Origin of the sequence: Aliisedimentitalea scapharcae (assembly GCF_045277565.1) — a bacterium.
In the GTDB taxonomy this organism is placed as follows: Bacteria; Pseudomonadota; Alphaproteobacteria; order Rhodobacterales; family Rhodobacteraceae; genus Aliisedimentitalea; species Aliisedimentitalea scapharcae.
Window position 1 is genome coordinate 3,504,852 of record NZ_CP123584.1, and the last position, 115,343, is coordinate 3,620,194.

Genomic DNA, 115,343 nt, shown 5'->3' on the forward strand with positions numbered 1-115,343 from the left:
ATGCCAAAACCCCATTGGATGTCGCCTGTTGGGACATCGCGGGCAAGGCCGCTGGATTGCCCGTCTGTGACTTGTTGGGAGGGCGTGTGCCGGGGGCAGTGCCGCTAATCTCCTCGATCGGCTCTGACGATCCACAGGCGATGCGCGAAAATGTGGCCAGCCACCGTGAACTGGGGTTCCTTGGCCATTCCGTCAAGGTCGGGTCAGCCGAAGCTGAAGGTGGCCCGATGCTGGACGCCGAGCGGGTACAGGCGTGCCTGGCTGACCGTCGCCCCGGTGAGTGGTTTCTCGTTGATGCCAATGGCGGGATGAGCCCGGAACAGGCGTTGCGGTTCCTAGCATTGCTACCAAAGGGTTTGGATTTCACATTCGAGGCCCCCTGCGCCAGCTGGCGCGAAACCCTGAGTTTACGCAAACGCTGTCATGTGCCTTTGCTGCTGGATGAACTGGTGCAGTCCGACGCCGACATCGCCCAAGCAGTGGCCAGCGATGCTTGTGATGGGGTCGGGCTCAAGATCTCGAAACAGGGCGGGCTGACCCCCACCCGGCGTCAGCGTGACATGGCGCGGGCCGCTGGGTTGGTCATGTCGGTGCAGGATACCACCGGATCCGACATCGCCTTTGCCGCGGTGCTGCATATGGCGCAATCGACGCCCCGCCACGTGCTGCGCTGTGCGCTGGACACCCGGTCGATGGTTTCACTGACCACCGCTGCATTTGACGCCCCGGTCCAGGGCGGCGGTGCCCAGGCCCCCGCCATACCGGGATTGGGCGTTATGCCCGATATGTCGATCATGGGGGCCCCCATTGCAATTTACGAGGACACGCCATGAAGATCACACGCATCACCGTCTATCAGATTGAACTGCCACTCAACGAACCGTACTGGCTCTCGGGGGGACGATTGAAATTCGAACGCCTCGATAGCACATTCGTGCGCATAGATACCGACGCTGGGTTGACGGGCTGGGGCGAAGGATGCCCCTGGGGCCATACCTATCTGCCCGCCCACGGCCCCGGCATCCGCGCCGGGATCGAAACGCTCGCGCCGTTTCTGATAGGCGAAGACCCCCGCAGCCTGGACCATATCAACCGGGTGATGGACCTGCAGTTGCCCGGACATCCCTATGTGAAATCCCCGCTCGACATGGCGTGCTGGGATATTGCCGGACAGGCCGCTGGGATGCCGCTTTGGCAAATGTGGGGCGGTGCCGAGGCGGCGCAAGTGTTGGTCAACTCGTCCATTTCGACCGGCACGCCGGACGATATGCTGGCGCGGATCGAAACGGCGGCGGCAAAGGGCTATACCGTGCATTCAGCCAAGGTGGGCGGCACCGATATCGGATTGGACATAGATCGGATCGAGGCAATTTCAGGTGGGCTGCCCAAAGGGCACAAGGTGACCTTTGACGTGAACCGCGCCTGGCAACCCGGCGTGGCGGTGCAGGTGCTGAATTCGGTCAGCGCCCGTGATTGGGTGGAACAGCCCTGTGAAACACTGGACCAATGCGCGCATGTGGCAGCGCGTGTCTCCAACCCGATCATGCTGGACGAATGCATGCATACGTTCATCGATCATCTCGATGCCTGGAAACTGCGCGCCTGCGAAGGGGTCAAGGTCAAACCGAACCGTGTCGGTGGGCTGACCCGCGCCCGCCAGATCCGCGACTTTGGTGTTTCAGTCGGCTGGCAGATGCATGTCGAAGATCTGGGCGGTTCGGCATTGGCGGATACGGCAGCCATTCACCTGGCCGCATCGACACCCGACGCCAATCGGCTGGCCAGCTGGTTGTGCCATTACCACCTGTCGGTCGACCCGGTTCCCGGCCAGGGTGCGCGCAACGATCATGGCGTCGCGACCCCGCCCAGCACGCCGGGGTTGGGCGTCACCCCCGACCCCGAACTGCTGGGCCCGCCGGTAGCCACCTATGAGTGACCTGTCATTGCCCACGCAGCTGCTGCACAACCTGACCACCCTCGCCCGTCATCACGTCGGGAAGCTGGACTGGTTCGCCGATCGCATGCAGGACCTGCCCCGGATCGCTACCCAACCGCACGCCTTGCCCGTATGCCGTCTATTACCAGCGAGCGCCGGCGCAGCTTCGGACCAGACACGGGACACCGTGGCGGCGCTGATCTCCGCCGCCCCCGGGCTTTGCTGGCAACAAAGCTATAGCGAAGCAGACGGATTTTCCCGCGACTGGCTGGACAATTATGGCTGGGTCAATCTGGTTTCTCCCGAAGGGATGTTCCATTCCGACACGATCCGGGTGTCGATCGGATATTGGGGTGCGGGTCAGCATTATGATGAACATTCCCATGCACCCGAAGAATTCTATCTGATCCTTGCCGGTCGCGCCCGATTTCATTCCAAAGGCCGTGGTTCTGTGGATGCAGGTCCTGGTGACATCATTCATCACCTTCCTCACCAGAAGCACGCCATCGACATGGTGCCCGGCCCGCTGTTGGCAGCCGCCTTTTGGCGGGGCACAGACCTGTTGCGAAAATCGGATCTGGGTACTCGTTGAGACAGCCCTGCTGGCAAGGCGCATTTTTGGCTTTGCCAGCCCTTGGCCGGATTTTCCCGGACACGCCAGCAACCGCGCACATGCGGCCACTGGCCCCTAAAGATCCAGCGCCAGCTTGCGCCCGTCATGAAACGCCAGCGCGGCGTTGCGCGGCGCATGGGCGTCGCCGATCAACCGGGCCGAAATCCCTAATTCGGCCAGCGCCGGGCGCAAGTCGCAATTGGCGCGATTCACCGTCGATAGCACCAGCGAGTCCGCCGCCATATGCTCCTGCGCGCCTGTGAGCAGCGATTGCAACACTGCCCCCGCATCGCCCCATCGCATCACCACGGTTTCCGGGCGGAACACGACCCCCAGACCGGCCAGCGTCTGACGCAGCGGAAAGTCGGCAGAGGGGCGCTGTAGCTCTTTGCCCACCAAGCCGTCCGGCGTGACAATGGTGACCCGATGCCCTGCCTCGGCCAAGGCCCAGGCTGTCCCGCAGCCTTTCCAATGCCCCCCCTCGTCCAGCACGATAACACGATCTCCCAATCGGGCGGCCCGCCCCATCACATCGGCGACGGACCAGACATTGCCGTCCAACCCCGGCAGTTCCCGCAGGTGCGGCAACGCCTTTTGGAACCCCGCCTCATCCGGCAACGAACCGGTCGCCAGGACCACCTCGTCCATCTTCAGCGCCGCGATGTCGTCAGCTTCCAGATAGGTGTTGCACCGCACATCCACGCCCAGACGTGCCAATTGCCGGTCATACCACGCCAACAGGTCCAGGATCTGCGCGCGCCGCGGTTGTTCGCCGGCCAGTCGAAATTGCCCACCTATCTGTGGCCCGGCCTCGACCAGAACCACGCGATGGCCCCGTTCGGCTGCCACCCGAGCGGCCTCTAAACCCGCTGGCCCGGCCCCGACCACCAGCACGGATTTCGGGCGATCCGTTGTCGCAAACCGATCCCCGCCCCATTGATGTTCGAACCCGACAGACGGGTTGATCAGGCAGGAAATCCAATAATCCCGCCCGCGCCGCCCCCAACATTGCTGGTTGCAGGACAGACAGCCACGAATGTCATCTGCCCGCCCTTGTTCGGCCTTGGTCACCAGATGCGGATCCGCAATTTGGCCGCGCACGATTGACACCATGTCCGCCTCGCCCGCGCCTAGTACCGTATTGGCGTTTTCTGGTGTGCGAATGTGGCTTTCCGCCGTAACCAACGCGTGTTTCACGACCCTCTTCAATCGGGCGGCCAGATCCACGCCCAGCTTTTCGCCATATTGAAAGGTTGGGATAATACCATAGAAATCAAGATAGCTGCTGGACCCGACAGTGACATAATCCATCAGCTGTTCGCCGTCGTGCCATGCGACAATCTCAGCCAGATCCTCGCGCCCCAACGCGGCTTCGACGGCCGGTTCATCCGAAATTGACAGACCTATGATGAAATCCTCGCCACAGTCCGCCCGGATCCGGCGCATGATTTCCCGGCTGAACCGGGTGCGGTTTTCCAGGCTGCCGCCCCATTCGTCGGTGCGTTGGTTGGAAAACGGTGTCCAGAACTGTTCCAGCAGGCAATGATAGGCCGCCCAGACTTCGACCCCATCAAAGCCCGCCTGTTGGCAGCGCCGCGCCGCATCAACAAAGCCCTGGATGGTTTCTTCGATTTCGGCGGCATTCATTTCGTGGCTGCCGTCACTGTCGTGATAGCTTGGCCCACCAGACGGGGACCAGGCCGCGTGAAAGCTGTTGTCCTGATCACCATGGGCTCCGACGTGATAGAGCTGCTGGATCATCACCGTGCCTTCGGCCTGGCAGGCCTTGGTCAGGCGTTTGAAATGCGGAATCACTGCGTCGCTGGAATGGCGGAAATTGCCCCGGGTCAACACCGCTGCCGGATGGACAGGCATCGGTTCAACCACGATCATGGCCGCGCCCCCCATGGCCCGCTCCCGATAATAGGCCAGATGCTGATCCCCGGGCAGGCCCTTTTCGGCCATATTGGTGGTATGGGCCCCAAACACGATACGGTTGCGCAGGGTCTTGTGCCGCAGAGTAACCGGCGAAAACACATGTTTGAACTTCATCAGCCGCCTTTCAATTTTTGTGGGCAGGACCCGGTTGCCCCCCAGGTCCGTTGTCCCAGTTTACAGGTCCTTCATAGTTCTGAGCGCATCATAGATTGCGGCGTGTGTGTTTCTGGCGCTGACGGCGTCGCCGATGCGGAAGAGTTGGAATGTGGCGTTCGGGTTTGTGTTGATGGTCTGGGGCTGGCCGGTGATCAGGGCGGTGTGGTCCACTTCGCCCCGGTTTGAGGAGAGCGGCTTCAGGTCGAAGTAGAGATCGTCAAGCGGCAAGGTTCCGTAGTTGACCACCACCTGATCATAGGAGGATTGGGATGTAAAATCACTGTAATCCGTGCCGATAGTGGCGCACAGGCGATTGCCGTCGCGCATCACGTCCAACAGGCGGCGGGTGACGGTGAATGTCACGTCGCGGGCCTGCAATTCGCGCATGTAGGGCACCAGGTTCATCGCCATGATATCGGGGGCAAACACCCGATCCGGGGTCATGACTTCGACCTTCGCGCCCGCTGCAGCGGCGATTTCCGCCGCCATCAGACCGGGATGATCGCCGCTTTCGTCATAGATCAACACCTGTTGGCCCGGTTTGACATCGCCCGAGATGAGATCCCAGGCGCTGACCACCAGATCGTTTTCCTGGCCCGATTCGAACAATTCGGTATTGGGCAGACCCCCGGTGGCGATGATCACCACATCCGGGTTCAGCGCGGTGACGTCATCGGCTTCGGCCCAGGTGTTGAAACGAAAGTCCACATCCCGCGCGGCGCATTGCGCCATGCGCCAGTCGATGATGCCGATCATCTCGCGCCGGCGTGCGTGTCGCGCGGTCAGCCGCACCTGACCACCGGGATCGGGCTGGGCCTCAAACACGGTCACGGCGTGGCCGCGTTCGGCCGCCACCCGCGCCGCTTCGAGCCCGGCCGGACCGGCACCGACGATGACCACCCGCTTGGGGGTCTCGGCAGGGGCGATGTCATGGGGCATCGACAGCTCGCGCCCGGTGGCGGCATTGTGCAGGCACAGCGCTTCGCCCGCCTGATAAATCCTGTCCAGGCAATAGGTTGCGCCAACACAGGGGCGAATGTCATCCTCGCGCCCTTCGACGATCTTGCGCACGATATGTGGATCGGCCATATGCGCCCGCGTCATCCCCACCATATCCAGAAGCCCCGCCTGCACCGCATGGCGCGCCGTGGCCACATCCGGAATGCGCGACGCATGAAAGGTCGGCATGCCGGTGGCCCGTTTGACCGCGCCGGCAAAATCCAGATGCGGTGCCGATGGCATCCCCTGCACCGGGATCACATCGGTCATCGCCGGATCGGTGTGGATGCGCCCGCGGATCACATTCAGAAAATCGACCATGCCGCTGCGCGCAAGCCGCTTGGAAATCTCGATGCCTTCGACCGGCGTGATGCCCCCGGCGGCGGCCTCATCGGCCGTATAGCGCAGCCCGACGATGAAATCGTCGCCCACCCGGTCGCGAATGGCGCGCAGCACGTCCAGCGGGAATTTTAACCGGGAATCAAGAGTTTGCCCCCCGTATTCCCCATCCAGATCATTGGTCAGAGGCGACCAGAACTGGTCCAGAAGATGGCCGTAGACCTGCAATTCAACCCCATCCATGCCCCCTTCCTTCATCCGTTCGGTGGCATCGGCGAAATCGTTGATGATGCGGGCAATGTCCCAATCCTCGGCCAGCTTGGGAAACGCACGATGCGCTGGTTCGCGGTGTTTGGAGGAACTGACCGAGGGCAGCCAGTCGCCCTTGTTCCACCCCGTGCGCCGCCCCAGATGGGTCAGCTGGATCATCACCGCACAGCCATGCGTGTGGCAGGCATCGCTTAGCCGCCGGATGTGGGGCACAACCTCGTCCTTGTAGGCCAGGATGTTGTTGAACACCGGCGGGCTGTCCCGGCTCACCGCAGCCGACCCCGCCGTCATCGCCAACGCAACCCCCGCCCGCGCCCGTTCCGCGTGATAGGCAACATAGCGCTCCTTCGGCATCCCGCCCTCGGGATACGCAGGTTCATGGCTCGTCGTCATGATCCGGTTCTTCAACGTCAAATGCTTCAACTGATAAGGCTGCAACAAAGGGTCAGTCGACATGGGGGTTCTCCCGGAAGGTCCAGAAAATGGGCTACTCGACACAAGTGTCGAGAAAGGTGTGATTCTGTCAATACCAAGCATCCGGCATCGACGCTTTTTTGTCAGTGATGAAGGCCTTGAGCGCCTCGTCGGTGGCCACATCCATGGGCGGTGCCTCATAGGCTGCCAGCGTATCCTTCCATCGTTGGTTGGCACGCTGCGCCGAGTCGACACTGCCCTGTTCCTCCCAGCTTTCAAAGGGTTGATCGTCGTTCAGCCCGCTGTCCCAATAGGCCGTCTTGTAATGGCGCAGCGTGTGGTCCGTTCCGAACAGATGTTCCCCTGGGCCATTTTGGGCCAGAGCGTCGAACCCAAGCGTGTCGTCGTTCACGTCAATCCCGTTCAGATACGCGTGCATCGCCCCGCACATATCCGCATCCATCACCAGTTTTTCGTAGGACATCGACAGCAGCCCATCGAGGAACCCGGCCGAATGCAGGATGAAATTCGCGCCCCCCTGAACGGCCGACATCATCGACATCATCGACTGTTGCATTGCCTGCCCATCAGGAAGCTTGGACGTGCTGAAATTTCCGGCGCAACGCAACGGCATCTCCAACCGCCGGGCCAATTGCCCCATGACCAGCGATCCCAGCGCCGGTTCCGGTGTTCCAAAGGTGGGAGACCCGGTCCGCAACGACATGGACGACAAGAACCCGGCCAGCACCGTCGGAGCGCCAGGCCGCACCAGTTGTGCCAGCGCGCAGGAGGTCATGGATTCGGCCAGACATTGCGCGATGGATCCCGCCATGGTCAGCGGCGACACTGCCCCGCCCAGCAGAAAGGGCAGGTGAATGGATCCCTGCCCTGCTTGGGCATAGGTGCGGATCCCGGCCGTTGTGGCCCCATCCAGAACCAGCGGAGACGTGGTGTTGAAATTGCCCATGATGACGCAATGGCTGTCGACAAAATCGGATCCGAACAGGATACGGCACATTTCGATACTGTCGGCGGCCCGGTCCGGGGCAGTGATCGACCCCAGAAACGGACGGTCCGAATACCGCATATGGGCATAGACCATGTCCAGGTGGCGTTTGTTGACCGCGATGTCGGTGGGTTCGCATATCGTGCCACCCGAGTGATGCAACCATGGCGAAGATTGCGCCAGTTTGATCAGGTTTTCAAAGTCCTCGATCGTGCCATAGCGACGCCCTTTGTCCAGATCCATCACAAAGGGTGACCCATAAGACGGCGCAAAGACCATCGCGTCACCGCCAATCTCGACCGTGTTGGCCGGGTTGCGGGCGTGTTGGGTAAATCGGGCCGGGGCACTGCGGAGGATTTCGCGGATCATGCCCGGTTCGAACTTGATGTTCCAGGCGTCTTGGGACAATTGGGACACCTGCCCACCAGCCTGGCGAAACAGATCGACCGTGGTGGGATCTTCTCGGAACTCGATGCCGATTTCGGCGAGGATCCGATCGGCGGTGGTTTCGATCCTGATCAGCCCTTCTTCGTCCATCAGGTCATAGGGACGAATGCGTCGGGTGATATACGGAACGCGCAGATGCAGGTTTTGCCCGATCGTGGCCGTGCGCGCGGTCTTGGTCTTGCCTGCGTCACGACGAGAGCGACGGCCGCGTGGTGCCAGTTTGGGGTCGGAAACGGTCATGGATCTTGTCCTTGTGTAACCGATGCGGGCCCGGCCAGGGCCACCACACCGGGATCATCGTGGCGAACTTCTGTAGGTCAAAATCAGCAGATATGGTCGGTCTGGCAATCTCCTAAAAATTCACACAGACTTATTTTGGCTAAGCCAAAATATCGGAAAATATACACTCTTGATGGATCATTCGGGAATTAGTATGAATTCTTGTCATGCCAAATCGCCCTTATGATCTCCCTCCAGTCAGCGCGCTTCTCAGCTTTGAGGCGGCCGCGCGCCATGAGAGTTTCAAAACCGCTGCGCAGGAACTGAATGTGACCCCCGCCGCTGTCAGTCACCAGGTCAAGGCATTGGAAAACGATTTACGCCAGACCCTGTTTCACCGTCACCACAGGGGGGTCGAACTGACACCGACAGGGGCCTATCTGTTGGTCAGCCTGCAACGCGGGCTCGAAGGGATATCGGACGCCATTTCTCAGCTCCGGTCACAGGCGTCACGCGCGATGATTACGATCCAGGCAACAACAGCGGTCAGCGCGTTGTGGCTGACGCCCAAGCTGGCGCAGTTCTGGCGCGCGCATGGACATGTGTCAGTGGCACAGAATGTCAGCGATACAACCGGCCCGGCCCGTCACTGTGATCTGAGCATTCACTATGGTGAAATTTCGCGGGAAAGCGGCGATTGCCGCATCCTGTTCCAGGACCGGATCATGGCATTGGGCAGCCGGCAGTTTGCGCAAAAACACCCGGTCCATCACGTGTCGGATTTCGCCCGGACACCGCTGATCCATCTGGACGCCGAAGATACCGGCTGGACAGATTGGGCGACCTGGTGCGCGGCTCTGGGGTATAACGGGCCGTTGGCCAGCGGGTTCCGGGTCAACAATTATGTCATTGCATTGCAGGCCGCACAGGACGACATGGGCGCGGTTCTGGGCTGGGGGGGGCTGGTGGGGCAACTGCTGGAGACCGGGGTTCTGGTCAAGCTGACCAAAGATGAAATCGCCTCGCCGTTGGATTTCTATATCAAGGTCCACCCACAGGCATCACCACGGGCTCTGTTTCTATGCGACTGGTTGCTAAACGCCGCTCAAACAGGTGAAATCCCCGCCTTTGGTGTCCACCCGGCCCCGAAAAAAACCTCAGATTTGGGCAAATTGAAGCCGGATGACTAAAACCCACGGCTTGCCCAAAAAGCAAAACTGGTCAACAACGGACCGAATCAAGCCATTCTGCGAAGCGAGACGAAAATCATGAGGCTGGGTCATCATTCCTCGACGAACTCCCCACAATCAAAACCCCTGCGATTCGTATTTGGTCTGGTGCCGAACTATTCAGCCATGTCGCTGACACACGCGCTCGAAACCTTGCGGATTGCCAACCGGATGGCCGGATCCAAACGGTTCGACTGGGTGATTTGTGCCGAAAACGGAGAAACCGTCGAAGATTCGCTGGGCGCACGTTTTCCTGTGGACCATGGGTTTGAAGAGGCTCACCGCGATGACGTGGTGATCGTTTGTTCCGGCCAGGACGTCCAGAAACAACCATTGACGGCCGTCACCAATTGGATCCGCCGATGCGCCCGAAACGGCTGCCGGATCGGCGGCCTGTTTACCGGAGCCTATGTTTTAGCAAAATCCGGACTTTTGGATGGGCACGCCGCCACGATACATTGGGAAAACCGCCAGGCATTTCTGGAAGAATTTCCCGAAGTAAACCTCACGGAATACACATTTGTCTGCGAAGGGTCCCGCCTGTCCACAGCCGGGGGTACCGCCGCCATCGACCTGATTTTGCACATGGTGGCCGAGGCCGAGGGAGAGGCGCTGTCGAATTTGGTGGCAGATCAGCTGCATTACACCAACATTCGTGTGTTGCAGTTCTCGGCCCGCATGCAGGTCGCGGACCGCATTGGGTTCCGCCATCCAAAACTGTCGGAAATTCTGGCGCTGATGGAAACCAATCTCGAAGAACCATTGCGCCCCGGAGATCTGGCCGAAACGGTCAACATTTCGACCCGACAGCTGGAACGGCTGTTCCGTCGCTATCTGCATTCGACACCCAAGAAATATTATGTCGACATGCGGTTGCAGCGGGCCCAGAACCTGCTGCTTCAGACCAATATGTCCGTTACCAATGTCTGTGTCGCCTGCGGTTTCAACTCTACCTCGCATTTTGCGCGCCTGTTCCGCCAACGCTATGGGGTATCACCGCACCGCCTGCGCAAAGGTCAGCCATCAGGCGACGGCGCATAGCAACACCGATCACCCTGCGCTCTGCTCTGGGGCAACCGGCTGTGCCACGACAGACAAACCTGTGTTTCCAGGCCATTTGTAGATGAGCGATCCTCTTGGGGAAATACAGATTCACGTCTGGACAGACGACGCCCGAGTTTTGTATGCTCACACTTAATGGCATTTAATACAGACATAATGCCATGGTGCGGAGCACTCCCGTCTCCGGCTCAGGTCACGTTGATTGAAGGAAATCCGGACCTGAACATGCGAGGATCATCATGACCAACGCAATTGTCACGCCCCTGACCCAAGCACTGGCAGAGGGCAAACTCACCCGCGAAGAACTCAAAACATTCATGCAGCGTTCAGACGGACCGGCCATCCGTCGGCTGGCACTCTGGCTTCTGGTGCTTGCCGGTACCAGTTCGCTGGTTGCACTCAGCTGGAACAGCTGGCTGATCTGGCCCGCCATGTTTGTGCATGGGGTGGTGCTGGTACACCATTTCTCTCTGCAACATGAATGTGTGCATTATTCGGTGTTTCGCACCAGATGGTTGAACAATCTGGTCGGCAACATCTGCGGGTTCATCATCATGTTGCCCCATAAACACTTTCGGTATGAACATTGTGATCATCATACCTATACCCAAGTCGAAGGTGACGACCCCGAGCTGGTGCCCATGCCCCAGACCCTGGGGCAATATCTGTTCTACATCACCGCGATCCCCTATTGGCGCACCAAGTTCACCGAGCTGTTTCGACATGTTGCCGGTCGGCTCAGCCCCGAGGAACAGCGTTTTGTTCCCAAAGTTGAACACAACGCCATCTATCTGGAGGCCCGTTTTATGTTGGCGGCCTATGCGCTGATCGTTCTGGTGATGGCGCTCACGGGGTGGTGGGATCTTGTGTGGTTCTGGTTCATTCCCTTGATCCTGGGAGAACCGGTGATGCGGTGGGTGCGTATGACCGAACACGTAGGCCGCCCGACCGTTGCGCAAATGCATGAAAACACAAGGACAAACCTAGTGTCTCGACCCTGGCGGTTCCTGTGCTGGAACATGAATTACCATGCCGAACATCACTATGTCTCTTCCGTACCCTATCACGCGTTGCCCCAGCTTCATGAAAAGTTGAAAACCCACATCTACGTTGAAAAAGACGGGTACCTGGGGGCCCATCGTGACATCCTGCGACAACTGTTTTCCAAGCCGACAGGAGGATCAGCCAATGGCCAGTGAACCCGACTGGATAGATGTGGTTGCCGTGTCATCTCTGGAAAGAAACTGGGTCACACGCGTGGACCTCGGCCGCCGAAGGTTGGCGATCTATGACACGCCGTCGGGAATCTTTGCCTCGCTGGCGTTGTGCAATCACGGCGGTGCCGATCTGTGTGACGGATATTTCGATGGCCATGTGATCGAATGCCCGCTGCATCAGGGCGCGTTTGATGTCCGCAACGGCCAGCCGATTGCAGCACCCGCAACACGGCCAATGAAAACCTTTGAAACGCGGGTCGAAAACGGCACCGTACAAATCAGGGCCTGACTGGCGGGCTGGCGGCACCGATCGGGCCGCCAGTCTCCCAGACCATACCCCATCAGGAAAGCCCGCTCATGGCGCTGAAACCAAGCCGCGATCTGGTCACCGGGTCCATTGGCTCTCACTTTCGAACCCTCGCTGTGCCTGCCGCAATCGGGATGCTGTTCAATACCCTGTACAACATTGTCGATATCTTCTTTGCCGGACTGTTGTCGACAGACGCCCAGGCCGGGCTGGCGATCGGCTTCCTGACCTTTTATCTGGTGATGTCGGTCGGAATCGGATTGGGCGCAGCCATGGCCGCGCTGGTTGGCAATGCGTTGGGGCAAAAGGATGCCCGCGCTGCCCGCCGATTGGCTGCCCAGGGTCTCAGTTTCGGAGTGTTGTCATCCGTCCTGTTGATCCTGTTGGGGATCTGGCTGGGTCCGTTTGTGATCCGGTTCATGTCCGAATCCGGCTCCTATCAGGACGCAGGTGTCCGGTATTTTCAGGTGATGCTGTTCGCCCTGCCCGGTTTTGTCATGGCCTTTGGCATCAACGGTGTTCTTCAGGCCCAGGGGGACAACAAGTCGATGCAATGGGCAATGATGCTGGCCTTTGTGGCCAACATCGGGCTCAACCCCTTGTTGATCTATGGCGTTCCCGGCCTCTGGGACGGGATCGGATTCGACGGGTTGGCTGTGTCGACGGTACTCAGCCAGAGCGGCGTCATGATCTATCTGCTCATCCAAGCCTTGCGGTCCTCAGCCATGGAGGGGTTGCGGGCCCGCAATTTCATCCCGCGCCTGTTCAGTTTCCGTGAAATCACCACCCAATCCATCCCGACCAGCTTTGCCCTGTTGATCATGTTCCTGTCCGGAATAGTCGTTCAATTTGCGCTCAAGGGGTTTGGCGAACATGCGGTGGCAGGGTTTGGCATCGCAATCCGAATAGAACAGATCCTGTTGCTTCCCATTCTGGGGATGACCGGGGCGTTGTTACCCATTGCCTCGCAAAATTTTGGGGCTCGAGATTTCAATCGGGTCAGGGAGTCGCTTTTTCAGTGTTGGAAAATTGGCCTGATCATGTGCCTGATAGCCAGCCCCACCCTGTGGTTTGGAGGAGAATTCATCCTGGGGCTGTTTACTGATGACCCCCAAGTAATCCGCGTCGGTGTGGCCTATTTGCGGGTCGATGGCGTGATACTGCCGTTTTACATGATGCTGTTTTCAATCAATTCCTTTCTGCAAGCGCTCAAGAAACCGATCTGGAGCCTCTGGATCGGCATCTATCGACAGGGAATCGGAGTCGCATTGTTTGTCTGGATCTTTGTCGGGCTGTGGCAGTTTGATGAAACCGGCGTCTGGTATGGGGTGGCCAGCGCTGTTGTTTCGGGATGGGTGATCGCGATGATGATCACCACATCCATCGCGCGCCATCAGATCAATGGTTTGTGGAGGGTTTACCCCATCCGCGTTACACCAAGGGCAACAAAATCAACAAACTGACCGGAATCGTAAACAGCGCCAACATGGTTTGCAGCGTCACGATCGCCGCCATCATGGGAGCATCCCCCCCCAATTGGCGGGCCAACGTATAAGATCCGACACCCGTTGGAACCACGGAATAGATAATTGCGATCTGCAAAATCTGCTGAGGCAGCCCCACCATCAGCCCAATCAAAACCACTGCGATCGGGAAAACCAACATCTTGCCTGCAAAAGACACCAACAGCGGCAACGCCGCAGCCGTCATGGCGCGGATGCGCAGATTGGCCCCAACCGCCAAAAGCGTGACCGGCAGCGCCGCGGCCCCCAGTATTCCTGTCGCTTCATGCACAACAGGAAGTGGTGCCCCGTAGTGGAAATTGACCAGGATCGCCAGAATGATCGAGACGATATGCGGGTTGCGTGACAGGTCGCGCAGAATGGCCTTGGGCAGGCCGCTGCGTTTGCCGGGCTGCAACGCGATCACCATCAGGATCACCACCACCACATTGGTGACAGGGACCAGAATGGCCGTAGCGATAATTGCAATTTCAAACCCGGCCGCGCCATACAGATTGGCCGCCATCGCCAGGCCAATGAACGAATTGTGCCGGGAACACCCTTGCAGGATGGATGTGGCCTGAGCGGGCTTGTAGCCCAGCAATCTGGAAACCAGCAGCGCAAAAGCCAGCGCAGCAAAAAAACCACCCAGAATAGTTGCCGCATATGGTCCCAACGGCGTGTCGCCCAGCGACGCCACCGAGATTTTGTTGAACATCAGACAGGGCATCAGAACCCAGTAGACCAGCTTGTCGTTCAGGTTCCAGAATTCGACACTGGGGATCCCACCTTTGCGCAACGCCAACCCCAGCGCAATGATGATAAAAATCGGTAGGATGGATGTCAGAGTGGCCAGCATTTGACGTCTTCCAAAATGAGCGGCAGATGCTGCCTGTCTACGCCAATTTTCGGAGCCAGGCGAGAGACAGGGCACCCGCACCGACCAGATATCTTTTGTTTTTCAGTTCATTTGCTCACTATTTCAACACCCAAAGCGTGGACAATATACACATTCCAAAGACATGTTCAGGCTCGCTGCTCAAACCAAAAAAGGCAGCCCGCATTTGGGGCTGCCTCAAGAACGAGTCGCACGGGGCGCTCGGCGCTCACCTACGGTCTTCGGTATCGTCGATCACCGCCATCGCGTCGATCTCTACCAACAGCGACGGATCAGCCAGACCCTGGACCACCACGCCGGTTGAACAATGATGCACGCCCTCAAACCATTCGTTGATCGCCGCATAGACCGCCGGGCGATAAGAAATGTCAGTGACATAAACGGTCAGCTTGCACACATCCTGCAATCTGCCCCCAGCCTCTTCCATCCAGCGTTTGATGTTCTTGCAGGCCTGATGGGCCTGGGCGCCCGGGTCACCTTCACCAATCAGCGTGCCGTCCAGCAAAGTCCCCACTTGCCCCTGCATGAACACAAAATCCCCCCGCGCCCGGATCGCCTTGGAGTATGTGGCCTGGGCGTGATATCGGGTTTGATAGGTGTGAATATGCGTGCGGCTCATGGGAAATTCCTTTTGGTTATGCCGTTGCCCGGCTCAGGTAATCTTCTACCAGATTGGCAAAACTCTGCTCGATTGCAAATTCAAACCCGTCCTCAATCCGTCGCACCAAAGCTTTTAGATGGAAAACTTCGGTAAAGGTGACGGCGTGATCCGAAAACACGGCAGGATGCAGGTCCAGCGGGCTGGCAATCGCCATGATCTGGGCCGCATCCGGGCCTGTGACCCGGAAGAAGGTCATCGTGTCCGACACGCGCACAATGCTCAGATCAGGCGGGGCATCTTCGGGTTTCAGGGCCTCCAACAGGGCCTCTTCGTTGTCGATTTCGGCGCGCAGGATCCAATGGTCACGGCCAATATAACACAGAGCCATTCCGCCCTTGTCCGTGAACGTGTTTGGTTGCTCAGGGAAGGCGGGAAGATGGGCCCCGGCCCAATCTGCCACCCCCTCGGCTTTGCCTTTGAGATCAAACAATGCGCTGATCTTTTGGCGTTGGAATGTCACGTCATAGCCCATATCAAGACCTCAGTTTCTCGCCCGCCGGGTCATAGTGGACCGGAGCGGTGACTGTTGCGGGGATCACCCCATCTTTCAGGCGCACATGCACTGTTTCGCCGTGGCGGGCATGTCCGTTGTCCAGCAATGCCAGCCCAACCCATCGTTTATTGGCGACGCTCCAGACACAGGCGGTGGTCAGCCCTTCGGTGGCTTCCTTGCGCCCGCCCGGCGTCAAGGGTGCGCCTTCGGGAATGGCACGGTTGGGGTCGGTTGGAACCACCCCGACCAGTTCGCGCCGGGTGGCACCGACCGAGCGACGCAATTCGACCGCCCGCTTGCCCAGATAATCCGGCTTTTTCTTGGACATGACCCAACCCATTCCCAGATCATGGGCATCGACAGTTCCGTCCACTTCGTGCCCCAGGGACAGGAACCCCTTTTCCACGCGCAAAACATGGCTGGCCTCGGATCCAACCGGTTCAATGCCAAAGGGTTTTCCAACCTCCATGACCTTGTCCCACAATTCACGCATATGTCGGGTTGCGACATTGACCTCGAACGACAGCTCGCCAGTAAAGCTGACCCGCACAACGCGGGCCGGGATGCCCGCAACGGCGCCGTCACGATAGGACATGAATTTGAAGTTCTCGGGTGACAGGTCGATGTCGGTCCCCAACGCCTGCAGAACATCCCGCGCTTTGGGACCACAGATTGTGGCATTGTTCCATTGGCTGGTAACAGTGGTGATTTTCACCTCCCACTCGGGAAACTCGGTTTGCAACAGCTTTTCCATATGCTGGTTCATTGCATCCGCGTGACCGGTCGATGTGGACAGGATCCAACGGTGTTCGCTCAGCCGAAAAGTCACCCCGTCATCCAGGATCAACCCATCATCCGACAACATCAGCCCATAACGGCCGTTCCCCGGTTTCAGCGAAGACATCACATTGGTGTAGAGAAAATCCAGGAACTTGCCGACATCACGTCCTTTGAGCTCGAACGTCCCCAGGGGCGAGCCATCATAGACCCCGACCCCGTTGCGCACAGCGTCGCATTCGCGGTTCACTGTCTCCTGAAAGCTTTCGCCAGACCGCGGGAAATACCCCGGGCGCCGCCAGCGGGCACCGGCCTCGTACATGAATGCGCCGTTGTCGTGGTTCCAACTGGTCACCGGCGTGTGACGGTACGGGAACAACACCGAGTCCTCGCGGATACCCGAAATCGCGCCAAAGGACACAGGCGTATAGGGGGAACGAAAGGTCGTTGTCCCAACATCCTGTAACGGAACGCCTTTTTGCAGGGCAACCGTGCCGATGATATTGATATTCCCGGTCTTGCCCTGATCAATACCCATCCCACCCGTGGTATAGCGTTTGACATGTTCGACGTTGCTGTACCCTTCGCGCAACGCCAGATGCACATCATCCACCGAGACGTCATTCTGGATATCAAGAAACGCCTTGCCCTTGCTCGTCCCACCTTCGACTCGCCACAGCGGGTCTATCGCATAGGCAATGTCGGTACTGGGTGGAACCTCGGGTGTCGTTGATGCAAATCCACAGGCTTGGGCTGCGCTGGCACCTGCTTCCGCTCCGGTCTGCAAGGCTTGTGGCAGGGTCATCTGACCGTCTGCTGATCCCGCGCTCAACGTCGCCTGTGCCCGCTGATCCGGCACAAAACTGGCCAGCGTCTCGTCATAGCGCAATGTGCCGCGCGACTGCGAAAACAGATGTACCGCCGGGTTCCAGCCACCAGACTGCCCCAACAGATCGCATTGGATCTGACGGGTCGCACCACCAGCACGCGGCATCACGGTCACGGATCGCACCCGTTTGTGTCCTTTGACGTCGGCGACGACATGCCCCTCCAGAACCTCAACCTCCCGCACCAGGGCAAGCGCCTCGGTCGGAACAGCCGTGCGGCTGTCCACGATGGCCGCAATGTCGATCCCTGCGGCCTTCATCGTGGCGGCTGCGGCATAGGTGCTGTTGTTGTTGGTAAAGAGAACTGCGCGTTTCCCAGGTCGGACAGAATAGCGATTGACATAGGCCTGGATGGCCGACGCCATCATCACGCCAGGACGGTCATTGTTTGCAAACACCATGGCCCGTTCAATGGCCCCGGTTGCGCAGATGACCTGACCCGCCCGCACACGCCAGCTGCGTTCGATCACGCTGGTATTTTCGGGTTGGCGTTCGTTGACAATCATCAGGTTGTGTTCGCGATAGGCCCAAACCGTCGCGTTTTGCAGATGAACCACGTTCTCCATCGCGGCAAGTTCGCCAACCGCTGCCTTGACCCAATCCATGGCCGGGTGCCCGTCAATCTCCAACGTTTGGTTCAACAGACTGCCACCGGCCTCGGTGCCCTCATCGGCCAGAAAGACCCGCGCACCGCTGCGACCGGCAACCAGCGCAGCCATCAACCCGGCCGGACCGGCCCCGGCAATCAGGACATCGGCATGGGCATTGCGGCTTTCGAAATGTCCTGTGGCTGGTGGGTCAGACGGTGCCCCGGCCAATCCAGCGGCCCGTCGGATCGACGGTTCAAACAGGTGCCAATTTGGCCATTTGAACGTCTTGTAATAGAAACCAGCCGGGATGAATTTGGTCAGCAGTTGGTTCACGCCCCCAACATCAAATTGGGCAGATGGCCAACAATTTACCGATTTTGCCCCGAGCCCCTCCGTCAGCTGAACGGTCGTGATCGGGCAGTTTGCCGATGCGTCCTTGCCCTCCAGTTCCACCAGAGATGCCGGTTCTTCAACGCCCAGCCCGACGATACCGCGTGGACGGTGGTATTTGAAACTGCGCGCCGTTACCGAAACCCCATTGGCAATCAATGCCGAAGCCAGCGTATCGCCTTGGACTCCGTGATAGGGTTTACCATTGAAGGTGAACGAAATTTTTCGGTCGCGATTGATGCGGCCACCGGTCGGCAGGCGATTATTCTGAGCCATTGGGGGCCTCCACGATGTCATGTGTCCGGGTGTCGCGCCAGATGGTCAGCCATTCACCGCATCCTCGGGCGTGCCACCATCGTTCCTGAACCGGCCCCAATGGATTGGGGACAATGGTCAGATATTCAACCCACTGCGCATCCGATACGGCATTGGGGTCGGGACGGTCGGCCCCGACCGGACCGCCAAAAATAAATTCACTTTCGGTGCGTGGCCCGCAGAATGGGCAGGTGATTTTCAACATGGTCCTGTCCTCTCCTATCGGGCCGTAGTGGTGCCGGATTCCATGACGAAATCCAGGTGTTTAAAACGATCCAGCGTAAAGGAAGACATCAACGGATGTGGGCTCCCTTTGGCCACCAGATGGGCCAATGTCAGACCGCCTGCGGGAATGGCCTTGTAGCCGCCCCACCAGCCTGCGGTGATGAACAGCCCATCGACATCGGTGCGCGACATGATTGGTGACGCGTCGTGGGCGATGTCCAGGTGCCCGCCCCACTGACGCATCAGCTTTAGCTTTTTAAAGGCCGGGAACAGCGACAGCATGGCCGTGACCGTGTCCTCAAAAACATGTTGTTTGACGTCACGGCGAAAACTCTGCCCCATGTCCGGTGCGCCGCCAATAACCATTTCCCCCTTGTCCGACTGGCTGAAATAGAAACCGCTATCCGGACAATTCACGATGACATCCACCAGTGGTTTCACCGGCTCGGATACAAAAGCTGTCAGGTTCATCGTCCTGAGCGGAAGTTTCAGCCCTGCCGTTTCGGTCAACGTCGTTGTATGCCCCGAAACCGCCACAACCACCTTTTTGGCCTTGACCGTCCCCCGGTTCGTTTCGACGCCACAGATCGCACCATCCGACCCACGGATCAACGAGGTCACAGGGGTCTGCTGATGGATCTCGACCCCCAGCGCATCCGCCCCACGGGCATAGCCCCAGGCCACCGCATCGTGTCGATTGACGCCCGCGTCTGTATGCACCATGCCGCCAATCACGGGCAGACGCGCATCCGGCCCACCGCCTGTCAACGCTGGGATGCGGCGGCGCAACTCCTGGGTGTCGATCTGTTCATAGGTTGATCCATAGATGTCCATAGTCAACTGACGTCGACGCAGTTCTCGCATTTTTGGATAGGTCTGAACCACATCGACCATGGTGCGTTTGGAATGCATCATGTTGAAGTTCAGCTCTTTGGTCAGCCCCTCATACATGGCCACCGACTTGACGTAAAAGGGAATGGATTCATCGCGCATATAGTTCGACCGGATGGTGATTGTGTTGCGGGCGATGTTGCCTCCCCCCAACCATCCCCGGTCCAGAACCGCGACATCGGTGATGCCGAATTCTTTGGCCAGATAATAGGCAGTGGCCAACCCGTGGCCGCCCGCCCCGATCACAATGACTTCGTACTGGTCCTTCAGCGGCGGACTACGCCAGGCCTGCTGCCAGTTCTTGTGCCCGCTAAGTGCATTTCGGGCCAGGGAGAAGAGTGAGTATTTTTGCATGATGGTAATAATATTTATCAAAGGTTATCGTCGGTCAAGTAAATTAGTTGCACAACAGTAAAATTGGGTGTCATTCTGGATTTACCGATGCCATCTGGCGTGCCAATGACGCCCCCAAAGCCAAAAGGAGAGCAGAATGGCAGGAGATTCGGAGATTGATGCGGCAGTGGGACGGGCTTTGCATCGCCTGCGCCAGGAACGCACGATGACCGTGACCGAACTGGCGTCAAAGGCAAATGTGTCGATGGCCATGATTTCCAGAATCGAAAATGGCCATGTTTCACCATCTCTGAACACGCTTCAGTCGCTGGCGGATGCTCTGTCGGTTTCCATCATGGCGCTGTTCTCGCACAGCGAGAACACGGCAGACGTCCATCACGTCAGGGCCGGAGATGGCCTGCCTTCGCGCAGAGTCACGCCGAATCATGCACATGACTATCTGTTGCTGGGCAAACACGCCGACCCGGGAGGCAGTTTTCAATCCGCGCGCATCCGTATCCAACAAAAGGATTCAGGAACGCTGCCTTCGTATCAACACGAAGGGCATGTGTTCATTTACATGATCGAAGGTCAGGCAACCTACAGATGTGGGACCCAGATGTTTGTAATGGCCAGCGGCGACACGCTGAGCTTTGACGCCAAGCTGCCGCATGGATTTGCCGAGGTCCGGAGCCCAGCCATCGAGTTCATCACAGTGTCATCACGCCCCGCCTGATCGGGTGGGCCAAACAAAAACCCCCGGCCCTCTCGTCAGAGCACCGGGGGTTTCCTGGCTTTCAAAGGATCTTCGAAAGCCGGTTAGTGGCCCAAAAGCTGGCTCAGGAACAGCTGGGCCCGATCGCTTTGCGGATCGCCAAAGAAGGCCTCGGGGTGTGCAACTTCGATGATTTCGCCCTCGTCCATGAACACAACCCGATCGGCAACCTTGCGGGCAAACCCCATTTCATGGGTCACACAGATCATGGTCATGCCCTCTTCGGCCAATTCGATCATGACATCCAGAACACCGGCAATCATTTCCGGATCCAACGCCGATGTCGGTTCGTCAAACAACATGATCTTGGGCTTCATGCATAGCGACCGTGCAATGGCCACGCGCTGTTGCTGCCCCCCCGACAATTGGGGGGGAAATTTGTCAGCCTGTTCGGCGATGTGGACCCGCTCCAGATAGTGCATTGCCAGATCTTTGGCTTCGGCCTTGGTCGCACCCCGATTGCGGATCGGCCCCAGGGTCAGATTGTCCAGGATCGACATATGCGGGAACAGGTTGAACCCCTGGAACACCATGCCGACTTCGCGCCGGATCTGTTCGATGTTCTTCATGTCCGGCGTCACCTCGACACCGTCCACATGGATTGTTCCCTTTTGATGCGCCTCCAGCTGATTGATACAGCGGATCATCGTGGATTTTCCTGACCCTGACGGGCCACAGACAACCACCTTCTCGCCTTCGGCCACCGTCAGGTTGATGTCGAACAGCGCGCTAAAATCGCCATACCATTTGCACATGCCGCGTATTTCTACGAGCGGGTTTGCTGTTGCGTCTAGCATACAGTCTCTCCTAACGATGGGATTTGGCCGCGCGACGTTCGAGCCAGCCGAACAACACCGCAAAGCTGTAACACAGGACGAAATACATCGCGCCCACAAGGATCCAGGTCTCGAAAACCTTGGTTGTTGTCGCGGCGACTTCGGTGGCCAGGAAGGTCAGTTCCTGGATCGAAATCAGCGACACAATCGCCGAGTCCTTGATCAGGGTGATGAACTGACCGGCCAGCGGCGGCAGGATTTTACGGATCGCCTGGGGCAGGATGACATCGCGCAGGACATTAAAGGGCGACAGCCCGATGGCGCGGGACGCCTCCCATTGGCCCTTGCCAACAGATTGAATGCCTGCCCGTACGATTTCGGTGATATAGGCACCTTCGAACATGGCCAGACACAGCATCCCGGCCAGAAAGTTCGACAACAGCTTTGGGTCACCAAACATGAAATGGAACACGGCATTGTCGACCAATGCGTTGTCCGGGTTGATGCTGTCCACCCCAAGCGCCGGGAACAGCTGGCTTGAGATGAAGAAAAAGAAAATGAAGATGAAAACCAGCGGTGGCAGGTTGCGGATCAGCTCGACATAGCTGCGGCTGATGATGCGCAGCGTCAGGTTCTCGCAGGTGCGCCAATAGCCCATGACGACGCCAATGATCGTGGCAAGTATCGTGGCCCAGACCGCCAGCCGCAACGTAGTGGCCAGCCCATAGAGCAGCAGGTTGGCGACATAGCTGTCGGATTCAGCGTCATATCGGATGAGAAAATTGAAAACCCGAGACCAGTCCCAATCATACACCAGAACGTCGCTCACGCGGTATCCGGAATAGAAAACAAACCCGATGACAACGGCAAAGAGCCCGAAATCAACAGCAGTCAGTCGCTTTTTGGGCAGTGCCGGAGGGGGGGAATTTCGATCCATTGGATCCTCGTGCAGAACTTGTTGGAAGAGGCACAAAACTGTTGCGCCTCTTCTGTTGGCAGGTGATTGCTCAGGTGCTTACTTGGCAACCATGTCCTTCCAGGCGGACTGATCTTCGAACCAATAGGCGTGGGTTTCCTCGAGCCACCCGTTGGAGGTGTTCACCAGGATCCAGTTCGAGAAGAAGTTCACCGCATCCGCGTCGCCCTTGCGCAAGGCAAAAGCTTCGTCACCGCGCGACAGGTTTTTGCCGTCGTTGGCCACAAAGACCTTGTCAGGATAACCATCGGCCCAAAAGCGCGGCTTGGGTGCCGACGAAATCGTCGCATGGGCGTTGCCATTCACAACCTCCTGAAAGGCCTGCGCGTCATCATCAAACCGACGCAATGTTGCCTTGGGGAACCGCTTTTGCGCAAAATTACAGGGCGTTGCACCACGGCGGCACGAGATGGTCACGCTGGAGTCGTTATAGTCATCCATCGACGTGAAATCGCCGGCCAGTTCGATATTTGACGCCATCTGCTGCCCCGAATGGGCATAGGGTTGGGTAAAGTTGACGGTCAGATTTCGCTGTGGCGTGATCGACATACCCCCAATGATGACGTCGAATTTCTTGGCGATCAGAGCGGGAATGATACCGCTCCACGCGGTTGGGACAAATTCGACTTCGACCCCCATATCGGCGGCAACCTTTTTGGCAACATCGATTTCAAAACCGATCAGATTGCCTTCCTTGTCCCGCATGGCCCATGGAACAAAGGTTGCCATGCCAACCCGCAGAGTGCCGCGTTTCTGAATATCGGTCAGCACACCTTCGGCGGCGACCGGTGCTGAAGAGGCGGCAAAACTGGTTACGGCCAATGCGGCGGCAGCCATCAAGCCTTTGATGGGTTTCATGAATTTCATTATTTCCTCCAGTGTTGAATGTACCGGTTACCCCGGCTTTTTCTTGGGTTCGCGTGTTATGGTTTGGCTACGCTTTAGCGTTTGTTTTTATTGAGAGTTCTTTCAAACAGGCTGACGCCGAATGACATGGTGACCGTAACCGCCAGATAGATCCCGGCCACCAGGAACCAGATCTCGAATGCCATGAAGGTATCTGCAATCAGGTTCAAACCCGCAGTGGTCAGTTCAGATACCGCGATGACGCTGACAATTGCCGAATGTTTGATCAACGAAATGATCAACCCCGTGAGTGGCGGCAAAATCAGCGGCAGCGACTGCGGCACGATGATAAAGCGGTATTTGTCGGACAGGCTCAGGCCAATGGCGTCCGCGCCTTCGAACTGCCCTTTGTCGACCCCAATGATGCCGCCGCGGATGATTTCGGCGGCAAAGGATCCCTCAAAGAAGGCAAGGCACAGAACGCCCGCCCAAAACCGGTCGATCCCGAAAATTGGGGCAAGAACAAAGTAGAACAGGAACAGCTGCACCAGCAAAGGTGTATTGCGGATCGCTTCGAGATACCATTTGGCAATGATCCTGCCCGCAGTTGAATTGGACAGGCGCGCAAACGCGGTAATGAAACCGATGGCGATCGCAATAACGCCTGCAATCGAGGCCAGCTTTAGCGTTTGGATCAAACCCCAAACCAGCGGACCCCAGATCACCTCGCCATCAATGACGCGATAAAAGAACGGCTCGATCCGGTACCATTGCCAATTATACTCCATGGCAGCGGCACCGCGCCAAATCAGATATCCGATCACGGCGAACACGATGATCGCCTGGGCAATCTGCCAGAGAGTATGCGACAGCGCCCGCACGTCCAGGCCAGCCTTTTCTCGCTGGCGCAAGTTCCGTGATGTCGCTGAAAGAACGCGTTCTTGCATTTCGCCTCCGTGGTCGATGCCAAAACATGTGATGGAAGTATTGGTTTTCCGGTATAGCCCTGTCAATAAAAATTACCCCTCATCATTCAAAAATATTATGAATTGCATATCAAGTTGTGTAATCTTGGGCGGAAAGGGGATAAAGGGTGCATGAAAATAACCTTTCGCCAAGTTGACGCCTTCCGAACTGTCGTCTCGACAGGCACGGTCACCGAAGCCGCCGCAATGCTGGGAATCTCTCAGCCGGCGGTGAGTCGGCTGTTGTCTGATCTGGAAACCGAAGTCGGATTCAAACTGTTTCAGCGCACGGGACGGGTTCTGGTCCCGACCGAAGAAGCGCGGTTGCTGGTAGAGGAAGTCCGCCAGGCGGTCAGCGGCATGGAACACATCAAGGAAACCGCCGTCGCTATCCGGAATTTTGGCCATGCGCGATTGACGATGGTCACAACACCGACCTTTTCGACACTCGTCGCCCCCAGCCTGATCGGAAAGTTCGCACAGATGCGGCCCTCTGCGATGGTCAAGATGGAGATTGGCCCTGCCGACGATGCAGTGGAGTGGATGGTGTCCCAAAGCTATGATTTTGGCATCACCACCAGCGAAACCCAGAACCCGTCGTTTGACAGCCTGACCATCACCAATGATGACGTGTATTGCGTGGTCCCCGAGGGGCACCCGCTTGCTGAAAAACGTATCGTAAAGGCGCTGGACCTGGCCGACGAGAACTTTATTTCCTACATCGCCACGTCGCGTTTTCGCTTTGAAATCGACAGCTTTTTTGAATCCAAAGGCGTAAAACGGCGGCTCCAGTACGAGACCAGAACCACCGATGCGATCTGTCGTCTTGTGGCGGCGGGGCTGGGTGTGTCTGTCGTGGGCTCCAGCGAAGGTTATCTCAGATCCCTACCCGGCTGCGTCGCGTTGCCCTTTGCGGCACCGCTGAATTTTCGCGCGGTGTTGATCTGGTCGAACCGTCGCCCCCTGTCGGCGATTGCCCAGGATTTCCTGGATATCGCCAAAGCAAACGTAGATATCCATTAACCCCGGTTCAGGGCTTCGCGAAAGCTATGCCGCGCGGCTGCGCTGTGAATGTAATTGTAGTCCCGCGGGTATGGATCCCCGGGCACAATCTCCAGCACAGACATTTGTGGACCATCCGCGCCAAGCACCTCGGGCAACCCGTCCTCAAGGGCCCCGAGATCATCAAAACTGCGGGCTCCCGCATAACCTGCAGCCCTGGCCAGACCTTCGAAATCCACCCGGTCCGCCCCCGGCAAAGGATGCGCGCCATTCACTTCGTAAACGCGATTTGCCGCCAGAAAATGGTAGAGATTTTTGACACCGGCATTGGCGATCGTGACCAGTGTTCCCAGATTCATGAGCAAACTGCCATCGCCATCCAGAACAAAAACACGCCGGGTCGGATTGGCAAGCGCCAGCCCCAACCCATGCGACGACGCCTGCCCCATGGCACCCACCGCAACATAGTTCAGATCGCGCGGATTGATCGCCAACCAATCAAAACAGCTTTGATAGACAGCAACAACAATATCATCATCTTTTACGTGGGGAATCAGTGCCCTAAGGGCATCATCTCGGCGTAGGGTCATAGTGCCTCCGGGGAACGGCCAATCAGAAAGATGTGGGGGCGCGACTGTGCATAGGCCTGCGCGATCGCGTCTGGAATATGCGCCACATCGTCGGGCTCTTCGATCAGGGAATGCGACAGTTCCATTGCGTCCAGAACCGGGCGAATGATGCGCACACCATACGCGGCCGATTGATCCGGATGAACAGCCGGATCTTTGCCCTGCAGTCCCACCATCATGACAATCGGCAATTCATAATCCACACCAATGGCGCGGATCGCGTTCAGCGAATCCATCAATCCGGTTTGCTGCATCATCAGAATGGCCCGCGTTCCATTATATGACATCGCCCCGCAAATGCTGACGCCCTCGTCCTCCTTGCACACACGGGTAAGCCTAAAGTCCGGGTCCCGAGAGATCGGCCATAACAGGCCGTCGCTGGTCACAATATCCGGCACCGCCACGATTTCGCGCAGGCCAGCCTGCTTGATCAATTCTATGATTTCAGCGCCTGACGGATGCGCAACCTGCGGCGCGTCTGTATTCAAAGCGGGTGCAGCAGCCATCACAAATCCCCCTTCAGGAAATCGGAAATGCCATCCAGCGTGGCTTGCATATCTGCCCTATGTCCAATCGTGATCCGGATGTAATCTCGATAGGCTGGCGACGCAAAACGGCGAATCGCGATCCCCTTGTGTCGCAGAAACTGATCCACGGATTCCGCCGATTTCTTTGGATCCGCAAACTTGACCAAAATGAAATTCGCCTGACTGGGAATAACCTCGAGCCCCAGTTCTTCCAGCTGCTTGCTGAGCCAGCTTCGGCTCTTGAGGTTTTCATCATAGACGTATTTCAGATGCTCCGTGTCCTCCAACGCGGCCACCGCAGCCGCTGCCGACGGGGAAGCCGCCGGAAATGTCACACCAATCCGGCGCACCGAGTCCACCACATCGTCTGGCCCATAAAGCCAACCGACGCGGGCACCCGCAAGGCCAAAGATCTTTGAAAAGGTACGGCACATGACAACATTGTCGGCCTCCTCCACCAAGACATGCGCAGGTTCGTAATCCGCGGCATCCACGTATTCCTCATATGCTGCGTCAATCACCAGCAAAACATTGTCGGGAAGGGCCGCGTGCAGGCGTCGCACCTCTGCTCCGCTCAGATAGGTACCCGCCGGATTCTCTGGATTCGCAAGATAAACGATGCGGGTCTTTTCCGTCACCCCAGCGATCATCCGGTCAACCGACGGCTTGAAATTGTCATCCGCAACAGAAACCACATCCGCATCATTGGCATGGGCGTAATTGGGCACCTTAAGGTACCCATTGGCCGTGCGGACCAGCTCGGTATTTGGTCCCAGATAGGCCCGCGCCAAACGCGCCAACAGATCATCGGACCCCTGACCAATCGTGATCCGACGCGCATCCAGACCAAAGTGCGCGCCAATCGCTGGCGCAAGCAGGCGGTCAGGGTTCTCCAGATACCGCTCCAGATCGGACACCGCAGCGCAAGCGGCGGCACGTGCAAGAGGGCTGGGACCAAAGACGCTTTCGTTTGAGTTCACAAGAACCGCCGCCGGCGGAACCGCCTGATCAGCCCCGCCGATCATATGTGCCTTTATTCGTTCAATTCCTGGTTTTGCGCGCGCGACTGCCATTCTGCCCTCCTGATCTGCATTTTCAATCCATCACACAAATGCATAATTTTTGCAATTCACTTTCAAAAAAATTATGCTAGAAAGAATTGCGAACAGAAACTCGCATCTCGGTATCAGGAGCGTGAACAGGTATGAAACGCAGCAAAAGCAGACTGTCATTGACTGTCGATCTGGCTCGGGACGGACGCCAGACAGGGGATCTGATGCTGCGATGGTCGGACAACACAAACCCGCTGGGGTATCATCCGGTCCCGATCATCAGCCTGAAAAATGGCGACGGGCCAGTTGTGATGATCTTGGGTGGCACCCATGGCGACGAATTCGAAGGCCCCGCAGCGATCATGCGCGTGCTGGCGCGCCTCTCTCACACCGACCTTTCGGGGCAGATCATTCTCATTCCTGCCCTAAACGCACCGGCGTTTCAGGCCTCCTCACGGGTTTCGCCTTTGGATGGCGGCAATCTCAACCGGGCGTTCCCAGGCGATCCGGACGGCGGCCCCACACAGATGATCGCACATTTTGTCGAAACAGAGCTGATGCCGCGCTGTGATGGCGTGATCGACCTGCATTCCGGAGGCAAAGCCTCCTTCTTTCACCCCTGTGCGCTGGCCACCCGAACAGCAGATGATGACCTGTTTGACCGCAACCTTGCTCTGGCAAAAGCCTTTGGCTTGCCCCTGATCTGGCAATTGGGGGCCAACAACGACAACCGATCGGTCAACTCTGCGGCAGAACGCGCGGGCGTTCCAATGATCGCGGCCGAGCTGGGCGGTGGCGGCGGCGTGGATCCGGATATCACGTCAGACACCGAACTGGGATTGCTGCGCTGTCTGACCCATCTGGGCGTTATCAATCAAAAGTTCCCAAACCCACCAGCCGCGCGCCGGGTCGAGATCACATCGGCATCCCATTCGCTTTATGCGCCGTCAGACGGGTTGTTTGATCGCCAGATCCGCGCCGGTCAGAATGTAACTGCTGGCGCATTGGCCGGGCATTTCCACTTTCCTGGCGAACCCGACCGCGACTCTCTTGCGCTCAAGTTCCCGCACTCCGGACTGATCCTGGCACATTGCGCCCGTGGGTTGGTGCGCCGGGGCGAACTGTTGGCCCTAATCGCGACAGATGTCCCAGACGCCCCACCAACCTGATCAGCACGACAATCCCCCCATCACGACAGGGCACCCGGACGAGATGAGCCACAAAGAGGTCAAGACGATGCAAAACTATCAGCCCTATGTAGATGGGCGCACGATACCCTGGTCTGGTTCCTGGATTGACAGCGTGGATCCTGCCAATGGTCAGGTGTGGTCCCGTGTTGCCCGCTGTGGCGCGGATGAGGCAGATTTGGCGATCAGGTCTGCTGACAAAGCATTTCGCGAGGGTGCTTGGGCTGATGCAACTGCGGCTCAGCGCGCTGATATCCTGGATCGACTGGCTGATCATCTGGAAACCCATTGGCAGGTGCTGGTCGAACCTGAAGTGCGCGACAATGGCAAGCGCATCACCGAAGTGCGCGGGCAGTTTTCGGGTTTGCACAGCTGGTATCGCCACTTTGCCGCCGAGGCCCGCACGCTGACGGTTGAACCGCAGGCCAACGCCATTCCCGGTGTCACCAGCGCCGCACATCCGCAACCTTATGGAGTCGTGGTGGCGATCACGCCCTGGAATTCGCCGCTGATGATCCTGGCGTGGAAATTGGCCCCCGCTCTGGCCGCCGGTAACACTGTGGTTGTGAAACCGTCGGAAATGGCCTCGGCCTCCACCGTCGAATTTGCCCGGCTGGCGCACGAGGCCGGGCTGCCCGCCGGGGTTCTGAACGTGGTCACCGGATTGGGGCACGAAGTTGGCGAGGCCCTGGTGCGCCACCCGCTGACCCGCAAGGTGACATTCACCGGATCTGATTTTGGCGGTCGCAAAGTGGCCGAGGCCGCATCAGCCGGCGTGGTGCCCACCACGCTGGAGCTGGGTGGCAAGTCGGCGCAGGTGGTGTTTGCCGACGCTGATATCGACAATGCGATCAACGGGGTTCTGTCGGGAATTTTCCTGTCCAATGGCCAAACCTGTGTGGCCGGATCGCGGCTGTTGGTCGAAGAGACGGTCAAAGACACCTTTGTCTCCCGCATCATTGAGCGCGCCCGCGCGCTGCGGCTGGGTGACCCGATGGATCCCGACACTCAGGTTGCACCGCTGGCCAACGAACCGCATCTGCGCAAGGTCCGTTCGATGATCGTGCAGGCCAAGGATGACGGCGCCACCTGTCTGCTGGACGGATTGGAAACGGCAGCGGGGCGGGACGGATATTATGTCGGTCCAACGATCTTTGACGACGTCACCACAGATATGCAGCTATGGCGCGAAGAGGTGTTTGGCCCGGTTCTGGCCGTGACCAGCTTTTCCAGTGAGGCCGAGGCAATCGCGCTGGCCAATGACAGCGACTATGGGCTGGCTGGCGGTGTCTGGACCACGGATGCCGACAAGGGCGCCCGGGTGGCCAACGCCATCCACAGCGGCACCGTCTATATCAACCATTATCGCAGCGTTGACCCTGGCGCGCCTATCGGCGGCATCAAGCTGTCCGGTTATGGCCGCGAATTGGGGCCGGATGCGGTGAAGGACTTCTTGCAGGTGAAATCTGTCTGGACCGGCACAGCCCCGGTTCCGGACCCGTTTCCCTGACCGCCAAACACGCCCGAACACGCGCCAACACAGACACATAAAGACAAAGACGACATCGGAGGACCCCATGAACGAGATATTCAAAGCGCCCGAAGGCGATTTCCGCGGCCACGACCAGCAGGATGTCTGGTCACAGACCGCTGATCCCGAGCTGAGCGAAGTTGGCCCCGGCACCGTCTGTGGTGAATATATGCGCCGGTTCTGGATGCCGGTGGCAATGACCGATCAGATCGGCGATCTGCCCTATCGCATCCGCATCCTGGGCGAAGATCTGGTGCTGTTTCGTGAAACCGGCGAAGGTCGGCTGGGGCTGACCCACCTGCATTGCGCGCATCGCAACATGAGCCTGGAATTCGGCATCATCGAACCCGGCGGCATCCGATGTTCCTATCACGGATGGAAATACGGGCTGGACGGCACGATCAAGGAAACCCCCTGTGAACCTGTGGCCTCGCAGGTCAAGAAGAAAGCCTGTCTGGGTGCCTATCCGGTGATCGAATACAAAGGCCTGGCCTTTGCCTATATGGGGCCGCGCGATCAGCAACCGCCGTTCCCGGTGATGGATACCTTTGACGAAGACGGCGATGAAATGTTGCCGTCGCTGATCAAATCACCCTGCAACTGGCTGCAGGTGATGGAAAACGCCTGGGATCCCTTTCACGTGGTCTATCTGCACACATTGGCCGCGCGGGTGCAGTTCCATGAAAGCTTTGCCCATATGCCGATGATCGAATTCCACGAGGCCAAATTCGGGGAGTTTTATACCAATGTGCGCCGCGACGGGGATTTTGTCTGGCTGCGGATTCACGACCATATGATGCCTTCGTTCACCCAGAATGGCGCGCATTTCCCGGTGCCCGATCGTGAACGTTACTTTGGCCGCTGTGGTCTGACCCGTTGGGTGGTGCCGATTGATGACACCCACACACAGGTCGTGACCTGGCGCCATTTCCGCGACGGGGATGATCCGCGCGGTCTAACCGACAAGTCCCAAGTGGGCTTTGGCAAAACCGATTTTTACGGTCAGGACCCTGACCGCCCCTATGAAATGCGCCAGCGCGATCCCGGCGATTACGACGCCTGGGTCAGCCAGGGACCCAAAAACATCCACAGCCGCGAAAACCTGTCCTTTACCGACCGCGGCGTGGCCAAGGTCCGGCGCATGCTGCGCAACGAAATCCGGTCCGTTGCGGCGGGTAATCCGGTCAACCACCCCACTGATGACTATGATGGTGTGTTGCCAACCTATGCTGGTGATACCGTGCTGCGTATCCCCGCACAGGAAGGTCGTGATGATGGCGCGGTGCTCAAGGAAATCTCCTTTGCCGTCGCCGGTATTTTCAAAGATGGGGATGAACAGCCCATCGAGACACGCAAACAGTACATCATTGATGCGCTCAAGGCATATGAGGCGAGCTGGGCATGACACGAATTCCACACAACCCCGGTCGGGTCGATTGGTCGGGGGAAAACCCCGGCATCTATCTCAAGACTGACCCGGCAAACCCCCAATATGACACGCTGGCGCTGTTTTTTCGGGTGGTGCTGTCGCCTTATGGTCGCGGCAATGCCGCGATTGTTCTGGGCGCGCCGGATGAGGCACGCGGTTGGCCGCATGTGCCCAATCTGATCATGACCGACAACCAGCGCCTGATGCGGTGGATCGTAGATGGCTGGGTCACCAAAATGCCGACATTCATCGGCAAACCCGGGCTGGAGGCGATGACCTGGCTGGATTGCGATAGCGTCGAAAAACGTCCCGGAGATCTAAAGACCCGATATTCCGAAACCCTGCGCGGGTCGGGTGTCACGCTGGAAATGATCTGGCAGGACATGGGCCCACCGCTGCCGGTCGAAGTGACCAAGGAAAACTCGGCCACCAAAGAACACGAGATGTATTCCGTGTTTCTCGAGGCCAAGCAGGCGCAGGTCAAACTCAACGGTACCGCCCTGCCCGGTCAGGTCGCGGACCGCCAGTTCTTTGGTCGCACCATGAGCACCGCCTTTCTGGCGTTTTCCGAAACCTGGGTCACACCGCAGGAGGGTAACTGATGCCGCTGAACGAACCAATTACACCCGGCGTAGTGGACTGGACCGGTGAAAACCCCGGTATTCTGTTGAAAGATGCCGATGGCAACTTCTCGGCCATGGCATTGTTTTTCCGCGTGGCCTGGTCACCGGTGGGCCAGGGTCAGGTCCTGTTGCTGTACGGGACACCGGATGCCGTCCAAGGGTCAGACGCGGCCCCCAATGTGATCCTCAGCGACAATCCAGCGCTGACGGCGTTTCTCAAAGAGAATTTTATCAGCAAGCTGGCCGCCTTTGCCAATGCTCCTGCCTTTGACACCCTGCCAGAACTGGGTGCCCAGGTGGTGCGGACTTCGGGTGATCCGATGGGGCATCGCTATAGCGAAACGCTGGTGGCGGCGGGGCTGACGGTGGAACTGGTTTGGGAAGATCTGCAACCGCCGCGCGCCTTGGAGCTGTCCCCGCACGAGGTTGCCTCGGGCGAGCAGAACATGTTCTCGCTGCTGGTGCCCGCACATGCCGCACAGGTCATTGTCAACGGGCGGTCCCTGCCCGGGCAGCTCGGCACACGGGTGCAGGCCGGATATGAGACCACCACGGCGTTTCTCTACTTTTCCGAGACCTGGATAATCCCCCCGGAGGCATCATGACATTGCACCCAGCCGATCAACTGGCCTTTGACAGGGCCATGGTGACCCAACCTGTTTGGAACCGGTTCAACACCGCTGGTGAAGCCCTGGGGCTGGCGCAAAATGTGCTGTTGCACGCCGGCCCGGCCTTTTCCAGCCCGGACCTGATCACGGCACCGATCCTGAATTCCGCCTGCGTTGCAGCAGTGTACGAAGGTGTCGCGCGGGATTTTGATCAGGCCGAGGCGATGATCAGGGCCGGAGAGATCCTGCTGAAACCGGCGCAGGATCATGATGTGGTCACGCCGCTGGCCGCGGTTGTGTCGGCGTCCATGCCCTTGCACACGATCTATGACGCCTGGCGCGGGACGCAGCGGATATTTACGCCAATCAACGGCGGATCACGTCCGGCCATGCGGTTGGGCCTGCGATCCGAGGCGGTGCTGGAACATATTCGCTGGCTCAACACCCGGTTCCTGGACGTGTTGGAAAACGGGTTGGCCGAAGGCATGGCATTGGTGCCATTGGCCGTGGTCGGATTGGCAGGCGGTGATGATTGCCACGGACGGACCCCGGTGGCCGGTGCCGCATTGGCGGCCGAGCTGATGGATCGCACCACCGGTGGGCTGACCGACGAAGACGCGTTGCAATTCTTGCACAGCTCACCTTCGCTGTTTTTGAACCTGTGGATGGCGGCATCCAAGATCATGATGAAACTGGCCGAAGGGATTGATGGCTCCAGCTTTGTCACCGCAGCCGGTGGCAACGGGCGCGAGGTCGGCATTCAGATCTCGGGCCTGCCAGGACAGTGGTTCACCACGCCTGCTGCCGCGCCACAGGGCAAATTCGATGTAGATCTGCCCGCGGACCGGGCATTGGGTGCCATCGGCGACAGCGCCGTGGTCGAAGCCTTTGGTCTGGGGGCCATGGCGATCGAGCTGAGCCCCGAGCAGAAAAAGGGGCTGGGTGCCTATCTGCCCGACAATGCACGGGCGCGGACCTCGGGCCTGTCGGTGGGGGCACACCCCTATTTCCGCGATCTCGACATCCGGTTGGGCTCGACCGCGCGCGGCGCTGTGAAACAGGGCGCGGGCCCTGTCATCAGCCTGGGTATTCTGGATCGCCTGGGCGAGGCCGGGCGGTTGGGCGGGGGTATCTACGACATGCCCGTCACCCCCTTTTCCCAAGCACTGGAGGCGCTGTCCGCATGAGTGCATTGAACCAGCTCTCAGCGACGGACATCGGCCGCCGGATCCGGGCGGGCGACACCACCCCTTCGGCGGTGATGCAGGCACATCTGGCCCGCATTGCCGCACGGGAACCGCAGGTGGGGGCGTTCCAGACCCTCGACGCGGACCGCGCTATGGAGAGAGCCAGGGCCGCTGATGCACTCCCTGTCAATGGCACCCCCTTGGGCCCTCTCCATGGCGTACCTTTTGTGATCAAGGACATTATTGACACCGACGACATGCTGACCAGTTGGGGCAGCGAGATCTATGCCAACCGACAACCCGAACGCAACGCGGCCTGTGTTCAGACCTTTCTGGATGCGGGGGCCATTCCGATCGGCAAGACCGTCACCACCGAATTTGCCTATTTCAAACCGGGCAAAACCGCCAATCCGCACAATCTGGCGCATACACCGGGGGGATCGTCGTCGGGGTCCGCTGCTGCGGTGGCTGACTTTATGGCCCCACTGGCGTTTGGATCGCAGACCGCCGCATCGCTGATCCGCCCTGCCGCCTATTGTGGCGTGACAGCCTTCAAACCGACAACCGGCGGCTTTGACCTGACCGGTGTCATGGGGCTGTCGACCTCATTGGATACGTTGGGGGTTCTGGCCCGTTCGGTCACTGATCTGATCCTCGCCCGCGCGGTTCTGTTGGGCCAGAGCCTGCCGCCATTGGCAGATTTTGACGAAACGCTTCCCCGGATCAACCTGATGCGGGGGCCGCATTGGCAGGACGGCAGCATCGAAATGCGCGACACCTGCACCCGCGCCATGGCCGCGCTGGCCGCCACCGGAGCAGACACCGGCGAAATCGCCACGCCGCCATCCTTTGCCGATCTGACACAGGCACAGATTACAGTCATGGGTTATGAAGCTGCGCGCGCCCGGATCAGCGAATATACGGCCGGTGGCGCAACCATCAGCCCGCAATTCCGTGCCCTGATTCAGGTGGGCCAACGTGTCAGTCAACAGGCCTATGATCAGGCCTTGGCGCTCAGGAAACGCGCAAACCAAATGCTGGATGTTCTCTTCGCGGATTGCGATGTGCTGTTGGTCCCCTCTGCTCCGGGTGCCGCTCCCAAAGGGTTGCAGGCCACTGGCGATCCGCTGTTCAGCCGGATGTGGAATCTGCTGCAGCTGCCCTGTGTCGCCCTACCCTTTGGGACAGATGCAGATGGGTTGCCTTTGGGAATTCAGCTGATCGGGCGACGCGGTGATGATGCGCGCCTTCTGGATGTCGCGGCCTGGGTTCAGGACCAGTTGCACCGCGCCTGACCATTTCAAATTCAAGAAGGATCTCTCCCATGCCGACCATCACTTTTGTCGACCACAGGGGCGTGCGTCGGGACATTGAAATTGCCGAAGGGCACAGCCTGATGGAGGGCGCGCGTGACGCCGGGATCGACGCCATTGCGGCTGACTGCGGTGGGGCCTGCGCCTGTGCCACTTGTCATGTCTACATTGATGACGCCTGGCAGGCCCGGGTCAGCCCGCGCGATTCAATGGAGGAGGAAATGCTCGATTTTGCCGCCGCCCAGACCGACAGCCGCTCGCGGCTTGCCTGTCAGATCACGATCAACGCATCCCACAACGGTTTGACGGTCCACACCCCGGAGACCCAAGGCTGACCCATCGGGGGCGTACTCAGGGTGGGTCCGGTGGCTGGCGTTCAGCGCCTGCCTTTATCCAACCTGTCGTCCATGTGACCACACCCCCCGCACCACTGGTGTGCCTTGCACCCGACCAATGCGAACGACGTCACCATGCAAACCTGGCTGGAGCATACCACGATCTGCCAACCCTGCTGCCCGCGCCGGCGCGGCGGTGACGGTCGCGATGGCCCGCGGCAAGTCATCCCACAGGTCAGCCAACAAAAAGGCCGACGTCATAAGCGCGGACGGCACATAATCCGACGACAAGATGTCAAGCAAACCACGGTCGGCCAGTTCATGGGCCGCCACATTGCCCGAATGTGACCCGCCCCGGATCAAATTCGGCGCGCCCATCATGACCGCGATCCCATGTTCATGACAGGCCTGGGCCGCCTCGATCGTTGTGGGGAATTCGGCCAGGCGGATGCCGTGCTGGGCGCTTTTTGCGACATGGGTCGCGGTGGTATCATCGTGGCTGGCCAATACGGCACCGTATCGCTGCGCCGCGGCGACGGCCTGGGCTTCGTGATGATCACCGTTGGCCGCGCGCAGGGCATACAATTGGGCGACATGGGCGTCAAATTCAGGATCGCTCATGCCTTGTTTTCCCTGCACATAGGCCTTGAGCTTGCCAATATCGCGAAACTGGCGCTGACCTGGGGTGTGGTCCATCAGGCTGACGATGCCAACCCGGTCCCGAGGTCCGAATTCGTCCATTTCCTCGACCAGGGTTTCCGAACAGACCTCGGCGCGCAAATGCAGAAAGTGAGAAATGCGCAACGCTCCGGCGGCCCGCATTTCCCACAGTTCGGTTGCCAAGTTGCGGGCATATTTTGCGTATCTGGCGCGGCCTGCCGGAATCGACCCGACACGCATCGCATCAAAAACAGTGGTGATCCCGACACTGGCCAGTTCGCCGTCGTGGGCCAGGATGGCTGCGGCATGGGGCCAATCCACCTTGGGGCGCGGCTGGATGTGACGTTCCAGATTATCCGTGTGCAATTCGATCAGGCCGGGGATCAGCAGATCGCCATTCATGTCCTGAGCACCGCTGATGGCAGTGCCGCCAGTCGCGATCGTGCTGATCCGCCCTTCTTTGATTTGCAGGCTGCCCTGGATAACCTCCTCGGGCAGAACGATCTGGGCGTTTGAAAGAATAAGGTCGTGCATCGGGTGTCCCGCCTTGCAAGCCCCCCATTTGCCATAGCTGTGTCACAACTGTGTGACGTGTATGATCCGGGGCGGTTCAGTAAACTATCAGGTGAATTTCGGTTTCTCTTGTTCCAGACGCAGCGCATCAACAAAGGCCTGGGTCGCCGCCGACAAAGAGCCGGAGTTGTCGATCGTGATGACCTCCAGACCTTTGGGCAACTTCATGCAAGCGCGGTCCAGACGGCGCGCGATTTCCTCTGTGCTTTCGCGCCCACGCGCCAAAAGCCGCGCCTCCAGAACCGCCCGGCTGGCCGTGACATGCAGAACCTTCAGCTCTGGGAAAACCCGCGCGGCCTCGACCAACATGGCACGTGATCCGTTGAACAGTACACTGCGCCCCGCCGCCAGATCATCGTGTACCTGAACCGGGATGCCATAGAACAGCCCATGTGCCTGCCACGACAGGGCGAACCCGCCCGCCGCGTCGCAAAGCGCGAATTCTGCCGGGCTGACCCCGGTAAAGGCTTCACCGCCCGCCGCCGCGGGTCGGGTTATCACGCGACGCACCAGACACAGGTCAGGAACTTCTGCCAGCGCCGCCTGCATCAATGTATCCTTTCCGACGCCCGAAGGGCCGACGATGGCAAAAATCCCCCCCATCAGGCTGCTTGCTCCGGAGTAAAGGCCGACACGTCAATCTCGTGGTCTGCGACGCGGCGTCGGGCGTCACCGTCATGGAAAATCCCGATGATCGCCGCCCCACGGGCCTTGGCCTCTTCGATCAGCGACAACACCGTATCGCGGTTGGTCGCGTCCAGGCTGGCCGTTGGTTCATCCAGCAACATTGCCGGATAGGTATGTGCAAAACCCCGGGCGATGTTGACCCGCTGCTGTTCGCCACCTGAAAACGTGGTGGGCGACAGGGACCACAGCGCTTGCGGGATATTCAGCCGCATCAACAGGTCCTGCGCGCGGGCATAGGCCACCTCACGTTCGCATCCGACCGCCAATAGCGGCTCGGCAACCACATCCACTGTCGCCACCCTGGGTACCACCCGCAGGAACTGGCTGACATAACCTAATGTTTCGCGCCGCAGAGTCAGGATTTCGCGCGGCTCGGCGCGGGCAACATCCACGCCGTTGACCAGAATACGCCCCGAGGCCGAGAGGTAATTGCCATAGATCATCCGCATCAGAGTGGATTTGCCTGCGCCGGAATTGCCAATCAGGGCCACGCATTCGCCGGGAGCCACGGAAAACCCCGCCCCCTGCATGACCGAGATGACGGCACCTCCCTGATTGTGCAGGGTAAAGCTTTTGGAGACATTTTCGATTTGGATCATGGTCAGGCCTGCAATACTGAGGACACAAGAAGTTGGGTATAGGCGTGTTGGGGATCGTCCAGCACCTGGTCTGTCAGGCCGGTTTCCACCACATGGCCCGACTTCATCACCATCAGCCGGTCCGCCAGCAAACGCACAACCGCCAGATCATGGGTCACGATGATGGCCGACAGACCCATTTCGCGCACCAGACCGCGCAACAGGTCCAACAGGCGCGCCTGCACGCTGACATCCAGCCCGCCTGTGGGTTCATCCATGAACACCAACCGCGGACCAGTCACCAGGTTGCGGGCAATCTGCAACCGCTGCTGCATCCCACCCGAAAATCCTGTCGGGCGATCATCCACCCGATCTGCGTCAATTTCGACCCGTCCCAACCAATCGATGGCCTGATCGCGAATACCCCCATAGTGGCGCGCGCCCACCGCCATCAACCGTTCGCCAACATTGCCACCGGCGCTGACGTTCATCCGCAAACCATCCCGCGCGTTCTGATGCACAAAGGCCCAATCGGTGCGCCCCAGCATTCGCCGTTCAGGTTCCGACATGGTCACGGTATCGCGCGGGCCCTGATCACGGGTGTCAAACAGGACCTCGCCCCGATCCGGCACAAGATGGCCCGCCAGGCAATTCAGCAGGGTGGATTTGCCCGACCCGGATTCGCCAACGATGCCCATGACTTCGCCCGGAAAAAGGTCAAAGCCGACATCGCTACACCCGATACGATGCCCATAGGTCTTGTGAATTCCACGCACTGACAAAAGCGGGGTCATGCCGCGTCCTCCTTTGGGCTCAGTCGCCCTCGATGCCCGCTGTCGCAGCGGGTGGCACAGTAATCGGTGTCGGAGCAAACGAACATCCGGTTGCCCTGATCATCGACGATGAGTTCGTCCAGATAGCTGTGATCGGCACCACATAGATCACAGGCGTGATCCGCCTTTGTCGGCTCGAACGGGTGGTCTTCGAAATCGAGGCTCACGACCTGTGTATACGGCGGGATCGCATAGATTCTTTGTTCACGCCCCGCCCCGAACAGCTGGATCGCCGCGCTTTCTAGCTTGGGGTTGTCGAATTTCGGGATCGGTGACGGATCCATGACATAGCGCCCTTCGACCTTGACCGGATAGGCATAGGATGTGGCAATATGGCCGTGGCGCGCGATGTCTTCGTACAGTTTCACATGCATCAACCCATACTCTTCCAGGCTGTGCATCTTGCGCGTTTCGGTCTCGCGCGGTTCCAAAAAACGCAACGGCTCGGGGATCGGCACCTGATAGACAAGGATCTGGTCCTCGCTCAGCGGTTCTTCGGGAATACGGTGGCGGGTCTGGATGACACTGGCCTGGCTGGTGTGGGCGGTCACCGACACCTGGGCCGTGTTTTCAAAGAATTTGCGGATCGACACCGCGTTCGTCGTGTCATCCGCCCCCTGATCAATCACCTTCAACGTATCTTCGGGCGTCAAGCAGGCCGCCGTGACCTGAACCCCACCTGTGCCCCAGCCATAAGGCATCGGCATTTCACGGCTGGCAAAGGGCACTTGATAGCCGGGAACCGCAATGCCCTTCAAAATGGCGCGGCGGATCATCCGTTTGGTCTGTTCGTCTAGATAGGCAAAATTATAGTCGCTCATTCCGCCGCCTCCATGTGGGGTTTCGTGCCGGTATCTCCCAGCACCTCGGCGCGCAGTTTGCGGATCAGTTCCAGTTCGGACTGGAAATCAACGTAATGCGGCAGTTTGATGTGTTCGAGAAATCCGGTCGCCTGAATGTTGTCCGCGTGGCTGAGCACGAATTCCTCGTCCTGTGCCGGTGCACCCAGATTGTCTTCGCCCAGCTCCTCCCAACGCAGCGCCCGGTCTACCAGCGCCATGGAAATCGCCTTGCGTTCGGTTTGACCAAAGACCAATCCGTACCCGCGCGTGAACTGGGGCGGTTCCGATTTGGACCCCGTGAACTGGTTCACGGTTTCGCATTCCGTCACCGTGATCTCGCCGATTTCGATGGCAAAGCCCAATTCTGGAATTTCCATTTCCACAGGCACGCTTCCGATGCGCAGCTCGCCGACAAATGGGTGATTGCGGCCATATCCGCGCTGGGTTGAGTATGCCATGCCCAACAAAAACCCTTCGTCCCCTCGCGTCAGGGATTGCAGGCGCAAAGCCCGATTGGCCGGATACTCCATCGGTGCGCGCGTCATATCCGGCGGTGTGTCATCCGACCGAGGCTCGCTTTGAATCAACCCGTCGCGGTTCAGGAAATCAGTAATCCGCGGCATTTCGCCAGGCTGTGACGGGGCAGTCTGCGCTTTTGGCACCGGTCCATCGGCGGCCAATTTGAAATCCAGCAGACGGTGGGTATAGTCAAATGTCGGCCCCAACACCTGCCCCCCCGGAGCGTCCTTGAACGTGGCGCTGATCCGACGGTCACAGGCCATGGCCCCCGTCTCTACCGGGAGAGAATGCCCGATCCGGGGCAATGTTGTGCGATAGGCGCGGATCAGGAAGATCGCTTCGATCAGATCTCCGCGTGCCTGTTTGATCGCCAACGCCGCAAGGTCGGGATCATACAGAGATCCTTCGGCCATGACCCGATGCACGGCCAGCGACAATTGTTCACGGATTTGATCCAGGCCCAGCTCGGCCACGTCCGGATCGCCGCGGCGGTCCTGGGCCAGCCAGTCATGGGCATTTTCAATGGCCCGCTCGCCCCCTTTGACTGAAACATACATCAGCGTTCCTCCACTCGGGTCGATCGCGGCAACGCCGCAAGGCTGGAACCAGCGGTGAAATAGAAATCCAGCCCCAGCGGAAACAGGGTCCGATTGGCGACAAAGGCGGCAGTCTCTGGCAGCGACAGATTTGCCGCCTCCCTGATCCCCGGCCCGGTCAGACGCGCGCCTTGTTGGTTCAGGTGCTCCACTTCAACAATGACCGTGGCAGAGCGATCCGGGTATTCTGATGTGCCAATTGGCAAAAGCGGCAATGGAAGCCCCGACCAGCGACCCACTGCGAATTGAGCTGAATCCGGTTCGACAATGGGAGCGCCGATATGAAACGCCACCCAGTTGCGGATATCCGGTGTGTCGAACCCCTCCGCCAGAAACAGGCGCGTATCCTGATCGCATAATGTCAGCAGCAACGTGGCAGCCGCCCGCGACATCGGGGCCGGAGCCTGTGCCCCTTGAATGGTCTCGATGTTTCCGGGTCGTGCCATCACGGACAGCGCCGCACGAAAGGCAGTGGCGGATTGAACTGGCGGGTTGTCAAACCCTCCTTGCAAGCTCTGATCCAGCATCAGTCTTCTCCTCGTGCCATTGTAAAAAATTCAACCTTCGTGGCCGCAGCATGTGCAGCACGGTCTTGTGCACGGCTGGTGGCCTCGCTGGCCAAGGGCCCCAGAATTTGAGCTTCGATTTCGTCGGCACGTGGCGTCTGCATCAGCGCATCAACCAAAGCGGCGCGTCCGGCGTGATCACGGTCACGCCCCTGCACATAGCCATGCCCGACCTCTCCACTGTCAATTCTCAGCGCACACCGGGTCACTGTCATTTCGCCCAGGTTAAACGGCGCACCTGTGCCCCCCATTCGACCCTGCACCATGACACCGCCTGTTTCCGGCACCCTTAACCAACTGTGGTCAGGATGATCCCCAAGACCATCCAGCAGCATTTGCAGCCGTAAGGGGGGGGCTTTGGCAAGCAGGCTCATCCAGCGCTTGCGTTCCGGTTCCGTGATCGCGGGGTTGGTCATTATACACCTTGCCGATTTGTCTAGATAACTATACAACTAGACAAATCATTACGGACCCGATGTACATTCGGCAAGTCGGTTACTGTGAAATTTTGGTGACAGACATGACCCGCATTCCAGTTTGGAAAACCATCACGACCACATTGGATGATGACATCGCCAACGGTCATTATCGCACCGGGGACAAGCTGCCGACCGAAGCTGCGCTTGCAGTACGCTTTGGGGTCAACCGGCATACGGTGCGCCGTGCCCTGGCTGATATGGCAGATCGCGGGATCGTCCGGTCCCGACGCGGTGCCGGGGTCTTTGTCGAAACCCCACCCGCCGATTACCCGATCGGGAAGCGGGTTCGGTTCCACCAAAACATTCGCGCAACCGGACGGTTACCGGCCAAACAGATGCTGCGTCTGGAAACCCGCACCTGCGCGCCCAGCGAAGCCAAGGCGTTGGACCTGGCGGTGGGCGATCCGGTGTTGGTCTACGAGGGGCTTTCCCTGTCAGGTAACGCGCCGATTGCACATTTCCTAAGCATTTTCCCACAGACCCGCGTCCCAAATCTCGCAGAAACCTTTGCCACGGTCACATCGGTCACCGAAGCCCTGCGCCGCAATGGGATTGACGATTACACCCGCCGCGACACCCGGATTTCAGCAGAATTGGCCGATACGGTTCAGGCCCTGCATCTTCGGGTGCGCGAAGGTGCCCCCCTGCTCAAATCGGTTGGCATCAATGTCACCACCGACGGCCTCCCCATCGAGCTGGGAAAGACCTGGTTCGCAGCAGATCGGATCACGTTGACGATGGCGAACGACTGACGGCTTCATATTTTTCCAGAAACGCCTGGATCGGCAACGACCGGAAGTCTTCCAGACGATGGTGCAAGGTTTCGTGATCCCAATTCCACCATGCCATCGCCATCAACCGGTCTGCGATCTGCGGGGCAAAGCGCGCCCGGATAGGCTTTGCCGGGACCCCCGCAACAATCGTGTAAGGAGCGACATTCCGTGTCACCACGGCCTGTGTTGCGACAACGGCTCCGTCACCGATGGTGATATCCGGTCGGATAACAGCGCCATGTCCGATCCAAGTGTCATTCCCGATCCGCGTTCGGCGCGATTTGCGATGTGCCATGAACGTCTGATCCATGTCGGCCCCATCGAAATAATCCGATGACCGATACAGAAAATGGTGCTGGGATGCCTGCTGCATCGGGTGATCGGTCGGGCCGATCCGGGCAAAGCTCGCGATATTGCAGAACTTTCCTACACTGGCGTTGGCAATGTCTGCAAACCGATCACAATAGGAATAATCGCCGATTTCGGAGCAGCTGAGCCTGCTGCCCTGCCCGATTTCCACATAGCGGCCAAACGTCGTTTCTGTGATCTGGCAACCTGAATGGAGGACAGGGGTCTGTGCGCAAAGCCTGCTCATTATTCCCCCTTGATGAGACGACGTCTCAACCACCCGGAAAAGCTATCCATCATCATCACCATCAGAATGATGAGCACGATGTAATAGGTGACCTCCTCCCAATCCTTCTGCGTGATCATCGCCTGTGTCAGCAGCAGGCCGATGCCACCGCCGGTGATTGCACCGATGATCGTGGCTGATCTGGTATTGGACTCCAGGTAATACAGCACCTGGCTCAGCAGAACCGGCGTGACCTGGGGGATCACCCCAAACCGATAACGCTGGATCGTTTTGGCTCCGGTCGAGGCCACGCCTTCAATCTGTTTTTCATCGACATTTTCCAATGCCTCAGAGAACATTTTGCCAAAGCTACCCGTGTCGGTCAGCAGGATCGCCAGCGCACCAGTCATCGGTCCGGGACCAAAGGCCCGCGACAACACGATGGTCCAGATCAGCCCATCGACACCCCGCAGGAAATCGAACACCCTGCGAATGCCAAAACGAGCGGCCCAAAAGGGGGAGAAATTGCTGGCGGCAAGAAAACCAAGCGGCAAGGCAACAATCGCAGCACCGAATGTGCCCAGAAATGCCATCAGGATGGTTTCAAACATCGCCCAGGCCACATCTGCATGACGCCACATTTCGTTGAACCAGAAATCATTCCAGGCACCCGCAATGTTGGAGCGGGTGGGATCAATCTGTTCACTGAACAGGATCTGTAACGGGCCATGTCCGTAATAGGGGCTCTTCAGCGTAAAGAAGAACAGCTCCCAACCGGGGAAATAGTTGAACACTTCGGTCTTGTTGCGGGTCAAGGACACGCGCCCTTCGGGCGTGGTGATCGCCAGACGGGTTTTGGACAGGGAAATCCAGCCCGGAATATCACCGGTCAGATTGGTGACGACCTTGCGACCCTGTATGGCTGCTTCGATCGTGCCAAAGCCCGGAATTTCGTAGCGCAAACCATTGCCCGGCAAAAAGTACACCGCATGCCCAGAGCCCAGATCGACCTGGGTCGTGGTGCCGTCCAACGTCACCCACTCAGGTGCCGTTCCCTGCGGATACTGCCCTTTGCGTTCACCTTCGATCGCGGCGCTGATCTCGCCTGTTCGATTGTCGCGTGTGACGTGGGTCTTGTGGCTCCACGCATCACGGGTCAGCGTCTGGGCATTGTCCCAGCGGGCCCGTTCGGCAAGGCCGGGAATATCGAAGGCAAAGAAGACATAGACCAAGTAGGCCAGAATGGCTGCGGGCAGCCCCAGCGTGAACAGACGTTTACGCAGGAACAGACGATCGGCAGAGGCGTATAGATCGACGGATGCCATATCAGTGGCCTCCCTTATGTGTCAGCCCGTTGCGCACATGGCTCGATAGCTGGTCAAAGATGACGATGGTGACGAACAGCAGGATAAAGATCGCGGCGGCTTCGTCGTATTTCCCCAAACCCCAGCTCATCGCGTTCTTGAGCTCGTATCCGATGCCGCCCGCACCAACAAAGCCCAGAATGGCCGAGGCACGGATGTTGATTTCGAACCTCAGCAAGGCATAGCTGAAATAGTTGGGCGCGACCTGGGGGAGAACACCCAGAAACATCCGCTGGAACCAGCTTGCCCCGACAGACGACAGTCCTTCGACCGGCTTCAAATCGGCATTTTCATTCACTTCGGAGAACAATTTGCCCAGCGCTCCGGCGGTGTGAAACGCGATTGCGATCATCGCAGGCACCGGTCCACCACCCAGAATAAAAATCAAAACCAGCGCAATCACGATTTCAGGGATCGCCCGCATGATGTCCATCGTCCGGCGAAACAGTGAGATCAGACGGGGCCAGCGGGCCAACCCGCGCGTCGAAAGCAGCGACAGGACAATTGCGAACCCTGCCCCGATCATCGTCGAAACAGCCGCGATATTGATTGTTTCAATCAAGGCCGGGAGATAGGTCAGAAAATGCCCCGGAAGTTGATCCAGCTTGGGAAGCGTATCGGCCAGCACATCCGCCGGGAAATCCAAAATATTTGGCAGCCCGGCCCAGAACCCACCGGCATTGCGGTCATCGGCCAGCATAAAGCCGGAAATCAGCAACAGGGCAAACACCCCAAGCATCAACCCGCCATATAACCGCTTGCGCTGAATGAGAGCCAAATAATGGCTGCGGGTGGTCTCCAGTTGGTCGGCGGTATGGCTCATGGCAGGGTGTTTCCATCAAAGAAACAGCCCCACGCAAAATCGCGCGGGGCCATAAGGTTGGTATTGAATTAGTTTGATTTCAGCTTGCGTGCTTCGATGATGACTTCGTATGCGTCATGACCGATCGGCATGACGCCTTTGGCCTCACCCGACAGAACGCCATAGGCACATTCGGGGTCCATCGCAGGTAGCGACGCCATCAGCGCCGTGAATTTGACTTTCACGTCTTCTGGCAAATCCTTGCGCAGAACGATCGGGCCTTCTGGGATCGGCTTGGACTGCCAGATTTGCACCAGGTCGTTCATGTCAACCAGGCCAGCATCAACCGCACGACGCAGCGCGCCCGAATTGTAGCCGTCTTCCCATTCACCCAGACCGTCGGCCCAGGTCACGCCGCCGTCCACATCGCCTGCATTTACCGCGACGATGGTCTGTTCGTGACCGCCGGTGAATTTCACTTCACCAAAATAGTCGCCCGACGTCATGGTCGATCCGGTAGCTTCGGGAATTTCGATCGACGGGATCAGGAAGCCGCTGGTCGAGTTGGGATCGCCAAAGCCAAAGACTTTGCCTTTCATGTCGTCCAACGATGAAATGCCGCTGTCCTTGCGGGCAAAGCCAACCGAGTAATAGCCATAGCCACCATCATTGTTGACTTTGACCAGGATCGGTTCGACCGCTTCGGGGTCAGACAGATAGGTTTTGGCATAGCCCGAGGCACCCAGCCACGCCATGTCAATTGTGCCGCCCAGCAAGCCCTGGATCACGCCATTATAGTCGGCCGGCGCGAACAGTTTGGTTTCCACACCCAGCAGCTCTTCGGTTTTGGCGCGCAGGCATTCGTTGTTGTTCAGACGGTCCTGTGCGTTTTCACCGCCCAGGAGGCCGATATTAAACGATTCGATGTCGGCGGCCAGGATCGGTGTGGCCAGAGCGGTGGATGCCAATGCGGCAGCGATCAGATTTTTCATGATGTTTTCTTTCCAGGTTAAGTGAAGTCTGTTGCAGAAAGTTTGGAGTGGGGTTCGCAATGCGCGCGCCCTGCAGGGGGTGTCAGGCGAATTCAGGCAAGACGACCTTGGGCGGGACCAGTGCCGGCTCGCGAATTTCCGTAGATGTGGCCGCTTCGGAAAAGTCATCCCCTGCGCCATAGATGTCCCGGGCCACGCCGGTGGTCAGCTGTTCGGGCGTACCATCAAACACAATGCGCCCATCGCGCATTCCGATAACCCGGTCGCAATAGCGCCGTGCCGTGTCCAAGGTGTGCAGATTGGCCAGAACAGTGCGCCCGTCTTCTTCGTGAATGCGGCGCAGGGCCTCCATCACGGTTTGCGCGTTCATCGGGTCCAGCGATGCGATCGGTTCATCCGCAAGAATGATCCGGGGATCCTGCATCAACGCACGGGCGATCGCGACGCGCTGTTGCTGCCCCCCCGACAGGGCTTCGGCCCTTTTGGGAGCATGATCCGCCATGCCCAATCGGTCCAGAATATCAATGGCCTGGTGGATGTCCGATTTGGGAAACAGGTTGAACACAGTCGTCAGGGTTGATCGTTTGCCCAATGTGCCGTGCAAAACGTTTGAAACCACATCCATTCGCGGCACCAGATTGAATTGCTGAAAGATCATCGCGCAGGACGCTTGCCACGCACGTCGGTCCTTGCCCCTCAGCGTGGTCACATCCGTGCCTTCAAACAGAATGCGCCCCGTTGTGGCATCCGTCAGCCGATTGATCATGCGCAGCAATGTGGATTTGCCCGCCCCGGACCGTCCGATCACTCCAATCATCGCCGGGCGGTCGATCGAAAAGCTCGCATTGTCGACGGCCGCATTTGCGCCGAAACGTTTGGTCAGATTCTCTACGGTCAGCATATTTGCCCCCAGTTAACTCCGGGGGACATGGCAAGACTTCCGTTGCAATTGCATGACGGTTTCTTGAATGTTTTGTAAATGGAGGGGGCATGGCTTCATTTTGGATGATGCCAAATCGCCAACCCAATCGCCAAAGGTCGCCACGCTTTGACGGGCCTCTCCAGGTTTTCCGAACCGAGCAAGCCAATTGCCCGAAAGCCACCAAATGGCTAAGCTCTAACAGGGGGGCTCCTATACATTTTTGAAAAGCGCGGTTGTCAGCGGCGGCCGGAACTTGAGACGGGAATTTAAACGCATCAACATAGGGAAGCAGCAAAATGGCATTTAAACTGGACTTGGTAGAGGTCGCACACGGCCTGGGCTTTCCCGAAGGGCCCGTTGCAATGAACGACGGTTCGGTACTGTTCGTCGACATTGAAAAAGAAACCCTGGTGCGCCTGGAGCCCAGTGGCGCACGTCATGATGTCGCGGAGATCCCCGGTGGCCCAAACGGCGTAGCAATCGGGCCCGATGGTGCGGCCTATGTCTGCAACAACGGCGGTGTCTATTGTTTCAAGAACGCCGGCCCTGGTGGGGTGAACATCCCCCTTCCTGATCCAGAACATTACACCGGTGGCTTGATCCAGAGGGTGGATCTGACGTCTGGTGAGGTTACGCCCTTGTACACGGAATGTGACAAAAAACGGCTTCTGGCCCCCGACGACATCGTTTTTGACAAGGCCAAAGGGTTCTGGTTCACCGAAACCGGCATTCAGGATGATGAAACCCTTCGCAAGGGGGGGCTGTATTATGCAACGACAGATGGATCTTCGATTGTGCGGATGGCCACGATTCCGATGGCAAACGGTGTTGGACTATCGCCTGATGGAGACACCGTTTTTGTGTCGGATACGATTTTCGGGCGACTCTGGAAGATGAAGATCAAAAGAGACAGCAGAGGTCGCCCGGTTGGTCTGGACGATGGACCAATCCAGGGCATCATGCCCGGTGAAGTCGTCCAAACCCTTCCAGGATTTCAGTGGCTCGACAGCCTCAAGGTCGAAGCGGATGGCCGCGTTTGTGTTGGTACGATCTTTACCGGAGGTATCACCATTTTTGAAATGGATGGCACGACCGAGCATGTCGATGTACCGGATATTTTCACCACCAATATGTGCTTTGGCGGCGAAGACATGATGGATATGTGGATCACAGCGTCCAGTACCGGAAAAATCTACAAGACCCGCTGGCCACGCCCCGGTCTGAAGCTGGAATTCACAGCATAGTTTGTTGCCTTTTTTCGGACTACGTAGACGGCAAAAGGGCGCATCACAGCGCCCTTTTGCACTGTGATGTCTTGAGCCCCCAAACAGGCCATAACGCAAAACAGGCGTATTTACCCGTGGCGTTCAGGTCTTTTGGCACCCGCATTGCGCTCCTGTTTCTTCTGGCCCTGCGCATAGGTTGAAAAGACCATCGCCCAGCCTGATCAGGCCAAGCTTTGCTAGCGTTTCCATCAGGATATTGTAAAATATCTTAATAATGGATGAAACACCCGCCATACCCGAGATCCAATCGACGCGTTTGGGCGAAAGGCGTCTGGTCTCCGTTCTGTTCACCGACATGGTGGGATATACCGCCATCGTCGAGCGACTTGGCGCGGAAAAAACTCTCCAATTCACACGAATGGTTTACAAGGAACTGACCGGTGCCGTTCAGGATCATGGCGGGTCTGTCCGCGGCTTTGCCGGGGACAGTGTCATGGCAGTTTTTGGCATTCCAGACGCCCAGGAGGATGCCGCGCTGAGGGCCTGCCAGGCGGCGTTGTCGATCCAGAAAACCTTTGGCGACGCCACCGAAGACATCGAAGCGAGATTTGGTGAACGCCCCAGTATGCGGGTCGGTGTGAGCTCGGGCACCGTCGTCATGGCCCATGTCGAAGGCGAAGGGTCGCCTTTGACAGCGGTCGGCAATACCGTGAACCTCGCGTCGCGTATCGAGGCGTTGGCCCCCAGAGGTGGCTGCCTGATCTGCGACGCGACCCGAAGTCTCGTCGAATGGCTTGTCGACCTCAGCTTTGATGACGAGTATCAGATCAAAGGCGTGGCCAAACCGCAAAAGCTATGGCGGTTGCTGTCCATCCGCGAAGGGGCCACGCGGTTTGATGCCTCGCTGGCGCGTGGCCTCAGCCAATATATCGGACGCGATGCAGAGCTGGCGACGCTGGCTGGCGCGTTGGAGCGCGCCCGTGACCGGGTTCAAGTGGTGGATCTTGTTGCCGAACCGGGACTGGGTAAAACCCGCCTGATTTTCGAATTTCTAAATCCGATAACAAAAGAAGACGCCTTTGTGCTGACCGGGCATTGCTCGGCCAATGGCCAACAAACCCCGTTTTTGCCGTTTCTCGAAGTTATGCGCGGATCGTTCCAGATCCGCGACGAAGATGAGCCGTTTGAAATCGCGCGAAAGCTTGAAACCGGGCTTCGCCGGGCGGGGCTGGATACGCCCGAGAATCTGGGCCTTCTGCTCAACTTGTTGGGCCTTCCCCCTCCAGACGGATCACTGGACGGGCTTGACGGTGTTCTGATTGGCCTGCGGACCCGCGATCTTCTCCCTGCGTTGTTGCAGGCGCAATGCCAGGCGACACGGGTGGTTCTTTTGATCGAGGACATCCATTGGATCGATGGCGCATCCGAAGAGATGCTACGCAAACTGATCGAAAGCGGAACGCAGTCGAATCTGTTGATCCTCCTGACACGGCGCCCGGAATATGATCCCGGTTGGTGCACCCTGCCCTGGGTGAAAGCGTTGGCACTGCAACCGCTTGAGGATGGCGACATCTGGCAACTGGCCCGCACACGTCTGGGCGTTGAAACCCTGCCCGATGCTCTGATCCAACAGGTCACAGAACGCGCTGGGGGCAATCCGTTGTTTGGCGAGGAGATCCTGAGCTATCTAATCGACCAGGGCGCGTTGCGCATCACATCGGGCACGGCCGAATTTGACGCCGAAAAGGCGACAAGCGGGCTACCCGCAAGCATGCAAAGCCTGCTGACGGCCCGCATTGACCGATTGCAGCCCCAGGACCAAGCGTTGCTTCAGGCGGCGGCCACAATTGGTCGGCGTTTCGATCCGGGCCTGTTGTCTCTTGTGATTGGACGCGCGGGGGAAACAGGTGCAGCCTTGCACAGATTGCAGGCGCAGGACATTGTCTACCGCGAAACCAACTCGTCGGATTACATGTTCAAACATGTGCTGCTGAGAGACACCGTCTATCAAGGGTTGGTGTCCGATCGCCGGGCTGATCTGCATTTGGCGATTGCCGAAGCTCTGGTCCAGCGCAACCAGGACCGGCTTGCCGAGGTGGCCGATACCCTTGCCTATCATTACGCGCAAACCGACCGTAAGGATCTCGCCTTTCGGTACAGCGCTTTGGCAGGTGCAAAAAGTCTGGGTGTTTTTTCTCACGATCAGGCCAACCGGTATTTTGCCTCTGCCCTGGCGCTCTACCTGGATGATCCGACCTGTGCCAGCGACGCGGAGTTTGCCGAATTCCTCGCGAATTATGCGCTGTGTTCGAACATCTCGCTCATGGTCAAACCCATGATCGAACTGGCCCCCAAGGTCAGACCAATTCTCAATGGCATTGGCGATAGCGGTGACCACGTTCTCTTCTTGCATCATTATGTATCCTGTCTGGTGTGCAGCGGCCGCTATCGCGATGCGCTTGGTGTCCAGCAGGAACTGACGGCAATGGCCAATCGTTTGGGCGACCCCAAGTCGATCGCCTATGCATTGGTCAACGAGCTATCGGTGTCGATCTATTGCGCGCCCATTCCCGATGATGTTTTCGAGACCAAGCGACAGGAAGCAGAGACTGCCCTGACCTGTTTCGACGATGCCTATTTGAAAAATTTCTTTGTTGCCACCGTGGGTTGGAACGAGCTCACCCGCGGTCGGGTCACAAAAGCGCATGAAGCCGCGGACCGCATGCGCGCCGAAGGCATTTCCAAGAACGATCCTCGTTCCCTGGGGTACGGAACCGCGATGAAGGCGTTGATTGCCATGGTCACCGACGACCATCAAACCGCGCTGGAGATATCCGAACAGGCGCACAGCGTTTCCCGGGCCGAATTTGAAATGGCAATTGCCGATTCATCGAGATTCTCTGCTTTGGTTCCATTGGGCAAACCAGGGGCGCTGGAGGACGTTCGAGGGTACGTAGATATGTGCAAACAGAACGGGTGGGCACTGTTCGCGGAAGGTCCGGAAACCATGCTGGGGGTCGCGCTGGCGATGGACGGTCAGATCGGGGCCGGGTTGCGCCAGATCGAAGACGCGATTGCCCGTCGGGAAGCCGAAGGCACCAGGATCGCCGCCGATTGGAACCGGTTGTTTCTGTGTGAAGTCTATCTCGAAATTCTATCCGGCGAAGGCGGCGCATCTCTCGGCGTGCTCATGCGCAATATCAGCGCCTTGACTGGTGTTTTCCTGTTCGGTGGCAAGCGGATCATTGAACTGATCGAACACGTGCGCGCCAATCCTCAGTTCGATCCCGCAGGACATTACATCGCCCGAAGCGAATTGATCCTGGGATTGCTCTACAAGATCAAGAAGAAGAAGGCCCAGGCGCTTCAGCATCTGAACGAAGCCAAACGGATCGTCGAGCCAGCAGGGAAATCCCCCATGCTGACACGGATCAACGTGGCATTGGCCGAACTGAACGCGTGACAGGCCAGATAACCCGTCAGCCCGTCAGCCGGGACAAATAGCGGATCGCAGACAAGCTTGGCAAAAAGGTATAGGCTCCGCCGCGTGTGGTCACAAACCGGGGAAACCCTCTCAGTCGAATAGTCCCCTCTTTTGGGAGTGTCAGGTCAAACCAGCTGGTTTCCGGAGAATTGGCCCCAATCAACGGATCATTGGAGCCGGTAACAGTCGGATCCTGCAGTCCCAGGTTCAGCCAATCACACATGACGGCTTCGAATTGGGCCCCGAAATTCGCGCCGATGAAGTTACCCAACAACCCCCGTTCCTGGCTATCGGGATTGGCGGGGTCAAAGTCGGGGCCATAAGACATACCGCGCCGCACAAGCCGGCGCGTGTAGTTGGCAATACGTTGGACGATCGGACCGCCCCGCGGGTTGACGCGCCGCATATGCGCCCCTGCCGGGCATCGGGACCCGTGATGATAATCGAAATTTGTGAGCGCGCCGGGCTCCTCGGATTTTGGCCATTGCGCATCTGGCGAGGTTTCATACGGCATGCCGTTGCGCCAACGTCCACACATCTGCGCCGCCACAACCTCGCGCAGGGCACCATGGCGATCCAACCCCGCACCAATGCGGTCTTCGGTACCCGGAACCAACAGGTCCTTGGCCCTGGGATGGGTCAGCAACATGTCAGCGGCCTTGTCCAGATAGGTTTCAAACCCCTGTGCATCCTGGGCCAGGATGCGAAAGGCATTGAAGGCCCCGTTAAATCCCAGTTCGCGGGGCTGAGGAATACTGAATTCAAGCCCTTGCATCCGCGTCGGATAGCCCAGCAGAACAGTTCCCAAGGGATCAGCGGGTTCATTTGCAGCGGCTTGCTCAGGATCATCAACATGTCGGAACTTGGGTTGCGAGATGCTGTCCTGATAGCCAAAGAACACCTTTTGATCGGCCAGATTACGCCCGTTCCTGACGCCAATCACATTAAAAGCACGCGCGACCTGCCCCTGAACGACATCAAGATGATGTTCTTCGTCCACATAAATCGATGCTATGATATGCACCCGCTCAGGCTGGTCGAACGGCGCAGGCCAATGTTCGGGCGCGCTCGACCCAAAATCACCAAGCTTCATGGCGCGCGCGCGCATTCCTTCGACGAACTCCGTAGGGAAACTGTCCAGGCATTCGCCTGGTGTCCCCAGCGCCCGCAACCCTTCGTAGGTCACGCCTATGTTGAAACAGACATCGGGTTTCGTGGCCCACCATGCTGATCTGGTAATCTTTGGTACATCTGCGTCGGTCCCATCGGCCGACGCCGCAAGAAACCGCCGCGCTGCAGCCAGGTCCGACACCTCGAGAATGAGGTAACGCACCATATTGTTTCGGTAGCCCCGCAAAATGTTGCCCTGGACTTCGTTTGAATCATAAGCTTCGCTCATTACCAACCTACTCCCAGTTTGCGACGGACCTGTGCGGCGGACACTCCGGGATACGCACGATAGCCGCCGCCCAACGAAATATTGGGGTTCGCGTTCAGTTGCAGAATCAATTCTCGTGGCAGGCTCAACAATTCATGCGGTGGACCATCAGCGGAACGGCCCGCGGCTGCATCCTGCAGACCAAATAGGTCCGTTGGGAAATCCGGTGCCTGGAACAGGTCGTGATCCTGCACCCAGTCAATGAACTTCTCGACATTCTGCGCCGTTGGCTTGAGTTCCTCACCGCCGTCCACCAAAGTCATCACATCGTCGAAAACGCTGCCGATGGTCATGATGAAGTCGCGGATATAATTGCTGAAATCACCATCATAAACCGAGATCATGCAAATATAGTCGTCGATCAACAGAAAGCGGGCGAAATGCACCGTGCCGACATTGTCCAGACCTGCGAATATTTCGTCCACGTTCGTGGCAATTGCCATGGCGGCCTTGGCGCGCCCCACAGGGGTTGGATCCTTGAGCGGCATCACCAGATTCATCATGCGCTGCACGTTTTCACTCGGTTGAGGCGAAGGACGCGGACCGCCCGGCAGTTTTGGCTTTTTTTCGCGCCAGACCCAATACGGCACAACCACATAGGTCGACAGAAATTTGAACCACCCCCGTTCGGGGAGGCTGTTGACGTACCGATTGAACCAACCGCCATCATCCGTCATGAATTCAGCTCCCTGAAAATGGGCAAGGTGTCGCGTCTCGCCGTTTGCTCGAATATTCATAGGCCTCACGCCGGATTTTCAGCACCGGATCGTCCGAAGCCCGGATGCCATCCGTCAAGTTGCAGGGATTGAAACTGATCTTTTCCAGATCCCCATCCGCGCCCTCGATTTTTTTGTCCAGCGTCAACGTCCCCATCATCACCCGTTTGCGGTGAGGGGGCCAGGCGCGGGTGGAGTCGTTGAAATCATCGCCCAGCTCTCCGATCATCATCATCAGGGAAAACCGCGCGCCTCCCTTGTCCAGACACTCTTCCAGCTTCTCCTTGAGGTATGTGTCAACAATGGGGTCCTTGGGGGTGGTGTTTTGCACCCCCGCAATAGGTTGCCATGTAAACCGAACCCAGCGTTGCGTGCCGTCCGGAGCCGTGACGATGAATGTATGCACCGCATGATAGGACGCCCGTTCATAGCTGACCGGGGCCCCGATCGTCGCGGCCTGCAATACCGCCAGTTGTGCGAATTTATTCTGATCCGCGAACCGGATAGCACCTTCGTTCGGCCTGACATCCTGTCCTGGGTAGGGATCTGGCATGGGGATCGTCAGCTTTAGAAAATCAACGATTTTCCGCCAAGGTGACAGGCGTTCACACGGCGCTGGTTTTGCTTCTTTGGCGAACTCCAGAAATGTTTCAGGAGTCGGTGCAAAAAATTCGGGTAGCGTCATCGCCACCAAATCTGTTGCACCACCATCAGACAGGTGAAACCTGGTTGCCATGCCGCGCACATCGGACCAGCCATCCCGCTCTATCGCGCTGCCCGACCCGTTTGAAAACCGAACAGTAACGTCCAGCTGTTTGCCTTGAAAATGCTCGGCGGTACAATAATCGCGGGCGACTGGAGACGCTTGGAAATACCCTGCCACGCCTGTGCCGATGGTGTGAACGGGGCGCCTCACAAGACCCTCTACGGGATTGTCGTCAGGCAGAACAAGCGCCTCAACCAGTTGCTCGGCAATGTCGGGATCGTTCATCTCTATCCACTCCCAGCAAAATTCATCAAAACCAAATTGATGTTTCGTCATATCATATCTCACGCATTAAATCACCAATGTCCTGTCCGAAGCTTGGTGAAGGTAGGAACTCCCGGGTCTCGAGCGCTCCCTAGCGACCCGCCTGCCCGCGTTCGCGCCATACGCACGGGTCCCTGCACCAAGAGCCACAGCACGGAACTGACACCAGTTTTTGGGAGGTTGGCACGCATAACACATTGGGATCATACCTGACCCGAACGTTCACAGGCGCGTCCACTGGGTCGCTCGATCGGTCACGATCAAAGCCCCTGCCACAAAAGTAATTTTCTGTGCCACTTTTCCGCTTGCAGTCCCCGATGATTAGATCTACATCAGCCTCAATTGACGCGGGATGGAGCAGCCCGGTAGCTCGTCAGGCTCATAACCTGAAGGTCGTAGGTTCAAATCCTACTCCCGCAACCACTACTGTCGAACAGGCCACCTTCGGGTGGCCTTGTTTGTTTTTGGGCCACCCCAAGTGCGAATAAGCCTGCCAGTTCGCCAACCAATTCAATAGCCAGTCCGTCGCCCTCAGGGATAAGCCGGATCTCCGTCAAAAGGCTAAGGATGATAACGGTGGCCTCGGCCTTTGTCGCAGGATCATTTAGGGCGCGAGACAGGTCGGTCACAGTATCACGGTAGAGATCCGCAAGACCGGGATGAAGCAAGACAGGCGCTTTTGCCTTCGCGTTCGCCAAGTCGTTCTCTAGATCGGCCTTACGGACCCCCAGACTGTCCATCTTGGTCTTCCTGCTTTCGTGAAACATGCCCTCGGCAATGGCGTCTACAATGCGGTCGGTTTGACTTATGACCTTCGTAAATTCGTGCTCTGTCTTAACCTTGTTGACGGAGGTTTGGGCAGTCAGACGATTGTGCTCTTCTTGGTAGGCTTTGACAAACTCGGCAATGAGGCCGGGGTGGAACAACTGGTCCTTGAGGCCGATCAAAACACGCTCTTCCAGCTCACTCCGTTTGATGGTGACGCGATTGGAACAGGTGCCTTTGTTACGGGTGGCAGAACAGCCGTAGTAGTGCTTACCAACCTGAATGACGCCGCCACCACATTCCCCGCAGGTCAACATTCCTGAAAACAAGTGTTTGGCGCGCTTGGTTCTTCCAAGCTTACGCACGCCGTCGCTGATGGCCACGTTGCGTGTGGCTTCCTGGCGGGCTTTGACTGCCTTCCAAAGGTCTTGGGGCAGGATGCGCAGATCGGACACGTCTTCGATGATCCAATCCTTAGGTGGGTTGAGGCGGGCCTGCCGTTTCCCCGATGTCGGGTCCTTGATAAACCGCTGCCGGTTCCAGATCAGCCGACCGACATAGAGTTCGTTATTGAGAATACCGGTGCCGCGTCGCCAGTTTCCGTAGATGGTTGATGCCCCCCAGCCTCTACCAAGCGGCCCATCTACACCTTCGTCATTCAATTTGCCAGCGATTGCGCGAGGGCTGATACCGGCAGCGTAGTCTTCAAATATGCGACGCACGATGGTGGCCTGTTCCTCATTGACAGTCCGGTCGCCCGTAGAAACCTCGCCGTCGGCTGTGAAGCTGCGCAGCACATCGTAACCATAAATGACACCGCCTGCCGACTTGCCTTTGCGGACACGACCCTCAAGGCCGTGATGGGTCTTCTGGGCCAGGTCTTTCAGAAAGAGGCTGCTCTGTCTGACGTCAGCGCTTATGGGTCCAAATAGGGTTATTTGCTAAGAGAGGGTTTGTTGCTCATCGTAGCCACCGAGGAGTGGACGATGAGAAAGACAACGAAGAGCCCTGGCGAGAAGATCGTCAAAGATATCAAACGCGGCACGCGCAAGCATTATTCCAGCGAAGAGAAGATCAGGATCGTACTGGATGGGCTGCGCGGCGAAGACAGCATTGCCGAGCTGTGCCGTCGTGAAGGGATATCGCAGGGCGTCTACTACAAATGGTCAAAAGACTTCATGGAAGCTGGCAAGAAGAGGCTTGCTGGCGACACAGCACGAGCAGCCAACACCGATGAGGTCAAGGCACTCCGCCGCGAGGCAAAGGATCTCAAGGAGGTCGTCGCAGAGCAGACGCTTGAACTGCGTCTTCTCAAAAAAGCATGCTCGGGGATGGGGACGACCACGAATGAGATATGCCGCATCAGAGAAGCTGGAGATCATTCGGCTGGTGGAAGAAAGCCACCTGTCAGCGCGTCGGACACTGGCCAAGCTGGGCATTCCCCGCACCACATTTTACCGCTGGTACGACCGGTATCTGCAGCGTGGTGAGGCTGGTTTGCAGGATCGATCTCCCAAGCCCAATCACGTTTGGAACCGCGTTCCCGTCGAAGTGAAGCGCAAGGTTGTCGACCTCGCCTTGAAAGAGACAGAGCTATCGCCCCGCGAGCTGGCCGTGACGTTCACCGATCAAGACCGTTATTTTGTCTCGGAATCTACGGTGTATCGCACCCTCAAAGCCCATGATCTCATCACCAGCCCGGCGTTCATCGTCTTGAAGGCGGCCCCCTCTCGGCAGATTGCTTTGCAATCGCCTGCCGGGCAATGGATGAGTTCCAGCATAAGACAACTGGTATCAACCAGCTTTGGCAGACAGACTTCACCTACATCAAGGTTCTGGGCTGGGGCTGGTTCTATCTCAGCACGGTCCTGGACGATTACAGTCGCTACATCGTCTCTTGGAAGCTCTGCACGAACATGCGGACAGAAGATGTAACGGACACACTGGAATTGGCGCTACAGGCGTCTGGCTGTGATCAAATCCACGTCGTTCATAAGCCGCGTCTTCTTAGCGACAACGGCTCCAGTTATGTCTCAGGCGACTTGGCCGAATGGCTAAAGGACAAAGGTATGAAGCACGCGCGCGGTGCGCCATATCATCCGCAAACGCAGGGCAAAATCGAACGATGGCATCAAACCCTTAAGAACCGCATCCTGCTGGAAAACTACTTCTTACCGGGTGACCTCGAAGCTCAGATCGAAGCCTTCGTCGACCACTACAATCACCAGCGCTTCCACGAGAGCATCAACAACGTCACACCCGCCGACGTCTACTTCGGGCGCGACAAAGCCATTCTAAAACAACGTGAAAGGATCAAACGGAAAACACGCGAAGCGCGACGATTGCATCACCGCCAGCACGCCGCATAATCAAACCAAACAGATGAGCCAAACTCTCTCTTAGTTTAGGCAGCCACTGGTTCCAAAAACTCTGACGACGGACACAACGGGCCAAGACCGATCGAATCCCAGCGGTGCGATCGCATGAGAATGACGTTTGCGGCCTGCACCAAAAGCATCCTTAGATACCCGTTGCCGCGCTTGCTGATCCGACCAAGGATTGTCCGCCCACCCGTGCTGAACTGACGCGGAACGAGACCGAGCCAAGCGGCAAAATCTCGGCCTCTGTCAAACACCTCGCCCATGACCAATTGCGGCCACGATAGCCGTTGAGATGAGTGGTCCGATCCCGGGAATGGTCATGACATTGGCGCAGTTTTCTTCTGTTTTGCTGATCTCCTCAATTTCTGACGAGATTGCTTTGATCCGTTCATCAACCCAGAGCCAGTCGCCATAAAGCCCAAGGAGCGTGCCGCGCATTCGCGAGGAGATTTCATCGCGCCGGTTCTCAAGGATCGCCTCAAAAGAACTCTGTAAAGCATGCCGTCCCGCCCGCACGGTGATGCCTTGCTCAATCAAAAACGCTCGGATCTGATTGATCGTGGCGGTGCGGCGTGCCACCAGCCTCGACCGAACTCGGTGCATTGCCTGCAGGTCCAACTGGTCCTGGCTTTTCTCAGTTACTGTTCGCAGGTTGGGTCGCATGGCGGCCTCTGCGATTGCTTCCGCATCGTTGTAATCGTTCTTCTGGCCTTTGTTGAATGGCTTCACGTAGATTGCTGGAATGATCCGGGGCTCAAACCTAAGTTTACGCAGCATACGACTGACAAAATGCGCGCTCATGCAGGCTTGCATGCCGACAACGCAGCGCGGCAATTCTTCAAAGACCGACTTCAGCGCCAACCGCTTAATCTTTTTGCGCAAAACGCGCTGACCTGCGTGGTCAAAGCCAACCAGATGGAACGTGTCTTTTCCGATGTCCACGCCAATGACAACGATCCCGTCGATGTCTTCTGGGTTCTTCGATTTCATAACTACTTCTCCTGTTTGCAGAAATAGGCAAAGCCTAACCTGCCGGGTGAAGCAGCCGGTACATCCCATTACTGTGAGATCGGTTTTCACGCTGCGCGCGCTCGCAGCGTGAGAAATTCTGTGTCCGTATAAATCTCGATGCTGCCACGCGGTGGGAAAACCAGCCATTCGTGCAGAGTGCGGCATGGATCAGAGGCCGAACCTGCACTTCAAGGAACAAAGAAGTCGCTGTATTTGGGCGCAGCTGCTGTTTATGCAGCATTTGTTCGCAACTGCAGAGATGTTTTGGTCGAGAGGCAGCCGTTCTATAAATGTGGCCGTTTTAGTCTCTTGATGCTGGCCAATTTCCAACTGTCGTTTCTGTTCCACTGCCCACATGTCAGATGTTAAGCGGCATGCGATAGGATATCCGGCCATTGAAATAAGCTGCGAGCTTCACTGGTCGGATTTTCAATAGCTTCCGTGATAGAAGGCAGGCCTCTCTCGACGTGCAGGACTGTCGTCAAGACGACATCGCCGTCTCGGTTATCTCAGGTCATTCGTGCGGCAATCAATGTGACCAGTTTTTGATGATCCATATCGAAGTTTCGAATACCTTCAGCCAGTTTTTCTGTGGCCATTGCGTCTTTATTCATGCGCCAACGGAAAGTCGCCCCATCCATTAGAGCTTCGGTGATCTCGCCCTTCTTATCGGGTGCAAGCACGCGCGCAAGTTGGCTGTGATCATTGCTCAATTCATCAAGCAAACTGGGTGCAATCGTTAGGTTGTCACACCCAGCTAAAGCCTTGATTTGGTCTGTGTTACGAAAGGACGCCCCCATCACGACTGTGCTTATCTTATTGGCTTTATAATAGTCGTAAATTGCGCTTACCGACTTTACGCCCGGATCGTCGGTTGGTGCGTAATGATCCCGGCCTTCATTCTTTTTGTACCAATCGGTAATGCGGCCAACGAATGGTGAGATCAAATATGATTTGGCATCGGCGCAGGCAACGGCTTGTGCCATGGAAAAGAGAAGTGTCAGGTTGCAATCGATACCTTCCGCCTGCAGGGTTTCAGCGGCGCGGATGCCTTCCCATGTTGCAGCCAACTTGATTAGGATCTGGCTCTTATCGACGCCACGTTTTTTGTATTCATTGATAATGGCGCGCGCACGCAAGACCGACCTTTCGGTATCAAACGACAGACAAGCTTCAACCTCAGTCGAGACGCGGCCCGGGACCAGCGCCGCAAGTTCAGCCCCCATTGCAACCGTCAGGACTTCGGTCACCTCTTCGGGTGTCATACCCACAGTTTTGCCTGCCTCGATTTCGCGTGCGATTAAATCTTCGGATGCCGCATGTTCCAGAGCGTTGAGAACCAGAGACGGATTAGTTGTGCAATCAATCGGCTCATATGTCCGAACCGCCGCAAGATCGCCGGTATCAGCGACAACAGTTGTCATAGTGCGGAGTTGATCCAGGACATTTGTCATTAGAGTATTCCTTCTTTGCGCCACGGTGTTGGCGGCAACGGCTAGAATAAGGTCGAACAGTCAGGGCTGAAACCAAAAGGGTCAATCTTTCCAAGCGTCTCTGAAGCTTTGCAAACGCGTTGAATAGAGATCCGACAGCGTTGGATCTGCCGTGTAGGCCTGACGCACTTTTGACGGCATAAGGACGTCATCGGCGGTTGCATTGCCCGTTCCCAATATTGCGAGCCTCGCCGCGCCCAATGCGGCCCCTTGCGCGCCGCTGTCAGGCACATCAAGCGTCAGCCCAGTGATGCTCGCAATCATTTTAAGCCATACCGCCGATTGACTGCCTCCGCCTGAGACGCAGGCTGAACCTGGGAGCGAGCCGCACGCATCAAGTGCTGTACAGCAATCGGCGAAGGCAAAACCGACCCCTTCCATAACCGCCTGCACCATGTCGGCTAACGTATGATCGCGGCGCAGGCCGTGGAACGCACCTGTCGCGTTTGGGGCGTTATGGGGTGTGCGTTCGCCCGATAGGTACGGCAGGAACGTGATGGGGGAGGGTGCGCTCACGTCTGCCACGAGGCTGGACAGGGCCGCAGGCGTTTGGCCGGTGATCTGGCTAAGCCAAGCAAGCGCATCGGTGGCACACAGAATGACACCCATTTGGTGCCACGTCTCGGGCACCGCGTGGCAAAAACTATGGACGGCGCTGTCGGTGTTGGTGGCGAATGTATCCGTCACCGTGAAGAGCACGCCGGATGTGCCCAGCGACAGAAAACCTTGACCGGGGTGCACAACGCCAAGCCCGCAGGCGGTCGCCGCATTGTCCCCCGCACCACCTGCGACAGCGACAGGGCCTGTGCCCCATTGCGTTGCAAGTTCGGCGCGTAAATCGCCCGCTTTTTCGCTGCCTTCAACCAATCGGGGCATGTGGTCGCGGGTCAGCCCCGTGGCCACGAGCAGGTCATCGGACCAATCGCGTTTGGCCACATCGAGCCACAGGGTGCCTGCCGCATCCGACATCTCTGAGACGTACTCTCCGGTCAGCCAGAAGTTGATGAAATCTTTGGGCAGCAAAATTTTGCGCGTCTTTGAAAAAATCTCAGGTTCGTTCTTTTGCACCCAACGCAGTTTCGGGGCGGTAAAGCCAGCCATAACGATGTTTCCGCCGATGCCGCGAAAATCTGCGCGCGCTTCAAGCTCATCGCATTCGGCAAGGGATCGCCCGTCGTTCCACAAGATCGCAGGGCGTAACGGTTTATCATTGGCATCCAACAACGTCGCACCGTGCATCTGGCCAGACACGGCAATTCCCCGCAGCGCCGAAAATTCGGCGGGGACTGCGGCGCACACTTGGGCTATCGCGGCTTCACAAGCGGTGATCCAAGACAGTGGGTCTTGTTCGCTCCACATCGGATGAGGGCGCGCAACAGTGAGTGGGCCATGACCCTCAGACAAAACGTTTTGATCGCCATCAATGAGCAGCGCTTTGACACCAGATGTGCCGAGGTCCAGACCAAGATATGTCACGTGCGTCTCATTTTTTTGTTGGAAAAGGTGGCCACCGGCGGAACCGCCGATGACCTTGGGAGAGCTATTAGAACGGGCTGTCAGGATAGTAGAAGTCCATCGCGTTCTCTTGCGTGATCAGGACCGACCCGATCACAAAGTCGCCAGACACAGGGGCGTTCGACGTCAGACCAACAGCCGTCAATTCAATCGCTGTTGCGATCATTGAAGGCGGATAAGTCACGTTGGCAGGGATCATTGCGTCGCCGTCGGCTGTCCGCTTAATCATTTCCTTCATACCAGCACCGCCAAGGACGAACTGCACATCATCACGACCCGCCGCTTCGATCGCAGCCAGAACACCAATGGCCATGTCGTCATCAGAGGCCCAAACAGCATCGATGTTGTCATACTTGGACAAGAAATCCTGCATCACAGTAAAGCTGTCGTCACGGTTCCAGTTGCCGTGCTCCATGTCCAGCACGTTGATGCCGGACCCTTCGATTGCGGCTGTGAACGCATCCACACGCTCGTTGTCGATGGTCGTGGGGATGCCACGGAAGACAACGATATCGCCGCCGTCAGGCATCTTGGACACCATGTAATCGCCGGACACTGTGCCAAAGCCCGTGTTGTCGCCTGCGACATACAGGTCCTCAATACCAGCGACAGACAGACCACGGTCAACAACAGTCACCCATGCGCCGCTATCTGCAACAGCCTGAACAGGCGGTGTCAGCGGGTCGGATTCAAACGGCAGAACAACCAGCGCGTCAATGTTGCGCGTGGCGACCATGTCTTCGATATCGTTGACCTGCTTGCCCGGATCGGACGCCGTTGCCAGAACGAAGTCGAGACCTGGATAGACCTCTTCGAGACGCTCGACAGTTTCAGCGGCGTGAAAGTTCATGCCACCGGCCCAACCGTGTGTCGCGGCGGGAATGGACACGCCGATCACCTTGACCTCGTGACCATCTGCAAATGCAGCCCCGCCGACAGCTGATGCCAGTGCGGCCGCGATAAATGTTTTAGTAAATTTCATGGTTGCTCCTCCCTTGAAGCGTTGGCTTGCAGCCTAAGATGCCGCCTTCCGTTCGCGCTGTAGGATCACAGCGAGAATGATGATGACCCCTTGGATCGCGCCGTTCAGGTAGGGCGACACAAAGTCGGTCAAATTCAGAATATTGCCGATCAGGCTGAGGATCAGCACACCGATAACGGTGCCCCAGACCCGGCCAAATCCGCCCTTCAGGACAGTGCCGCCGATGATCACAGCGGCGATGGCCTCCAGTTCCCACAGCACCCCAGTTGAAGCAGATGCCGAACCCAAGCGCGGCACATACATGATGGTCGCGATGCCCACCAAAATGCCAAGTGCGGCATAAGAAATCAGGCGCGTACGGCGCACGTTCACGTTGGAATAATGCGCGACATGTTCGTTTGATCCGGTGGCAGCACAGTGGCGTCCATAGGTGGTGCGCGACATGATGATCTCTCCGATAATCACGACACCCGCAAAAACGATGATCGGCCAGCTGATCCCAAGGATGCCGTCAAAGTAGACCGGGCGGTAAAACGTGCGCAGACCGAAATCGAGCGACAGCGTGCCCCCGTCGGCCAGCCACGTCACCAGGCTGCGGTAGATGCCCATGGAGCCGAGCGTGACGATAAACGCCTCAATCCCCAAGGTCGTGATCAGAAAGCCGTTCAAAAGCCCCGCAAGCATGCCTGCAATAATCGCGGTCAGCATGCCCAAGAGGATGATCGGAATGCCGATCCCCAAGCTTGGCAGCGCCGCGTTCATCACCAAGATCATCAGCCCCGCGATAAAGGCCGCCATTGATCCCACGGATAAATCCAAGCCCCCTGCGGTGATCACAAAGGTCATGCCCACCGCGATGATCCCGATAAAGGCAGAGCGCGCCAGAACGTTGGTGATATTGGCCGCACTCAGGAAATTGGAGTTCAACATCGCGCCGATGATCAACAAGACTACCAAGGCAATAATGGGGCCCAGAACGGACATCGACGGAAGACGCATGCCGCCAGATTGAGGTGTGGTTGTTTCAGTCATCTGTTTCCCTCAGGCCATTTCCGGCGTTTTGTCAGTGCGCAATCCCATGGACAGGCGCACGATTGCGTCTTCATTAATGTCGTCGGGGGCCAACATGCCGCTGACAGCGCCAAGGCGCATGACCATGATCCGGTCCGCCAAACCGATGAGTTCAGGCATTTCAGAGGTGATCACGATGATCGCGTGCCCCGCATCTGCCAGCCTGCGCAGGAAGGCGTAAATCTGTTGTTTGGTGCCGATGTCGATGCCACGGGTGGGTTCATCGACGATCAAGACGCGGGGCTCAGAGAGCATGACCTTCGCCAGCAGCAGCTTTTGCTGATTGCCGCCGGACATATTGCCGACCTGCACATCACGGGTGCCCGCGCGGATATCAAATTCTGTGATTGCGTCGGTCAGGGCGGTTTCCTCGGCGCGGCGGTCAATCATGAAACCGCCAAATTTGTGCAAATTCGCCAGCGTCAGGTTTTCACGCATGCCGCGTTCCAACAACAGCCCGCGTAGCTTGCGATCTTCAGTCAAATAGCAAAGCCCCGCCTGCTGCGCGTCGCCGGGGCGTTTGAAACGGGCGGGTTTGTCAAACAAGGTAACCTTGGCGGCGGTTGCGGGGCGCAAACCTGCAAGGCCTTCCATCACTTCCGTCCGGCCAGAGCCGATCAACCCGCCGATCCCCAGGATTTCGCCCTGCCGCAAGGTGAATGACACGTCGCTTGCAAACCCTGGCACGCTCAGATTTTCAACCTGCAATACAACAGGCGCATCCGCCGCAACGCCCGGCTTGGCGGGATAAAGATCAGACACATCGCGACCCACCATTGCGGTGGCCATGGCATCCTCGCTCATCTCAGAGGTCGCGCCAGAATGCACAACATCGCCGTCGCGCATGATCGTTATGTGGTCCGAAATCGCGGCGACCTCATCAAGCTTATGCGAGGTAAACAAGATCGCTGTGCCCGCCGCGCGCAGGGCTGCGACTTGTTTGAACAACACGTCTGTCTCGCGGTTGGTCAGCACGGCGGTCGGTTCGTCCATGATCAAGACCCGCGCGTCGCGCGACAGAGCCTTGGCAATTTCGACCATCTGCTTTTCTGAATTGGACAGCCCAGAAACAAGCGCGTCAGGCGACACATCGCAGGCAACACGGATCAGGTATTCCTTTGTGCGGCGTCGCATTTCAGCTTTGTCGAGCAGCGGTCCGCGTTTCAACTCCCGCCCCAGAAAGATGTTTTGTTCAACGGTCAACTGTTCGGCGAGGTTGAACTCCTGATGGATCATCACGATCCCCGCCGCTTCGCCGTCTTGCAGGCTGCCGAACTGCGCGGGGTGCCCTTCAAACAGGACATCGCCCTGTGTGGGCGGCTGATAACCCGCCAAAATCTTCATCGTCGTGGATTTACCCGCCCCGTTTTCGCCAATCAGCGCATGTACGCTGCCAGCATGCAGCGCAAGATTTACGCCATGCAGCACTTCGACAGGGCCGAAGCTTTTGCTGACATCTTGCAGTGCGACAAGGGGGCGGGTCGTCATAGGGTTGTCCACGCCGCGTTGCCCGCCGACGACGTGACGCAGGCGGTGATGAATCGCATTCCGTCGATGCCCGCCGAGATTCCGGGAAGGATGCCCATGGCTTTGGCGCGGTCTGTGCCATTTTGAGTTGCGCGGATCGCGTCCGCTGCCTCGTTATAGATCGTCGCAAACCCTTCAAGGTAGCCCTCAGGGTGACCGCCGGGGATGCGGCTGACGGCTTGGGATGCTTCAGTGGCACCCGCACCATTGCGCGTCAGCAAGCGTTTCGGTTCGCCATGCGGCGTGAACCACAGGTAGTTGGGGTCTTCTTGCGCCCATTCCAACCCGCCCTTTTCGCCGTATATCCTCAGTTTCAGCGCGTTTTCATTGCCCGGAGCCACTTGGCTCGACCACAGCATCCCACGCGCCCCGCCTTCAAAGCGCAGCATCATATGGGCGTTGTCATCCAACGTCCGTCCCGCGCCAAAAGATTGCAGATCAGCGGCAAGGCTTTCGACCCGCAAGCCGCTGACAAAACACGCCAGATTATGCGCATGCGTGCCGATGTCGCCAATGGACCCACCCGCGCCAGAGCGCGCCGGATCGGTGCGCCATTCCGCTTGTTTCAACCCTGCGTTTTCCATCGGCGAGGTCAGCCAATCTTGCGGGTATTCCGCTTGCACGATACGCACCTCACCCAAGTCACCCGCAGCGATCATCTCACGCGCCTGCCGGATCATCGGATAACCAGTGTAGTTATGGGTCAGGATGAACAGCGCCTCGGCGTCCTTCACGGCTGCCTCAAGTGCGATCGCGTCGTCCATGGTCGAGGTCAACGGCTTGTCGCAGATCACATGGATACCGTGGGCCAAGAACGCCTTGGCCGCCGCCGCATGAACGTGATTGGGTGTGACGATAGAAACCGCCTCGATCCCGTCGTCGCGCGCGGCCTCGGCCCTGGCCATCTCCTCAAGGCTGCCGTAGGACCGTGGAATGCCAAGCGCCTGCGCACTCGCTGCGGATTTTTCAGGGGTGGAGGACAAAGCGCCAGCAACCAGTTCAAACCGGTCATCAATGCGGGACGCAATGCGGTGGACGCCACCGATAAAGGCGTCATTGCCGCCGCCAACCATGCCAAGACGAATACGGGTCATCAGTCGATCCCCAACATTTTACGGTTTGCAGCGTCGTCTGTGCCGCCATCTGCGAAATCATCAAAGGCGCGTTCAGTGACGCGGATGATGTGGTCTTTGACGAACTGCGCCCCTTCGCGTGCGCCGTCTTCCGGGTGCTTCAGGCAGCATTCCCATTCGACCACGGCCCAACCGTCAAAATTGTTCGCAGCCATCTTGGAAAAGATTGCCCCAAAATCGACCTGACCATCGCCAAGGCTGCGGAAGCGGCCGGCGCGATCGACCCAAGGCTGATAGCCGGAATAGACACCTTGGCGGCCCGTGGGGTTAAACTCGGCATCTTTTACGTGGAACAATTTGATCCGGTCTTTGTAGATGTCGATATTGTCGAGATAGTCCATACATTGCAGCACATAATGGCTGGGATCATACAGCATGTTGCAGCGGGCGTGATTGTCGACACGCTCCAAAAACATCTCAAAGGTAACGCCGTCGTGCAGGTCTTCACCCGGGTGGATTTCGTAGCAAATGTTGACGTCATTGTCTTCGGCGTGGTCCAAAATGGGCCGCCAGCGGCGCGCCAGTTCGTCAAACGCTGCCTCAATCAAACCCGCTGGCCGCTGCGGCCATGGATAAACGTATGGCCACGCCAACGCTCCGGAAAATGACACATGGTTCTTGATCCCCATGTTGTTGGACGCAGAAATCGCCTTCATCATTTGATCCACAGCCCATTCCTGGCGGGCCTTGGGATTGTTGTGAACAGAAGAGTCCGCAAAGCCGTCAAAGGCTGTGTCATATGCAGGATGCACCGCGACCAGCTGACCCTGCAAATGGGTCGAAAGCTCGGTGACCTCAACGCCGTTCTCTTGCGCTTTGCCCTTGAATTCATCGCAATAATCTTTGCTGGATGCCGCTTTGGCCAAGTCAATCAAACGCGCGTCCCAACTGGGCACCTGTACGCCCTTATATCCGCAATCCGCCGCCCATTTGGTGATGCTATCCCAAGAGTTGAATGGGGCTTCATCGCTTGCAAATTGGGCTAGGAATAGCGCCGGTCCTTTGATGGTTTTCATGGTCTTCCTCCCTGTCCGCTTACACAAAGCGATTGACGATATTTTCCAAGATTTCCTGACGACCCGAACGCGGTTGCGGGTCGATGGGATCGGACGCAACTTGCGCTGCAATGGTGGCCAGATCACTGTCGAGCAACGTTTTACCGCCCGCGCTATCCCATCCGGCGTAACGCGCATTGCGCATTTCTTCCAATGTGCCGTCTTCGAGCATTGCGTGCGCCGCCTTAAAGCCCCGCGCGCAGACATCCATCGCCCCTGCGTGCGCCGCGATAAGGTCAACTGGGTCCAAGGATTGCCTGCGCAGCTTGGAGTCAAAATTTGTGCCACCAGTGGTGAAGCCACCCGCCTTGAGCACCTCGTAATAGGCCAAGGCAACCTCGGGGGCATTGTTGGGGAACTGATCGGTATCCCAGCCCGATTGGTAGTCGTTGCGGTTCATATCGATGGAACCAAAGATGCCAAGCGACGACGCCAGCGCCAGTTCGTGCTCAAAAGAGTGACCGGCAAGGATCGCGTGGCCTTGCTCAATGTTCATCTGAACTTCACCTTCCAGGCCAAATTCTTTGAGGAACCCGTAGACCGTCGCCACGTCGAAATCATATTGATGCTTGGACGGTTCTTGCGGTTTCGGCTCAACCAAGATCGCGCCTTTGAAGCCGATCTTATGTTTGTACTCGACCGCCATCTGCAAGAACCGGCCCGCTTGCTGGCGTTCACGTTTCAGATCCGTGTTCAGCAGGGTCTCGTACCCTTCACGCCCGCCCCAAAGCACATAGTTCTCGCCGCCCAGCTTATGCGTGGCATCCATGCAGGCTTTGACCGTCGCCGCTGACCACGCGAAAATCTCAGGATCAGGGTTGGTGGCGGCACCGGACATAAAGCGGCGGTGGCTGAACAGGTTCGCCGTGCCCCACAAAAGCTTTGTCTTTGATGTCTGCATCTTGGTGCCGAAATAATCGATGATCTCTTCGAAATTCCGCAGGCTCTCGGCAAAGCTATCGCCCTCGGGGCGGATATCGGCATCGTGCCAGCAAAAGAATGGGACGTTCAGCAAATCGAACATCTCAAACGCGACGTCGGCCTTCATTTTCGCCAAGTCCATCGTGTCGCCAAACCAAGGCCGCTGGAATGTCTCGGCGCCAAACGGGTCCCCACCGGGCCAAGCGAACGAATGCCAATAGGCCACGCCAAACCGCAGGTGATCTTCCATCCGCTTACCCGCTATAACCTCGTCGGGATTGTAGTGGCGAAACGCCAGATCGGCGCTTCCTGGTGCATAGGCCAAAGGAGAGATGTCTTTGAAAAAGTCAGTCATTTGTCTTGGCTTTCGTCATATCGGTCAGGGGGTCGGCAGGCAGATTATCCCGCACGTAAATTGTCGGCATCAGGCCAGGCATCGGCGGCAAGTCGCGGTTATCGATTAAGGCGCGCAAAACGGTGAAGGCGCGACTGATTTCAACGTCGGGGCGCTGGTCGATCACTAAGTCAATCAAGCCGTCTTGCAGCGCTTGCCGGGAATGGGCGACCAATTCATGAACGACACAGAACGGCCGCCGCGACTGTGCCGCACCGATCGCTTGCACAAGCCCGCTGTTACCAGCCCCCACGTTATAAACAGCAGTGGTCTCGGGCTTACCCGTCAGAACCGCGTTGGTTTGCGACAACAAGACAGCCGCGTCATCTTTGGTCATGATGGGGTCGCACACAGTGATATGCGGGTAATCTTTCGCAATGACCTCGCAAAAACCTTGCAAACGTTCGACGTGGTCGCGGGCGTCCATTGAACCGGCAAACGTCTGGATTGACCCGTTGCCGCCAGCGTGGGCCATCCCGACCATCCGAGCAGCCGTACGTCCGGCGACGATATTATCGATGCCGATGTAGGCGGAGCGGAACTGCTGCGGAAGGTCTGATACCAGACCAATGACCGCCACCCCCCGCTCGCGCAGCGCCGCCAGCGGCTCTTCAAGACGCTGGCTTTGCAGCCCAACGATGGCAACCCCATCGAAGTCTTTCTTCACTAATTCGGCAATGCTGTCTTGCAAGCCCAAAACCGCAAAGGCTGGAACTTCGATTACCTCAACCCTCACGCGTTCAGCACTCAGGTGATCGGCCGTAAGCTGAATATGGTCATGGATGCGAGTAAAGAAAGCGTTTGATCCTTTCGGGATCAAGAATGCCAAGCGGTAGACGCGATTGCGCGACAAGTTCGCAGCGGCCACGTTGCGCACATAACCCAAAGCGGAGACTGCATCGCGGACTTTCTTGATGGACTTCGCGGCAACATTTCCACGATTATTTATGACCCGGTCGGCCGTGGCGTAACTGACCCCAGCAGCCTGCGCGACATCACTTAACGTCGGACTTGTCATGCTTCCTCCCCTCGCAACGAATCTCCCAATCGCCGCAGTGCCCCCATCAAAGGCGTCAAAATGCCATACGTCAATCATTTTTTGATAGACGTATGGCATTTTTAGAGTCGTACCTAATTCGGCGTGGCGGCCTTCGGGTATCATTAAGATTTGCACGGGATTTACGCTGATGATCTGCTTCGGATCCACCCCGGCATTCTGGTGTCAAAGCGCAAGAAAGACGTTCAAATCAAAACGCGCTTTAGTCACTCGTCCCACTTCGACAAGATTGCCTCCACAGGCTGCGCGTGACCCCTAAAGTACTGGAGAAAACCAAATGCATCCAATCTCGAACCGACCTTCATCTTGATAAACTATGAATGCCCACGTTTAAGGAATTTCCCGACAACAACTTTGCCTGCGACATGTGGGTTTGAGATCAAGCGCTACTGGTCAGTTTGAACGTCTGCTTTGGTGAAAAATACTGCACTGCCAAACATTCATCGCCGTGGTTGCAAGAGAATGCTGCGTCAGCAATAGCCGCACGTGCACAAGTCCGGTTTGTCCTGTGTGGATGGCGTCTGCTTTGCAAGGAAAAAATGCGTTGATTGCGCGGTTGGTCAGTACAGTCCTGTGTCCGGCCTTTGATCGCGGCGTCGATATTTGCCACTGGCCTTGATGGGTTCCGTAAACCTGCTCCCAATCGGCGACGCGAACCTGTGAGTTCAGGACAAAGCACGGGATTTCAGGTTTTCGGATGACCGCACGTGCCATCGTGGCATTCGTCTTGCAATTCGGTTTTGTTCGGCTCCTTTTATGCTGCTGTTTGGCGGTAGTATGTATCCTTGGTGAGGATCGCCCAGATTATCCTGGCTGCCTTGTTCGCCATAGCAATCGTTGCGAGGCGGACGGGTTTGCGTTCAAGAAGCTGCATGATCCAAGGGGGCACACGTTCTGGGTATCCACGGGCACGCTGAACTTGAGAGGTCATGCCAATCACAAGCAATCGTCGGAGATAGCGATCACCTTTCTTGCTGATACGCCCCAAGCGCTCTTTGCCACCACTAGATCTGTTCAGCGGCGTAAGCCCCAGCCAAGCGGCAAACTCGCGTCCGTTCTTGAACTGCTTGCCGTCTCCGATGGTGGCGACAATGGCCGAGGCGGTGATAGGGCCGACGCCGGGCACCGTCCTGATGCGCTTGGCGCGTTCATCGATCCTAGAATGATACTCAATTAGTTTATCGTAAAACGTGACCCGTTCATCGAGAGCAATAACCTGTTCGCAGAGCGTCTTGAGCATGCTCTTTGCAACGTCAGGCATGTCCAGGCAGTTATCCGTCTGGAACGCCTTGATGAAGCGCATTGAGGCGACTGGTCCGTTCCCGATCACATGACCAAACTCACGAAGAAGACCCCGGATCACGTTCAACATCTGGGTCTTCTGACGAACGATAAGCTGGCGCACGCGATGGATCGTCAGTAGGGCCTGCTGCTCTTTAGATTTCACAGCGACAAACCGCATCGTCGGTCGTGTGACGGCCTCGCAGATTGCCTCCGCATCGACGGCGTCTGTCTTTCCGCGCTTCACGTAAGGCTTGACGTAGACCGCTGGCATTAGCCGCACATCATGCCCGATCGCAGTTAGTTCATGTGCCCAATGATGCGCGGACCCGCAGGCCTCAATTCCAACAAGGCAGGTTGGCAACGTCTCGAAGAAATTGAGCAACTGTTTGCGCCGGATCGAACGATTGAAGACAACTGTGCCATCGGCGGTGATACCGTGAACTTGGAAAACGTCCTTTCCCAGATCCAGTCCTATTGTCGTAACTTCCATGGTGGAGCTCCATTCCTAGCTGATGAAAACATCTGCACTATGCCGCATTGCGCGACGGTTGACTGCAGACGCCATCCACTCCATCCACATTGCCGATCTTAGTCCAGAACGCGCCGAATGCCTGCAATCCGGTCTTTTCAACCCCGCCGCTGAATTCACGGATGCTAATGTGGTTCAGAGCTGTTGTCTGACTCTTATAGTTCGCATGACTATCCGACCGTGACTGTACCGAGCTAGTCGCCACACCCAATTGGTGGTTAAAGATCGTAACTAAGGGTGTGACGATCTTAGCTGCGTGCGTGAAAAAGATTTAGTAAACATCGTTGATATCGAGGTCCCGCAACCACTACTGTCGAACAGGCCACCTTCGGGTGGCCTTGTTTGTTTTTGGGCCACGCCAAAACTCAGCAAACCCGCAAGTTCGCTCACCAACTCGATGGCCAAACCCTCACCATCCGGGACAAGACGCATCTCTGACAGGAAGCTGCGGATGATATTGGTGGCTTCATCTTTTGTGGACGGATCATTCAAGGCGGCGCCTTCTTGAGCACATGTCGGCAAGACCTTGGTGCAGCCAGACCGGCGACTGCGTCTCGGTGTTCTCCAGATCGTTCTCCAGATCGTTCTCCACCTCCGCCTTGCGGTCCTCCAATGTGTCCATCTTGTCCTTCATGCTGGGATGGGACTTGCCCTGTGCACTGGCGTCGACGATCTTGTCGATCTGATTGGCGACCTTGGATAGCTTTCGCTCAGAATTGGCTTTGGCCTCATAGTGCTTTTCCGCGATGACCAATGTTACGTGACCGAGGATATCGCGAATGATGCCGATATGCTCGGGGTGGAGCTCGGCAATCGACGTTGCGGTGATGTCGCAGAATGCGTGAGCACTCGCCACGAACATCAGCTTCCACGGACAGCATGGGGCTGCACGAAGGGAGAAGATCGAGGGACCGGTTTGGGCCGCCCGCGAAGGCGGCCCCTCCGCATCAGATCTCAATGGCTTCCGCGATGGCCAAAGCGTCTTCCAATTCAACGCCCAAATATCGAACAGTGCTGTCCATCTTGGTATGTCCCAACAGGAGCTGAACGGCCCGCAGATTGCCAGTCTTCTTGTATATCTGTGTCACCTTGGTGCGCCGCATTGAATGCGTACCATAGGCTGTTGCCTCAAGACCTATGGATGTCACCCAATCGCGAACGATCCGTGCATATTGGCGCGTTGAAATGTGCAACCGATCGCGGAAACGGCCTGGCCACAGAAATTCAGAGCCAACCATAAGAGGGTCCTCCACCCATCTCGCGACTGATGCTCGCGTGCCTTCCGAGATTTCAAAACGAACTGGTTTCTGCGTCTTGCGTTGCAGAACAGACGCGCGTTCCTTGATCCGACCGGACGCCATCACATCCACAACCTGCATGCGAACGAGATCACAACCCCGAAGCTTGCTATCAATTGCCATGTTGAAAAGAGCGAGGTCTCTGTGGTTTTCGGCGAGTTCAAGGCGAACCCTTATTGCCCAGACATGTTTCGGTTTCAGTGGGCGCTTCTGTCCGACGATCCGCCCCTTGTTCCAAGCAGGGCGAAGTGCGCGAATGGCAGGTAAATTTGGCGTTTCCATGATTGATCCTCCGATCCGCCACGCCCTCCCAGAACGACAACCCGACGTTGACGGCCAACCATATCACAGGATGCCGTATTGCATTAGAGGTCGGCTCGGAACTCCAGAGCAACGGAGGCTGCACATCAACCAAATGGCCACTTCCAAGAAGTTGCTAGCGTCCAGCTTTCGGGATCAATCGGGATCAAAACACAATGATGTAGCCAAACAACTAAGCCGGTCTCATTCCTGCCCATGAAACCCGTTACTCTCAGCTTTCACCCAACCTACAGACGGCAATGCAAAGCGGCGTCCCAATTCGAGACAACGGCTCTCGGAGCATTTTTCCAGCAGTGACCTGCGTGATAAACTGCCTTCCCTGCATCTGCGTCGAATGTGAAAGGCCATTCAGGATGTCAAAATTGCGCAGAAGAGTGCAGCGCATCATCGGCGACAATCGCCTCTCGGTCGCCGCTTTTCACCAGCACCGACACATGGCCTGGTGAGTGCCCCGGCGTTGGGATCACTGCACAAACCCCGCCAAGAATTGAAGAGATCATCTGGCCTTGGGTTGATGGCTACTGCACGTTCATGAAGGCCGATCACACATTCGACGTCGATGTTTTCGGGTCATGGCGTTTCATCTCCTTCACCGCATTTCCAGAAAATGGGAACGACTGAATGAAGCGGGATTTCATGCGGGTTGACGGACAGCTTCGCGAGTTGGCGCTGGGGTCAGTCCCGGAGTTCAATAGCTCGGAGCGATGTAAATACCCTTCCAATGACGGCCCGCCATATTGGGGCCAAGCCGCATCCGAGACTGGCGAGCCGGGATACGAGGCCGTTGGCTACACAGGAAGGATCACGGCATCTCAACAGGACGCCACGGCGTCTGTGATGTTCAAGGGCGACAGTGGGGGCTGATTTTTTGCGGCCGTAAATTTCGAATGAGAAACCGATCGCACGCCGGTAACAGCCTAAGGTCAGGACCGATATCTGTCCATCTGCGAAAATGCGGACTTGATCTGCGGAAACCATCAAGGCCAGCGAGATTGCGGTCCGCGCAATCATGTCGGACACAAGACCGTATCATCGACCAGAACCGACCGCTGTTGCCAAAACAGGTCCAACCGGGCGGCGCTTGCCGTTCACCTATTCAGACTGGATTTACGGTCGCGCTGCTGCATTGGTTAGACTCGAGCCCACATTGCGTGTTTCTGCGCGATGAATGAATGTCTGCAATAGCGTGTTTCACGTCGGTTGCGCGATCCGGGCAATCCGTTGGAACTTCTTGCGATAGGCAGCGGGTGTCATACCTGTGCCGCGTTTGAAAACCCGTCGAAAGGACGCCGGATCGTCATAGCCGATGGCGGCACCCACGTCGTCATTGCTGATCTGGTCCATCTCCAGCATCTGCTTGGCCTCTTCGACCCGCAGCGCCTGCACATATTCGATCGGGGCAAAACCCGTGGCCGTTCGAAAGCGGCGTGAAAACGTTCGCGGGTTGAGACCTGAATGCTCAACCATCTTCTCCACCGGGTTGGCGGTGGCATAATGTTCGGCAATCCATTCCTGACTGTCGGTGATCGGGCCGTCGTTCGATTCCATGGGCCGGGTCATCACCGCATATGGCGACTGGCCCTCGGCATGCCCCCCGATCAGGAACACCTTGGCGGTTTCAATCGCAACCTGATAGCCACAGAAGCGTGCAATCAGGTAGACCACCAAATCATGCCAGGCACTGACACCTCCGGCGGTGACGATCCGGTCTCCCTCCGCCGCCAGGCACAGCACCGATTCCGTCTGAAACGAAATCTTGGGGAAATGCCGCTGGAACATGTCACGATAGGCCCAATGCGCCGTTGCGCGATGACCATCCAACACACCCCCTTCGGCCAAGAGCAGCGATCCCGAGCAGACCGACGACAACAGCGCCCCGCCCGCATGCATCGCCTTCAGCCAGGCAATCTCACGCGGGTAGCGCCCGTGCGGCACATCGTAGATCGTGGTGTACATGTCGCAGACAACCACCGCATCAGGGGTCTCGACATCGCCGATGGCGGCGTGTGGCTCCACCGGGATGTTACCAATACAACGGAATGGCTTTCCGTTGGCGGTGACAATCTTCACGTCCAGCAACTCATCCCCCGGTTTGCCGACCACCATATCCAGATAAACAGCCCCCGCCGACATCAACACATCATAAAGCCCATAAAGCACCGAAGCCGAAGTCTCGGGCGCGGCCAACAACAAGATCTGCGGCTTCTTCGCCATTCCCTCAATTCCCCCTTACCGCACAAATGTCCAAAACGGCCCGGCTTTGACCGATCCGCCATAATCACTTGTCCAGTATGCCGCAAAACTGGCAATATTGCCACTGAGCGCACCAAGCCCGATGCGTTACCCTTTCTGAATATAAAGGAAAGGATTTGATCATGAGCACCCCAGACACACATATTGCCGGCTTTGAAGGTGAGCTTCTGACGGCAGGGGCAGACGGTTATGACGCGGCCCGCGGCGTCTGGAACGCGATGATCGACAGGCGGCCCGCGCTGATTGCGCGGTGTCGGAATGCGCAGGATGTGATGGCAGCTGTGCGCCATGCCGCAGCCCATGATCTGGGCATTTCAATCCGCGCGGGCGGCCATAACGTTGCAGGCCATGCGGTTTGCGATGGCGGGTTAACGGTTGACCTTACCCAGATGCGTGGTGTCAGCGTTGATGCCGAACGACGCGTCGCTTTGGTGGAGGGCGGCGCGCTCTGGGGGGACGTGGACAACGCCACCCAGGCCCATGGGCTGGCCACCCCCGGCGGTCTGATTTCGGATACCGGCGTAGCAGGATTGACGCTCTCGGGCGGCATCGGCTGGCTGCGGGCCAAGCACGGGTTGTCGATTGACAACCTTGTGGCGGCGGATGTGGTGACGGCCGATGGCACGCTTGTACACACCAGCGCCGATGAAAACCCAGAGTTGCTTTGGGCGCTCAGGGGCGGTGGCGGCAACTTCGGTGTGGTGACCCGGTTCGAATTCTCCCTGCACCCGGCCGGGCCCGAAGTGATGTTCGCCGCCCCGATTTACGCAGTCGAAGACGGCCCCGGCCCGATCCGCGCCTGGCGGGATTTCATGCGCGAGCATGACGGGCTGATCGGGTCGTTATGCGAATTTTCCACCGCAGGCGGCGAAGACTTCCCCGAGGAAAGCTGGGGCAAGCGCGTTTATACTCTGGCCTGCGTGTACAACGGAGACGCTGCCGAAGGCGAAGTGCTGATGCAGCCCCTGCGAGAGCTGGGTAACATGGTCACCGATTTCTCGGGCCGGATGGGCTATTGCGAGGTTCAGACACTGTTTGACACGCTGATGCCCGCTGGTGATTTCCGTTGCTATTGGAAGGCACGCTACCTGACTGATCTTTCTGACGAGATGATTGACCTTGCCATGGCCAATGCTCAGGCCGCGCCGTCGGAAAACTCGATCTCCTCACTCTGGAACTTCGGCGGGGCCACCGCGCGGGTGCCTGCGGATGCCACCGCCTTTGGCGACCGTTCTTTCGGATGGATGTATTCGCTCGATGGTGTCTGGCCGGATGCAGCAGACGACGCTGCAAACATTGCCTGGGCGCGCGATGGCTGGGACAGTGCCGCACGCTTCGGGCACGAGGGCCGCGCCTATCTCAATTTTCCCGGCCATGGTGAAGACAATGATGCGCTGACCCGTGCGGCTTTTGGGGTCAACTATCAACGGCTGGTCGAAATCAAGACGAAATACGACCCGCAAAACCGCTTTCGCTTTAACCAGAACATCAAGCCGGAGGCGTGAGGCATGACCCGCACCAACCCAACCCCCGCCACGACCACCGGTGCAATTTTCCTGACGGAAGGCGGTACCGAGACCGAGATCATGTATCGCCACGGGTTCGAGTTGCCCGAGTTTGCCATGTTCCCGCTGTTGGAAAACCCCAAGGCCGTAGTCGCCCTGCGGCAAGTCATGTCAGATATGCTGGACGTCGCAGCCGAATTTGGCCTGTCGTTCATGCTGACCGGGTTGGATTACCGCGCCAGTCCCGATTGGGGGGCAAAGCTCGGCTATTCTCCCGCTGGTCTGGCCGATGCCAATATCGCCAGCATCGCGTTCCTGCGTGAATCCGCAAAGCCCTATGCTGGCCAGATCCCGCAACTTCTGATCGGTGGCTGCATTGGGCCGCGTGGCGATGCCTATGGGATGAACGCCGAAATGACCGCCGAAAGCGCTGAAGACTATCATTCGGTGCAGCTGGAAACGCTGAAAGCGGCAAACGTGGACTTCGCCTGTGCGGCAACTTTTAACAACATCCCCGAGGCTGTAGGTGTTTCCCGCGCCGCCGCCAAAATCGGCGTGCCGCTGTCGGTATCCCTGACATTGGACAGCTCACATCGCCTACGCTCTGGACCTACTCTGGCCGAGGCCATCCCCGAAATCGACCGTCAGGCGGGTGAGGCCGCGCCGGACTATTACCTGCTCAATTGCTCGCACCCGCTGGAATACGAGCCGGCGATAGACGGCGGTGATTGGATAAACCGCCTGCGTGGCGTGCGGCCCAATGCCTCCAAGATGGAGAAAATCGCCTTGTGTAAACTGGGCCATATCGAGGACGGCAACCCTGTGGAACTTGGTCAGCAACTGGGCGATCTGCGGGCGCGCCATCCGCATATGGACATCTTCGGTGGCTGCTGCGGAACCGGCCACGTCCACCTGCGCGAGATTGCCCGCGCACTGGTTTAGGCAGGTGGGAAGGCGACAGCGCGGAACAAACCTATCGTTCGGGCCATATAGATTCCCATGACCGGATCGTCGCCCCGCGAGCGATCGGTTCTGACCGCCGCGAAAGCTTGATCTGGATTCTGCCAAAATTAACCCAGACGTATGGTCGCATTCGGGAAATCCGCTGCGGCGCAGCGAACAACACCGGGCAGGCGCGCGCATTTTCTGCGCGAGCAGTATAGGCGTCAGCAAAAGGCGGGACGGTCCCGCTCAGCGACCATTGGTACGTCGTGTAATCAATGGTCGCTCTGCCCTATTGCAGACAGGCATACCCGCTCACGCAGGCAATATATTGTGGTTCATTCTGAAAAGGTTGTCCGGATCATATTTACCTTTGATCATAGACAGTTTTTGACCGTTGTCGCCATAAGCGCCCGCCATGTGATCCGCTTCATCTTCGGGCATGAAATTCACATAAGCACTGCCGGTAGAGTAAGGTTTCATCCGATCATAAAGGGTACGCGCCCATGCGATACACTCATCGTCCTTTGTGGGATCCTCCCAGCGGGTGTGCACATTCATGATGAAATGCGATGATCGTTCTGGGTATGCAGTCTCATCTGTTCCAACCCGTTCCATTTCACCGCCCACATGAGCGATGAACACTTCACAAGCCGGATCCGGCAAAGTGGAGATCCCTTCCAGAAGTGTTGCAATCGCATCTGAAGAAAGAGCGGCGAAATCGTGACTCTTCCAATAATTGCGCGCTCCAGGTGACAGGAGCGGATCAAAGGCGGCCTGCCAACCTACAAATGGATGCGGAGAAATGACATCTACTATCGGGCTTCCGAGGCCACGCAAATCCGCCATTGCCGTCTCGCCTTCATCCATGGGCCCGGCATAACAAGCAGCGAGAATGAGGACCTCACGTCCGTGCCATTCTTCGGGAAGAAATGGCAAAGGCGGGGCTTTGCGCATCACGCTCCAGACTGTCAATTCATCCGGTGCGCTGTCGGCAATTTTTGTGACTTCTGCCAGCAGATCGGGTGCCTCTGCGATCGGATGAACGATCAATCCGGACAGGACTTCTGGCCCCAGAGGATGCAGTTGGAACTCAAAGGAGGTAATCACGCCAAAATTGCCTCCGCCGCCCCGTATGGCCCAGAAAAGATCTGGGTGGCTGGTCGCTGATGCCGTGACGATAGATCCATCCGCTGTTACCACTTCGGCTGACAAAAGATTGTCGATTGTCATTCCAAACTTCCGGGTGGTCCACCCAAAGCCGCCACCCAAGGTGAGACCTGCAATGCCGGTGGTCGAGTTGATACCTGTCGGGACTATCAGCGCGTGCGCTTGGGTCTCGCGGTCCACGTCAGCCAGAACGGCTCCGGGTTCCACACGGGCGGTTTGGTTCGCTGGATCAACATACACCGAACGCATCTGCGACAGATCAAGCATTACTGTTCCATCGGAAACCGCATGACCCGCAATCTGGTGGCCGCCGGATTTCACCGACATCACAAGTCCGTTGTTGCGAACGAAATTTACTGCTTGTTGTACATCGCTGGCCCCCAAGGCCCGGATCACAAAGCCTGGGTGGCGGTCAACCATTCCATTCCAGATCGTCCGGGCGTCGTCGTATTCTGCACTGCCCTTAAGATGCACCGCCCCTCTGAGTGACATATCAAGTCCGTTCAGAGTCTCTTGATCTATAACAGAAGTATCGTCGTCGAGAGTAAATAGTTCGAACATAAGAATTGGCCTTCCTTTTTAAGGTAAGGCTTCTTGCAAGACTGCCTCGACTGAAGAAAAAATGCCTCTATTCACCTGTTCTCGGTGACGGGGCAGAATTTGCAACCAATGTAAGTGTTGACCTAGATCACTAAGCAAAGAGGCCGGGATCGATCCGATCCACGGATGTTATGACATCTGCTGGGATATTCAGGCGTTCGGCTGCTTTTCTCAGGCTGTCTTCGTCGGGTGCTTCGTACAGACAGTATGTCTTGCGTTTATCAGCGCTCAGAAACGAAAAAATCCACTCGACGCCCTCTTCGTCATTGATCTCTTTTATCTGAATTTTGGCGTCGTTGTCTATTACGAGCTGATCCGCAAAGTTTCTTTCAATAATAAATCTTGGCATATTTCACCCCAAAACGTGTTCGCAGAGTTTCTAGGTCACTTGTCCTTCGAGTTTTGATTTAAGGGATATCATACCCAGATCCCGAGCGGTTGCCAACGCTTCTGCTTCTAGGTGAATAGCACGTTCCGCATCTTTGAGACGGCCGCGACGTCGCAAGGCAAACGCATATGCCGCCTTGCTATGGGCGATCCATGGTGGCGCGGCCATGCTCGTGTCAATTTTGATCGCCTTATCAAACAAGTTATCCGACGTTTCCCAATTCCCCATCAATGCGGCAAGGCTGCCGAGCCGACGAGCTGCGGCACCAATGCAGGCCGTTGTCGCACCCGCAGTGATTGTAAGGTTTTCGTAAGGAAGCAGCATGCTGAAGATGGTTTTGGCATGGTTTTCGTTTTCTACCGCTACACAGATGTCGGCCAAATACGAAAGTGTTGTCGAATACATAGCGTCTGGCGAAATCGCAAATCCAGTATCAGCGAGTTCGTTCAGTATGCGTTCAGCCGGTTCTATGAAGCCCAATTCGGCAGCGACTACTCCGAAACCTGGTTTCCAACGCGCATCACCCGAACTCTCTGTCATCAGGCGTTTGATGACGGGCGCGACCTCCTGCAACCGACCTTGCTCCCTGCGGATAGTAAACATCTGCACGCCATAAACACCTTCAACATGTTTGCCATGCGTTTGGCGTCCAATCTTTACAGCTTCGTTGGCATAGCTCTCGGCGCGCTCAAAGTCCCCCTCCAGGGTGGCAACCATCGCCCGGGCATGTGTTTGCACCCAATAAAGCTGACGGTGATTTTCTTTGGTCGATATCTCGGTCAAAAGCTCAAGCGAGTTATCCATCAACTGGCGATCCGCCATTTCTGCTCCGACAAACAGACTCAGCGTTCGGTCCCGCCCCTGATCTATCGTACCCAATTTCTCGGCAACCTTGTGCATGGCTTCAAGGTTTTGGCGCCAATCGCGCACTTCGTCTTCCTGTCTTGCAACAAATGACGCAGCAAATCGCGCCATCATGACGTGGAATTGGGATTTAAGATCGCCCAGTTTTGCCGCCAACTTCAGACATTGCTGACTGTATTCTGCGCTTGCCGTAAATTGACCCGTGAACATGTAAGTGCGCGCCAGTTGGCTCATCAATTTGCACCGGCGGACCTCATCATGCTCCGGCAAGTCATTCAGAGCCTTCAAGCAAACCTTGATGGCTTGTTCATGCAATTCACCGGCCATCATGCTTGAATCAGCGAAATGGTGAGCAGCATCTGCCGCGATTTCAACATCTCCGATCTTGCAGGCGGCTTCTGACGCTTCTTTGAGAGTGGCGATACCTTCCGGCAATCGACCGACGCTATCATAGCCTCTTCCGACAAGGATTTTGCCAACGATCACTTCCCGGCTGTTTTCACCCCCTAGTTTGTGCGCAGCATTAAGAGCTTCATTGGCGTTCACCATCGCCTCATGACTGGCAGATCGAGCAAGGGCCATCTCGGTTGCAGATTGCCAACGTTGAAATGCTGCTGCCCAATTTTCTGCGGCGGTCAAATGGTGTGCGAGCAGTTCAGGGCGACGCTCGATTTCGACGGATCGAAGCAGAGTCAGAGCGCCGGCGACTTTCGCATGCAGCTCCCTGCGGGTTGAGGCCAGCATAGATTGATAGGCTGTGTCTCGGATCAGCGCGTGTCGGAAAACAAAGTGGCCGCGGTTATGGCCGCTTTCGAATATCAGGCCCGATTTGCAAAGATCATCTAGGCAGTTCCGAATTTCGGCCTCATCTTTATCCATTGCAGACCGCAGCAACGCCGGTTCAAATTCACGACCTATTACCGAGCCCGCCAAAGCCACTTGCTTTGCTTCAGGTGTAACAGCGTCAAGGCGTGCCATCAAAGTGCCCTTCAAAGACGAGGGCACTTTGAATTTCCCTTTTTCACCCGATGCTACGATTGCGCGTGTCAATTCCTCGACAAACAGTGGAATTCCATCTGTTCTTTCAACAATTGTCTGAACAAGGTTTGGCTCTGGCTCGCTTCCGGAAATACTTCGAACCAAATTGGCAACATGTTCAAAGTCAAATCGGCGAAGTTGAAGCGTTTGTACATGGGCGTCGCCATCGTCGCGGTCCAACTCCCAACCGGGACGGTGTGTAATCAAGAGCATCAGCGGAAGATCCGCACAAATGGCTTTGAAACGATCCAGCAAAGCATTGGTGGACGGATCAACCCAGTGCGCATCCTCAATGAACAGAATAACCGGACGCACATTTGCGCGCGCTTTGACGGTGTCAATCAGTGTCTGAATTGTAATGTCGCGCTGCTCTTGTGGGGATAGATCTAGAATTTTCTGGGCAACCTTACTGCGCGGTGCCACCAGAGCGGCAAAAACCGGAAGCACCTGATCAATGTCCAAACCCTGCCTAGTTTCGAGCATTGCCTGTACTTGTTCCAGAACACGGTCATCGTCAAAACCCGGTTCGACACCAGCGTCCTGAGAAATGCGTTCGGTAACCGAGTGGAACGGACTACTGGTGAGATAAGGCGAACAGTTCAGCCTTATTATATCAGCATTGCCTGCAATAGCTTCATCAGCCAGAAACTCTTCGGTCAGACGGGATTTCCCAATGCCTGCCTCACCCGCAAGCAACACAACCTCGCCCTTACCGCCTTTGGCTCCATGCCAAGCCTGATGAAGTATGCCGTTTTCAAGGTTTCTACCAACCAAAGCGCTGTTTGAGTCCCCGCGATGTGCAGCACGAAATCGGCTTTCGGCACTGCGCTCAGCAACGACCTGTAACAGCGTGCGCTGGCCGTCAAACCCTTTGAGTTCAACTTTCCCAAGGGAAGAAAACTCGAAAATTCGGCGCAGCGCCGCTTCTGTTTCCTCTTCTGGCAGGACGATCGTGTTAGGAGGAGCGTGCTCTTGAATACGTGCCGCAAGGTTGAGGATCGGGCCTGTCATCGCTCCTTCTTCGTATGTGTTTTTTCCGATTGCATCACCGACGACCACTTCGCCGCTTGCGACGCCCATCCGAACGGCCAACGGCTCGCCATCCGGCGTTTCCAACTCTTTCACACGCGCGACCGCGTCTAGCCCAGCTTTCACAGCGCGAACTGCATGATCTTCGTAGGCGCTAGGCCAGCCAAAAAACACCAAGAGCCCGTCACCGAGATACTTGGCAACGTAACCTCCGTATCGGCTGACGGCACCGGCGACGGCATCCTGATACCTCTGTAACAGGATGCGCATATCTTCGGGGTCCAGACGATTGGTGAGTTTGGTTGATCCGACGAGGTCAGCAAACAAAACTGTCAGGTGGCGGCGCTCTGCTATTGCGTTTGAACTGGGTTTTGACGAAACCGCCAAATCTGGTGCGGCGTGTCCAGAACTTTGAGAGGGTTCAGGCTGAAGGGGCTGCTCGCGCAAATATGGCTTCTGCTCGGGCGTCGAAAGACTAGCTAAGTTGTTTTTGAGGTCTTTGAGAGCGGCCAAAATGATCTTGCGATGGCCCAAGCTTACGCCCAATTCTTTTAAGTCATCCCCAGTAAGCAACGGCAAGACTCTGTCATCCACATCATTAGTGATGAATGAATCGGCATACTGATCCAAACCTAGTTCGGTGAGCCATGCGTCGATGTTAAAGGCCATACCGGTAACAATGCTTGTTTATGAGATTTCGATCAAGATATTGATCTCGGCACAGAACTCACTCTCCCAAACACTGAACGACCATCGACTGAATTTGGGAGCCCGCCATATGGTGTTGCATCATGCATGACACCCGACTGATCCGGCCGGTGTAACCCCGGCCTATGCGGCTCTTGAATCAAGCTTGTTCGACAGCCATTCGTTCCTTGGCGGGAAATTTTTCCATTTCCGAAACTGACGACGCCTTCGTTTCAGCAACGTTGACAATCTTCCGTGGCTACAGATTTGCCCTTTGCGCCAATATCCAACAAGGACAAGTTTGGGCGATCAGCACCGAAGAGGTTGATCTGAATGAAGGTCAGTTAAGCCCGCACTGCCGTCCGTGACCGGATGAGTATGCTGCACGATGCAATAGAAACAAGTTTGGTGAAGCCGCAGCGCAGCTTCTGGCACAATATTGGAGGTCTCCTGTGGGCCGTACCGACCTCATTTCTCTTTTTCAGTGTGTTGGAAAACATCATTATTGCGTCTGGCAACGCTGGTTGCACCCTTCCGCAACCAAAACCAAAGAACGGCACCTTCCCCCCCCTGTTACCAGCGGCGGAAAATACCCGGCTTCCTTTCGTCCAGTGCGCGACAGATCAAACCGCGGATCACTGGAAAACGTATTTGATACCGATATACGGCCCGTGTTGTTCAACATCATAGGCAAACGGACCACCAGCCAAGGTCGTGCTGTAGTCCATGCTGAAGTAGCGATAGCCGAATATGACCGATGTGTTTTCCCAGGGTTTATAGTCAAACCCGGCATTCACCGCGACTTGCAGATCATTCCCGCCTGCGCCAAATCCACCGAACTCCATTGACGCAACTGTCGTCCATCGGTCGTTCAGCTCCCATTTACCACGGGCTCCGATAACGGGCTCCCACCAGCTTTCATCCCCCCCCAGTGTCACCCCTGGAACGGGCGTGGCGATGTTGACTGTCTGGCGCAACGAATTGTAGCGAGCCCCCGCCTGAAGATCGACGGTAAATCGGTTTCCGCTCTGGCCGTAAGTGCCATTCGCAATGCGGTATGCACCAATCAGCCCCAGCCATTCCTGCCGCACATTGATCCCAACTGGTGCCCCCGCCGGGCCTGGGAGATTTCCATCGGCGCTCAGAGAGTAATAATTTGCATCAACCAGAATACCCCAATCCCCTTTCCAAGCCTCAAGCCGACCTGATGCGGCAAAGTCGAGATTTTCCAGCACCTGCCCCAGATCCAGATCGACCGGTGCCGTAACGCCAGATATCGTTGTTGTTCCGGTGGTCCGCGCTGGCAGGAATGCATAGAACGCGCCAGTGTAACGCCAACTTGCATCATTTTGGCCCTGAGGCGTCATTGGATCGGCCACAACCATTCCCGTAGCAAGGACCGTTGACGAAAGGAGCATGGCGGCAATCAACAGGTTGTTTTTCATTCCATGGTTTCCTTCAGATGACTTTGGCCGCCGCTGGAGCGGAGGCGGAATTGGAGGTGGGCAAGTATTTCTGTCGTTTTATGGATCGTTCTATTCAGCCTTCATACCATAATATTGTATTTTTTAGGGACAAATTCAAATAGCCAAACGTGTTCAAGAATATTTCTTTTTCTCGCGTTACTTTGCGCCAAATGAAATAACGGGCATATATGCACTCCCTTTGGCCGCGGTTATCGGGATGGCTCTGTCGTAACCAGATCCATAGGGCTGTTTTGTGTGCCCCCCCTTTGCTGTGCCTTCGGTTTCACAGTCCACGACTGCCGCCAGGTTTCGCTGGCTCAGCACACCCCGGTGGGCGTGGGGTCGCCAATTGGCTCCCGCTTGGCGGATGCTACTCTTTCTTAGCCGCTGGCTGAGCGTTCCGTGCACCCACTGAAAGCTTGGGCAATGGACCGGGAGTTGCCGATGATATCGACGCTGTTGGACCAGCCAGAATAGGTCGCGCCATCCTTCGGTGGTTGGAAACCAAATCGCACTGAGACAAAGTTCGGCTTGGCTACGCTGGGAGACGGGCTTTGCAACACATAAATCTTCTGAGTGGCGTCATTTGAAAAAACACCCCGCGCATAGAGCGATGCACCGCACCAATAGATGGCATTCTCCGAGAAATCGGCAATGACTTCGAATGTGTTGTCTGACAGCCGGTACGCCTCATAGCGGCTTTCATTTCCCGCCAACGCAATCTGAGCAGGAAACAGTGTCATGAATAATGCCAACGTCAGGCGGTTTGCCGAGGTCCATTTCTGAGGCATGGTGTGCATCTCCCTTTTCATCGAATACGCACGCACCGCCTTTTTGGATCAATCCAACCTGTTCAAAACATACATGCACCTGTTCGGTGCCTCAAATCGTGGCCAGTGGCCTGATCGTGCGTCTTTGTTCAAAACAATCGAATTTTTTCTGATCCGACTTCACCAAGCGGACGTAATAGAGCTATGATTACTCTTAGCGCTGATAAACTCTGCACTCGACCGTCGCATGTCGAGATGTTCTTAGGGGATGGTAAATCTTTGTCGCAAGAGAATACGGAGTTATCAGACCAAACGGCCTGGATGCTTGCGGTTCGGGACCGACGGGACAAAGACGCCTTTGCGGCGTTGTTTGACTACTTTGCGCCGCGCTTGAAGGGCTTCATCATGCGCAAAGGCACGTCGTCGGCTCAGGCCGAAGAAATTGTTCAGGATGTCATGCTCACAGTTTGGCGCAAGGCCGCGATGTTTGACCCACATCGCGCTCAGGTGTCGGCATGGGTCTATCAGATCGCCCGGAATCGACACATCGACATCCGGCGTAAGGAAAACCGCCCCGTACCCGAAGAGTTGTACGAAGATCCGGGAACTGAGCCGGATGCCAGCCAGATCCTGGCCATTGACCAGGAAGCCAGCCATCTGAAACAGGCACTGGCGCAACTGAGCGCGGATCAACGAGAAATTGTCGAAAAGGCCTATCTGGGCGAGCTGACACATCAACAGATCAGCGAACAGACCGGGCTTCCTTTGGGCACTATCAAATCACGAATACGTCTCGGGCTGGAACGCCTGAGGCGCGAATTGAAGGGACTGCGATAAATGTCCGCAATCACTCACCATGTCCCCGACGCAATGCTGGCAGCCTATGCTGCCGGATCCCTGCCCTATGCCTATTCGGTTGTTGTCGCGAGCCATGTTTCGCTGTGCGATCAGTGCCGTACGGCGCTGGGAGCGCATCAAACTGTCGGAGGCCTTGTGCTCGAAGGGTGCGACACCATTGATGTGTCCAGCCGTCTTAAAACGGATGTTCTGGCGATGTTGGATAAGCCCTATACACCGGAGCCTGCTTACGACCGCGCGGGCGTATACCCAGGACCGGTCGTCGAAGCCCTGCGTGGCACATCCCCCCGCTGGAAGACATTGGGGATGGGGGTGCGTCAGAGCATCCTGTCTGCCGATCGTGAAGGATCGGTTCGATTGTTGTCGATCCCGCCCGGACAGGCCGTACCGGATCACAGCCATAATGGTCTGGAACTGACCCTGGTGCTCCAGGGTAGCTTTAGCGATGAAACCGGTCGCTTTGGCGTGGGGGATCTGGAAATCGGCGACGAAACCCTGCATCACACACCAACAGCAGATGCTGGTGAGGCCTGCATTTGCCTTGCGGCAACGGATGCACCACTGCGGTTCAACGCTTTCATGCCGCGCCTTTTGCAGCCCTTCTTCAAGATCTGAGTTCGCTATCTGCAGCCACGAAACACTGGAGCGGAACCACCGCCGCTCTCTGAGACGGCGCGGGGATTGGGGGCCTGTGCTGAGGTGTTCTGGCAAATGACGTGCGCGCCGTTAACCCGCGCATAACTGTCCTGCTGGTCAGAGTTCAGGACTTAAATGGGTCAGGCACCCCGATATACGATCCAGTCAGGAAGCGCTCCATATAGCTTCAGCACCCAGGAGAACGGCACCGGGAAATCGGTTCTGAAACGGCGCGACCGCATGGCCCTGACAGTACGCTCAGCGGCCGCTTGCGGTTCCATGATCATGGGCATCTTAAAGTCATTCTTGACGGTCAGGCGGGTTTTGATGAAACCGGGATTGACCACGCGGACAACAACACCCGTGCCTTTGAGGTCGTGGCGCATGGTTTCAGCAAGGCTGATCAACGCGGATTTGCTGGCACCGTATCCAACTGCAGCAGGCAGGCCGCGATACCCGGCAAGCGAACCGACAAGGGTGATGTCCCCGATCCCCCGATCCAGGAACGACGGCAGCATTTCCCCCAAAACCCTGAGCGCTCCACAGAAATTGACATCCACCATGGTCAAAACCGCATCCCTGTCCCAGGCCGTGGTCTTCACCGGCTCATAGGCCCCGGCGTTGTAAACAAGACCGTCGATTTGGCCGATCGCCGCACAGGCAGTGCGCACAGAAACGGCGTCGCTGACATCCATGGGAATCGCCCGAGCGCCTGGCAATTGGGAACATAATTCCTCCAACCGCCGTTCATTGCGTGCAGACACGATCACCTGCGCTCCGGCGTCGGTCAGGGCCTTGGCCAAAGCCCGGCCCAGCCCCTCACTGGCCCCGATGAGCCATATCGTCTTGCCCTGAAACTCTTTCACGACCGGTTTTCCCGATACACTGGGGTCTCGGACAGAATACTGTCTGGTGGCGCTGGGGTTTTCATGAATGGCGCACGTTTCAGAAACAGGATGGCCGCTTGCCAGTGGATCAACGCCAGGACCCGCAAAGCGCCGGCAGGGCGACGTACCGCCGCCCACATTAACGACGTGCTGGTCGCCCTGCCCCGCGCGCCGGAAAATGTCGCGATGACACCTTCATCGCCATTTTTGTATGCAATGCGAATTTTGATCGACCGATTGGTGAATTTGAACTGGAACCTGTAATCGCCCTGCACCTTTTGAAAGGGTGACACATGCATGATCTTTTCCGCAATCAGCATGTCAGATTCCCGGATCGGGCTGAAATTGTCATTGGCGCAAAAATAACAATGGCGATGACCAAAGGTGTTGTTGACCTCGGCCACAAAGGCACAGGGTTCGCCGTCGATCAGAGCGATCCAGAAGCTAACCGGATTAAAGTGGAACCAGAGAAAACTGGGTTGGGTCAGGAGAACCAATTGGGCCCGGTCTAGCGGAAATCCGCGTTTTGACAGCTCCTCTCGAAACCACTCGACGCCCTGCCCGTTCCCCCGAGGTCCGCCATGATGCCGATCCCAGAGCGACCACAGATTGAAGCGGTTTCGGGAAATGGGCCACGGCAATGGTGCGGTCAAATCGGTCAGGACAAAATCGACACCATAGCGAAAAGCATTTTTCAGGCTCCCGCGGCGTGCATGACTTGTCTGCGCTTGTATGTGTTCGAGCATAATTGAAATACGTGTGTCCGGCTTGTCTGGATCACCCAAAGTCAAAAATAAAATCAAAATGATCCAACTGCCAATACCCCGCGTATTCTCTTTTAAACACAAGCTTTAAGGGGACTGCATGCTGGATCATACGCAAGCGCGGCGAAAGAAGATTGCCATTGTCGGGGGGGGCATTTCGGGTTTGTCTTCTGCCTACTACCTGTCAGCCCATCACGACGTCACCTTGTTCGAAGCCGAACCCAGGCTTGGCGGTCATGCGCGCACTGTCCTGGCCGGAAAGAATGGAGACCAACCGGTCGATACCGGGTTCATTGTCTTCAATTACGTAACCTATCCACATCTGACACGCCTGTTTCGGGATCTGAACGTGCCCGTCATCAAAAGCCACATGAGTTTTGGTGCCAGCATCGACGATGGGTCTTTGGAATACGGGCTGAACAGCCTCAAAGCCATCACCGCCCAAAAACGCAATCTCGTTCGGCCGCAGTATTACAAGATGGTCGCCGACATCCTGCGGTTCGGAAAACATGCCGAACAGGCCGCAAAGGATGACGACAAGACAATCGGAGAACTGGTTGACGAACTGGGATTGGGAAACTGGTTCCGCGACAAATATCTCATGCCGATGTGCGGTGCCATCTGGTCAACGCCCGTGGATAACGTCGATGCCTTCCCCGCGAAATCTCTGGTTCAATTCTTTCGCAACCACGCGTTGCTGGCGGGCATCAAGGAACACCAGTGGTGGACCGTCAAAGGGGGCAGTATCGAATACGTTCGGCGGCTTGAAACGGCTCTTTTGGGCCGTGGCTGCAAGATCCTTGAAAACACACCGATTGCCAGCATTCACAGATCGGCCGACGGTGTGGTCGTGATCGACAACCGCGGAAACCGGGCACAGTTTGACGAAATCGTCCTGGCCTGCCACTCGAACCAATCGCTCAAAATTCTTGGCGGGGAAGCCACCCAGGGAGAGGTCGAGGCACTGGGTAGTATCCGCTATCAGGCGAATTCGGCGGTTTTGCATTGCGACACCAGCCAGATGCCCAATCGGCGCGCAGCCTGGGCCAGTTGGACCTATCGATCGCAACCCCAAGGCATAGGTGTCACCTATTGGATGAACAAGCTTCAGGACATTCCCGAGACTGACCCGCTTTTTGTTACTCTGAACCCATCATCCCAGATTCCCAATGACAAGATCTATGACAGGGCGGAATTCGACCATCCGATTTTCGACAAGGCCGCCCTGAGGGCCCAAACCGTTATTCGCACAATGCAGGGCCAAAACCGAACCTGGTACGCAGGTGCCTATAACAGGAACGGTTTCCACGAAGACGGAATTGCCAGCGCCATGCGCATTGTTCGCATGATCAACCAGCCATTTGAAATCAGCGGAGCACAAAATGCATTTGACCAGCAAAGCCCTGAAAACGGAATTCCTGTCCACCTGCGCGCAACTGTGTGACGGGCGCCTGACCCTGCGAACGCCCGAAGGTGAGCGCTATGAATTCGGGACATCGGGACCCGAAGCCGAAATGGTGATCCGCGATTGGTCTGCGGTGTCAGCGATGGCAGCCCATGGCCAGGTGGGGTTGGGCGAAGCCTATGTTCAGGGACTGTGGGACACACCGTCAATCGAAGGGCTGATGAGCGTGGCGATGCGCAATCGCGAACACTTTGGCCGCTATGACCGGGCGTCTGCTTTCAACCACATGAAATTCCGTCTTGTCGACAGGGTGTTGCGGGCCAATTCCCGTGGTGGATCGCGCAAGAACATCCGGTCTCACTATGATGTTGGGAACGAATTCTACCAACTGTGGTTGGACGACGGGATGACCTATTCTTCGGGTCTGTTTCAATCCGGCTGCACCGATCTGGCCAAGGCGCAGACCCACAAGAATGCCCGCGCGTTGTCCCGACTGACGGACAGGGAACAGGTATTGGAAATCGGCTGTGGTTGGGGCGGCTTTGCAGAACATGCGACCCGTGAAGGCCGCGACGTGACCGGCGTAACCATCTCACGCAGCCAGCACAGCTATGCCGAATGCAGGCTGGATGGCACGGCTGACATTCAACTGCGTGACTATCGCGATATCAGCGGAAAATTTGATAACATCGTGTCCATAGAAATGGTCGAAGCCGTCGGCGAACGCTATTGGCCCGAATTCTTTGCCACCTTGAAACAACGCCTTGCCGAAGGTGGACGGATCCTGTTGCAGGCCATTACCGTTCAAGACGACTATTTCAACGCATACCGAGCGTCATCGGACTATATCCGCCAATATGTTTTCCCCGGGGGGATGCTGTTGTCTGATACAGTGATCGCGCAACAGGCCCGCGACGCGCATTTGCAAGTCAGCGACAGCTTTGCGTTTGGCCAGGACTATGCCAGAACCTGCCGGATTTGGGGGTCACGTTTGGTCGCCCAAAAGCAACGCATCCTGGAACAGGGGTTCGATACCGCCTTTTTCCGAAACTGGCAGTACTACCTCGAGATCTGCGCAGCATCCTTTGCGGTGGGGCATACAAACGTGGTTCAGGTCGAGTTGGCCCATGCCTAGGCTGTTTGTCATTCTGGCATTGCTGTGTGCGCCGGCTCTATCGCAGGCCTCTGCAATCGAGGCCTCCTTGTCGGATGCCACCCTGCGCGGCAAAGCGGTGTTTCGGTTCATCGGCCTTCCTATCTACGAGGCGCGGCTCTTTACGCCTGCTGGCGCGCCGTTGGATTGGAAGCAGAATTTCGGGATTGAGCTGAAGTATTTGCGCCAGATCAGCAAGAAAGATCTGGTTGCAAGCACTATGGATGAGCTGGGCCGCACAGGCGCACGCCTGCCGATACAGGACCAATTGTCCCGTTGTTTCGACGATGTTGCCAAGGGAGACCGCTATCTTGCGATAACCAGAGGCCCAGACCAGATCGACTTTTGGCGCAACGATGTTTCGGTATGCTCGCTCGGCTATCCACAGATATCCAAACGCTTCATGGCCATTTTTGTCGGCGAAAACACCCGCTCGGCATCGTTCACCCGTAAATTAAAAGGCGAATGATGGTCTATCCGAGGGTCAGCCTGTATGCGCTGATGCTGGCTGCGGCTGGCATCCCGCTGTACATCCACCTCCCCCGCTTTGCTTCGGTAAATCTGGGTATTGGGTTGGGAGTCGTCGGGACGCTGCTTTTGGCGATCAGGGTCGTTGATCTGGTGCAGGACCCCCTGATCGGCTGGGCCATAGACCGATGGCCTCGACAGCAATTGCCCTTTGCGATGCTGGCTGCTGGTGGTTTGGCGATCGGGTTCCCGCTGCTCTTTGCATTGCAACCCGGGCCGCAGGTGGTTGTCGCATTGCTGGCAGTTCTGGTCCTGTTGTTTTCAGCCTACAGCCTTGGAATGATCCTGTTGTACGGGCGCAGCGCGACCTTGGCGCACAGCCCCCGGCCCAAAGACCTCATGACAGTGTCGGCCTATCGCGAGGCAGGCATGTTGACCGGCGTGATCCTGGCGGCAGTGTTGCCGGCGATATTTGCGGCATCAGGTGCACCAGATGGTGGCTATCGCGTTTTTGGGTTCGCTCTCGGGGTCATCGCTGTTGCGGCAGGGGTGGCCACCATCCCGATCTGGCGACGGCCCCCAATTTTGGGAACGGCTATTTCGCTGTCCGGGATGGCCCGTTCCGGTGCCTTTCGGTTGCTGCTGTTGGCCCTGATCAACAGCCTGCCAGTTGCCATCACGTCAACCCTTTTCCTGTTCTTTGTCGAAGACCGGTTGCTGTTGTCTGGCAAGTCGGGATTGCTGTTGATCATCTTTTTCTTATGCGCAGGCGTGAGCGTACCCCTCTGGGTCCGTGTGAGCCGCCACCTTGGCAACAGACAGACCCTGTTGTTGGCAATGCCCCTCTCCATTCTCGGCTTTGTCGGTGCCGCCTTTCTGGCCCCTGGAAACATGGCCGGGTTTACCGCGATCTGTATTGCCTCAGGGGCGGCGCTGGGCGCGGACATGGTCCTGCTGCCCGCCATGTTTTCCGTCGCTCTGACAAACGCCGGGTTAAAGGCATCCGCGGCCTTTGGGCTCTGGTCCTTTGCCGGGAAGCTGGGCCTGGCGCTTGCGGCCTTCACCGTTCTGCCCCTGCTAGAGTGGAACGGTTTTTCCCCCGGCCAACCCAACACAGCACAGGCACTGACCGCGCTGAACCTTGCCTATGCTGTCATACCTTGTGTTCTCAAACTCGTCGCCATCGGGTTTGTTTTCTCGCTCGCTCAAAAGGATAGAGCCCAATGAAAATTCTGACCGCCATTCTTGTTCTTGCGATGCTGATCGTTCTCGCCAAAACGCTTTTTCTCAGCTTTCAGGCGCAATCACCATCAGACTATGCCAAGACAAACCCAGCATTCGATATCAAGAAGCACCTGTCAGGAGCCATCCTGTCCGAAGGGCTGATTTTTGGACCAACCGGCAAGATGACCAGCAGCTTTGTTGCAGAAATGGTCGGAGAATGGGACGGTGACACCGGCACTTTGACCGAGCATTTCACCTATTCGAACGGCGCAGTGCAGAACAGAAAATGGTTTCTGACACTGGGGCCGGGGAATACGTTCACCGCCACCGCGGATGACATCATAGGAGAAGCCAAGGGCGAGGTTTCGGGGTCCACGGCGACGCTGACGTACAAGATCGTTCTTCCAGAAGACGCCGGAGGGCATGTTCTGAACGTCACAGACTGGATGTATCTGACTGACAACGGAACAATCATGAACAAGTCTGAAATGCGAAAATTCGGCATCAAGGTGGCTGAACTGGTCGCAACCATGCGCCCGACACCTATCGGCAAAGACTGAACCCCAGGATGATGATGCCAAAGACATCAAGCGTTTCGCCGACTTCTTCGCAAGGCGGCTTGGTGATCTGGTGTCTTTGGCCGATGGGGTCGACATCTGTTCGCTGTCACGAGGTTGGGCGGACCAACAGACTGCCGTGGAAACCGGGCACATGGACAGTGGGCAATCCGTTATCTTGACGTCCTTCATGGGTTCCACAAAGACCATTCTCAAGCTGTTCCAGAAACCGGAAGAACACGGTATCAGCCCCGGACATGGCTTCGACATTCATGATCAGGCAATTGTCAGAATTGCCTGTGATATTTTCTGAGTTGATGAGGATCGGTGAACGGGTGAGCAATACAATTCCGTCAATCCGGGGTCACCCTAAACTCTTTGCTTAGAAACGCTCGATCTAGTCGCCCCTGGAAGCCGAGGCAAATAACACCCAAAGCGGACATGTCATTTGTCCGTTGAACACTCCAACGTTTCCCAACTGTCTGGATCAACCAAGGCTGATTATCCGCGTCTGTAACAAAGCCCTTGGCCCGGATCACCCCCAAGCTCCCTTTGGTCAGTGATTTCGCAAGAGCCTCGGCATTCACCGGCCCCGTTGGGATCAGAACCAGGCTTTCAAAAAGCGAATCCGAATGCGCAGCGTTTTGTCCCGTGCCCGGTGACGTGATCAAACCCAAAAGAGCGTCGGGAAGGACCTGCCCATGTTGCGTCGGAATTTGAATGGCGGCGGGTGCAGCTTCGGTTATCCAGTCCGCTACCTGCTGTGCAGTCTCTTCCGAAACAAGGTCAAGTTTGTTGATGATGATGCATTCTGCATCGGAAATCTGCCTTAGGATCGTGTCGCCGATATACTCATCTAATGCTGCCTTTCGCACGGTTTCCGCATCGACAACAACCACGATCCCGTCCGAAGTCAGGCCCGGCAACAAAGACAGGCTGGCTACAATCGCCCCAGGTATCGCCACGCCGGAGCTTTCGATTATGACCGTGTCTGGCGGGGGAGACATCTGAGTCATTGAGGTCAATGCACCAAGCAGGTCGTTGCCAAATGAACAGCAAATGCAACCTCCCGCGATCGAGATCAGGCTATCGTCTTCGGCTTCAATCAGGTCTTCGTCAATGGGCAGGTCGCCAAATTCGTTAACCAGAACTGCCAGGCGTCTGCCGTCTGCGTTGCGTAGAAGATGGTTTACCAGCGTTGTTTTTCCGGAACCGAGATACCCCCCAATTGTAAGCACCGGGAGAAGAGCGGTGTCTTGTGTCACAGGTCATCCACCGAAAAGATCCGCCCCCCCTGCACAGTGCCCCATACGCCAATATCCTTCAGGGACCACGGCTCTACGCCAGTAGGGTCATCCTCCAGAACTGCAAAGTCTGCCCGTTTTCCAACCTCGATCGAGCCAACTTCTCCGTCCATGTGCAACGTGTACGCGGCACCCAGGGTGATGGCCCACAGGGCAGCGTCAACGTCGATCTTCTCGCCCGCCCCCAGAACACGTCCAGATGCAGTGATCCGGTTGACGGCGCACCATGCCGTGAACAAGGGGCCAAGTGGGGTGACCGGAGCGTCTGAATGGATTGTCATTGGCACGCCCGTGTCCAAAGCTGTGCGACAGGCATTCATGCGTTCAGCCCGCTCAGGACCAACCGTCAGACGGTAATGCTCATCGCCCCAAAAGAAATGATGGTTTGCAAACAGGTTCACGCACATATCGAGTTTGGCCATTTTGCGAAATTGCGCTGCATCAGCCAATTGGCAATGTTGCATGGTAAACCGATGGTCAGCGCTTGGGTGCGCCTTCAGAGCTGGCTCAAGCATATCCAACGCCATTTGTGTCGCCTGATCACCATTTGTGTGAGTGTGTACCTGAACCCCGGCTGCAAGCGCGCGGTGGTACAGATCCGACATCTGCTCAGGCGCGGTATACCACAACCCGTTTGGGGCACCGTTATGGTAACCCGGCCAGCGCATTCTCGCAGAAAAACCCTGAATTGACCCATCGGCGATGGCCTTGATCCGCCCAAGACGCAAGCGGTCCGTCGATCTCTCTTTGAGCTTCAGAACATAGCCGACGATCTCTTCTGCCGACATGCCAAGAAACACTTTCAGAGGGACGATACAGGCGGGGAAACTGTCTTCGCCAGTGACGCGCAACATCATGTCCACGCTTTCGTCTTCCAGCCGTGCGGCGAGATCGGTGCAAGTGGTGACACCAGCGCGGACGCAGAGTTTGGCGTAATCTCGCAAACCTCTTTCATCACAATCGGTCAGTGATCTGTCAAACCCTACAAATGGCCCGACCGGGGTCATTGCGTCGGGCCCATACAGCTCGCCCTTGGGCAGGCCATCGTCACCCAAGGGAATGCCGGGATGGTTGACACCCGGCTTCAGCAACCCAGCCAGTTCCAACGCCTTCGAATTCACGTTCATGATGTGGCCCGACGCGTGCAATACACCAATTGGCCGAGTGGTTGAAACGCGGTCCAGATCGTGCCGTGTGACACGTTCGTTGTTCATGTAAATCGGGTCCAACGACCAACCCGCCAACGGTGCATTTGGATCGGTCAGCTTGGTTTCTTCTTCGCTGAGCCGCGCGATCACAGCATCAATCGTCTGCAATCCCGACCAAGTTTTCCCGTCCGGGTCCGTCCGATCAAACCAGCCGACATAGACATTGCGCCAAAGCGTACCTTCCATGGTGTGGGCATGGCCCTCAACAAAGCCTGGCATCAGCACCTTGTCGGCAAAACGCTCATCCAGTTCATAGTTGCCCCAAGGTGTCAGGTCGCTCAGGCTGCCGGCCCCGAGAATGCGGCCATCCCGCACCGCCACATGGCTGACCTCGGGTTGGTTCGGGTTCATCGTCAGTATCTTACGCGCGCAATAAATGGTCGTTTTGGTCATAATGTCCTCGAAACCTCAGGCTTTCCCAAAGGCTAAGGCGCTTTCATTTGCCTGAAAAATAGTTTTAGCTGACGATAAACCCCGGTTTTTTGGCGGAATGAGAAATGCTGAACTTCACACTCAAGCAGTTGCGCTATGTCGAGGCCGCCGGTCGCCTTGGCTCCATCGCCAAGGCCGCGACAGAGTTGAGTATCTCACAAAGCTCTATCACAGCGGCCATTGATGCGCTGGAGCAATCGCTGGACTATGATATCTTTGTGCGCACCCCAGCCAAAGGTATTCAGGCCACGCCATCCGGGCTGGAAACGCTGCATCTCATCAAAGGTTTTCTGGATCAATCACGGCATTTCGAAGGTGAAATCCAATCGGTGGGCAGCGACGCCGCCGGTTTGGTACGCATGGCTTGTTATGCGACCGCCGCGCCATCGTTTTTGCCGCCGATCCTCAAGGCAATTACAGAAGAATTTCCTGGGATTTCCATCAAACTGCTAGAAGGCAACATGGCCACGACCATGGAATTCCTGTCCGAGGGCGAGGCCGATCTGGTGTTTACCTATGGCGAGGTTACTGACAATCGACACAACTTTATGCCGTTGTTCGAAGCACCTGCATACGCGCTCGTATCCTGTCACGATCCAGCTGCTGATGACGACAGTATCACGTTTGCGGATTTGGCCCAACGGCCTATGGTCCTGCTGGATCTGCCACGGACCAAGGACTATTTCCTTGGTATGTTCAAGGCCCGTGGGCTAAATCCAAACGTTGTCCACACCAGCCGCTCATCCGAGATTTGCCGAAGCCTTGTCGCCAGTGGATTTGGCTTCTCGATCTTGAACATCCTGCCTCCCGAAGCACTGGGAAAGGGGTCGCCTTACCGTGCTTTACCGATTCAGGATGCGGGCCCAGCGCCCGTCTTTGGGATTGCGACGATGACGGGGGCACGCCAGCCCAAAACCGTGCGGGCCATTATCGAAACCTGTCTTCGCCTCAAGTCACGAGAAAGTTTTTCGGAAATCACGGTTTGAGAACAGGGATTTTGATTCCCTCATAAAATGTGTCTTTGAGGATTATTAATTCTGTTTTTTGCCGGAAAGATCCTGCGCTAGGCTTTCACCCAATAGGAAAAAAATGTGTAATTCTGGGAGGAACAATTGTGAAACACGCACTCAAGGGCCTGGTGACAGCGACCGCACTCGCAGCGGTTATGGCGACCGGCGCAGTTTCGGCTGACGAACCCAAGCGGGGCGGCACGCTGTTGACGACACTTCAGCAGAACCCACGAAACCTGAACCCTGCGGTCCAGTCCGGAACCGTGACCGGCTTTCCGGGTGCGCAGCTGTTTGCGTCACCTCTGCGCTATGACGATGATTGGACCCCGCAGCCCTACCTGGCTGAAAGCTGGAGCGTATCGGACGATGGCCTCACGGTTACACTGAACCTGGTCAAGAACGCGAAATTCCATGACGGCCACCCAATCACGTCCAGCGATGTTGCGTTTTCGGTCAAGGTTATTCAGGAAAAACATCCATTTAAGGCGATGTTTGCACCTGTGGCATCGGTCGACACCCCGGATGATCACACGGCAATTTTGAACCTCGACAGACCGCATCCGGCCCTGATGCTGGCCATGTCCGGACAGCTGATGTCGATTATTCCAGAGCATATTTACGGCGATGGGCAAGATCCCAAGTCGCATCCGCGTAACAATGCAGATGTTGTCGGGTCAGGCCCGTTCAAACTGGTAGAGTTCAAGAATGGCGAGCATGTCATTCTGGAGCGGTTTGACGATTTCTTCATCGAGGGGCGGCCCTATCTCGACAAGATCGTGATGCGCATCATCACCGATCCAGCAGCCCGTGCCATCGCATTGGAAAACGGCGAGCTGCACTTTTCGGGGTTCGAATCCTTGCCACGTATCATCAACCGCCTAAAGAAGGTCGATGGGTTGAATGTGACTGCAGATGGGTACGGTGCCATTGGCCCGCTTGACTGGTTGGCAATCAACACCACCAAGGGACCGCTCGCGGACAAACGCGTGCGTCAGGCCATTGCATATGCAGTAGACCGCAATTTCATCCAGAAGGCCCTGATGCAGGGAACGGCATCCGACGCCCTGACAGGCATTCACCCAGACAGCCCGTTCTATGAAGCAGACGTTAATCCATATGATCTGGATCTCGACAAGGCAAACGCGCTTTTGGATGAGGCTGGATTCGCCAAAGGGTCGGACGGAATGCGCTTTGGTCTGACAATTGACTTTGGTTGGCCCGATGTGAAACCGCAGGTCGAATACACCAAAGCCGCCCTGAAGAAAGTAGGCATTGATGTAACTGTACGGGCCTCGGCTGACTTTCCAGCATGGGCCAAGCGTATGGGCACAATGGATTTCGAATTGAGCTGGGATACAGTGTTCAACTGGGGTGACCCAGTGATTGGTGTGCACCGGACCTATTTGTCCTCGAACATCGCCAAGGGCGTTTGGTCGAATACCCAAGGCTATTCAAATACCTCGGTTGATGAGATCCTTGCCGCCGCAGCGGTCGAAACGGACAGCGACAAACGCAAAGCACTCTACTCGCAGTTCCAGAAGATCGTGAACGACGAAGTGCCGCTCTACTTCACCAACACCCTGCCTTACCACACGGTCTATTCAGACAAGGTCGGAAATCCACCGATTGGCATCTGGGGCACGTCGACTCCGATCGACAATATGTACCTGAAGTAAGGATTCACCGATCCAAGATGGCCCGCGGCGTTTCCTTCCGCAGCGGGCATTCTTTCCTAGACCGGGGGCAATTCGTTGAGATTCCTACAGACAACCCTTACCCGAGTTTTCTACGCCGTGCTGCTGTTGCTAGCCGTGTTGGTTCTGAATTTCTCTTTGATGCATTTGGCCCCGGGCGATGTCGCGGATACGATTTCGCAGTCCATGGGCGGAGCCGACCAGGAAGTGCTGGACGAAATCCGTAGGGATTACGGATTGGACAAGCCTTTCATCGTGCAGCTGGGCCGATATATCGGAAACGTCCTGCAATTCGATCTGGGGTATTCGTTCTTCTATAACCAGAGCGTAACAAGCCTCATTCTGGGTAAGCTTCCCGCTACGTTGTTGTTGGTCATCAGCGCGCAATTGCTGGCTCTGATCCTGGGCGTGGTGATGGGTGTTTACTCGGCCCGCAAGCCCAATGGCATTGTCAGCCACTTCGTGACGCTGTTTGCCCTGTTTGGATATTCCGCGCCGGTCTTCTGGACAGGCATACTGCTTCTGATCGGTTTTTCCCTGCACATACAGTGGTTCCCCGTGGCAGGAATGCGCGATGTGACCATTGAAGGTGGCTTCTTTGCCCAAGCTGCAGATATCGCCCGCCATCTGGTTTTGCCGATGATCACCCTGTCCTCCATTTTCATAGCTTTGTATTCCCGTCTGTCACGCGCAACGATGATGGAAACTTTGGGATCGGATTATGTCCGCACCGCCAAAGCCAAGGGCCTGACGACCCGGCAAGTGGTTTACAAGCACGCTCTGAAAAATTCGTTGTCACCGGTGATTACACTGGCTGGTTTGCAATTCTCCGCTGTGGTGTCCGGCGCTGTTCTGGTTGAGGCGGTGTTCAGCTGGCCGGGTCTTGGCACTTTGGCGTTCCAATCAATTATCGCGCGTGACACGCCAACCATTCTGGGAATCCTGTTTTTCTCGGCCTTGGTCGTGATTATCGGCAATCTGTTAACAGACGCAGCCCACCGGCTGGTTGATCCGCGCATTGGAGGCCGAAAATGAGCACCCTGCCCCCAATCCTCGAAGAGGAAATTCAAAAGGCCCGACATCCGGCAGCGGAAGCTTGGGAAATGTTTGCCCGCAACCATGCTGCAGTTCTGGGTCTGATCGTACTGATCGTGATCACCTTTGGAGCCATATTCGGCCCGTTACTATACCCGACGGACCCGTTTGAAATGGTCTGGGCACCGTTTTCTCCCCCCGGCGAGGAAGGTTTCCTGTTGGGCACTGATTACCTGGGGCGCGATCTTGTTGCGATGATCCTGAACGGAGCGCGCGTCTCTCTGATTATCGGCCTCGCTGCGGCGTTCGTGTCGATTTTCATTGGCGTGACGATCGGTGCATTGGCTGGGTTCTATCGGGGTTATGTCGAAGAGATCCTGATGCGGATCACCGAGTTCTTCCAAGTGTTGCCGACCTTGCTGTTCTCGATGGTCATTGTCGCGCTATTCGGCGCGAGCCTGCCAATGATCACCTTGGCAATCGGCATCGTGAGCTGGACGGCCGTGGCCCGGATCACCCGATCCGAGTTTCTGCGCATCCGAGAGCTGGAATACGTCAAGGCGTCACGTGCGTCCGGAGCCAAAAACATGAAGCTGATGTTTCGTGTGATCCTGCCCAACGCTTTGCCGCCGATCATCGTGCAATCCGCTTTGATGGTGGGTTCGGCAATTCTGTTTGAGGCGGGCCTGTCCTTTCTAGGCCTCACAGATCCCAACGTTGTCAGTTGGGGACAAATCATCGGCTCCAACAGACAATATATTCTGGACGCCAGCTATACCGTTACATTCCCCGGTTTGGCAATTTTCATAACCGTTCTGGCAATTTCACTCGTGGGTGACGGGCTGAACGACGCGCTCAACCCGAAACTGAGGCAACGCTGATGGCTAATCCGCTTCTAAAAATCGAAAACCTCAGGATCGAATTGACGACACGTGACGGGGTCGCTCCGGTGATTGATGATCTGTCGTTCGAGCTAGGCCAAAATGAAGCCATCAGCTTTGTTGGCGAAAGCGGCTGCGGCAAGTCGATGACCGCATTGGCAATTATGGGGCTTCTACCAGAGAAGATCGGGCGCGTTGCCAGCGGGTCTATCCTGTTTGACGGAGAGGAGTTGACGCAAGCCAGCGACGCCCGTCTCAGGGAAATTCGCGGTAACGAGATCTCTATGATCTTTCAGGAACCAATGACCTCTCTCAATCCGGTGTATTCTGTTGGTGAACAGATTGCCGAGGTTATTCGGGCGCATCAGGGGCTGAGCAAAAAGGCGGCATGGGATATGGCCGCTGATCTTCTGGATGCGGTCAGAATCCCCAATGCACGCAAACGGGTGGGCGACTACCCGTTCCAGATGTCGGGGGGGCAGCGTCAACGGGTGATGATTGCCATCGCGCTCGCCTGCCAGCCGAAAATTCTGATCGCCGACGAACCGACCACGGCGCTTGATGTCACGGTTCAAGCTCAAATCTTCGATCTGCTGCGTGACTTGCGCAAAGAGACCGGCACTTCGATCATCATGATCACCCATGACATGGGGGCCGTGGCGGAAATGGCCGAACGAATGATCGTCATGTATGCTGGCCGGGGTGCCGAAATCGGCCCTGTGGACCAGATCATCGAACACGCCCGCCATCCATATACCAAAGGGTTGATTTCCTGTGTGCCTCATATCATCAGCCAACTGACCGAGGACCGCGAGCGCCTGACCGAAGTTCCGGGCATTGTCCCCGGCCTGGCCCAGTTCGGTCGTGACATGTGCCTGTTTGCATCACGATGCAATATCCGGTCAGGCCGATGCCTGGAGGAGCGCCCACCGATGCAGCGTTTTGAAAATGGTCAGCTCGCCGCTTGTTGGCATGCGGAGGACGTGTAATGGGAAATGACAAAATCAACGCCCCCATTTTGACCGTCGAAAACCTGGGCGTTCGCTTCTCGGTCAAACGCGGCGGCACCTTTGGAAAGCGGGCGTTCCTGTATGCCGTAGACGACGTTTCCTTTAGCGTCAACAAGGGTGAAACCCTTGCCATCGTTGGTGAGAGCGGGTCCGGAAAAACAACGGCTGCTTTGGCCGTGGCCCGGCTTGTCGAGGCCTATACTGGTCATGTGAACCTGGATGGCCACGACATTCTGAACATGGACGGCGAAGACCTGCGCCAGGCGCGCACCAAGGTTCAGTTCATCTTTCAGGACCCTTACTCCAGCCTCAACCCTCGCCAACGCGCCGAGGATATCGTCCGCGAGCCGCTGGACAGCCTGACGGATACGACGCTGAGTGAGCAGCGTGAAATCGTTGACAAATTGTTCTCTGCAGTTGGCCTGCGCCCAGAACAAAGACGGCTATTTCCACACCAATTCTCTGGCGGGCAACGTCAGCGGATCGGCATTGCCCGGGCACTGGCTACACAGCCAGAACTGATCATTTGCGATGAGCCCGTTTCCGCGCTTGATGTGGCGGTTCAGGCGCAAATCCTGAACCTGTTGCGCGACCTGCAGACAGAATTCGGGCTGACCTACCTGTTCATCAGCCATGACTTGGGTGTTGTTCAACACATGTCCGACGCCATCGCTGTGATGTACATGGGTAAGATCGTCGAACATGCCGACCGGCTTAGCCTTTTCAACAACCCACTGCACCCTTACACTGCTGCGTTGTTGTCTGCAGTGCCTTCGGTCGACAGCAAACGACGCGCCGAAACCAAACGCATTCTCATTCCTGGCGACCCACCCGATCCCGTAAATCTTCCCAAAGGGTGCCGCTTTGCCAACAGATGCCCGGTGGCCCAAGATATCTGTCGTCAATCTGAGCCCGAGTTGATTGACCGCGGAGAAGGTCACCGCGTCGCCTGCCACCTAATTGACAACACGAAAACACCACTTCTCTAAACAATAGATTGAACTACCAAATGGTAGCATTTCGGCTACTTGAGCCAGGAACCTACAGGTGAAATCAAAACAGTCAGTCAAGAGCCGCTTGTGGTAGTGTCTGACGTCAGCGCTTATGGGTCCAAATAGGGTTATTTGCTAAGAGAGGGTTTGTTGCTCATCGTAGCCACCGAGGAGTGGACGATGAGAAAGACAACGAAGAGCCCTGGCGAGAAGATCGTCAAAGATATCAAACGCGGCACGCGCAAGCATTATTCCAGCGAAGAGAAGATCAGGATCGTACTGGATGGGCTACGCGGCGAAGACAGCATTGCCGAGCTGTGCCGTCGTGAAGGGATATCGCAGGGCGTCTACTACAAATGGTCAAAAGACTTCATGGAAGCTGGCAAGAAGAGGCTTGCTGGCGACACAGCACGAGCAGCCAACACCGATGAGGTCAAGGCACTCCGCCGCGAGGCAAAGGATCTCAAGGAGGTCGTCGCAGAGCAGACGCTTGAACTGCGTCTTCTCAAAAAAGCATGCTCGGGGATGGGGACGACCACGAATGAGATATGCCGCATCAGAGAAGCTGGAGATCATTCGGCTGGTGGAAGAAAGCCACCTGTCAGCGCGTCGGACACTGGCCAAGCTGGGCATTCCCCGCACCACATTTTACCGCTGGTACGACCGGTATCTGCAGCGTGGTGAGGCTGGTTTGCAGGATCGATCTCCCAAGCCCAATCACGTTTGGAACCGCGTTCCCGTCGAAGTGAAGCGCAAGGTTGTCGACCTCGCCTTGAAAGAGACAGAGCTATCGCCCCGCGAGCTGGCCGTGACGTTCACCGATCAAGACCGTTATTTTGTCTCGGAATCTACGGTGTATCGCACCCTCAAAGCCCATGATCTCATCACCAGCCCGGCGTTCATCGTCTTGAAGGCGGCCCCCTCTCGGCAGATTGCTTTGCAATCGCCTGCCGGGCAATGGATGAGTTCCAGCATAAGACAACTGGTATCAACCAGCTTTGGCAGACAGACTTCACCTACATCAAGGTTCTGGGCTGGGGCTGGTTCTATCTCAGCACGGTCCTGGACGATTACAGTCGCTACATCGTCTCTTGGAAGCTCTGCACGAACATGCGGACAGAAGATGTAACGGACACACTGGAATTGGCGCTACAGGCGTCTGGCTGTGATCAAATCCACGTCGTTCATAAGCCGCGTCTTCTTAGCGACAACGGCTCCAGTTATGTCTCAGGCGACTTGGCCGAATGGCTAAAGGACAAAGGTATGAAGCACGCGCGCGGTGCGCCATATCATCCGCAAACGCAGGGCAAAATCGAACGATGGCATCAAACCCTTAAGAACCGCATCCTGCTGGAAAACTACTTCTTACCGGGTGACCTCGAAGCTCAGATCGAAGCCTTCGTCGACCACTACAATCACCAGCGCTTCCACGAGAGCATCAACAACGTCACACCCGCCGACGTCTACTTCGGGCGCGACAAAGCCATTCTAAAACAACGTGAAAGGATCAAACGGAAAACACGCGAAGCGCGACGCTTGCATCACCGCCAGCACGCCGCATAATCAAACCAAACAGATGAGCCAAACTCTCTCTTAGTTTAGGCAGCCACTGGTTCCAAAAACTCTGACGACGGACAATCCTGGCGGCTTCGTTGCTTCTATTAAGTTCATCGAGAATTGCCTGAAGGAGTAGTTGCTCGGCATGCGACTTTCCTTTGTCCGCCCCGCGGAGCGTTTCCCTAATATGGCTCAAGGCATCCTTTCCGTAGAGCTCCCGGCTCATTGCACGGTATGCCACCGCCAGACACTGATCCGGTCGGCCCGAGAAGGCCTCATTTTCAATACATGAAAACAGCTCACGATCATGTTTGCTACAGAACCCATGGAAAACGGAGGCATCTTTTGTCCCGATCGTCTTGACAGACAGTTTCCCACCGTTCTTGTTCATATCAGCAATATTTGCCGTGTAGTGCATCACATGGTCGCCAGCACTCCTTGTCTACTCCTTGGAAGATCAGTTTTTCATGTGGAATCGAGTTCAATTCAAGTGGTCGACCCGACGATCAGCGGCCTGTGATCTTCGTTAGATTTGGAGATCACAACACCGAACAGTTGTTAGTTCGCCAACCATTGAGCGTCGCGGCCCTCCTTGAAACGACTGCGACGTGGTCTGAGTTATCAACCCAGTTCCAAACTCTTTCGGCGCTGGATCAGGACGAAAGGATGGTCGAGGAGTGTTTCCTGAGAAAAGAGTATGGTGAGCGGCTTTATACACCTGAGTTGACCCTATATTCAGCGCCAGTTCACCTCTTGGCGCACTACGCCCACCTGCAAAATTCAGTTGTCGCATATCATCTTGGGTCGTTGCTTTCCTTGGTATGCCTGAATCTCGTTGGTTCGCATTTCAGAAAGCTACGCATCCCCGAAGAACTAAACACCTGGGGGCCAAGAGTGTCAGCTTTCACAAGAACACAGAGTAGGCCATTTGCTTACATGTGCCTTTGTATGAATGGCCCTGAATGGAACGAAGGCATGGCCCCAATTGAATGGGTCAATAAGGCCCTTTCGAACTCAGGTTTACCAACCTACGAAGAAATACTGGGGCATGCGGTCAAGGTTCTAAGAGAAGACAAAGCAGTATGTGAGCGCCCAAAGATGTCAGCGAGACAGTTGTATTTGAGGCAGATTGGAGCAGAATGGTTGGATTGGCGCAGAACTGAGAAGGATGCAGCGATCAACTATAGTCACGTTTCGCAAAAACACTTGAAGATCCCTGTGATCTTCGATGCAAACGCAACGCCTTTCCTGCTGTTTGGTAGTGATTTTGACATCAAGATATTCGACCCAATGGAAATGTTTGAAGAGGAGGCATCTCTGCACACCCAGTCGCTCAACTTTCGACGAGCATGCCGATAGCGTTGCGGGCCATTTGGGCCCATTTTCCAAATGGGTTAAAACGGCTGGGTTTGAATTGCCCCGATACGCAACGCTACACCACACTCGATGCATATGCGGTGAGAAGGCTTAAGAAATGGAACGTGTGTATTCGAACTGGTCAGCTTCTGCGTTTGGCAATCTTCGCCTTGCCCTTACAGCGTGGGTAGCTGACACAGCCGAGAAACGGACCATATCGCCCCCTTCGCTCGACTAGCCACCCGTCTTCACAACTGGGACAGCTCGGGTATTCAGCACCACAAGAGCACTTGCTCAAACCGGTGCCTTTGTTCTGAACCGGCAGTCCAATGCCGCAGGAACTACAAGCGTTCAAAGAATGTCCGCAGAGCGTGGCATGTTCACACCTGTACCATGTACGGCCATCTTTGGTCGGGACAGGAACCAGATGCCCACCACATTCGCCGCAGGTATGGTTGAATTCTACTTGGTCGTCAGCCCCTGTGGTCCCGTACTCAGGATCATCTAACAACTCGGTAATGAAAGCCGATTGTTTTGAAGCTGACCCCATTAGAGTCACGGATTTTCGGGCACGTGTCAGCGCCACATACATAACCCGGCGTTCTTCGGCATTCTCAAATGGCTCTGCCTCCGGCGAAACAAGGCTTAGGAGTGGGTCGTCAACAATTTCTGACGGAAAGCCTGTACGGCCGCGAAACATGTTCAGGATCACCACGTGATCTGCCTCTAGCCCCTTTGATGCGTGGATCGTGCGAAACGAAATATCCAAATCAGAAAACTTACGACGCAGTTGCGCGAGATTGGATGGGGCTAAGTGTCGATAACGGCCAAGCAACAAAACCGATACTGGCTGCTTTGGTTGGGCCGTCCGTTGCAGCGAGTGCAACACTTGGTCCAGTTTGTTTTTCTCGTCGGCTTTGATTGTCGAGACAACTTTCAACGCAGGCACATCTGACGTGCCAGCTGGTATCACTGTCTTGTTTAACTGGGCCGGGTTTTGTAACACAAACCTCTTCGCAGCATGTGCAATCTGATCGACCGAGCGGAATGTTCTTCCCAGATCCACAGTGCGATGAACTCCTGATTGCCCGTCAAAGACGCCCCCAAACTCGTCGCCGAAGTTTCGCATGAGGTTGATGTCGGACCCGGCAAACCGGTAGATCGACTGCCAGTCATCGCCAACTGCGAAAATGCGTGCATCACTGTGTTGGGCTTTTAGAGCTTTGACCAAGCGCCCTCGGCTACGTGATATATCCTGAAACTCATCTACTAAGATGTGTTTGAACGGGCTGGCATACTCTCCCGTCTCGGCATAGTTGGTTGCCCGAAGGATCATATCTTCAAAATCGATCCGTCCGTTTAACTGTTTTTGGTACTCCAAATAGACAGGCTCAAAGATTGACAGGAACGCCTTGGCACGTTTGCCAAGTTTCAAGACCCGCCCTTTCTCGGCGCATTCGTTGATGTGGTATCCACCACCTTTGTAGTGCTTCAAGAAGGTTCCAAGCAGCTGCACAAAACTGTCGGCTTGGTTTAGTTCCACCACCCTGTCGAAGAGCGTTTCTGGTGACCTTGGGTTGACCGTTTCGTAGGGAGAAATTTTCTCAGCGAGCGCTTCCAGCAGCGAACCGTCTTCTCGCTCATAACTGAACGTCTCGATCAAAGTCGTTTCGTGTTCGGCGTGGACACCACGCTTCCAATCCATGCCAGCGAGGTATTCTTCGTTGTCTACGAATGGCGCCGTTTTAAGGCGATAGGTGCCGTCTGCCAGTTTTGTACGACGAACCCCAAAGTGCTCAATATAGATGCCGCTCTTTGTTAAGCGAAAATCTGGACAGTAGTCACGGAAGCCACCTTCAGAAACCTTATGTTCGTAGTCGGGTTCATACTCGTATTCGATGCCGCTCTCATACAGCCAATTGGCAATCATCAACTCTTCAAAGCTTTTGACCTGCTCCCCTTGAAGGGTGCGAAGATCGAGCTTTTCAATGTAAGTGTAGTAACTGTGCTTTTTCTTGAAATCCCACTCACTTTTTTCTTCCAAACGGGTGTGGGAGAACCAGCCCACAATGGACTTTGACACTTCTGATGCTGTTCGGACCAAAGCCCTCAGGATGTCTCGGATCAAGGCAAGGTACGCCTTGTCGTCAGTGGCATGAGCGGCCAGTGCTGGCTTGCTTCCTTCGACGGCCCCTATGATGTCGTAGGCCAACGAATGAAATGTACGAGCTTCCAAAGGTTCTCCACATTTGGCCTCGATCCGTTCACTCATCTCTTTGGCTGCGTCTCTCGCAAACGCCAGAAGCAGCACTTCTTCAGGTTTCCTAGCACCAGACTTCAGTAGGTAGCCTGCTTTGGCAGTTATGACGCTGGTTTTCCCCGAACCGGCGCCAGCCAAGACCAGAGTTGCGTCCTCATCGGAAACGATTGATTGCCTTTGTTCTGGTGTCAGTGGATTGCTTTCGAATGTTTCGAAGAAATCTGCCCACTCGACCAACTGACGTTCCTCAAAAGCTGAAATTGCGTGCTGACGTATCTGCCGCGCGTTTCGTACAAACCCCTGTATATTATCGATTTGATCCCGATGTGCATCCTCTAGGGCCTCTTGTGGTAGCTTGGAAAGAAGACGCCGATCGAGACCACTAGCGCGCTCCAGTATTGGAGACACCACGCACGCTGCCGGGTAGGCCGCTGGGTTAGAAAGTTCTCCAATTTCCTGCACCAACGCATCAATGACTGCACGGCATTGTTCAAGATCGGCCTGGATGGTCGCTTCCCAGTCCGCACGAATAGCGTTCGAGAAATTGACAGCGTCTTTGGGTCGGGCACCTTTTAGCAAGTGTACTGGTTGGTCATCCAATCGGAGCGTTAGAGACGCACCCCAAAACCCATTCTCAACTGTTGGAGCGGACGCTAGTTCTCTCAGCGTGCCGGAGACCAAAGGCTTGGCCTGCACGACAATCTCGCTCCCATCGTACTCCATGTACTTGGCATGTTTTCCAAAGGGGTTGAGGAAAAACCCTACCAGCGGTTTTTGTTGTAAACGGCTCAATATGCGGGAACTTTCAAAACGATAGGACAGGTGAACTAGGGTCTAGGATATCGACCATTCCACTCGCCTGAAACCCGAAATGGGGAAGCCAAAAAAACAAGCTTTTTGGGAGCGTTATGGCCAGTAAGTGTGGCCGCTGGGTGCCTGATGGGTGCCGAGAGTGGTGAGCTTGAATGAAACGGACTGGTTTTCCCTGCGATTGATTGGAGACCACACAGTATTGAAGCTAAAGACTTTTTGCGTCGGCTCGCAGCAAGTTGCGAGAGTCTGAATGGAAACCTAGGAAAATTGAAAATCCTCGTGTCGGTGGTTCGATTCCGCCCCCGGGCACCATTCCCAACAGGTAAGCTACTGTTTCCCTTCAGCTTTAACTGGAGCTGATCAAGGGCGTAGTACATGCTGGAGAACAAAACCGTTCCCTTCTCATTTGTAAAAGCAGGGGTCTTCTACTTCACACGACGGGTCCCGAAGGACCTCGATCACCACTATACCACCGGAAAAATATCGTTCTCGCTGCGGACAAGATCAGCAGTGGTTGCAAAGTCCCGAGCGCAAAGAGCTGCTCAGCAACTGGATGAACACTGGTACCATCTACGCATCCAAGACGTAGACCTACCGGGCAAGCATCTTCTGAGGATGGGAGCTGCCGCCGAGTTTGGGTCTTCGATGTCATGCACCGATCAAGCCAGCGTTGACGCCGTAAAGCTCTCAGAAGCCGTGTCAGTCTATCTGCAGCTGAAGGGGCAAGGACGTCCAATCACCTTCCACAGGGCTGCTGAGCGGTCGTGTGGCTATGTCTTGGATGTCTGCGGGGACAAAGACATCAGAAGCTATACCAAGGCGGATGCCAATGCGTTTCGCGACGAGCTGGTGGAGCGAGAATTAGCGGGTAGCAGTATCACCCGCATCTTTGGGACCGTCAGATCAGTCATCAACTTCGCTGCTTCTGAAGCCGGTATCACACTGACCAACCCATTCGCTGGTGTGTACTACGACAGAAGTGCCGGTGTCGAAGATCGTGAACCTATGCCAATCGAAGCGATCCGCTCTCTGCAATCCAAATGCCGGTCCCTTGATGACGACTTGCGATGGCTGGTTGCTTTGGTCTCGGACACAGGGATGCGGCTTGCAGAAGCTGCGGGTTTGCTCAAAGAGGATTTCGAGCTGAATGACCCATTGCCTCACGTAGTTGTCCAAGAGCATCCTTGGCGTCGGCTGAAGACATCAGGCAGCAACCGAAAGGTGCCTCTGGTCGGGGCGTCACTATGGGCCGCCAAGCGCTTGCTCTCTAAGAACACTGACAGCCAGTTCGCTTTTCCCCGGTACAACAAATCGAAAACCACGAACGCTAATTCTGCCAGTGCCGCGCTGAACAAATGGATGAAGCCATATGTACCAAGCCGTTGCACCATGCACAGCTTTCGTCATTCGATGCGTGACAGGCTTCGCGCTGTCGAGTGTCCGTCCGACATCGTCGACCAGATAGGTGGCTGGCAAACCGAAGGCGTAGGGCATGGATATGGCAAGGGCTATCCGCTTGAAGTGCTGAGCAAATGGCTGGAAGCAACGGCATAGCTCCAGCATGTACTACGCCCTTGATCAGCTCCAGTTAAAGCTGAAGGGAAACAGTAGCTTACCTGTTGGGAATGGTGCCCGGGGGCGGAATCGAACCACCGACACGAGGATTTTCAATCCACTGCTCTACCCCTGAGCTACCCGGGCATGGGTTAGGCTGTTCGCCTTGGGTGGGGGCGTTCTATGCTTTGGGCGCAGCGGTGTCCAGAGGGATTCTGCAAGAAAATCATCAATGTTTGACAGGAGGTGTATTCTCGAGCTCTTCCAGTGCGATTTCAAGGTCTTCGGGGGCTTCGCTGGGGATGGCATAGCCCTCGGACAACCACTTTCCCAAATCGATATCCGCGCAGCGTCTGGAGCAGAACGGGCGGTACTTTTGGACAGTTTCCTCGCTACAGACCGGGCAACTCATTCTAGGATCTCCTTCAGCGGAATACGGCCTCTTTTGCGTTGCAGTTCAAAATGTCCCAAGGGCGTCCACCCCGCGAGTATTGTTTCTTCGGTATCCGCCCGAAACGCTGCGCGCAGAGAGGTTTCAAAGGTTCGGCGGTCTTTCTTGGGCATAGGAGCCAAATCCAGCGTGATCTGCCCGCCCAGCCCCCGCACACGCAGCGCCCGTGGCAAAGCTTTGGCGCAGGCCATATTGGCCTTGGTGCCGGCCGCCAGAGAGGTGTCGGAACCCGTGTTCACATCGACGGCGACCAGCGCCCGGGTGGGTTCGATGTACAAGAACGCCCCACCGCTCAAAGGCTCTCTGGTAGACGTCACCGATTCCAAGGCGTCCAGCACACCATGCGCTTCAAATCCTCCGGATTCGCGGATCACGTCGCAGGATCCGGGCCAGTCGCGCCACGCCAGCAGATGCGGTCCGTCCCCATCCGTCAACTTCTCGGTTTCGGTTCCTGTATCCTGCAGAACCTGCTCGGCCATATTGCGCATTGCGGCAATATCTTCGGCAATTTCCTCTGGATCGCCGTCCGCACAGGCGGATCGCAGAATCAGCCCGAAACCACAGCCGTCCATTTCCTCGTTTGCGATTTCCAACAGCCTGTCACGCATGTCTTCGTCGCGAATGGAGCGTGACACATTCAAACCAGGCGAGTCGGGGGTGACAATTGCATAACGGCTCTTGAACAGGACCTTTTGTGTTACAGGAATGGCTTTGCCGGGTTCAGCATACCCCGTGACTTGTACCAGCAACAAGGTTCCGGGTGCCAACCCTTTGACCTGGCGTAGAAATGCCGGCCCATCCGGGGTCGACAGAAACATCCCGCCCTGCCCCTTGACCGGGCGGTCGGCCCTGGCCCGATAGATTGATCCCGGTGTCGGCAGGTCGTTTTCGACCAGAAAATCTTCCAGCTTTCCATCAATCATCAGCGCCGCGGCTTCGCGGTTGTTCAGATGGTCCAGAATGATGCTGCTACCCTTCATGTCGTCTCCTTTGCCGGCGCGCTCCAGGGGCAATGCCCAGCGGCCTGTAACAGATTGGCAGTTTCAGCCAGCGGTAACCCGACGATGCCGGTAAAGGACCCGCTGATCCATGGAATAAACGCGCCCGCAGCGCCCTGGATTGCATATCCGCCCGCCTTGCCCCGCCAATCACCCGCAGCCAGATAGCTCCGCATATCGGCGTCAGACAGGCGTTTCATGCGGACATTGGAAACCACGTCCTTTTCCCAGACGCGTTCACCTTTTTTCAACGCAACCGCCGTGATCACCCGATGACGTCGCCCGGACAGCGCCTGCAAAAATGCAGCCGCCTCCTGTTCGTCAGCAGGTTTGCCCAGGATCCGGCGCCCCAATGCAACTGTTGTGTCAGCGCACAGGACCAAATCATCGGGCTCGGCGTGAACGGCCTGCGCCTTTTCCCGCGCAATACGACAGCAATAGGATCGGGGCACTTCGCCCTTATGCGGGGATTCGTCGATTTCAGGTGGCCGAACGGCATCCGGTACAATGCCCAGCTGTGCCAGCAGGTCCAACCGTCGCGGGCTGCCTGACCCCAGAATGAATGCCATGGAGTGGTCCCCTCTATCTCACTGCGCGCGTTCTTAGTCGGTTTTTGGCCCAGCGAAAACCCGCTTCCTTCTCCGTCTTTTCCAACCAGCGAACATCTGAGCCCGCCCCAGCGCGCGGGTTTTCCCGCGCGCTGCCCGGCCCAACGGGATTGGCGTTTCGCAGAAACGGCAAAGACGGGCGGGAGCGCACCGCCAAAAAACAAAAGCCCGGCACGAACGGCCGGGCTTTGCGTTTGGAAATCAATCGCTTATTTAAAACGATAGTTGATCCGACCCTTGGTAAGATCATAAGGGGTCATTTCCACTTGGACCCGGTCGCCAGCCAGAACACGGATGCGGTTTTTGCGCATCTTGCCTGCCGTATGTGCGATGATTTCATGGCCGTTTTCCAGCTCGACCCGAAACGTCGCATTCGGCAGGAGTTCCTTCACGACACCGGGAAATTCGAGCATTTCTTCCTTGGCCATGTCGTCTCCATAGTTGATTTCCCCGCCAGACTGCGGGATGTGCGCCTAGATGAGCCCATTTCACCCGTTTTTCAAGGGCACAAACGGAAATCCACCGGATTAGTCGCTGATTTGGGCATTGGTTTGTGTGGTTTTGGTCGTGAACGGTGCGGAATCTCGCTTTGTCTGACGGTTCGCAGCTGACCAGTCGCCGGAAATGGGGCACCCAAGCGGTCCGGTGGCAGGCAAAATCCTGAAACGCCCCTGGACCCGCTCCAATTTGATTCCCTCCCCAGCAACCTCAAACAGAGATCACGGCCCAGGGACAACGCCCAACGCGACCGGGTCCTTTTGCCGTTGCACACGCCCCGGGCCAACCGATCCGGTTCACGCCATCAAATTGCACGTCTGGAGGCCCGCAGTTCGCGGCAATTGTTCCTGCCAATGGGTTCGGTTTAACACAATCCCATCAGCCCGGACATCGGCGATTTTGGACAAATCAACATCCGCATAGGTCCACCCGGGTTTGTTCAATACGCCTTCGGCCAGGACCCCGGTTTCGGGAAACCCCCGATCCGGAGGGCCGAATACGCCGCCCATACCGGTGTTCATGTCCACCGCTTCCGACCAGCTGTTTGCCCCGACCAAAGATGCCATCGCCGTAACACATTGGTTCTCCAACGCGCGCGCCATGGCACCAATCCGAACCCGCCAATATCCCGACAGCGCTTCGGTGCAGGACGGCATCAGCAGAATATCCGCCTCACTCAATGCACGGCCCAGCAACGGAAATTCGCTGTCATAACAAATCAGTATTCCGATTTTACCCAAATCCGTCTCGAA

General features: G+C 56.8%; 102 protein-coding genes, 2 tRNA genes and 3 pseudogenes (2 of these 107 cut by a window edge). 43 read left to right on the plus strand and 64 right to left on the minus strand.

What is annotated here, in order from left to right; genetic code table 11:
- The 3 genes in view from QEZ52_RS16355 to QEZ52_RS16365 are tightly spaced (each overlapping or abutting the next) and all read left to right on the plus strand, a layout consistent with a single transcriptional unit that may run on beyond the window.
- Positions 1–833 carry the 3' portion of a mandelate racemase/muconate lactonizing enzyme family protein gene (locus QEZ52_RS16355; protein WP_406645527.1) on the plus strand. The gene continues 298 nt to the left of window position 1, outside the view, so only the last 833 of its 1,131 coding nucleotides appear in the window; the start codon falls outside the window, past its left edge; the stop codon is at positions 831–833.
- Positions 830–1,936 carry a mandelate racemase/muconate lactonizing enzyme family protein gene (locus QEZ52_RS16360; protein ID WP_406645528.1) on the plus strand — a complete coding sequence of 369 codons (1,107 nt, stop codon included), beginning with the start codon at positions 830–832 and terminating at the stop codon, positions 1,934–1,936. Before QEZ52_RS16355 ends, QEZ52_RS16360 begins: the two co-directional genes overlap by 4 nt.
- On the plus strand, positions 1,929–2,528 hold the full coding sequence (locus tag QEZ52_RS16365; protein WP_406645529.1) for a dimethylsulfonioproprionate lyase family protein: 600 nt from the start codon (positions 1,929–1,931) through the stop codon (positions 2,526–2,528). The genes QEZ52_RS16360 and QEZ52_RS16365 overlap by 8 nt, the downstream gene beginning before the upstream one ends.
- Before the next feature lie 96 nt (positions 2,529–2,624).
- On the opposite strand, the gene QEZ52_RS16370 is transcribed toward QEZ52_RS16365, so the two are convergent.
- The 3 genes from QEZ52_RS16370 to QEZ52_RS16380 all read right to left on the minus strand — a co-directional run bounded on the left by QEZ52_RS16370 (position 2,625) and on the right by QEZ52_RS16380 (position 8,358).
- The gene (locus QEZ52_RS16370) at positions 2,625–4,601 is read right to left on the minus strand and encodes an FAD-dependent oxidoreductase (RefSeq protein ID WP_406645530.1); all 1,977 of its coding nucleotides are present in this window, start codon (positions 4,599–4,601) and stop codon (positions 2,625–2,627) included.
- Between the two features lie 60 nt (positions 4,602–4,661).
- Positions 4,662–6,707 (minus strand): FAD-dependent oxidoreductase, encoded by a 2,046-nt coding sequence (locus QEZ52_RS16375; RefSeq protein ID WP_406645531.1) that lies wholly within the window; start codon positions 6,705–6,707, stop codon positions 4,662–4,664.
- Positions 6,708–6,774: 67 nt separating this feature from the next.
- A complete protein-coding gene (locus tag QEZ52_RS16380; protein WP_406645532.1) occupies positions 6,775–8,358 on the minus strand; it encodes a trimethylamine methyltransferase family protein in 1,584 nt (527 codons plus the stop codon).
- Positions 8,359–8,564: 206 nt separating this feature from the next.
- Between QEZ52_RS16380 and QEZ52_RS16385 the strand changes: the two genes are divergently transcribed.
- From QEZ52_RS16385 to QEZ52_RS16405, 5 genes are all read left to right on the plus strand, one after another.
- The gene (locus QEZ52_RS16385; RefSeq protein WP_406645533.1) at positions 8,565–9,527 is read left to right on the plus strand and encodes a LysR substrate-binding domain-containing protein; all 963 of its coding nucleotides are present in this window, start codon (positions 8,565–8,567) and stop codon (positions 9,525–9,527) included.
- Between the two features lie 165 nt (positions 9,528–9,692).
- On the plus strand, positions 9,693–10,607 hold the full coding sequence (locus QEZ52_RS16390) for a GlxA family transcriptional regulator (RefSeq protein ID WP_406645534.1): 915 nt from the start codon (positions 9,693–9,695) through the stop codon (positions 10,605–10,607).
- A gap of 260 nt (positions 10,608–10,867) precedes the next feature.
- The gene (locus QEZ52_RS16395; protein ID WP_406645535.1) at positions 10,868–11,827 is read left to right on the plus strand and encodes a fatty acid desaturase family protein; all 960 of its coding nucleotides are present in this window, start codon (positions 10,868–10,870) and stop codon (positions 11,825–11,827) included.
- Entirely contained in the window at positions 11,817–12,134 is a 318-nt protein-coding gene (locus QEZ52_RS16400; RefSeq protein WP_406645536.1) for a non-heme iron oxygenase ferredoxin subunit, read from the plus strand. The genes QEZ52_RS16395 and QEZ52_RS16400 overlap by 11 nt, the downstream gene beginning before the upstream one ends.
- Before the next feature lie 68 nt (positions 12,135–12,202).
- On the plus strand, positions 12,203–13,615 hold the full coding sequence (locus QEZ52_RS16405; protein ID WP_406645537.1) for an MATE family efflux transporter: 1,413 nt from the start codon (positions 12,203–12,205) through the stop codon (positions 13,613–13,615).
- Here QEZ52_RS16405 and QEZ52_RS16410 read toward each other — a convergent pair.
- The 6 genes from QEZ52_RS16410 to QEZ52_RS16435 form a co-directional block, all read right to left on the minus strand.
- Positions 13,584–14,513 carry an AEC family transporter gene (locus QEZ52_RS16410; RefSeq protein ID WP_406645538.1) on the minus strand — a complete coding sequence of 310 codons (930 nt, stop codon included), beginning with the start codon at positions 14,511–14,513 and terminating at the stop codon, positions 13,584–13,586. The two genes, QEZ52_RS16405 and QEZ52_RS16410, sit on opposite strands and share 32 nt — an antisense overlap.
- Positions 14,514–14,760: 247 nt before the next feature.
- A complete protein-coding gene (locus QEZ52_RS16415) occupies positions 14,761–15,171 on the minus strand; it encodes a RidA family protein (RefSeq protein ID WP_406645539.1) in 411 nt (136 codons plus the stop codon).
- Positions 15,172–15,187: 16 nt separating this feature from the next.
- A complete protein-coding gene (locus QEZ52_RS16420; RefSeq protein WP_406645540.1) occupies positions 15,188–15,673 on the minus strand; it encodes a sarcosine oxidase subunit gamma in 486 nt (161 codons plus the stop codon).
- A gap of 13 nt (positions 15,674–15,686) precedes the next feature.
- Positions 15,687–18,626 carry a sarcosine oxidase subunit alpha family protein gene (locus QEZ52_RS16425; RefSeq protein WP_406645541.1) on the minus strand — a complete coding sequence of 980 codons (2,940 nt, stop codon included), beginning with the start codon at positions 18,624–18,626 and terminating at the stop codon, positions 15,687–15,689.
- Positions 18,613–18,870 carry a sarcosine oxidase subunit delta gene (locus tag QEZ52_RS16430; RefSeq protein ID WP_406645542.1) on the minus strand — a complete coding sequence of 86 codons (258 nt, stop codon included), beginning with the start codon at positions 18,868–18,870 and terminating at the stop codon, positions 18,613–18,615. Before QEZ52_RS16430 ends, QEZ52_RS16425 begins: the two co-directional genes overlap by 14 nt.
- Positions 18,871–18,884: 14 nt before the next feature.
- The gene (locus tag QEZ52_RS16435; RefSeq protein ID WP_406645543.1) at positions 18,885–20,156 is read right to left on the minus strand and encodes an FAD-dependent oxidoreductase; all 1,272 of its coding nucleotides are present in this window, start codon (positions 20,154–20,156) and stop codon (positions 18,885–18,887) included.
- A 115-nt stretch (positions 20,157–20,271) separates the two neighbouring features.
- Here QEZ52_RS16435 and QEZ52_RS16440 point away from each other — a divergent pair, with 115 nt between their 5' ends.
- Positions 20,272–20,850, plus strand: coding sequence for a helix-turn-helix domain-containing protein (locus QEZ52_RS16440; protein WP_406645544.1), 579 nt, complete (start codon positions 20,272–20,274; stop codon positions 20,848–20,850).
- Positions 20,851–20,933: 83 nt separating this feature from the next.
- Here the strand turns inward: QEZ52_RS16440 and QEZ52_RS16445 are convergent, their stop codons facing one another.
- From QEZ52_RS16445 to QEZ52_RS16460, 4 genes are all read right to left on the minus strand, one after another.
- Positions 20,934–21,686: an amino acid ABC transporter ATP-binding protein gene (locus tag QEZ52_RS16445; RefSeq protein WP_406645545.1), complete on the minus strand. Its 753-nt coding sequence runs from the start codon at positions 21,684–21,686 to the stop codon at positions 20,934–20,936.
- Between the two features lie 10 nt (positions 21,687–21,696).
- Positions 21,697–22,602 carry an amino acid ABC transporter permease gene (locus QEZ52_RS16450; protein ID WP_406645546.1) on the minus strand — a complete coding sequence of 302 codons (906 nt, stop codon included), beginning with the start codon at positions 22,600–22,602 and terminating at the stop codon, positions 21,697–21,699.
- Between the two features lie 78 nt (positions 22,603–22,680).
- A complete protein-coding gene (locus QEZ52_RS16455; protein ID WP_406645547.1) occupies positions 22,681–23,508 on the minus strand; it encodes a transporter substrate-binding domain-containing protein in 828 nt (275 codons plus the stop codon).
- Positions 23,509–23,582: 74 nt separating this feature from the next.
- A complete protein-coding gene (locus QEZ52_RS16460) occupies positions 23,583–24,434 on the minus strand; it encodes an amino acid ABC transporter permease (RefSeq protein ID WP_406645548.1) in 852 nt (283 codons plus the stop codon).
- A 150-nt stretch (positions 24,435–24,584) separates the two neighbouring features.
- Here QEZ52_RS16460 and QEZ52_RS16465 point away from each other — a divergent pair, with 150 nt between their 5' ends.
- A complete protein-coding gene (locus QEZ52_RS16465) occupies positions 24,585–25,475 on the plus strand; it encodes a LysR substrate-binding domain-containing protein (RefSeq protein ID WP_406645549.1) in 891 nt (296 codons plus the stop codon).
- Here QEZ52_RS16465 and QEZ52_RS16470 read toward each other — a convergent pair.
- Genes QEZ52_RS16470 through QEZ52_RS16480 form a run of 3 tightly spaced genes read right to left on the minus strand, consistent with a single transcriptional unit; the run spans position 25,472 to position 27,683 of the window.
- Positions 25,472–26,044, minus strand: a complete 573-nt coding sequence (locus QEZ52_RS16470) for a thiamine pyrophosphate-dependent enzyme (protein WP_406645550.1) — start codon at positions 26,042–26,044, stop codon at positions 25,472–25,474. The two genes, QEZ52_RS16465 and QEZ52_RS16470, sit on opposite strands and share 4 nt — an antisense overlap.
- Positions 26,041–26,589, minus strand: coding sequence for a decarboxylase (locus tag QEZ52_RS16475; protein WP_406645551.1), 549 nt, complete (start codon positions 26,587–26,589; stop codon positions 26,041–26,043). The genes QEZ52_RS16470 and QEZ52_RS16475 overlap by 4 nt, the downstream gene beginning before the upstream one ends.
- Positions 26,589–27,683, minus strand: a complete 1,095-nt coding sequence (locus QEZ52_RS16480; protein WP_406645553.1) for a pyridoxal phosphate-dependent aminotransferase — start codon at positions 27,681–27,683, stop codon at positions 26,589–26,591. The genes QEZ52_RS16475 and QEZ52_RS16480 overlap by 1 nt, the downstream gene beginning before the upstream one ends.
- 131 nt (positions 27,684–27,814) lie before the next feature.
- Here QEZ52_RS16480 and QEZ52_RS16485 point away from each other — a divergent pair, with 131 nt between their 5' ends.
- The 8 genes from QEZ52_RS16485 (at position 27,815) to QEZ52_RS16520 (ending at position 35,875) form a co-directional block, all read left to right on the plus strand.
- Positions 27,815–28,831 (plus strand): succinylglutamate desuccinylase/aspartoacylase family protein, encoded by a 1,017-nt coding sequence (locus QEZ52_RS16485; RefSeq protein WP_406645554.1) that lies wholly within the window; start codon positions 27,815–27,817, stop codon positions 28,829–28,831.
- Positions 28,832–28,874: 43 nt separating this feature from the next.
- Positions 28,875–30,359: an aldehyde dehydrogenase gene (locus QEZ52_RS16490; RefSeq protein ID WP_406645555.1), complete on the plus strand. Its 1,485-nt coding sequence runs from the start codon at positions 28,875–28,877 to the stop codon at positions 30,357–30,359.
- A gap of 67 nt (positions 30,360–30,426) precedes the next feature.
- Positions 30,427–31,785, plus strand: coding sequence for a Rieske 2Fe-2S domain-containing protein (locus QEZ52_RS16495; RefSeq protein ID WP_406645556.1), 1,359 nt, complete (start codon positions 30,427–30,429; stop codon positions 31,783–31,785).
- Positions 31,782–32,411, plus strand: a complete 630-nt coding sequence (locus QEZ52_RS16500) for a hypothetical protein (RefSeq protein WP_406645557.1) — start codon at positions 31,782–31,784, stop codon at positions 32,409–32,411. Before QEZ52_RS16495 ends, QEZ52_RS16500 begins: the two co-directional genes overlap by 4 nt.
- On the plus strand, positions 32,411–33,037 hold the full coding sequence (locus QEZ52_RS16505) for a hypothetical protein (RefSeq protein ID WP_406645558.1): 627 nt from the start codon (positions 32,411–32,413) through the stop codon (positions 33,035–33,037). The genes QEZ52_RS16500 and QEZ52_RS16505 overlap by 1 nt, the downstream gene beginning before the upstream one ends.
- Positions 33,034–34,227: a DUF1116 domain-containing protein gene (locus QEZ52_RS16510; RefSeq protein ID WP_406645559.1), complete on the plus strand. Its 1,194-nt coding sequence runs from the start codon at positions 33,034–33,036 to the stop codon at positions 34,225–34,227. Before QEZ52_RS16505 ends, QEZ52_RS16510 begins: the two co-directional genes overlap by 4 nt.
- Positions 34,224–35,522: an amidase gene (locus QEZ52_RS16515; RefSeq protein ID WP_406645560.1), complete on the plus strand. Its 1,299-nt coding sequence runs from the start codon at positions 34,224–34,226 to the stop codon at positions 35,520–35,522. The genes QEZ52_RS16510 and QEZ52_RS16515 overlap by 4 nt, the downstream gene beginning before the upstream one ends.
- A gap of 29 nt (positions 35,523–35,551) precedes the next feature.
- The gene (locus tag QEZ52_RS16520; protein ID WP_406645561.1) at positions 35,552–35,875 is read left to right on the plus strand and encodes a 2Fe-2S iron-sulfur cluster-binding protein; all 324 of its coding nucleotides are present in this window, start codon (positions 35,552–35,554) and stop codon (positions 35,873–35,875) included.
- 54 nt (positions 35,876–35,929) lie between these two features.
- On the opposite strand, the gene QEZ52_RS16525 is transcribed toward QEZ52_RS16520, so the two are convergent.
- The 8 genes from QEZ52_RS16525 to phnG all read right to left on the minus strand — a co-directional run bounded on the left by QEZ52_RS16525 (position 35,930) and on the right by phnG (position 42,145).
- Positions 35,930–37,069, minus strand: coding sequence for an alpha-D-ribose 1-methylphosphonate 5-triphosphate diphosphatase (locus tag QEZ52_RS16525; RefSeq protein WP_406645564.1), 1,140 nt, complete (start codon positions 37,067–37,069; stop codon positions 35,930–35,932).
- A gap of 87 nt (positions 37,070–37,156) precedes the next feature.
- Positions 37,157–37,711: a phosphonate metabolism protein/1,5-bisphosphokinase (PRPP-forming) PhnN gene (phnN, locus tag QEZ52_RS16530; RefSeq protein ID WP_406645565.1), complete on the minus strand. Its 555-nt coding sequence runs from the start codon at positions 37,709–37,711 to the stop codon at positions 37,157–37,159.
- Positions 37,711–38,394 carry a phosphonate C-P lyase system protein PhnL gene (gene phnL / locus QEZ52_RS16535; RefSeq protein ID WP_406645566.1) on the minus strand — a complete coding sequence of 228 codons (684 nt, stop codon included), beginning with the start codon at positions 38,392–38,394 and terminating at the stop codon, positions 37,711–37,713. Before phnL ends, phnN begins: the two co-directional genes overlap by 1 nt.
- 2 nt (positions 38,395–38,396) lie before the next feature.
- Positions 38,397–39,167, minus strand: a complete 771-nt coding sequence (phnK, locus tag QEZ52_RS16540; RefSeq protein ID WP_406645567.1) for a phosphonate C-P lyase system protein PhnK — start codon at positions 39,165–39,167, stop codon at positions 38,397–38,399.
- Entirely contained in the window at positions 39,164–40,027 is an 864-nt protein-coding gene (locus tag QEZ52_RS16545; protein WP_406645568.1) for an alpha-D-ribose 1-methylphosphonate 5-phosphate C-P-lyase PhnJ, read from the minus strand. The genes phnK and QEZ52_RS16545 overlap by 4 nt, the downstream gene beginning before the upstream one ends.
- Positions 40,024–41,124: a carbon-phosphorus lyase complex subunit PhnI gene (locus QEZ52_RS16550; RefSeq protein ID WP_406645569.1), complete on the minus strand. Its 1,101-nt coding sequence runs from the start codon at positions 41,122–41,124 to the stop codon at positions 40,024–40,026. The genes QEZ52_RS16545 and QEZ52_RS16550 overlap by 4 nt, the downstream gene beginning before the upstream one ends.
- Complete coding sequence (gene phnH, locus QEZ52_RS16555) at positions 41,124–41,690, minus strand: phosphonate C-P lyase system protein PhnH (protein ID WP_406645571.1); 567 nt, start codon at positions 41,688–41,690, stop codon at positions 41,124–41,126. Before phnH ends, QEZ52_RS16550 begins: the two co-directional genes overlap by 1 nt.
- Positions 41,690–42,145 (minus strand): phosphonate C-P lyase system protein PhnG, encoded by a 456-nt coding sequence (phnG, locus tag QEZ52_RS16560; RefSeq protein WP_406645572.1) that lies wholly within the window; start codon positions 42,143–42,145, stop codon positions 41,690–41,692. Before phnG ends, phnH begins: the two co-directional genes overlap by 1 nt.
- A gap of 104 nt (positions 42,146–42,249) precedes the next feature.
- On the opposite strand from phnG, the gene phnF reads away from it, so the two are divergent.
- Positions 42,250–42,960: a phosphonate metabolism transcriptional regulator PhnF gene (gene phnF, locus QEZ52_RS16565; protein ID WP_406645573.1), complete on the plus strand. Its 711-nt coding sequence runs from the start codon at positions 42,250–42,252 to the stop codon at positions 42,958–42,960.
- On the opposite strand, the gene QEZ52_RS16570 is transcribed toward phnF, so the two are convergent.
- The 5 genes from QEZ52_RS16570 to phnC form a co-directional block, all read right to left on the minus strand.
- Positions 42,935–43,576 carry a chloramphenicol acetyltransferase gene (locus QEZ52_RS16570; RefSeq protein ID WP_406645574.1) on the minus strand — a complete coding sequence of 214 codons (642 nt, stop codon included), beginning with the start codon at positions 43,574–43,576 and terminating at the stop codon, positions 42,935–42,937. The two genes, phnF and QEZ52_RS16570, sit on opposite strands and share 26 nt — an antisense overlap.
- Entirely contained in the window at positions 43,576–44,880 is a 1,305-nt protein-coding gene (gene phnE, locus QEZ52_RS16575) for a phosphonate ABC transporter, permease protein PhnE (protein WP_406645575.1), read from the minus strand. Before phnE (QEZ52_RS16575) ends, QEZ52_RS16570 begins: the two co-directional genes overlap by 1 nt.
- 1 nt (position 44,881) lies before the next feature.
- Positions 44,882–45,742: an ABC transporter permease gene (gene phnE / locus QEZ52_RS16580; RefSeq protein WP_406645577.1), complete on the minus strand. Its 861-nt coding sequence runs from the start codon at positions 45,740–45,742 to the stop codon at positions 44,882–44,884.
- Between the two features lie 68 nt (positions 45,743–45,810).
- Entirely contained in the window at positions 45,811–46,713 is a 903-nt protein-coding gene (phnD, locus tag QEZ52_RS16585; RefSeq protein ID WP_406645578.1) for a phosphonate ABC transporter substrate-binding protein, read from the minus strand.
- An 82-nt stretch (positions 46,714–46,795) separates the two neighbouring features.
- Positions 46,796–47,614: a phosphonate ABC transporter ATP-binding protein gene (phnC, locus tag QEZ52_RS16590; RefSeq protein ID WP_406645579.1), complete on the minus strand. Its 819-nt coding sequence runs from the start codon at positions 47,612–47,614 to the stop codon at positions 46,796–46,798.
- Positions 47,615–47,931: 317 nt separating this feature from the next.
- On the opposite strand from phnC, the gene QEZ52_RS16595 reads away from it, so the two are divergent.
- Together QEZ52_RS16595 and QEZ52_RS16600 are read left to right on the plus strand one after the other, a co-directional pair.
- Positions 47,932–48,879, plus strand: coding sequence for an SMP-30/gluconolactonase/LRE family protein (locus tag QEZ52_RS16595; RefSeq protein ID WP_406645580.1), 948 nt, complete (start codon positions 47,932–47,934; stop codon positions 48,877–48,879).
- A 256-nt stretch (positions 48,880–49,135) separates the two neighbouring features.
- The gene (locus QEZ52_RS16600; RefSeq protein ID WP_406645581.1) at positions 49,136–52,324 is read left to right on the plus strand and encodes an ATP-binding protein; all 3,189 of its coding nucleotides are present in this window, start codon (positions 49,136–49,138) and stop codon (positions 52,322–52,324) included.
- Positions 52,325–52,340: 16 nt separating this feature from the next.
- On the opposite strand, the gene QEZ52_RS16605 is transcribed toward QEZ52_RS16600, so the two are convergent.
- Genes QEZ52_RS16605 through QEZ52_RS16615 form a run of 3 tightly spaced genes read right to left on the minus strand, consistent with a single transcriptional unit; the run spans position 52,341 to position 55,490 of the window.
- A complete protein-coding gene (locus tag QEZ52_RS16605; protein WP_406645582.1) occupies positions 52,341–53,744 on the minus strand; it encodes a hypothetical protein in 1,404 nt (467 codons plus the stop codon).
- Positions 53,744–54,460 carry a hypothetical protein gene (locus QEZ52_RS16610; protein ID WP_406645583.1) on the minus strand — a complete coding sequence of 239 codons (717 nt, stop codon included), beginning with the start codon at positions 54,458–54,460 and terminating at the stop codon, positions 53,744–53,746. Before QEZ52_RS16610 ends, QEZ52_RS16605 begins: the two co-directional genes overlap by 1 nt.
- 4 nt (positions 54,461–54,464) lie before the next feature.
- On the minus strand, positions 54,465–55,490 hold the full coding sequence (locus QEZ52_RS16615; RefSeq protein ID WP_406645584.1) for a catalase: 1,026 nt from the start codon (positions 55,488–55,490) through the stop codon (positions 54,465–54,467).
- Between the two features lie 385 nt (positions 55,491–55,875).
- On the opposite strand from QEZ52_RS16615, the gene QEZ52_RS16620 reads away from it, so the two are divergent.
- Positions 55,876–55,952: transfer RNA gene (locus QEZ52_RS16620), tRNA-Met, on the plus strand.
- Here QEZ52_RS16620 and QEZ52_RS16625 read toward each other — a convergent pair.
- Positions 55,931–57,091: a recombinase family protein gene (locus QEZ52_RS16625; RefSeq protein WP_406645586.1), complete on the minus strand. Its 1,161-nt coding sequence runs from the start codon at positions 57,089–57,091 to the stop codon at positions 55,931–55,933. The two genes, QEZ52_RS16620 and QEZ52_RS16625, sit on opposite strands and share 22 nt — an antisense overlap.
- A 189-nt stretch (positions 57,092–57,280) precedes the next feature.
- Here QEZ52_RS16625 and QEZ52_RS16630 point away from each other — a divergent pair.
- Positions 57,281–58,663, plus strand: a pseudogene (locus tag QEZ52_RS16630) (IS3 family transposase).
- 77 nt (positions 58,664–58,740) lie between these two features.
- Here the strand turns inward: QEZ52_RS16630 and QEZ52_RS16635 are convergent.
- From QEZ52_RS16635 to QEZ52_RS16695, 13 genes and pseudogenes are all read right to left on the minus strand, one after another.
- A pseudogene (locus QEZ52_RS16635) lies at positions 58,741–59,665 on the minus strand (IS110 family transposase); the annotation flags it as partial.
- Between the two features lie 530 nt (positions 59,666–60,195).
- The gene (gene tal, locus QEZ52_RS16640) at positions 60,196–61,140 is read right to left on the minus strand and encodes a transaldolase (RefSeq protein WP_406645588.1); all 945 of its coding nucleotides are present in this window, start codon (positions 61,138–61,140) and stop codon (positions 60,196–60,198) included.
- A gap of 81 nt (positions 61,141–61,221) precedes the next feature.
- Complete coding sequence (gene xylB, locus QEZ52_RS16645) at positions 61,222–62,655, minus strand: xylulokinase (RefSeq protein ID WP_406645589.1); 1,434 nt, start codon at positions 62,653–62,655, stop codon at positions 61,222–61,224.
- A gap of 67 nt (positions 62,656–62,722) precedes the next feature.
- Entirely contained in the window at positions 62,723–63,676 is a 954-nt protein-coding gene (locus tag QEZ52_RS16650) for an ABC transporter substrate-binding protein (protein ID WP_406645591.1), read from the minus strand.
- Between the two features lie 33 nt (positions 63,677–63,709).
- Positions 63,710–64,708, minus strand: coding sequence for an ABC transporter permease (locus QEZ52_RS16655; protein WP_406645592.1), 999 nt, complete (start codon positions 64,706–64,708; stop codon positions 63,710–63,712).
- Between the two features lie 9 nt (positions 64,709–64,717).
- Positions 64,718–66,235 (minus strand): sugar ABC transporter ATP-binding protein, encoded by a 1,518-nt coding sequence (locus QEZ52_RS16660; protein ID WP_406645593.1) that lies wholly within the window; start codon positions 66,233–66,235, stop codon positions 64,718–64,720.
- A complete protein-coding gene (locus QEZ52_RS16665) occupies positions 66,232–67,368 on the minus strand; it encodes a Gfo/Idh/MocA family protein (RefSeq protein WP_406645595.1) in 1,137 nt (378 codons plus the stop codon). Before QEZ52_RS16665 ends, QEZ52_RS16660 begins: the two co-directional genes overlap by 4 nt.
- Positions 67,368–68,423 (minus strand): sugar phosphate isomerase/epimerase family protein, encoded by a 1,056-nt coding sequence (locus QEZ52_RS16670; protein ID WP_406645596.1) that lies wholly within the window; start codon positions 68,421–68,423, stop codon positions 67,368–67,370. The genes QEZ52_RS16665 and QEZ52_RS16670 overlap by 1 nt, the downstream gene beginning before the upstream one ends.
- Positions 68,424–68,442: 19 nt before the next feature.
- A complete protein-coding gene (gene xylA / locus QEZ52_RS16675; RefSeq protein ID WP_406645598.1) occupies positions 68,443–69,738 on the minus strand; it encodes a xylose isomerase in 1,296 nt (431 codons plus the stop codon).
- Positions 69,731–70,984 (minus strand): LacI family DNA-binding transcriptional regulator, encoded by a 1,254-nt coding sequence (locus QEZ52_RS16680; RefSeq protein WP_406645599.1) that lies wholly within the window; start codon positions 70,982–70,984, stop codon positions 69,731–69,733. Before QEZ52_RS16680 ends, xylA begins: the two co-directional genes overlap by 8 nt.
- Positions 70,985–71,588: 604 nt before the next feature.
- A complete protein-coding gene (locus QEZ52_RS16685; protein WP_406645600.1) occupies positions 71,589–72,608 on the minus strand; it encodes an IS110 family transposase in 1,020 nt (339 codons plus the stop codon).
- Between the two features lie 523 nt (positions 72,609–73,131).
- Positions 73,132–73,509, minus strand: coding sequence for a hypothetical protein (locus tag QEZ52_RS16690; protein ID WP_406645601.1), 378 nt, complete (start codon positions 73,507–73,509; stop codon positions 73,132–73,134).
- An 85-nt stretch (positions 73,510–73,594) separates the two neighbouring features.
- Positions 73,595–74,227, minus strand: coding sequence for a tyrosine-type recombinase/integrase (locus QEZ52_RS16695; RefSeq protein WP_406645602.1), 633 nt, complete (start codon positions 74,225–74,227; stop codon positions 73,595–73,597).
- Between the two features lie 660 nt (positions 74,228–74,887).
- On the opposite strand from QEZ52_RS16695, the gene QEZ52_RS16700 reads away from it, so the two are divergent.
- Positions 74,888–75,130 carry a hypothetical protein gene (locus QEZ52_RS16700; protein ID WP_406645603.1) on the plus strand — a complete coding sequence of 81 codons (243 nt, stop codon included), beginning with the start codon at positions 74,888–74,890 and terminating at the stop codon, positions 75,128–75,130.
- Between the two features lie 327 nt (positions 75,131–75,457).
- Here the strand turns inward: QEZ52_RS16700 and QEZ52_RS16705 are convergent, their stop codons facing one another.
- Positions 75,458–76,480 (minus strand): GlxA family transcriptional regulator, encoded by a 1,023-nt coding sequence (locus QEZ52_RS16705; protein ID WP_406645604.1) that lies wholly within the window; start codon positions 76,478–76,480, stop codon positions 75,458–75,460.
- 161 nt (positions 76,481–76,641) lie between these two features.
- On the opposite strand from QEZ52_RS16705, the gene QEZ52_RS16710 reads away from it, so the two are divergent.
- Together QEZ52_RS16710 and QEZ52_RS16715 are read left to right on the plus strand one after the other, a co-directional pair.
- Entirely contained in the window at positions 76,642–78,024 is a 1,383-nt protein-coding gene (locus tag QEZ52_RS16710; RefSeq protein ID WP_406645605.1) for an FAD-binding oxidoreductase, read from the plus strand.
- 3 nt (positions 78,025–78,027) lie between these two features.
- On the plus strand, positions 78,028–78,966 hold the full coding sequence (locus tag QEZ52_RS16715) for a homocysteine S-methyltransferase family protein (RefSeq protein ID WP_406645606.1): 939 nt from the start codon (positions 78,028–78,030) through the stop codon (positions 78,964–78,966).
- A 315-nt stretch (positions 78,967–79,281) separates the two neighbouring features.
- Here QEZ52_RS16715 and QEZ52_RS16720 read toward each other — a convergent pair whose 3' ends face one another.
- The 5 genes from QEZ52_RS16720 to QEZ52_RS16740 all read right to left on the minus strand — a co-directional run bounded on the left by QEZ52_RS16720 (position 79,282) and on the right by QEZ52_RS16740 (position 86,999).
- Positions 79,282–80,697, minus strand: coding sequence for an FAD-binding oxidoreductase (locus tag QEZ52_RS16720; RefSeq protein WP_406645607.1), 1,416 nt, complete (start codon positions 80,695–80,697; stop codon positions 79,282–79,284).
- 130 nt (positions 80,698–80,827) lie between these two features.
- A complete protein-coding gene (locus QEZ52_RS16725) occupies positions 80,828–81,085 on the minus strand; it encodes a DUF4242 domain-containing protein (protein WP_406645608.1) in 258 nt (85 codons plus the stop codon).
- A gap of 30 nt (positions 81,086–81,115) precedes the next feature.
- A complete protein-coding gene (locus QEZ52_RS16730; RefSeq protein ID WP_406645609.1) occupies positions 81,116–84,724 on the minus strand; it encodes an adenylate/guanylate cyclase domain-containing protein in 3,609 nt (1,202 codons plus the stop codon).
- Between the two features lie 653 nt (positions 84,725–85,377).
- Positions 85,378–86,187 carry an outer membrane protein gene (locus QEZ52_RS16735; protein ID WP_406645610.1) on the minus strand — a complete coding sequence of 270 codons (810 nt, stop codon included), beginning with the start codon at positions 86,185–86,187 and terminating at the stop codon, positions 85,378–85,380.
- Positions 86,188–86,588: 401 nt separating this feature from the next.
- Positions 86,589–86,999 carry a hypothetical protein gene (locus QEZ52_RS16740; protein WP_406645612.1) on the minus strand — a complete coding sequence of 137 codons (411 nt, stop codon included), beginning with the start codon at positions 86,997–86,999 and terminating at the stop codon, positions 86,589–86,591.
- A 300-nt stretch (positions 87,000–87,299) separates the two neighbouring features.
- Between QEZ52_RS16740 and QEZ52_RS16745 the strand changes: the two genes are divergently transcribed.
- Both QEZ52_RS16745 and QEZ52_RS16750 read left to right on the plus strand, forming a co-directional pair.
- Positions 87,300–87,815, plus strand: a complete 516-nt coding sequence (locus QEZ52_RS16745; protein WP_406645613.1) for a sigma-70 family RNA polymerase sigma factor — start codon at positions 87,300–87,302, stop codon at positions 87,813–87,815.
- Complete coding sequence (locus tag QEZ52_RS16750) at positions 87,816–88,451, plus strand: ChrR family anti-sigma-E factor (protein ID WP_406645614.1); 636 nt, start codon at positions 87,816–87,818, stop codon at positions 88,449–88,451.
- 161 nt (positions 88,452–88,612) lie between these two features.
- On the opposite strand, the gene QEZ52_RS16755 is transcribed toward QEZ52_RS16750, so the two are convergent.
- Complete coding sequence (locus QEZ52_RS16755; protein WP_406645615.1) at positions 88,613–89,338, minus strand: SDR family NAD(P)-dependent oxidoreductase; 726 nt, start codon at positions 89,336–89,338, stop codon at positions 88,613–88,615.
- A complete protein-coding gene (locus QEZ52_RS16760; RefSeq protein ID WP_406645616.1) occupies positions 89,335–90,105 on the minus strand; it encodes a DUF1365 domain-containing protein in 771 nt (256 codons plus the stop codon). Before QEZ52_RS16760 ends, QEZ52_RS16755 begins: the two co-directional genes overlap by 4 nt.
- Positions 90,106–90,223: 118 nt before the next feature.
- On the opposite strand from QEZ52_RS16760, the gene QEZ52_RS16765 reads away from it, so the two are divergent.
- The 6 genes from QEZ52_RS16765 to QEZ52_RS16790 all read left to right on the plus strand — a co-directional run bounded on the left by QEZ52_RS16765 (position 90,224) and on the right by QEZ52_RS16790 (position 95,243).
- Positions 90,224–91,567 carry an NAD(P)/FAD-dependent oxidoreductase gene (locus QEZ52_RS16765; RefSeq protein ID WP_406645617.1) on the plus strand — a complete coding sequence of 448 codons (1,344 nt, stop codon included), beginning with the start codon at positions 90,224–90,226 and terminating at the stop codon, positions 91,565–91,567.
- Positions 91,506–92,663 carry a class I SAM-dependent methyltransferase gene (locus tag QEZ52_RS16770; protein ID WP_406645618.1) on the plus strand — a complete coding sequence of 386 codons (1,158 nt, stop codon included), beginning with the start codon at positions 91,506–91,508 and terminating at the stop codon, positions 92,661–92,663. Before QEZ52_RS16765 ends, QEZ52_RS16770 begins: the two co-directional genes overlap by 62 nt.
- Positions 92,656–93,150, plus strand: a complete 495-nt coding sequence (locus QEZ52_RS16775) for a hypothetical protein (protein WP_406645619.1) — start codon at positions 92,656–92,658, stop codon at positions 93,148–93,150. The genes QEZ52_RS16770 and QEZ52_RS16775 overlap by 8 nt, the downstream gene beginning before the upstream one ends.
- On the plus strand, positions 93,150–94,376 hold the full coding sequence (locus QEZ52_RS16780) for an MFS transporter (RefSeq protein ID WP_406650537.1): 1,227 nt from the start codon (positions 93,150–93,152) through the stop codon (positions 94,374–94,376). The genes QEZ52_RS16775 and QEZ52_RS16780 overlap by 1 nt, the downstream gene beginning before the upstream one ends.
- Entirely contained in the window at positions 94,373–94,933 is a 561-nt protein-coding gene (locus QEZ52_RS16785; RefSeq protein WP_406645620.1) for a DUF3833 domain-containing protein, read from the plus strand. The genes QEZ52_RS16780 and QEZ52_RS16785 overlap by 4 nt, the downstream gene beginning before the upstream one ends.
- Before the next feature lie 187 nt (positions 94,934–95,120).
- Positions 95,121–95,243, plus strand: coding sequence for a hypothetical protein (locus QEZ52_RS16790; protein ID WP_406645621.1), 123 nt, complete (start codon positions 95,121–95,123; stop codon positions 95,241–95,243).
- A 40-nt stretch (positions 95,244–95,283) separates the two neighbouring features.
- Here the strand turns inward: QEZ52_RS16790 and QEZ52_RS16795 are convergent, their stop codons facing one another.
- Both QEZ52_RS16795 and QEZ52_RS16800 read right to left on the minus strand, forming a co-directional pair.
- Complete coding sequence (locus QEZ52_RS16795) at positions 95,284–96,195, minus strand: GTP-binding protein (RefSeq protein WP_406645622.1); 912 nt, start codon at positions 96,193–96,195, stop codon at positions 95,284–95,286.
- Positions 96,192–97,835, minus strand: a complete 1,644-nt coding sequence (locus tag QEZ52_RS16800) for an amidohydrolase (protein ID WP_406645623.1) — start codon at positions 97,833–97,835, stop codon at positions 96,192–96,194. Before QEZ52_RS16800 ends, QEZ52_RS16795 begins: the two co-directional genes overlap by 4 nt.
- Before the next feature lie 104 nt (positions 97,836–97,939).
- Between QEZ52_RS16800 and QEZ52_RS16805 the strand changes: the two genes are divergently transcribed.
- The 7 genes and pseudogenes from QEZ52_RS16805 (at position 97,940) to QEZ52_RS16835 (ending at position 106,059) form a co-directional block, all read left to right on the plus strand.
- A complete protein-coding gene (locus tag QEZ52_RS16805; RefSeq protein WP_406645624.1) occupies positions 97,940–98,860 on the plus strand; it encodes a LysR family transcriptional regulator in 921 nt (306 codons plus the stop codon).
- Between the two features lie 128 nt (positions 98,861–98,988).
- On the plus strand, positions 98,989–100,560 hold the full coding sequence (locus QEZ52_RS16810) for an ABC transporter substrate-binding protein (RefSeq protein WP_406645625.1): 1,572 nt from the start codon (positions 98,989–98,991) through the stop codon (positions 100,558–100,560).
- Positions 100,561–100,635: 75 nt separating this feature from the next.
- The gene (locus QEZ52_RS16815; RefSeq protein ID WP_406645626.1) at positions 100,636–101,613 is read left to right on the plus strand and encodes an ABC transporter permease; all 978 of its coding nucleotides are present in this window, start codon (positions 100,636–100,638) and stop codon (positions 101,611–101,613) included.
- Positions 101,610–102,494, plus strand: a complete 885-nt coding sequence (locus QEZ52_RS16820) for an ABC transporter permease (protein WP_406645627.1) — start codon at positions 101,610–101,612, stop codon at positions 102,492–102,494. Before QEZ52_RS16815 ends, QEZ52_RS16820 begins: the two co-directional genes overlap by 4 nt.
- Positions 102,494–103,483, plus strand: coding sequence for an ABC transporter ATP-binding protein (locus QEZ52_RS16825; RefSeq protein WP_406645628.1), 990 nt, complete (start codon positions 102,494–102,496; stop codon positions 103,481–103,483). Before QEZ52_RS16820 ends, QEZ52_RS16825 begins: the two co-directional genes overlap by 1 nt.
- Positions 103,483–104,493 carry an ABC transporter ATP-binding protein gene (locus QEZ52_RS16830; RefSeq protein WP_406645630.1) on the plus strand — a complete coding sequence of 337 codons (1,011 nt, stop codon included), beginning with the start codon at positions 103,483–103,485 and terminating at the stop codon, positions 104,491–104,493. Before QEZ52_RS16825 ends, QEZ52_RS16830 begins: the two co-directional genes overlap by 1 nt.
- A gap of 183 nt (positions 104,494–104,676) precedes the next feature.
- Positions 104,677–106,059, plus strand: a pseudogene (locus QEZ52_RS16835) (IS3 family transposase).
- On the opposite strand, the gene QEZ52_RS16840 reads toward QEZ52_RS16835, so the two are convergent.
- Positions 106,004–106,471 (minus strand): hypothetical protein, encoded by a 468-nt coding sequence (locus tag QEZ52_RS16840; RefSeq protein WP_406645631.1) that lies wholly within the window; start codon positions 106,469–106,471, stop codon positions 106,004–106,006. The pseudogene QEZ52_RS16835 and the gene QEZ52_RS16840 overlap by 56 nt on opposite strands.
- 557 nt (positions 106,472–107,028) lie before the next feature.
- On the opposite strand from QEZ52_RS16840, the gene QEZ52_RS16845 reads away from it, so the two are divergent.
- Entirely contained in the window at positions 107,029–107,412 is a 384-nt protein-coding gene (locus tag QEZ52_RS16845) for a hypothetical protein (RefSeq protein WP_406645632.1), read from the plus strand.
- Positions 107,413–107,551: 139 nt separating this feature from the next.
- Here the strand turns inward: QEZ52_RS16845 and QEZ52_RS16850 are convergent, their stop codons facing one another.
- Positions 107,552–110,392, minus strand: a complete 2,841-nt coding sequence (locus tag QEZ52_RS16850) for a UvrD-helicase domain-containing protein (protein ID WP_406650540.1) — start codon at positions 110,390–110,392, stop codon at positions 107,552–107,554.
- Positions 110,393–110,857: 465 nt separating this feature from the next.
- On the opposite strand from QEZ52_RS16850, the gene QEZ52_RS16855 reads away from it, so the two are divergent.
- Positions 110,858–112,036 carry a DUF6538 domain-containing protein gene (locus QEZ52_RS16855; protein ID WP_406645633.1) on the plus strand — a complete coding sequence of 393 codons (1,179 nt, stop codon included), beginning with the start codon at positions 110,858–110,860 and terminating at the stop codon, positions 112,034–112,036.
- Positions 112,037–112,108: 72 nt separating this feature from the next.
- Here QEZ52_RS16855 and QEZ52_RS16860 read toward each other — a convergent pair.
- The 6 genes from QEZ52_RS16860 to QEZ52_RS16885 form a co-directional block, all read right to left on the minus strand.
- Positions 112,109–112,183 (minus strand) — tRNA-Phe (locus QEZ52_RS16860).
- Positions 112,184–112,265: 82 nt separating this feature from the next.
- Entirely contained in the window at positions 112,266–112,448 is a 183-nt protein-coding gene (locus QEZ52_RS16865) for a DNA gyrase inhibitor YacG (protein WP_406645635.1), read from the minus strand.
- The gene (locus QEZ52_RS16870; protein WP_406645636.1) at positions 112,445–113,467 is read right to left on the minus strand and encodes a ribonuclease E/G; all 1,023 of its coding nucleotides are present in this window, start codon (positions 113,465–113,467) and stop codon (positions 112,445–112,447) included. The genes QEZ52_RS16865 and QEZ52_RS16870 overlap by 4 nt, the downstream gene beginning before the upstream one ends.
- On the minus strand, positions 113,464–114,054 hold the full coding sequence (locus QEZ52_RS16875) for a Maf family protein (RefSeq protein WP_406645638.1): 591 nt from the start codon (positions 114,052–114,054) through the stop codon (positions 113,464–113,466). The genes QEZ52_RS16870 and QEZ52_RS16875 overlap by 4 nt, the downstream gene beginning before the upstream one ends.
- Positions 114,055–114,302: 248 nt before the next feature.
- Positions 114,303–114,521: a translation initiation factor IF-1 gene (infA, locus tag QEZ52_RS16880; protein WP_037209844.1), complete on the minus strand. Its 219-nt coding sequence runs from the start codon at positions 114,519–114,521 to the stop codon at positions 114,303–114,305.
- Between the two features lie 366 nt (positions 114,522–114,887).
- Positions 114,888–115,343: the 3' portion of a carbon-nitrogen hydrolase family protein gene (locus QEZ52_RS16885; RefSeq protein ID WP_406645639.1), read on the minus strand. It continues 426 nt past the right edge of the window; only the last 456 of its 882 coding nucleotides appear in the window; its start codon lies beyond the right edge, outside the window; the stop codon is at positions 114,888–114,890.

Coding starts and splice junctions, on each gene's coding strand:
- QEZ52_RS16395 (WP_406645535.1), top strand. CDS start 10,868: ATGACCAACGCAATTGTCACGCCCCTGACCCAAGCACTGGCAGAGGGC.
- QEZ52_RS16550 (WP_406645569.1), bottom strand. CDS start 41,124: ATGTATGTTTCAGTCAAAGGGGGCGAGCGGGCCATTGAAAATGCCCAT.
- QEZ52_RS16470 (WP_406645550.1), bottom strand. CDS start 26,044: ATGACCCTACGCCGAGATGATGCCCTTAGGGCACTGATTCCCCACGTA.
- QEZ52_RS16650 (WP_406645591.1), bottom strand. CDS start 63,676: ATGAAATTTACTAAAACATTTATCGCGGCCGCACTGGCATCAGCTGTC.
- phnK (WP_406645567.1), bottom strand. CDS start 39,167: ATGACCCCGCTTTTGTCAGTGCGTGGAATTCACAAGACCTATGGGCAT.
- QEZ52_RS16875 (WP_406645638.1), bottom strand. CDS start 114,054: ATGGCATTCATTCTGGGGTCAGGCAGCCCGCGACGGTTGGACCTGCTG.
- QEZ52_RS16685 (WP_406645600.1), bottom strand. CDS start 72,608: ATGGAAGTTACGACAATAGGACTGGATCTGGGAAAGGACGTTTTCCAA.
- QEZ52_RS16855 (WP_406645633.1), top strand. CDS start 110,858: ATGCTGGAGAACAAAACCGTTCCCTTCTCATTTGTAAAAGCAGGGGTC.
- QEZ52_RS16745 (WP_406645613.1), top strand. CDS start 87,300: ATGCTTGCGGTTCGGGACCGACGGGACAAAGACGCCTTTGCGGCGTTG.
- tal (WP_406645588.1), bottom strand. CDS start 61,140: ATGACAAATGTCCTGGATCAACTCCGCACTATGACAACTGTTGTCGCT.
- QEZ52_RS16465 (WP_406645549.1), top strand. CDS start 24,585: ATGAAAATAACCTTTCGCCAAGTTGACGCCTTCCGAACTGTCGTCTCG.
- QEZ52_RS16760 (WP_406645616.1), bottom strand. CDS start 90,105: ATGCTCGAACACATACAAGCGCAGACAAGTCATGCACGCCGCGGGAGC.
- phnL (WP_406645566.1), bottom strand. CDS start 38,394: ATGATCCAAATCGAAAATGTCTCCAAAAGCTTTACCCTGCACAATCAG.
- QEZ52_RS16570 (WP_406645574.1), bottom strand. CDS start 43,576: ATGAGCAGGCTTTGCGCACAGACCCCTGTCCTCCATTCAGGTTGCCAG.
- QEZ52_RS16610 (WP_406645583.1), bottom strand. CDS start 54,460: ATGACGGATGATGGCGGTTGGTTCAATCGGTACGTCAACAGCCTCCCC.
- QEZ52_RS16865 (WP_406645635.1), bottom strand. CDS start 112,448: ATGAGTTGCCCGGTCTGTAGCGAGGAAACTGTCCAAAAGTACCGCCCG.
- phnE (WP_406645575.1), bottom strand. CDS start 44,880: ATGGCATCCGTCGATCTATACGCCTCTGCCGATCGTCTGTTCCTGCGT.
- QEZ52_RS16710 (WP_406645605.1), top strand. CDS start 76,642: ATGAGCACCCCAGACACACATATTGCCGGCTTTGAAGGTGAGCTTCTG.
- phnG (WP_406645572.1), bottom strand. CDS start 42,145: ATGACCAACCCCGCGATCACGGAACCGGAACGCAAGCGCTGGATGAGC.
- QEZ52_RS16440 (WP_406645544.1), top strand. CDS start 20,272: ATGGCAGGAGATTCGGAGATTGATGCGGCAGTGGGACGGGCTTTGCAT.
- phnF (WP_406645573.1), top strand. CDS start 42,250: ATGACCCGCATTCCAGTTTGGAAAACCATCACGACCACATTGGATGAT.
- QEZ52_RS16605 (WP_406645582.1), bottom strand. CDS start 53,744: ATGAGCGAAGCTTATGATTCAAACGAAGTCCAGGGCAACATTTTGCGG.
- QEZ52_RS16475 (WP_406645551.1), bottom strand. CDS start 26,589: ATGGCTGCTGCACCCGCTTTGAATACAGACGCGCCGCAGGTTGCGCAT.
- QEZ52_RS16520 (WP_406645561.1), top strand. CDS start 35,552: ATGCCGACCATCACTTTTGTCGACCACAGGGGCGTGCGTCGGGACATT.
- QEZ52_RS16790 (WP_406645621.1), top strand. CDS start 95,121: ATGGGTTCCACAAAGACCATTCTCAAGCTGTTCCAGAAACCGGAAGAA.
- QEZ52_RS16490 (WP_406645555.1), top strand. CDS start 28,875: ATGAGCCACAAAGAGGTCAAGACGATGCAAAACTATCAGCCCTATGTA.
- QEZ52_RS16455 (WP_406645547.1), bottom strand. CDS start 23,508: ATGAAATTCATGAAACCCATCAAAGGCTTGATGGCTGCCGCCGCATTG.
- QEZ52_RS16690 (WP_406645601.1), bottom strand. CDS start 73,509: ATGTTCGTGGCGAGTGCTCACGCATTCTGCGACATCACCGCAACGTCG.
- QEZ52_RS16495 (WP_406645556.1), top strand. CDS start 30,427: ATGAACGAGATATTCAAAGCGCCCGAAGGCGATTTCCGCGGCCACGAC.
- QEZ52_RS16500 (WP_406645557.1), top strand. CDS start 31,782: ATGACACGAATTCCACACAACCCCGGTCGGGTCGATTGGTCGGGGGAA.
- QEZ52_RS16735 (WP_406645610.1), bottom strand. CDS start 86,187: ATGAAAAACAACCTGTTGATTGCCGCCATGCTCCTTTCGTCAACGGTC.
- QEZ52_RS16825 (WP_406645628.1), top strand. CDS start 102,494: ATGGCTAATCCGCTTCTAAAAATCGAAAACCTCAGGATCGAATTGACG.
- QEZ52_RS16780 (WP_406650537.1), top strand. CDS start 93,150: ATGGTCTATCCGAGGGTCAGCCTGTATGCGCTGATGCTGGCTGCGGCT.
- QEZ52_RS16765 (WP_406645617.1), top strand. CDS start 90,224: ATGCTGGATCATACGCAAGCGCGGCGAAAGAAGATTGCCATTGTCGGG.
- QEZ52_RS16720 (WP_406645607.1), bottom strand. CDS start 80,697: ATGTTCGAACTATTTACTCTCGACGACGATACTTCTGTTATAGATCAA.
- QEZ52_RS16480 (WP_406645553.1), bottom strand. CDS start 27,683: ATGGCAGTCGCGCGCGCAAAACCAGGAATTGAACGAATAAAGGCACAT.
- QEZ52_RS16830 (WP_406645630.1), top strand. CDS start 103,483: ATGGGAAATGACAAAATCAACGCCCCCATTTTGACCGTCGAAAACCTG.
- QEZ52_RS16400 (WP_406645536.1), top strand. CDS start 11,817: ATGGCCAGTGAACCCGACTGGATAGATGTGGTTGCCGTGTCATCTCTG.
- QEZ52_RS16600 (WP_406645581.1), top strand. CDS start 49,136: ATGGATGAAACACCCGCCATACCCGAGATCCAATCGACGCGTTTGGGC.
- phnC (WP_406645579.1), bottom strand. CDS start 47,614: ATGCTGACCGTAGAGAATCTGACCAAACGTTTCGGCGCAAATGCGGCC.
- QEZ52_RS16425 (WP_406645541.1), bottom strand. CDS start 18,626: ATGGCTCAGAATAATCGCCTGCCGACCGGTGGCCGCATCAATCGCGAC.
- QEZ52_RS16670 (WP_406645596.1), bottom strand. CDS start 68,423: ATGAAAACCATCAAAGGACCGGCGCTATTCCTAGCCCAATTTGCAAGC.
- phnN (WP_406645565.1), bottom strand. CDS start 37,711: ATGGGGGGGATTTTTGCCATCGTCGGCCCTTCGGGCGTCGGAAAGGAT.
- QEZ52_RS16870 (WP_406645636.1), bottom strand. CDS start 113,467: ATGAAGGGTAGCAGCATCATTCTGGACCATCTGAACAACCGCGAAGCC.
- QEZ52_RS16375 (WP_406645531.1), bottom strand. CDS start 6,707: ATGTCGACTGACCCTTTGTTGCAGCCTTATCAGTTGAAGCATTTGACG.
- QEZ52_RS16505 (WP_406645558.1), top strand. CDS start 32,411: ATGCCGCTGAACGAACCAATTACACCCGGCGTAGTGGACTGGACCGGT.
- QEZ52_RS16705 (WP_406645604.1), bottom strand. CDS start 76,480: ATGGCGAAGAAGCCGCAGATCTTGTTGTTGGCCGCGCCCGAGACTTCG.
- phnE (WP_406645577.1), bottom strand. CDS start 45,742: ATGAGCCATACCGCCGACCAACTGGAGACCACCCGCAGCCATTATTTG.
- QEZ52_RS16450 (WP_406645546.1), bottom strand. CDS start 22,602: ATGGATCGAAATTCCCCCCCTCCGGCACTGCCCAAAAAGCGACTGACT.
- QEZ52_RS16430 (WP_406645542.1), bottom strand. CDS start 18,870: ATGTTGAAAATCACCTGCCCATTCTGCGGGCCACGCACCGAAAGTGAA.
- QEZ52_RS16445 (WP_406645545.1), bottom strand. CDS start 21,686: ATGCTAGACGCAACAGCAAACCCGCTCGTAGAAATACGCGGCATGTGC.
- QEZ52_RS16595 (WP_406645580.1), top strand. CDS start 47,932: ATGGCATTTAAACTGGACTTGGTAGAGGTCGCACACGGCCTGGGCTTT.
- QEZ52_RS16415 (WP_406645539.1), bottom strand. CDS start 15,171: ATGAGCCGCACGCATATTCACACCTATCAAACCCGATATCACGCCCAG.
- QEZ52_RS16850 (WP_406650540.1), bottom strand. CDS start 110,392: ATGGAGTACGATGGGAGCGAGATTGTCGTGCAGGCCAAGCCTTTGGTC.
- QEZ52_RS16770 (WP_406645618.1), top strand. CDS start 91,506: ATGCATTTGACCAGCAAAGCCCTGAAAACGGAATTCCTGTCCACCTGC.
- QEZ52_RS16700 (WP_406645603.1), top strand. CDS start 74,888: ATGAAGCGGGATTTCATGCGGGTTGACGGACAGCTTCGCGAGTTGGCG.
- QEZ52_RS16485 (WP_406645554.1), top strand. CDS start 27,815: ATGAAACGCAGCAAAAGCAGACTGTCATTGACTGTCGATCTGGCTCGG.
- QEZ52_RS16750 (WP_406645614.1), top strand. CDS start 87,816: ATGTCCGCAATCACTCACCATGTCCCCGACGCAATGCTGGCAGCCTAT.
- QEZ52_RS16365 (WP_406645529.1), top strand. CDS start 1,929: ATGAGTGACCTGTCATTGCCCACGCAGCTGCTGCACAACCTGACCACC.
- QEZ52_RS16615 (WP_406645584.1), bottom strand. CDS start 55,490: ATGAACGATCCCGACATTGCCGAGCAACTGGTTGAGGCGCTTGTTCTG.
- QEZ52_RS16785 (WP_406645620.1), top strand. CDS start 94,373: ATGAAAATTCTGACCGCCATTCTTGTTCTTGCGATGCTGATCGTTCTC.
- QEZ52_RS16660 (WP_406645593.1), bottom strand. CDS start 66,235: ATGACGACCCGCCCCCTTGTCGCACTGCAAGATGTCAGCAAAAGCTTC.
- QEZ52_RS16460 (WP_406645548.1), bottom strand. CDS start 24,434: ATGCAAGAACGCGTTCTTTCAGCGACATCACGGAACTTGCGCCAGCGA.
- QEZ52_RS16545 (WP_406645568.1), bottom strand. CDS start 40,027: ATGAGCGACTATAATTTTGCCTATCTAGACGAACAGACCAAACGGATG.
- infA (WP_037209844.1), bottom strand. CDS start 114,521: ATGGCCAAGGAAGAAATGCTCGAATTTCCCGGTGTCGTGAAGGAACTC.
- QEZ52_RS16845 (WP_406645632.1), top strand. CDS start 107,029: ATGGCCCCAATTGAATGGGTCAATAAGGCCCTTTCGAACTCAGGTTTA.
- QEZ52_RS16805 (WP_406645624.1), top strand. CDS start 97,940: ATGCTGAACTTCACACTCAAGCAGTTGCGCTATGTCGAGGCCGCCGGT.
- QEZ52_RS16410 (WP_406645538.1), bottom strand. CDS start 14,513: ATGCTGGCCACTCTGACATCCATCCTACCGATTTTTATCATCATTGCG.
- QEZ52_RS16715 (WP_406645606.1), top strand. CDS start 78,028: ATGACCCGCACCAACCCAACCCCCGCCACGACCACCGGTGCAATTTTC.
- QEZ52_RS16390 (WP_406645534.1), top strand. CDS start 9,693: ATGTCGCTGACACACGCGCTCGAAACCTTGCGGATTGCCAACCGGATG.
- QEZ52_RS16380 (WP_406645532.1), bottom strand. CDS start 8,358: ATGACCGTTTCCGACCCCAAACTGGCACCACGCGGCCGTCGCTCTCGT.
- QEZ52_RS16695 (WP_406645602.1), bottom strand. CDS start 74,227: ATGGAAACGCCAAATTTACCTGCCATTCGCGCACTTCGCCCTGCTTGG.
- QEZ52_RS16730 (WP_406645609.1), bottom strand. CDS start 84,724: ATGGCCTTTAACATCGACGCATGGCTCACCGAACTAGGTTTGGATCAG.
- QEZ52_RS16385 (WP_406645533.1), top strand. CDS start 8,565: ATGCCAAATCGCCCTTATGATCTCCCTCCAGTCAGCGCGCTTCTCAGC.
- QEZ52_RS16740 (WP_406645612.1), bottom strand. CDS start 86,999: ATGCCTCAGAAATGGACCTCGGCAAACCGCCTGACGTTGGCATTATTC.
- QEZ52_RS16405 (WP_406645537.1), top strand. CDS start 12,203: ATGGCGCTGAAACCAAGCCGCGATCTGGTCACCGGGTCCATTGGCTCT.
- QEZ52_RS16665 (WP_406645595.1), bottom strand. CDS start 67,368: ATGACCCGTATTCGTCTTGGCATGGTTGGCGGCGGCAATGACGCCTTT.
- QEZ52_RS16525 (WP_406645564.1), bottom strand. CDS start 37,069: ATGCACGACCTTATTCTTTCAAACGCCCAGATCGTTCTGCCCGAGGAG.
- phnH (WP_406645571.1), bottom strand. CDS start 41,690: ATGCTGGATCAGAGCTTGCAAGGAGGGTTTGACAACCCGCCAGTTCAA.
- QEZ52_RS16370 (WP_406645530.1), bottom strand. CDS start 4,601: ATGAAGTTCAAACATGTGTTTTCGCCGGTTACTCTGCGGCACAAGACC.
- xylA (WP_406645598.1), bottom strand. CDS start 69,738: ATGACTGACTTTTTCAAAGACATCTCTCCTTTGGCCTATGCACCAGGA.
- QEZ52_RS16840 (WP_406645631.1), bottom strand. CDS start 106,471: ATGCACTACACGGCAAATATTGCTGATATGAACAAGAACGGTGGGAAA.
- QEZ52_RS16800 (WP_406645623.1), bottom strand. CDS start 97,835: ATGACCAAAACGACCATTTATTGCGCGCGTAAGATACTGACGATGAAC.
- QEZ52_RS16775 (WP_406645619.1), top strand. CDS start 92,656: ATGCCTAGGCTGTTTGTCATTCTGGCATTGCTGTGTGCGCCGGCTCTA.
- QEZ52_RS16360 (WP_406645528.1), top strand. CDS start 830: ATGAAGATCACACGCATCACCGTCTATCAGATTGAACTGCCACTCAAC.
- QEZ52_RS16725 (WP_406645608.1), bottom strand. CDS start 81,085: ATGCCAAGATTTATTATTGAAAGAAACTTTGCGGATCAGCTCGTAATA.
- QEZ52_RS16820 (WP_406645627.1), top strand. CDS start 101,610: ATGAGCACCCTGCCCCCAATCCTCGAAGAGGAAATTCAAAAGGCCCGA.
- QEZ52_RS16510 (WP_406645559.1), top strand. CDS start 33,034: ATGACATTGCACCCAGCCGATCAACTGGCCTTTGACAGGGCCATGGTG.
- QEZ52_RS16655 (WP_406645592.1), bottom strand. CDS start 64,708: ATGACTGAAACAACCACACCTCAATCTGGCGGCATGCGTCTTCCGTCG.
- phnD (WP_406645578.1), bottom strand. CDS start 46,713: ATGAAAAATCTGATCGCTGCCGCATTGGCATCCACCGCTCTGGCCACA.
- QEZ52_RS16515 (WP_406645560.1), top strand. CDS start 34,224: ATGAGTGCATTGAACCAGCTCTCAGCGACGGACATCGGCCGCCGGATC.